Source organism: Litorimonas sp. WD9-15, from assembly GCF_050271975.1.
Taxonomy (GTDB): domain Bacteria; phylum Pseudomonadota; class Alphaproteobacteria; order Caulobacterales; family Maricaulaceae; genus Litorimonas.
In genome coordinates this window covers 228,138-343,480 of record NZ_CP189850.1, presented here as the reverse complement: position 1 = coordinate 343,480, position 115,343 = coordinate 228,138, and the positions used below count along the sequence as shown (strand labels likewise).

The following is a 115,343-nucleotide window of genomic DNA, read 5'->3' as shown; positions in this document are numbered from 1 at the left end:
ACGCAGAGTCATGTCGCAGAAGCCGAAGAACTCTCCGCGCAGATAGACCGGTTTATGTCGGATGATGATGCGTGGTGGGATGATGTTCTGATTGCGGACATGATCGAACTCGCCAAACGCACGGGGAATATTCAACGCAATCCGGTGAAGCTGGACTCGCAGACTTTTACACAAGGCAATTATTTCACCTCGCATTTCGGCGGGGCCTATGTCTTCCGCGATGCGAACACGCCGACGATTATCCTGCGCGAGAAAATCGACGGGATGGACGCGATTGAGATTGAACAGGTTCTGACATTCGAGGACCGCGAAGGCATCGCCAATTGGCTCCGCGATGAAGGGCTGTCGCAACTCATTGTGCAACGCCCCAATCAGGATAGCGCTCTTGTCATTCGGCAAAAGATGGATTTCATCGTTGTGTCTGTTGCTGCCGATCAAGGCCATGATCTCTCCGGCCTCTCGCGCCAGAATATGCGCACGCTGGAACGGCGTTATGCGAACGATTTGCCGGAGGAATTTCTCGGCCTGATGGATGTCTGGCGTTGGGCGTCCATGGGCGGGCGTGTCCCGAAAATTGGCCCGGCCCATCCGTCCTTTTTCTACGCCGTGCGCGGGTCGCAACATAAAGACCGCGACCTCGTGAATATGCTGTTATCCGATCTCTCCCGCCTCGATTTCCGGCAACTCTTCATCATGCACAAACCGCTCTTTTACGAGCGTTACGCGACCTGGCCGGAGGAGAAGAAGGACTTCGTCGTCCGCTTCCTCGAACAGGAATATGCGATGGACAAAGCCGGCGCGCGGGAAGCGCTGTTCGGCGAAGAACCCAGCATGGAGCCGGAGCCTGCAAGTCAACGTGCCGATAAATTAAAAGCCAACCCTTGGGCGGGAATGCGCCCAAATGAGAGTAATCCAAGTATGAACCGTATCGTCGACGGTCAACTTTATGAGGTCGATATTGAGAGCGGACAGAGCGTCAAAGTCGCCAATACCAAACCCTATGTCAGTCCTTGGGGACGCCCGGATAAAAAATATCGTAAAAGGAAGAGGAGATAGATTATGTTTCCATTAATTAGAAATATCGTCATCGTTTTCCTCCTCCTGACGGTCATTTATGCCGTGCTGAGTTTCACCGCGAGTTGGCGGGAGCGGTCGCGTTTGTCTTCCGAATATGAATTGCAATCGGAGTTGAAGAAAACGACTCTGGAGAAGGACGTGTTCATCGCGCAAGGCATGAAACGTTACGGCCGATCCTATAAGCCGAAACTAATACTGGGCGTCTATATCGTGCCGGGCGCGATTATTGGCTTTCTGATTTATCTGGCGCAATATACGTGAGGAGATTGACATGAAATTCCTGAAACACATTCCGGCGCTACTTCTATTTATCGTTGGGGCGGTGCTACTGAATTACTATCTGCCCTCACGCGATGTTGTTCGCATTGTCGGGACAGAGGTGAAGCGGATTGATATTGGCAAAGGTGCCCCGTTCTGGGACCGTGCGGATATCGGTACAAATGACGAAGCGACACGCGATGTGCGTTTCATCAATGCGGAATTCCCGAGCGGAAAGACGAAAGTCTACCGGAATGAGGATACAGGTTGGGGTTTCCCGCCCTATTTCAAATTCGACAGTAGTGACGTCACGGCCAAAGCGCAGGCGCTGTCCAAGCAGGATGAGCAATGGGTCGCCGTTCGACATTACGGGTGGCGGATTCGATTGTTCTCGATCTTTCCGAATGCGACATCTATCAAACGCGTGTCGGGGCCGGATGCGTTTCTCATCCCGTGGTTCAATATCGTCTTTATTGGTCTATTACTGCTCATCTGGTTCCTGCTCTGGCGGAAAATTCGCGCGTGGAAAGCTAAACGCATTGATCCGACACTAGATAAAGTTGGTGATTCCATCAGCGATGCCGCCCGTGAGGTCGGCGAGTCCGTGGGTGAGGGGAGTGAGAAAGCCCGTGGATTTTGGCGAAAACTCTTCGGCTCGCCCAAAACGAAATAGGCTTAGGTGCGGGGGTGACGTTGCGCCCATTTATCCGAAAACCACACACCCGCGACCAGTATGACAATTGAAAGGGCCGCCAGTAGACCGCCCCAGAGCCAGTGCGGTCCGAACAGGATATCGGCGAGCACGCCGGTATCTGATCGGTAAAGCGACCCCGCGACCTCAGCATTGCCCATGAAGAAATAGCCAAATCCCGTCAGCGCATTGAGGCAGAGCGCAATGGCGATAATATGCGCAATATAGAGCACCCATTGGTTTGGTAATTTCCAAGCGATCAGGCCGAGAATAAGCGTCCCGCCGCCCAATGCTGTCCGCGTAAACATATCCGCCGCCCAAATTTGCGAGAGCAGCATCAGGGCTGCCATGACGAAGAGGGCGACGCGATAAAGGTTCAGTGCGCGCGTCAGCACGATCATCAACACGCCGAGCAGACTCGGCCCCAACAATCCCATGAAAATCACCATGGCCCGCTGGAAATCATTTGTGGTGGCCGTCGTTGCAACGCCCGAAAAGTTCGGAAAGACAGTTAGCTTCCGAAATTCGCCACCCGTAATGATCGCACCAAAGCCGTGACCAAACTCATGAATCCAGGTCGAGAGAAACAGGATTGGAATGCGCACCATCGGGAATTGCAGCAGCATATAGACGATGAAACACAGTCCCCAGAATTGCGTCGCGGGAAGGCGTTGCGGTAATTCTTTTATATTACGCGGCGAATGGACTTTATAACTGGACATGAACTCTATTTGGAAGAGCGGACCGTTCGCCGCAAGGCTTGAAAATACTTAACATGTTATGTATCTCTGTTTCATGCTAACCGATGCTCAAATCCAAGAATCCGCCCGTCGTCACCATGCGGCAGAATTGGCGCGCCGCCCTATGCGGGCGTGGTCGCAGGATTATCCTGATATGGACATTACTGACGCCTATGCGGTGCAAAACGCTTGGGTCCAATTAAAACTGGCAGAAGGTCGTCGGGTTATCGGGCGGAAGGTCGGGCTCACGTCCCGCGCCATGCAGGAAGCCATGAAAATCGATGAACCTGATTTCGGGACGCTCTTGGATGATATGCTGTTTGAAAATGGCAGTACGATTTCGGCGGCAGATTTCATTGACCCCCGTATTGAAGTTGAAATTACGTTCGTGCTGAAGAACGCCCTGCAAGGCGAAGGTTTGACGGTCGAACAGGTCCTGGACGCAACAGATTATGTTGTGCCGTCCATGGAATTAATTGCGGCCCGCAGTCACCGCGTTGATCCCGAAACCGGATATACGCGCAAAGTTTATGACACGATTTCGGATAATGCGGCAAATGCGGGCATTATCGTAGGCGACAAAAAATGTGACCCGCGTGAGCTGGACTTACGCTGGACGGGTGCCATTCTCTATCGCAACGGCATTGTTGAAGAGACAGGACTGGGCGCCGGTATTTTGGATCATCCCGCCAAGGGTTTGATCTGGCTCGCGAAGCGGTTTGCGCCGCATGGTATCGCATTGGAACCGGGCCAATATATTATGAGCGGCAGCTTCACCCGCCCCGTCATCGCGCGGCCTAACGATCACTTTCATGCGGATTTCGGACCCATGGGCACCGTTGATGTGAGCTTCTCATGAGCCTCTATCAGGTTCAAAAACTCCTTTATCAATTAAATCGCGATCCGGCGACACAGGCGCGTTTCAAGACGGATGTCGATGGCTTACTGTCTGACTATAAGCTCACCGATGATGAGAAAAACTGGCTCAGGGCAGGTGATGTTGGCGAGCTCTATATCCACGGCGTGAACGGTCAAATCCTGATGCATTATGCCGCCTTTATCGGGCAGGAATGGGATGAGTATATTCAGGCCATGAAAGAAGGTCTCACAAAACACGGCCAAGTCCGCGACGGGATTTACCGCGCTGTGGATGGCGGCGATGGAGGGGCGATTTAATGGCCTTGGTCTTTGCAGGTATTTGTTCTCACGGTCCCGGCATTACGGGACGGGCCGAGCGGGCGGACCCGGCCCTGCGCGATCCGTTCTATGCGGCGCTGGACAGTCTTCGCGCAGATATTGAAGCCTCCGGCGCAGACGCGTTGGTCGTCATCGCGGCGGAACATTTCGCTAATTTTTTCATGGATAATATGCCCGCATTTGCGATGGGTATGGGCGAAGAATATGAAGGCCCGATTGAGGATCCTGACTGGCTGAAAATTCCGCGCACGACTATTCCAGGCGCACCTGACCTATCGCAGCGCATGATCACTGAGATGATGCAGGCGGTTGATCTCACTTATGCGCAGGAATGGAAAATGGATCACGGAATCATGGTGCCGCTTCATTTCCTGACGCCAAAGATGGATCTGCCGATTATTCCCGCCAATATTAATTGCCAGGGTCCACCCCTGACCCCGCTCTCCCGCGCTTATGCCTTTGGCCAAGCCCTGCGGCGGGCTTGCGATGCGGTACCGGAAAAAATCGCCGTGATGGGGACGGGCGGTATCAGCCATTGGCCTGCCACACCCAATAGCGGGAAAATTAATGAGGCGTGGGACCGAGAATTCCTCCGCCGATGGGTAACCAATGATAAAGAGGCTTTGCTGTCCTACACGGATGAGGACACACTGCGGGAAGCCGGGCAGGGCGGGTTCGAAATTCGGACCCTGATTTCAATCGCGGGTCTGTGTGAAGGCGCAACAGGTCATATCCGTTTCGCCGAACCCATTCCGATTTTCTCAACCATGTGTGTCGCTGCAACGATGGATGTGTCTTGATAGACCTTGATTTCACATTTCACAGTGAAATCTGGCTCTGGCAAGCGGAGAAAGGGGCTTGGCATTTCTTGGATGTGCCCGTCGATATTTCAGAGGACATTAAAGCCTTTACCAAACATCTGGCACGTGGTTTTCGATCGGTAAAAGTTGATGTGCAAATTGGTGAGACGCGTTGGAAAACATCTATTTTTCCGTCGAAAGATCGCGGGGGCTATATTCTACCTATTAAAGCGTCCGTCCGGTCCGCCGAAAATATCTCGGTAGGCGATAAGGTCGACGTTTCACTGAACGTCCCGACTTAACGAGCCAGCCTATTCAGCAAGGCATAAAGCTGATCCATATCCTCGGCACCAACATCACTTTCTATGTCGTTATATTCACCTTCACTCTGCGGTGCAATTTTGGCGAATAATGCATGGCCAGATTTTGACAAACGCATTTGTCGGCGGCGATTATCGCCCTCTACGGCAAAACGTTTCACCCAACCCTGCTCTTCCATAGTTTTCAGAATACGTGTGAGGCTCGGCATGAGGAGCAATGTCTTGTCTGCAAGCGCCGTAACTTCCAAACCGTCCTCGCCATGCAGGGCGCGGATGACGCGCCATTGTTGTTCCGTCAGACCATGCTCGCGCAGAATTGGGCGGAAACGGGACATCACCGCTTCACGCGCGCGCAACAGCGCCATGGGGAGGTTTTGTTCAAAGTCGCGCAGGTTAGACTTCCTCATCCCGGACTTCATTGCGCAATGTCCCAATGCCGGGGCAGGTGACTTCAACGACGTCGCCCGGGACCAGATATTTCGGCGGATCAAATCGTGCACCCGCTCCATTGGGTGTGCCGGTCGCAATCACATCACCGGGCTGAAGCCGTGCAAATTTTGAGAGATATTCGATCTGCATTTCAATCGGGAACATCATGTTTGACGTATGATCGTCCTGCCGCATCTCGCCATTCACTTTGGTCTGGATATTTAAATCTGTGAGATCGATTTTATCAGAGAGCGGCACCATCCAAGGTCCTAATGCGCCGGATCGTTCGAAGTTTTTGCCCTGCGTGACATTAAATTTCGCGTGGCGCACCCAATCGCGCAATGTGCCCTCATTCATCAAGGTCAGGCCCGCAATATGGTCCCGCGCATTTTCGCGTTTAATCCGGCGGCCTTCTTTGCCGATAATGACAACAATTTCGCCTTCATAATCGAGTTGGTGGCTTTCCGGCGGACGTTCAATGAACTGACCGTGTCCGACAAAGCTCTCTCGGGAGCGCATAAAGACGGAAGGATTTTTTGGCGGCTCTGACCCATCTTTATATTCCGCGTTCCGGTTTGCGTAATTCACGCCAATGCAGAAATATTTCTGTGCATTATTGATGACGGGTAATAGCTCGACCTCATCCAGCGCATAACGACCTTCGCGTGTCGAAATGTAATTCAGCGCCGCCTCCATTTCACCGCGCGCCAACATTTGCCGCAGGGAAGAAAATTGCGGGAGTAGGACAACGCGGTCTTGCGGTGTTAGGCCCGCTGGACGAGCGCGGCCGTCTTCCAGAATTGTAACGAAACGAGTGTCGGACATTAGGTGGCTCTCCTTGACAGGGCGTCTTTGTCTAAATACTTAACATGTTAAGTAACTGGGTCAACTGTACATGCCGCATATCATTGTCGAACATTCCAAAGGGATTGCGAAATCCCTGTTTATTCAGCGGCTCGTCGGGAATTTACACGATGCCGCCATTGGACTGGACGCCCTACCAACGGGCGGTATCCGGACGCGCGCGCATCAAGTTGTGCGCTACCGTGTCGGTGACGGGGAGAAGGGACGGGAATTTATCTATCTCACAATTCGCCTCGGGCAAGGACGGGATGACGCGACGAAGAAAATGATTGGCGAAACGCTTTTCGCTGTCCTCACCGATTTCACGAAAGACCATATGGAGGGCGGCGGTCTGCTCTCTCTGGGTCTTGAAATTCAGGAGATCAATTCGGATCTGACCTGGAAGAAAAATAATATTCACGCCTTCCTCAAGGGAGAAAAATAAATGCCAACAGAACTCGATAAACGTATTCGCAAGTCCAAGAAATTCCTAAAGCCATTTGCGAAAGCGCCGCTCGGACATTTCATCAAAGGCCGCCGGGTGAAGGGTAACTCAATGACGACCTTCGAAAATATCACGCCGGTTGATAATTCGAAACTTGGCGATATCTGGTCCGGTACGGTCAAAGATATTGATGTTGCAGCGCAAGCTGCGAATGACGCGTTTCTGGCGGGCTGGCGCGATATGCCGGGTGCCGAGCGTCGCGACCTCATGCATGCGATTGCCGACGGCATTGAAGCGCGCGCGGAAGAGATCGCCATCGTCGAGTCCATGGACACGGGACAGCCCATTCGTTTCATGCAAAAAGCCGCCATTCGCGGCGCAGCCAACTTCCGGTTCTTTGGCGATAAGGCCGTCGAAGCAGGCAAGGGATTGAGCTTGCCCGCCGAACATCATCATAATTTCACGACACGTCATCCGCTGGGGGCTGTTGGTGTCATCACGCCTTGGAATACGCCCTTCATGTTGAGCACATGGAAGATTGCACCGGCTCTCGCATCTGGCTGTACGGTCGTGCAAAAGCCCGCAGAATTTTCACCCTATACGGCGATGCTGCTGGCAGAAATTGCTTACGCAGCAGGGCTGCCCAAGGGCGTTTTAAATGTCGTCAACGGCCTCGGTGAGACGGCCGGTAAAGCTTTGACGGAACATCCGCTCATTAAAGCAATCGCTTTTGTTGGCGAGTCCTTCACGGGATCGCTCATTCAGAAACAGGCGGCGCCGACCTTGAAACGTTTGCATCTGGAACTGGGTGGGAAAAACCCCTGCGTCGTCTTTGATGATGCGGATATGGACCGTGCGCTGGACGCGGCGGTCTTTATGCAATTCTCACTGAACGGCGAACGTTGCACCTCCTCGACGCGTTTGCTGGTGCAAGAGACTGTCTATGATGAATTCACCGCAAAAGTCGCAGACCGCGTCGCGAATATCAAAGTTGGTCACCCGCTTGATCCGACCACGGAAATCGGTCCGCTGATCCACCCCACACATTTTGACAAGGTCATGTCCTATTTCGATATCGCGACCGAAGACGGTGCAGAGATTGCAACGGGCGGCGGACGCGAGGGAGATGAGGGTTGCTATGTCAAACCGACATTATTTACGGGTGCTAATAATGACATGCGTATCGCGCGCGAAGAAATTTTCGGTCCCGTTTTAACGGCCATTCCGTTCAAAGACGAGGCCGAAGCGCTCTCTATTGCCAATGATACGGATTACGGATTGACCGCTTATATCTGGACACAGGATTCGGCGAAGGGCATGCGCATGGCACGCGGTGTCGAGGCCGGTATGGTTTGGATTAACTCCGAGAATAACCGTCACTTGCCCGCACCATTCGGCGGTATGAAGGCTTCCGGGATCGGACGTGATGGCGGCGATTGGTCCTTCGACTTTTATATGGAAACAAAAAATACCTGTGTTGCGTATGGTACACATAGCATTCCGCAATTAGGAGTTAAATAAATGGCCATTGCGTCTACAAATCCTGCGACCGGAGAGGTCGTCAAAACCTTTGATGCGCACACAGAAGCTGAAGTCGATCTCGCAATTGCTGCGGCTGTCGTTGCTCATGAAGCCGTGCGTGATTGGGATTTTGATCAGCGCGCGAAACATATGCATAAGCTCGGGGATTTAATTGAGGCAGAGGTCGATTCACTCGCCGAAATTATGACATTGGAAATGGGTAAGACCTTGGCGCAGGCTAAGGGCGAAGTCCTGAAATGTGCGAAATGTTGTCACTTCTACGCGGACCATGCAGCAGAGATGCTAGCAGACGAAATCGTTGAGACCGATGCGGCGAAGTCCTATCGCGCTTATCTCCCCCTGGGTGTCGTGCTGGCCGTCATGCCGTGGAATTACCCGTTATGGCAGGTCATCCGGTTTATTGCGCCTGCGCTCATGGCGGGGAATACAGGCCTGTTGAAACATGCGTCAAATGTTCCGCAATGTGCCTTGGCGTTACAAGACCTTGTCGAACGTGCAGGCTTTCCTGAAGGCAGTTTTTCCGCGCTTCTGATCTCCGGTTCCCGCGTTGAGAAAATCTTGCGGGACGACCGAGTGCGGGCGGCGACATTGACGGGTAGTGAACCTGCGGGTGCGTCTGTTGCTGCGATTTGCGGCGACGAGATTAAACCGACTGTGTTGGAACTGGGCGGGTCCGACGCTTTTATTATTATGCCGAGTGCTGACATAGATGAGGCGGTGAAAGTCGGTGTGAAAGCACGCACGCAGAATAACGGGCAATCCTGTATCGCCGCAAAACGGTTTATCATTCACGCGGATATTTATGACGCGGTGAAGGCCAAATTTGTTGAAGCATTTGAGGCGCTAATTATTGGCGATCCGACCGATGGAGATACTGATATCGGTCCACTGGTCAGTCGTGAGGCCCGCGCCGAACTGGATGAGCAGGTTCAAACCGCACTTTCTGAGGGCGCACTCCGCGTGACGGGATGCGAGACTATGCACGGTGAGGGAGCCTACTATCGTCCTGGTATCATTGAAAACATCGCCAAGGGCACGCAGACATTCTACCAAGAGTTTTTTGGCCCCGTTGCCATGTTCTTCAAGGTCGAGGATCTGGATGCCGCGATTGAACTCGCGAATGACTCGCCTTTTGGACTTGGGTCTTCCATCTGGACTCAGGACAAGGCGGAGCAATCGACAGCCATTAAGCGCCTCGAAGCCGGCGGAACTTTCGTCAATGCGATGACGGCGTCTGACCCGCGCCTGCCCTTTGGCGGGATTAAGCGGTCCGGTTATGGCCGCGAATTATCCTCTGAAGGAATACGCGCGTTCTGTAATGTGAAGACTGTTTATATCGCATAACATTCACTGCAGAGTCCGTCTTGCCAGCAGGGCGGACTCGGAGGATATGAGCGCTATGACCAATATAGAAATCACACCTGTTAGCTATGATCTCTGGCGCACCGATAAAGCCGCATTTGCGAAAGCCTTTGGCGAGAGTTTCGCCGAGACGGGCTTTGCCGTGGTTTCCGATCATACCATTTCGCAGAGCACGATTGACTCAGCAGCCGAGGAAACCAAGGCATTCTTCGCTTTGTCGTCTGAGACAAAACGCAAATATGCGGATGCGGAAGGTGGATTCCAACGTGGCTATTCCCCGGTTGGGAGTGAGAATGCCAAGGGGCGCGAGATTTCAGATTTCAAAGAATTCTGGCATACGGGACGGCGTCTGGATGAGAATTCCCGCTACCGCGCGACAATGAAGGACACGCCCACAGTCGAGGAATTGCCGGAATTCAACCTCGTAACGCGCGACCTCTATGAAGCGCTGGACAGTTTCGGCGCAGATCTGTTGCGGGCCGTGGCGCTTTATCTCAATCTTGATGAGGATTATTTCGACGACAAGGTTGATAACGGGAACTCCATTCTGCGGTTGCTGCATTATCCCGCCCACACAAACCCGCCACCGGAAGGCTCCGTTCGGGCCGCTGCGCATGAGGATATTAACCTGATTACACTCTTGTTGGGTGCGGAAGAGGCCGGGTTGCAGGCCCAACACCGCAATGGTGATTGGCTTGACGTCAATGCGCCGAAAGGTGCTTTGGTCGTCAATGCGGGCGATATGTTACAACGCCTGACGGCGGGAGATATCCCGTCCACGACCCACCGCGTCCTGAACCCGTCCGAAGAGCGGGCGCGTTTCCCGCGTTATTCAACACCATTCTTCCTTCATCCCAACCAAGATTACCTTATCGATCCGCTGCCCGATTGTGTGGCGAAGACGGGGAAGGTCGAAGCGCCGATCACGGCGGGCGATTATTTGAATGAACGTCTGCGCGAGATTGGATTGTTGAAGGACAAGCCATAGGGACCTATGCGACCGCCCATCTGGGGAACGGCAGAAGAAATAAATGGGACTGTCCGCGTGGTGGACTCCGTGATGGAGTACCATGGGGTAGGTCTTTCATCTTTGTTTTACACGAAGGCCAAGCGCAAGAAGTCTGTAAAGTGGTCGGCGATACCGTTACATTTTCCAAATCTCGAAACATATTGATTGTAAGACAATATGTTTCTGCGCTCTCATATTTGGCTCACACCAACTACAAGGCCACGCGGCAGCAGTTTTTGATATGACGGTCCGGCTGGTCACAGTTATCGGGTCTGCTTCGCCTTCCGAAACAAACCGAACAGTGTCGGAGCACTCGCCATAAAAGGTCCGGCACAATCTCTGACCTCCGCCAGAAATGCTCAACCCCACCGTCTTTCAGTACCAGCAAGCGAGGCCTCGCCTGTCCCGTGTCTGAAAGAACGAGTTAAACATATGCGCATTCTTATAAGTGGGGATCATTCTCTTCATAAACGGGGGTTGGCGGTCGTACTCAGCGTCACAAAACCCAAAGTCATCCCGCACGCAGCGAAGTGGAGATGCGGGACCTATCGCCTATAAACCCAAGGTAAGGCTTTGAAAACGTTAGGCCCCGCATCTGCGACCTTCAGGCTTGTGCGGGGTGATATTGGAGAGTGGTTTTGAGAGAGTTAAAAATCGCGAACTGAGGGATACAGTTTATCATAAACGCGGATTGACCCTCATTCACAAAAAAGCCGCCCCAAAAGACGGCTTTTCAAATCAATATTTCGACTCGCTCTATTCAGCCGCTTCCACGGTATCTTCGGATTTACGAGGCGGCGCTTTGCGGCGGCGTTTGGGTTTGTCCTCACGCTCGTCAGACGCTTCAACTTTCTCAGCTTTGACTTTTTTCGGTTTCTTTTCGGTTTTTGGCTTTTTTTCAACTTTCGGTGTATCTGCCTTGGGCGTTACGACTTCCAACTCAGACGGTGTCTCGGCGCTGTCATCAGAACTGTTAGTCTCATCCTGATCACGTCGGTTATTCTGGTTCCGGTTGCTATTGTGACGACGATTATTGTTTCGGTGATTATTCCCGTCCTCATCCTCATTATGGCTCTCACCCCGCGCGGCGCGTTCAGCTTCGGCTTTTTCGCGGGCTTCCTGTTTGGCGGCTTCCTGCGCGTTCATCAGGCGGAGATAATGTTCCGCATGTTGCAGCAGGTTTTCGGCCTTCACGCGATTGCCGCTCATTTTGGCATCGCGGGCGAGCGTTGTGTATTTTTCGTAAATCGTGGAGGCATTGCCCCGCACTTTCACATCCGGGCCCTGACTGTCCATGGACCGGTTGTGGTTGTTATTATTATTGTGGTTCCGGTTCTTATTATTCCGGTTGCGACCGCGTTGACGCTTCATCATCTGTCCTCAAAAGGGGCGACAGGTGAACATATACCCTTTTTATCGCTGTTTTGCGAACGGGCCTTCACTGTGTCGGCTTTTCGTAGTGGACCCGGCGAATATTCGGCAAGTCTTCAAGCTACGATTTCCGCGTAGCAAAGCCTTTCGCAGATGAAAAGACCTTTTTCAGGTTGATTTTCGGGCGCTGATCACGCGGTCATTCCCGCCAAGGTCGCGGTGGACTTGAATGTTAGAAAATTCGGCCGTTCGGACGAGAGTGGAGACGCTTTCGCCCTGATCAAAGCCAATCTCTAGGCCCAGCCAACCCCGGGGTCGCAGATAGGCTGCGGCCTGGGTTAATATAGCGCGGTAATCCCGTAATCCGTCTTCGCCGCCATGTAAGGCGAGGGCCGGGTCGTAATTCGCGACTTCGGGTTCCAGTTGCGTCATCGCTGCGGCGTCGATGTAAGGCGGGTTGGAGACGATAGCGTCGAAAGTTTCGGTTGGGTCGAGCGCGTTCCACCATGCGCCCTGCGCGAAGATTACACGGTCCTGAACATTCAGAGCCTTTGCGTTTTGCCGCGCGATATTCAGCGCGGGCTCCGACAGATCGGTCGCGACTAATGTAGCCTCGGGTAATTCCGCCAAGAGTGTAAGACCGATCGCGCCACTCCCCGTACCGAGGTCAAGCAGGCGGGGGGCGGGTACATGTTTCAACGCCTTGAGTGTTTCGCGGATGAGGGTTTCCGTATCTGCGCGCGGGGACAGGACATCTTTGGAAATCACAAAGCGCCGCCCGTAAAATTCCCGCCAGCCCAGAATATAGTCCACGGGTTCGCCCGCCAAGCGTCGCGCCATACCGTCTTTTATCTTATCAAAAACCTCCGGAGCCAGAAATTCTGTCCCGCGCAGCATCAGTGTCGTGCGGTCCAATCCCGTCGCGTCTAGCACCAACTCTAGCGCGTCCTCTTCCGCAAAGGGCAGTCCGCCTTCTGTAAAAGCCTGCGTTAGAAACCGCTTCGCTGAGCGGGCGTTCAAGCCCGAATAAGGACCGGAGCGCGGACGTTGATCGAGGGGGATGACCATTAGGAGATGGAGGCAATCGCGGATTCAATCAGGGTCAGGTCGCTCTCCCGCGACAGGCTGTGATCCCCGCCTTTGACCAATGTGTAAGTCACGTCTTTCGAGGTCAGCATATCCAACAGCCGTTTGGAATGGGTCCACGGCACAACATTATCGTCATAGCCTTGCAGGATACGGATCGGGCAGGTCAGAGGGATGGGCAGGTCGAGGATTTGGCGGGCGCGACCATCTTCGATCAGGGCTTTGGAATAGGCGTAGGGCTCGTCATATCCCGACGGTTCATAGACGACCCCGTCATTTTCCAGCGCCGCGATCTGCTCTTCCGTCCAGCCCGCGACGGTCAGCTTTTCCGTAAAATCCGGCGCGGGATTGATGAGGACGAGCCCCTGTGTGCGCGGTGTGTTCGCGGTGGCGGCCAGGAGGGCGGCCCAGCCCCCCATAGAGGAGCCGACCAGAATGACGGGACCGTCCGTTAACTGGTCCCGCACATAGGCGATGTCTGACGCCCATCGGGAAATCGTGCCATCTGTGAAGTCTCCTGAACTTTCCCCGTGGCCAAAATAATCGAAACGGATAAAGGTCTGCCCGCGCGCCTCAGCCCAAGCGTGGAGGTGGGTCGCCTTCCCACCCTCCATGTCGGATTTCAGGCCGCCACACCAGATGATTGCGGGGCCTCGGCCAGCGCTCATCTTATAGGCAATTTTTTCTCCATCCGGAGTGTCGAGAAAGTCGGGCATTATCAGATTCGTTCGTCTATGAGTAATTCCATGAATGTGCTTCAAGTCTTACCTGAACTCAATGCCGGAGGTGTCGAAGGCACGACCGTGGAAATGGTCGAGGCCTTGGTCGCCGCAGGACATGGCGCGCATGTGCTCTCCGCCGGAGGACGGATGATCGCGGAGATCGAAGCGCTGGGCGGTGTGCATCATGAGGCGGAGATCGGGTCGAAGAATATCCTGTCCGTGCCCTGGCGCATTGCGGGTGTGCGACGCCTCATCGCGGAGCATAATATCGACATCGTCCATGCCCGCAGCCGCGCGCCCGCCTGGCCCGCCATGCTCGCCGCACGGGCGGAGAAGATACCCTTCGTCACGACCTATCACGGGATTTATAAAGCCAGTGGGCCGCTGAAACGATTTTATAATTCGGTCATGGCGCGGGGGGATCGCGTGATCGCGAATTCCAATTTCACGCGCGATTACCTGATGGCGCAGCACGGCACGGATGCGGCCAAAATCACGGTCATCCCGCGCGGTGTCGATATGGTGCGGTTCAGTGCGACGGCTGTCGATATTATTACTGTTGCCGAATTGCGCGAGAGTTGGGGCGTGAAACCGGGGGAAACCGTCCTCGTCCTGCCGGGGCGTCTGACGCGGTGGAAGGGGCAGGCGGTCGCGATTGAGGCGCTCTCTCATTTGCCGGAAACCTATCGCCTGATTCTTGTGGGGGATGCACAGGGGAGGACGGACTATCTGGCGGAATTGGCGGCACTGGGGAAAAATCTGGGTGTCGGCGAGCGCGTCCACCTCGCGGGGCATTCGACGGAAATCCCGACGGTCCTCGCGGCAGCGGATATCGTCCTCACGCCCTCGACTGAGCCCGAAGCCTTTGGTCGCACGGCAGCGGAAGCGCAGGCGATGAACCGTCCCGTGATCGCGGCGGATCATGGCGGCGCGGTGGAGGTTGTCGTGGAGGGCGTGACTGGGTGGCGTGTGCCGCCCGGCGATTCAAAAGCGCTGGCCGATGCGGTTTTGCGTAGCTCCGATTTGACGGGTGTGAAGACTGCGCGGGAGCGGATTGCAGCGGAATTTTCGAAAACCAGCCTGCAACAGGCGGTTCTGGACGTTTATACGAGTCTTTTGGAACCTTAGGTAAAATCGCGGCTTTCCCTTGTATATGCGCCTTAAAACCGCCATATGCCGAAACTGATTGAAACTACCAGGAGACACCACAATCGCTAGAAGACCCCTCTCGGCCCAACCCGCCAAAAAACCCAAAGGCCCGCGCATCAATCGCGACATTACCGCCGATAATGTCCTGCTCATCCTCGCCGATGGAGAAAAAAGGGGCACTGTCCCCATCGCTGAAGCCCTCGCGGCTGCCCGTGACGCCGGACTCGACCTCGTCGAAGTTGCGCCCGGACAAACGCCCGTTTGCAAAGTCCTCGACTACGGCAAGATGCGCTTTGAAAATCAGAAGAAAAAAGCTGCCAACCGCAAGAACCAGCGGACCCAGGCGCTTAAAGAAATCAAGATGCGTCCGAATATCGATACGCATGATTACGGCGTGAAAACCAAAGCCATGCAGAAATTCTTTGACCGCGGCGACAAGGTGAAAGTCACCGTGCGTTTCCGCGGCCGCGAAATGGCCCATATGGACCGCGGCATGACATTGCTCGCGCGCGTGAAGGAAGACTTTGCCGAGGATTGCAAGGTGGAGTTTGAGCCCAAGACCGAAGGTCGGTTAATGACAATGGTCCTGGCGCCGAAGAATAATTAGACTCGTTCAAAATTTAAAAGAAAAGCCGGGGCGTGAGCTCCGGCTTTTTTTGTTTTCAGCTTTCTTTTTTAGGTCAGGGAGCTGTGGTCGAATCGCAGGTCTGGTTTCCTTCCGTCCATTCTGCGCCCCCGCTCAAGTTACCGTCCTCATCAACTGTAGCAGAAAAAGTCGCACAATATTTTTCAATTGTATCTATGACTGGCGCCTCATTTTCTAGGAGCCCTTTAGCGGCTTCCTCTAAAACCGAAGTGATATCGTCTTTGAATATTCCGAGACCTTTCCTAGCTAATTTGAGAACTTTCTTTCTCGCCCCGTCTCCAACTTCAGCGACACTGATTTTCAAACTTGCAGTTGATAGGTATCCGAGGGGTTCGTCCGAGTAGGGTATAATCGGAAGTGGTTCAAATTTCGACCAAGCCTTATTGCTGTTCGGTTTTTTCATAATCTGCATGATTGGAATTTTTGTATCTTTATAATATACAGGAACTGACCGCGTATTATATTCTCCATTTTCGTTTTTATGTTTTTCATCCTTAGTTCGATGTTCAATTAAATTATAAAATTTGAGTCCATTGGTCCGTATTTCGGTTTCGCCTTCAGGTTTAAAATATTCATCTTTCAGTATAATTGAATTGAAAACATCTCCGGATTTTCCTTCATTTCCACTTCTCCAAACGGCTTTTGTTTCTGCGGAGATAGCTATATTTAATTTATCCGAGTCTTTTGGTACCGCAGGTGAAGCAATATATAGTCTTAACGGTCGTATTCTAATCTGCTGGCCGCCAATGAGCCGCCATTGCGCAATTAAATCAAATTCGAGTTCTCTTTTAGACTCAGCTTTTGAGATTTTAGCGTTTTTGTCTAAAGCATATACGCTTTCAGTGAATCGACTGTAGCGGAAACAATTTGATTCAAGTTTAAAATTACCACTTGCCGCATAAGGTCTTATTGAAACTTTCTGCGAATGAACTGCAGAATATTCAGAAATTTCTTTTTCTAAACCCTTATCTACTTCTTTGACAAACAGACCTATTAATTTTGGCGCTAAGAAAGCCAAGATTGGTGCTACAGAAAAAGATTTAGTCGAGGTATTTATGCCAGGGTCTTGAGGAAAGCAAAGACGTCTTATAGCCTCCGATTGAGCTAACTCTTTAACGCTCAAGACATCTAATTTGATATTCTCTTGAGAATTAGGTTTTGGAAAGTCGATTTCAAACAAATTCTCTTTTTCAAAATATTTGTCGTGCGCCAATAACGACTTCGGCAAGCCTTGATTTAAATATTCTAATTGTTTTTTCTCGCTTATAGGGTTTTCCATGCTTGGAGACATTATCAAAGCAGAAACGCTTTTCTGACTAATAAGTTTTTCGGCCTTTGGTTGATCATATTGTCCCCCCGCATAGGCCGGAGTGCTGAGAACCGCACATAAAACTGTTCCGATTAAAATTGATGTTTTGTTGATTGTCATGATGCACCCTTTTGATTTGCGCTGAGAAGTATTAAATTTTGAATTAATCACCATATTGGGAATTGTAATAAGCTCGGTCGCCTGCGGAGAGGAATGTTGCGTATCCCAGGGCATTTCGTGGTTTGCAGGGGGTTTGAACCCCGCTCTTATAAAGTTTGGGACTATATGTGCGGTAGAGCATGACGGAATCGCGATCTATCTTCTCGCTTTCCAAGGGACCTGACACGACTTCGCCCGCATCCTGCATGGTCTTTAAATAATAATCGGCATCAATATTGAACCGTGATTGATGTCTGGTCCATCCCGTGGACATAAAATACCGCACGAGCCGGTTTGTTTTCATGTCGGACTGGCAATCGGGATGAAAATGCTCATGGGCGAGGCCTAATGCGTGACCAAATTCGTGCAATATCGTCGCCCGCTCGTAACTCTCCAGCCAGCCTTCGGGGCTGTTAATGTAGGATTGAAGAACTGTGTCGAAGCCCTGATAGTTCATTGTTGGCAGATCGGCATCAACACCGTCGGCCAATTTTCCAATAACAGACCAATAGCCGCCATCATATGCATCGGATCGGAAACTAATCCGGATATCTGCCGATTTTGTCTGATCTGTTTTATTCCAACGATTATACCGCCCCGTCCCGTCCTTGAAGGACAGTGAAAGAGAACCGCCATTTTGCGTCCATTGATGGGCCGTTTGTTCAATCAGTTTGTAAATATTCGGGTTTCCGCCTTCAAAGGCAACAGTGACGACGTCGCGGTCCCAGGTGAGTTCCTCGTGACCTATAAAATTCATACCCTGTGCGGCCTTTGGGGACGTCTCAAATGATAGACGTTGTGCCTCTGCCCGGGCTTCCATTTGTGTAAGAATATGCGTGGGTATGCGGTCAAAAGAAGAATCGAAATTATCGATCTCCGCGTCATTTACATCAATCGCATCACAGCCGGATAGGGTTAGCAGGGCAATCAGGCCTGTCAGTGTTTTTTGAAATTTGATCATGATATCTGCGACATGCCCCCTCATTGAAGGCCTGTCTCAAGATAAGATGACCCTTATAAGCGGTATATGGCTGATATGCTCTTACAGTCTGTAACGCAGGTCACATTTACAAAACCATTTGATACTGCACGTTAGAGAATAAAATCTGATGCATCCACATCTGCGACATCCGTTGTCAGAAGAAGAATCTCATCGCCATTTCCGAGATCAATCAGAACGTGGTTGCCGGCTTTTCGAATGTTGCCCTCAATATCTGCGAATTCATTGAAGCCGAAATCCGTGAGATCAATCCTGTCATTCCCCGCTTTGTCGAAATCAATAATGCGGTCTCTGCCTGTTCCGACTTCAAAGACAAATGTATCATTTCCGCCATTTCCGCGAAGTCTGTCATTTCCTGCACCGCCATTAATGATATCAGCACCGCTGGCACCACGAATGTCGTCCAGCCCGCCATTTCCGTTTAGAATATCCGTACCCGGACCGCCGTAAATGAGATCATCTCCCGCGCCGCCACTGATGGTATCATTCCCAAATCCGCCTGAGATGACGTCATTCCCTATGCCGCCCATGATGACATCATTGCCCTCCAGACCAATCAGGCGATCATGTCCGGATCCGCCTTCAAGAATATCATTCCCAATGCCGCCGGTAAGTTTATCCCTGCCGTCTAGCCCGATAATATGACTGCCATCCGTGCTGGCCGTGACAACATCATTGCCATCTGTGGCTTGGAAAATTTCTATATTTTCGAAACTTGCGGTTCCGGCAAATTTGCCTGCTGCATCGAAAACTGTGGCTGTTCCGGCCTCAAGATCCGCTCTTAGGCGGCCTATGCCGGCATCTGCGATCAGTGTGTCCTGTCCCGTTCCGCCGTCGATCGTGACGGTTCCGGTGCCAAAGCTAATCGCGTCATCTCCGGTGCCGCCATATAATGCGTCATTGCCCGAACCCCCGATGATCGTATCATCGCCGCGTCCGCCATAAAGTGTATTGGAGCCGCTGGTGCCCGTTAGAATGTCATTCCCGTCTCCGGCGTAAATATTTTCAATATCTGCGAGTGTAATGGTAATGCCGTCAATCGTTCCCGTTCCGGCTTGAAGGTTGACTGTACTATCTGAGGAGACCGCAGCCGCATTAATCCAGTCCGTTCCGCCATTTGAGTCCAGAAAAGCGACGGCATGTCCGGCGAGGCCGGCATAATCGGAAAATTCATTTGTAAATAAATATGTATCATCCGTGGACAAGGTGCTGCCCGATGTGCGGAGATGGGCTTCGGTGACGGTCAAAGTGTCTCCGCCAGCAGAGTCGATAATCGTCAACTCCCAGTCGCCTGCACTGGTTTCGCCCATGAAAGCGGTTGTCCCAAAGCGCCAAGTTCCATCGAAATCGCCACTATCGCCCGTGCCAGAAATTAATTGTACGCGCGTGCCTCCCGGCGAGGTCAGGAAGATTTCGACATCTGCGAGATAGGTCGTCGAGAAGGTCAGTTCCAAAGAGACGTGTTCGACCAAAATATCATCACTTTCGCTGATAATAAAATCGACACCGTCAACATCACCATCCGTAATGATCGTTGTTGTATCGAAATCATCTTCAAATGTGCTGACCTGATTGGCGCTTGTCGATTGGGCCTGCCAGCTCTCGGCCAAGCGCACCGCCGCCGTCGCATCGACAGCCCCGTAACCATAATCATTGGAGAAGTGCTGACCGCCGCCATTCCAATTCCCGGCAGCATTCCAAAACCAAGTTGATCCGTCCGTCTGCGTGGCCTGTTCAAACCCGCCATTGCTAGCACTGCCAGTATTGGCGGCAGCACCAATATCCGATCCGACATGGACGGCGCTGGCAGCGAGGATTTTCTGAACATCGCGCCAGCCCAGGTCAGGATTGGCTTCCAGCATCAGGGCGACAACGCCCGCGATTTGGGGCGCAGCCGCAGAGGTGCCACTAAAACCGCTCGTGTAATCCGTGGAAGAATAACCGTCAGTACCCGTACGATCCGTTGTGAAAATTGTTCCAAAATTGGAGAGATTATCGGCAAATGCCGAGATGAGAACATTGGCGCCGGGCGTGGAATAATCCGTGACCCAGCCATCCAATCGAAGGGCGGCAACGCTGATGGAGAATTCCGTACTGTCAAACCGTTCCGCCGTCCCTTCCTCACGGGCAGTGCTTCCCTTACCGCCCCTACTATTGCCGCTGGATTTCACATAGATCGTGCCCAAACCGTCACGGCCTTGGGCGGAAATTGTTTCTAATGCGGCAATTCCGTCATCCAGTGATGTGAAGTTTAGAAATACATTACTGCTATAGCCTGCGCTGACACTAATGATTTCACTACCCGACCCATTCCCGTTCGTATTTCCGATTCCATCACCGAGACCGGCGGCATCCAAGATTTGATCGGCAGAATTCGCGGCCCCGATACCGAAACCTTGATACCCGACAAGCGTGGAATTAAACGCAATGCCAACCCCGCCTTCGCCATTATCCGCGGCCGCGCCGACAATGCCTATGACGGCCGTACCGTGATTATTGCCGCCAGTCGCAATCGGGTCGAAGTCGTTATTGGTATAGTCGTAGTCAATGTCTGACAAATAATTCGGTGCAAGGTCGGCGTGAACATAATCAAAGCCGTTATCGAATATATTGATCTGCACACCTGCGCCGGAATAGTCGTCCCAGGCCAGCTCGACATTGATATCAAGTTGCCCGGCAGTCCCATTGATAAGATTCAGCTGTGAATTAAATTGAGGATCGCTGGGGACGTATTCCGCTGCCACAAATGCGGCCTCCGGATCAAGGTTTTGAATTTTATTCAGCCACGGCATATTGGCGCTGTCATTTCCGAAAGCGCCTCTTTCAAATCCGTTGAAAATTGAACTTGCGAAGCTGTTCACGGGGTAAATTATGGCTGCAGGCGTGGCCGTGAAACTCTCACGAAAATCCGTCATGTCGAACGTGGATTGTGGGATCAAATCTGAATCCAAAATATCGAATAGAGAATATTCGAAAAAACTATCTGTTAGTTTTCGCATAATCCTGCCCCTTTATGCCCGCATATCTCTGGGCTGATGTTCTCTATCTCGCTTGTTTCCAAGTTTTCTCAGCCTGTCCAGCCCTAAATACGGTGATGCTGGTCCAGTGAAGGACTTCGCCCTGATCACAATGGCTGGGTAAGGGTGTCTCATTTTGACGACGTTCAATTTGAACGCGGTCTCCCGCAATCAAACCCTCCGGCACATTTTCCAATATATAGAGCGTATTGTTTTCTCCGCGCAGAGCCTGACACAAAACGCCTTCGTCTGTGAGCGTACCGCGTATGATCTCGCTTGAAGGGGAGACAATATCCGGTTTTTGAACATTGGCGGAGTCTGGACGAGGGTCAGATGTTAACTCTTGGGTGCAGCCTGCGATGAGAAGACACACGAAAATGATATATAGGAATTTCATAAAATGTCCCTCAGTCAGGCGGTCCGTCAAAGATTGAGCGCCATAAACCGACTCTCCATCGGATTGTCGTAATATTTCTCAATATCTCGAAAGCCAAGCTTTTCATAAATCGAATTGGCGTGGGTGAGGCCGTGATCCGTATCGAGATAGATTTTTTTGTAGCCCATCTCCGTCGCAGTTTTAATCGCAGTCTTGCAGAGTTTGAGGCCCAAATGGTGCCCGCGACCGTCGGGTCGACAATAGAGTCTTTTTAATTCGCAAATTTCATCTTTAAACGGTTTTACGCCGCAAGCCGCCATGGGCGCGCCGTTTAGTTTTGCGAGGAAGAGCGCGTCATAGGTTTGCGGGAAATCTGCAAATTCTTTATCCGTGCCCTGAAAGGCAAGCGTTTGCCCGAGATAATCTTCAACAAACCTAAGGTATTCTGTGAAAATCTCACGGACTGCGGCAATGTCATCTACCGTGTCGACACGTTTAATCTCCAGTCGCGTCATGCGCTAAACGCCTGTGGCGACTTCCAATCTTTGGATGAGCTCATCTGTGACAGCGCCCGTTTCAGGCAGCCCATTGACCTTTTCAAATTCGCGAATGGCGGATTTCGTTTTTGGGCCTGCTGCCCCGTCCGCGCCGCCAATATCAAAACCCAAATCAGTGAGAAGCGTCTGCGCCGTTTTTATACGCTGAATACGGGCTGCGCGCGCCGGGTTCGGGGTTTTTGCGGTTTGTGTCGCCCAAGGCACATCCCGGAATAATCCGTTGGCGGCTTCGTCGACGGGTTTCGGGGTGAAACGCGCGGCATCAGCTTCAATCTTTTTGCGGGTGGCCTCATCCAGTTTCGGACCGATTGCGGCGACACGTCCGGGCGCGCCCTGATCTCCCTGACGGGCGGCGATATTATACCAGAAATAAGCAACGGAAAGATCTTCCGAGACGCCCTGTCCACCTTCGCGCAGGAAACCGACATTAAATTGACTGTCTACAACGCCCCGTTCAGCCGCTTTTCTGAACCAGTCCAAGGCGGCCGCCGGATCACGGGTCAAATCTCCCTGACCATAGAAATAATAATTACCAAGATCGTGCATAGCGATCCGGTTGCCGCCTATGGCCGCGCGTTCAACAAGCTCCCGCGCGGTAACGTCGTCCTGCGCCACGCCAGTGCCGGATTCGTAAAGCTTTGCGAGGCGGTATTGTGCCGCCGGTTGATTGCGGTTGGCAGATAGCCGGATGAGGCGGGCGGCCTCTTCCGGGTCTCCCGCTTGTAACTTATTCAACCCCATCTGAAATTGTGCAATGGGGTTGCCAGCTTTGACAGCAGCGTCCAGCGTGGTTTGACCTTCGTTAGAGATTGTCGGCACTGTCGTTTCCGCGTAATTGCCGAGCGGGGGCGTTGACTCAATGGGCTGATCCGCGACGTTTGCGAAACTTTCTTCCCCAGCGGTCGGGGCCAACAGAATTTCGTCTGTAGCAAAACCGGACTCCGTCGCAATATTAGCATTTGGTACGGTATTCAGGTCTGCACGCTGATCCGGAATGGGATCGCCGCCAAGAATAGATCTTGCTGCAATCACGCCGATAACGGCCACACCTGCGACAAGGGCACCGAGGCGGAGGTTTCGACCGGAGACGGGAAGCTTACCCAGCGAGGGGAGGGACGGCTTACGCGAAGTCTCTCCACCGACGCGTTCGGCCCGCATCTCATCAGCATAGGCCGGATTGTCATAGGCCATGACCGGTTCCGGTGCACGTGTTGGCGCATTTATTGGGGCCAACGCATTCATCATAGGTGGCGGCGTTGGGGCATTATATCCCCCTGCGCTCGCCATGGGGGGAAGCTGCGGCGGCATTTGCGGCGCGGGCGGCAGGCCCGACACTTCAAAATTACCTATCTGGGTTGGCGATGCCGGTGGTGGCATGAGGTCAGGGTTTTGCGGCGCAACAAAAGCTTGCGGGTCGAACTCCACCGGAACGTGACTCTCGCGTTTACTCGGCGCGGCCTTTTCCTCGGACGGATAGGTCGTCGCGTAGGGATTATCGTCGCGCAAGGTCGGCAGGCTGGCCGAGCGTTGCGGTGCCGCCATAGCCTGCGCCGGTGGTTGCGCCATTGGGACGACATTGCTCTCCACCTCACGACCCGATTGCACAGCGGCAAGGCGGGCATGCAGGCGGGAGATTTCTTCCTGCAACTGACCGAGTGTCTCGCTCATATAATCAATGCGCGGGTCATCGTTATTTGCGGCTGTGGGATAGGGTTGAGCTTGTGGGGTAGGGGACCATTCGGCGGCAATTGTTTCCAGCGCCTCCAACCGTGTCGCGACATCGGTTTGCGTGGAGTTGAACTCGGCCTGTGTTTCCTGTGCGAGGTCCGCGAGACGCTCTGCTGTTTCTGCGTCCGACTTGTGCGCGCGCTCATCCAGGACCGCGGCAAATTCCGCGACCTTGTCGCCAATCCGGTTCAGGGCCTCCGCTGTGTCGTCCTCAACGCGGTCAATGCGTTTGCCGATCAGGCTTTCCGTTTTGGCGAGTTTCTCCGTGATCTCGGCCATGCTCGTCTGTCGGGCTTTCGTCTCGTTGGACAGGCGGGCATCCACTGCGACGGCCATATCGGCAATGTGACGGTTGAGTTTCGCAATCGCATCCCTCTGCTCGCTTTCATGGGCATCCAGTCGGGCATTCGCGGTCATCAGTGCCTCATTCAGGGCGTAGACGCCCGCGCCGGATTGCGTGACCTGTGCGAGATCATTGCGGATATCCGACCGGACGGCATCGGTGGTGGCCGCGAAGTCAGATTTCAGTTTCTTCTCCAACGTATTCAACCCACGGGTCAACGCGGCTTTCTGGACGGGAGATGTCTTACCTGCGGAGGAGGCGAGGTTTGTGACGACCTCTTGGAGATCCTTAAAGGCTTTCTGATGGGCCGTATTTGTGCGTTTCAGGCGGGATTCAAGCGTTTTTAGCTCCGCGGCCAATCCGGCAACAGTTGGGCGTTTGACGGGTTTTTTGGCCCGTTTTGTCGTTGATTTGGCGGTCTGGCTCGACATAAGTCGCGTTTCCCCTGCAAGGACGCACGAATCGCAGGCGCAATTCGGACGCAGTTCAATGCCATAAAACGCTGAGCATGGTTAATGTCGCGTTAAGCCGTTAACCTTTTCCGCAGTCCGGTGCGGTGAGCCGTCGCAGCTTTTTACGTTGACGTTAACGTCAACGTTAGCTATCTAGTCGGAATGACAACACAAGCCGTACATAAATGGGGGATCCGCGACTTCGCTGACATGTTTGATGTCACGCCGCGGACAATCCGTTTTTATGAAGATAAAGGCCTGCTTGAACCTGCACGGGAGGGCGGCGTCCGCGTCTTTACGCCTCGTGACCGTGCCAAGTTTGAAAAAATCATGCGCGGAAAGCGCCTCGGCTTTTCCCTAGACGATATCCGCAGCGTTCTCGACGTGACAGACGGTCTGATTACAGACCGTGCAGAACTTTTACGACGAAAAGCCAATTTTGAACATGTTGTTGCGGGATTGGCCAAGCGTCGGCAGGATCTGCGGATTCTCTCGCAAGATATGGATGAAGTCATCTCCATCGCCAATGACTACCTGTCCCAAACGGATGATGGCGATGTTGATGTTAAAGAGCTCGCCGCGCGGTATCAGGCGGCGTTTGATGAGACCATGACCGCTAACCCTATCGATTACATGTCCGGTATTCCGGATGAACAAGTTTCAAATTAATTAGACGACCCACTACGGAGACCCTCCATGCCAAGCTATAAAGCCCCCGTTCGCGATATGCAGTTTCTGCTTCATGAAGTCCTCGGTTTCGAAGACCTGACCAAATATGACGCCTTCAGCGAAGTCGATGCCGACCTCGCCGATGCGGTCCTGGAGCAAGCCTCCAAATTCGCCGAAGAAGTCCTGACGCCACTCAACGTTGTGGGTGATCATGAGGGCTGTACGCGTCATGCGGATGGCTCGGTCACAACGCCGACGGGCTTCAAAGACGCCTATAAGCAAATGACAGAAAATGGCTGGACATCCCTCTCCATGGATCCGGAATATGGCGGGCAGGGCATGCCCGGCATGTTGCAGATCGCAGCCAGTGAGATGTGGACCTCCTCCAACATGGCATTCGCCATGTATCCCGGCCTGACGGGCGGTGCGATCAAAGCCATTCAAGTCGGCGGCACGCCGGAGCAGAAGCAAACTTACCTGCCAAAGATGATGTCCGGCGAATGGACCGGCACCATGAATCTGACCGAGCCGCATTGTGGTACGGATTTGGGAATGCTGAAAACCAAAGCCGTTCCAAATGGCGACGGCACTTACAAAATTTCCGGCCAGAAGATTTTCATCTCCGCCGGTGAACATGATATGGCGGACAATATCGTCCATCTCGTCCTCGCACGGATCGAAGGTGCGCCAGCCGGAACGAAGGGTATCTCCCTCTTCATTGTGCCGAAATTCAAACTCGACGAAAATGGAAATCCGGGCGAGCGTAATCCCGTCTCCTGTGGCTCCATTGAAGAAAAGATGGGCATTCACGGCAACTCGACCTGCGTCATGAACTATGACGAAGCCGAAGGCTATCTCATCGGAGATGAAAACAAAGGCCTGCGCGTTATGTTCGTCATGATGAACGAAGCCCGGATCGGCGTCGGCCTCCAGGGTCTCGGCCAATCCGAAGTCGCCTATCAGAACGCCGCGATTTATGCCAAAGACCGTATTCAAGGCCGCGCCCTGACGGGTCCGCAAAATGCGGATAAGCAAGCTGATCCGATCATCGTCCATCCCGATGTGCGCCGTATGTTGATGGAAACAAAAGCCTTCAATGAGGCGGGCCGTGCGCTCCTTTATTGGGCGTCCAAACATGAAGATATGGAAAAGCATTCCGGTGATGAAAAGCTCGCGGAAAAATGTGATGATTATCTCGGTCTTCTGACACCCGTCGTCAAAGGTTACCTGACCGATATGTCCATGAAGACGACGATTGATTGCCAGCAAATTTTTGGCGGTCACGGATTCGTTGAGGAATGGGGCATGAGTCAGTTCGTTCGCGATAACCGTATTGCGCTCATTTATGAAGGTGCGAACGGTATTCAGGCGCTCGACCTCGTCGGCCGGAAACTCGCCCGTAATGGCGGACGTGCGCTGATGACACTCAATCAGGAAATCGCGGCTTTCCTCGCGGAAAATAAAGACAATGAGAGCATCAGTGAATTTATGGACGGCCTCGGCGGTGCGCAGAAGAAGCTGACCGAAGCGACCATGTGGTTGATGCAAAACGGCATGTCCGACCCGAACAATGCGGGTGCAGGCTCTGTCGATTACATGCACATGCTCGGCCTCGCGACCCTCGCCTATATGTGGGCGAAAATGGCGGTCGTGGCACAGGCGAAAATTGATGAAGGCAGCAATGATCAGTTCTACCCGAACAAGATCATCACAGGTCGCTATTTCATGCTCCGTATGTTGCCGATGCTGGATAGCCATCTGGCAAAAATCAAGACGGGCGCGGAGCCTGTCATGGCGCTGGAAGCGGCTGCTTTTTAATTGCGACTGGCGTTAGTAATGACTGGGTCAGTCCTGCTTTTGGGCTGCTCCACTGTTAACCTAGTTGGCAACAAAGAGTCGGCTTGTTTGATCACTTATGAAGAGATGATAGCGGCTAAGTCGCAACTAGGAAAACAAGAAGTAGAACTCACTTTGGCTGGGAACACTTTTTCAATATACGCAGGATTTATTCAGGGGTTTAATGGAGATTTTGCATATGATTATACCGTTGAATATGAACCTGCTTGCAAGATCGATGATGAACTTACGAAGAAATATCAAGTTACTGACATTTCAGTAATTACTTTTGTTTGGTCGTCTTGGAAGAACGAGCATGTTGATGTTTATCCAAATAAATCTTTACCACCTGATGGGTATTTCAATCCACCAATCGAATACTTAATCCAGAAATAAAAATAAACTCACGGGAGAGACAACATGGCTAAAGCCGCAATCGATTTTAAAAATCCGGACTGGTATGATGAAGAAGATATCAACATCTTCCGCGAGGCCGTTCACGGGTTCTATGCACGTGAAATGGCGCCGCATTCGGAGGAATTCCGCAAGAACAAAAAAGTTGACCGCAAATATTGGAATATGGCGGGCGAGATGGGCTTGCTGAATTGCGCCATTCCCGAAGAATATGGCGGAGGTGGCGGCGACTACCGTCACGAGATGATTATCCAGGAAGAGTTGATCAAAGCCAATGTCGATGGGTTCGGCCTGTCGCTTCATAACGCGATTGTCGCGCCCTATATCCTGCATTACGGCACGGAAGAGCAGAAGCAAAAATGGCTTCCGAAAATGGCCACAGGCGAGCTCGTCGGTGCGATTGCCATGAGCGAGCCGGGCACAGGATCTGACCTCCAGAACGTCAAAACCAATGCCAAGAAAGATGGCAATGGCTGGGTCATTAATGGCTCCAAAACATTCATCACCAATGGCGGTACGGCGAACCTGATCGTTATCGTGGCCGATACGGGCGGTGAGGGAAAACACTCCAAATCGCTTTTCGTTGTTGAAACAGATGATCTCGAAGGTTTCCGTCGCGGACGTATTCTCGACAAGGTCGGGATGGACGCGCAGGACACGGCCGAACTATTCTTTGACGATATGAAAGTTCCGGCTGACGCCTTGCTCGGCACGGATACGGGGCAGGGCTTTATTCAATTGATGAAGGAACTGCCGCAGGAACGTTTGAACATTGCTGTTCAAGGCGTCGCACAAATGGAAGCTGCGCTGGCCGATACGATTGCTTACGTCAAAGACCGTAAGGCTTTCGGACAGCCGATTTTAAATTTCCAGAACACGCAATTTGAACTTGCCGAGTGCAAGACCATTGTCACAATCGCCAAGACGTTCGTCTATGATTGCGCAGAGAAACATCTACGCGGCGAATTGGATACGGTCACGGCGTCCATGGCGAAATATTGGGTCACGGATAAGGAATGCGAAGTCATTGACCGCTGTTTGCAACTCCATGGCGGGTACGGCTTTATGAACGAATACCGTATTGGCCGCATGTATCGCGACAGCCGTGTCCAGCGGATTTATGGTGGCACGAACGAGATCATGAAACTGGTCATCGCGCGTTCGCTCTAACTAATTTTCTATTGGATGACTGAGGCCTCTGCCGGATCGGCAGGGGCCTTTTTTGAATCCGCCACAACCGCCGTTGTCGCCTGTCCCAGCACATTTACCCCGCTGCGCATCATGTCCGGCAGGCGGTCCACACCGAGCAGAAGAGCCAAGCCCGCAACAGGCACGCCGATCGCGTCAAGGGCTGGTGCCATCGTAATCACGCCGGAGGACGGGACGGGCGCAACGGTGAGGCTGACGAGCAATGTCGCAAATAATACTGCGACCGCCGCGCCCAATCCAATCGGCACACCGTAAAGATGGGCGAGAAAGATAATCGCAGCCCCTTGGAACAACGCACTGCCCGGGCGGTAGAGCGACGCGCCAACGGGGACCAGCAACTCCGCCGTCACTTTTGACACACCCCAATTCCGCGTGGTTTCTTCCAATGTCACGGGGATGGCCGTCGCCGTACTTGTCGTGGAGATAGCTATCCCAATTGCGCCGCCGAGCCCGCGCAGAGAGGCGAATGCGGGACGTTTGAAAAACATAAGTGTTGGCAAATAAATCACCGCGACGAAAATAATCAGCCCGACTCCGACGGCTAGAATGAAGACGCCGAGGCTCTGCACCAAGCCCCAGCCCATCGCCGCCGTCGCGGGCGCAATTAATCCAAAGACGCCAATGGGTGCCAACCACAAAATCCACCAAACAAGTTTTATCAGCGCCGCCCCGATATCTTCCGCCGCCTGCACCATGCGTTCACGCCGATTTGTATCCAATGTTGCAACAGCCGTTGCCAATAATGCCGCGAATACGACCAGCGGTAATATCCGTCCTGCGCTTGCTGCCGCAAAAACATTTGATGGTATGAGTTGTGTGAAAAATGCGGAGAGAGACTGCAGGGCGGGGACAGTTACCGCATCAGAAGCTGGGAGATCGACCTCCGGCACAAAGCGCAGGCTCAACGCACTGACGCCCATCCCAATCGCAACGGCGGGGACGAGTGTCGCGACCATATAGGCACCTGCTGTCCCGCCTAATTTTCCCAAGGCGCGCAAATCCCCCATCCGCGCAACACTGGCGAAAATAATGCTGACGACAAGCGGGATAACCACCATTTTGATCGCATTGACGAACAGCGTCCCGAAAGGCGCGGACGCATTTGCAATCCCGAGGAGGGCTGCATTATTCGTCGCAGTCGCCGCCAGTCCCACAATCAGGCCGAGGACCAATCCCAAGGCGATTAATTTATTCAACATAGCTTGTTCCAACTCACGGATTTGGGGTGTCTTTGCACAGTTTTCCCGCAACGAAAACAGTTCCTGCTGCCCCGACAATCCTCTAAGGTGGATGCAAACAAGGTTACAAAAATAATTGTCGCCTGGAGTATTTGCCTCAATCAATGCTTTGACGGAACATAAACGAGAATTTTCATTATGAAGCTTATTCATGCATCATCAGTCATTCTTCTTGTGGCAGTTATTTCGGCGTGCAACCCGTCCGAAAGAGATGGTCTCTCAAAAGTTACAATTGACGAAACACCGATGGATCAGTCAGGTTCATATACACTGGGCGGGGATTGTAATGCGCTCGTAGGCACGCTCACGATTAGCGACACGTCCATTCGTTTGACTGAAACCGTATGTGACATTTCAGATCTAGATGCTGTCAATTCTTCCGTCGTGAAATACAGGCTGTCGAATTGTAAGGCGGAAGGTGCTGCCGAAGCGGATCGAACAGTTACGGTTTCAGAGGTTGAGGACGGAATGATCGAAATGACCGGTTGGAATGCTCAACGCTTTATGTTCCTGACCTGCAATTGATTGAACTCGATTTTAAATGATTTATCCACCGCCACACTATTCCGATGATGATTCGACCTACACAAACCGGATCATCGATACTTATGGATTTCCGCTCCTGACCTCGTCCAATGTGGACGGTCCGCTGGCAACCCATCTGCCTATGGTGCGGGAGGGGGAGTATCTTTACGGACATCTCGCAGCGAGTAACCCGATGTGCGAATTCCTCGGTACGAGCATGATCTTTCTCGCGGCATTTCACGGCCCGCATGATTACATTTCGGCCTCGCTCTATGATAAACCCGAGGCTTCCGTTCCGACATGGGATTACACCGCAGTTCACGTGCATGGCACGACGCAACTCCTGACGGCGGAACAGAGTGTCGAACGCATGGCAGAGTTGACGGAAAAATATGAGCCTGAGGATAAATGGGCAATGGAGGATGCGGCCGCTTACGCTGGACGCCTTTTCCCGCATATCCTCTATTTCGAAATGCGTATGGACAGGGTGCGCGGTATCCGTAAGTTGAGCCAAAATAAAAATGCCGCCACGCAGGCCCGCATCATTGCGGATCTGCGCGCCAAGGGAAATGACGACCTCGCCGACGAGATCGACCGAATTAGAAAGACATAACATGGAAAAAGTAACTTACACGATGAATGACGGCGTGGCCGTGATCGCACTGGATGACGGTAAAGCCAATGCTCTCGGTAGCCAGATGTGGGCAGAGTTGAACGGCGCTTTGGACAGTGCCGAAAAAGACGATGCGATTGTGATCATCACGGGTCGGGACGGCATGATGTCCGGCGGGTTTGACCTGAAAGAAATGGGTGACGGTCCGCAGGACGCGTTGGAACTGACCTCAAAAGGGTCTAAATTCGCGCGCCGGATCATGTCTCATCCACGTCCGGTTATTATGGCAGCCCCCGGCCACACGATCGCTATGGGTGCGTTCCTCGCACTGGCCTGCGATTATTCCATGATCAAAGCGGGTAGCTATAAAGTCGGCTTGAACGAGACCCTCATCGGCATGACCATGCATAATTTCGGGATTGAAATGGGTCGCTATCATCTGCCGAAACAATACTTCAATCGCTGCGTTATTAACGGCGAAATCTTTGATCCTAAAGGCGCAATGCATGCCGGTTTCTTTGACCGCGTCGTCCCCGAAGAACAATGGCCCATGGCCATCCCCATGGCGGGCCAAATGTTTGGCCAATTAAACGCGAAAGCCTTCCGCGAAACAAAACTGCGCAGCCGGAAAGCAATCTTCGCAATTCTCGACCAAGCCATTGAGGATGATCTCGACCCGGCCAAGGTGCATGCGCTTTAGTTTATTGTGTTTTGGGCGGGCTTTGATTTATAGGGCCGCCCATGGACCAAAATAAAATGAAAGCTATTTCAAAGCACCTTTCTTACATTCTCAGACATAAACCTGACGCCATAGGCCTGACGCTCGATCCGCAAGGCTGGGCCGATATAGATGAGCTAATATCCAAGTCTCCCAAAAGACTGACCCGTGACTTAATTTCCGAAATCGTTGAAAATAACGATAAACAACGGTTCATTATTTCCGAAGAGTGCTCCCGCATCCGCGCCAATCAAGGCCATTCGATTTCAATCGATTTGGGTCTGAAACCCACAGCGCCACCTGATATCTTATATCATGGAACAGCTACGCGTTTTCTTGATGCGATTTTGGAACAAGGCCTCAAGAAAATGAACCGTCAGCATGTTCATCTCTCCGCCGATTTGGAAACTGCGACCAAAGTCGGAACCCGGCATGGCAAGGTCGTCATCCTATTCGTTGATACAAGGGCAATGGTACGTGAGGGTCATGACTTTTATATTTCTAACAATGGTGTCTGGCTGACGAATCACGTCCCGCCGCAATATTTATCTCAATCAGAACACTAGAGTGCGCTGCGTTCATATTAGGGATGTAGGCACATCAATGATCCCACCTTGTTCCACGACTGGCAAAGGGTATAGCAGTACATAGCATGAGCATGCACGTCTCCATTCCTCGCAATAAGAAAGGCCGCGACTTCATCGTGGGCGATGTTCATGGCCATTTTGAATTGCTCTTGGCGGAGATGAAACGTGCCGGATTTAATGACACACAGGATCGCTTGTTTTCCGTCGGGGATATTATTGATCGTGGGCCGGACAGCCTGTCCTGTCTGGGTCTGCTCGACGCACCCTGGTTCCATATGGTGCGCGGCAATCACGAGCAGATGATGGTTGATGCGCTGCTCGGCAAACGTTGGCCAAGCTGGCGGCGCAATTACGGGCGCTGGACGCAAGGCATGGCTAAGTCTGACTTAAAGACCTGGGCGAAACGACTGGCTGAGACGCCGATTACGATGACAATCAATCAGGGTGAGTTCAAAGTCGGCCTTTGCCATGCCGAACCGGATGGTCGGAATTGGAAAGAAATGCGGGATAATCCGGGTAGCGCAGAACCGATGATGTGGGGGCGGCGTGTTCTCCATCGGAGCAAAGTTAAACCCGTCAAAGGAGTCGATATAACCATTCACGGCCACACCCCGTTGAAAAAGCCAAAATGGGTTGGCAATCGGTATTTCATGGACACGGGGGCAGGGCAGGGCGGTCCGCTGACCCTGCGCAAGATCAGCGATATTTATGCCGAATATCGCGACTTCAAAGCGCTCAACGCGGTATTCTCAAAATGATGACACGAAAGCAATATGATCTGCGGGACGGGCAACTCTCGGTCCTCCATTTCGGCGATATGTCGAAACCGTTGGAACTGGTCTTCCTCCACGCGAACGGATTTAATGCGCAGAGCTATCGTCGGATATTGTCGGAGCTAGATGTTCACGCCGTTGCTTTTGATATGCGCGGTCACGGGCAAAGTCGGGATATGCCGCAGAATTTGCGGATGAAAAACTGGCATGTTTTCCGGGATGATTGTGTTGAATTTTTTGATCACTATGCGGGCGATATGACGGACGGCCTTATCACGCTGGCGGGGCATAGTTTTGGGGCCGTGTCGGGTATTCTGGCAGCGCCGCACCTAAAAGGCCGGCTGGCGGGCTATGTCGGGTTTGATCCTGTCTCTGTACCGTTGATGTTCCGCCTGACCTCGGCCCTGCCGGGTGGGCGGGCCTATATGAAGCGACGCGTGCCAATTGCGCGGAATGCGGGACGGCGAAAATCCGTCTTTGATAATCCAGAATCTGCCTTTGAACGCTATCAGGGGCGGGGCGCGTTTCGAGGTGCCCCAGACGAAGTCTTAAAAGATTATATTGCGGGCGGGCTGATCGAGCGTGCAGACGGACACTGGGAACTCGCCTGTCGCCCGGACTGGGAGCAGACGATTTTTGTCGCGCAGTGGCACAATCTGTTTAAGGCCGCGCGGAGCCTGCCGAAAAATTCGAAAATTATCTATGCGGGTGGGCGACCTCCCGTGTCGACGAAAGGTACACGGGCAGCGGTGCAGACCGCGCAGCCGGAGGGGGAGGTGGTTTTTCATGCGACGCTGGGGCATCTCTTTCCGTTGCAAGACCCGGACATGGCTACGCGAATTTTGCTCGAAAACCTTGGGCGCAAATAAATGTCATACCCTCGCGAAGGTATGACATCATATTAAATTAAGCCATCAACCCCTTCACCATCCCACGTTCCAACATCGCCAAGTCTTCATCCGTCGCCTTCATTAACTTTCGTGCGGTGAGGTCAAATTTACACCCGCTCGCTTGCATGGACACCCAACTCTCGCCTGTCACGGGGTCGAGGATATTATGCACGAACTCGCGTGTATATGCATTCGCATTGACCAAAGCCGGTGCATAGACATAGGCATGGCCGCGCGCGGGGTAGCGGTGCATGACCGCCCGCATTTCTAGGAGCGCCGCACTCTTCCCGCCCGCGTGATAGTCGGGATCTTCAAATTCCGGCCAACCCTCTTTGAACCATGCAATTGTGCTCGTTGTTCGCCCAAAAAGTGATCCCATCGTCACACGCTCCGTGACGTCCAATTCGGATTTGCCGAAAACACCCGCGCCGATAATACTGACACCCGCTTTTTCCAAATCAGTCACAGACGGGCCAATATGCACATGGGCGGCGTCAACATTGCGGGCTTTGGCGGGCGCGGGGAGGTCTGCCGTGAACTGTTTCGCCGCGTCTCTCACGCGTTTTGGCCAAGGGAAAATCCGGTCATCGGGCAGATAGATATGCTCGACCGTTTCCACCATTGTCGCGGCAATCTTCCCGTCCCGATGGGTCATAACGTGGCAGAGTTTCGCCGTGGCGTCGCCCAATTCGAGGAGGGCGCTGTCAATCCGCAGCGGCGTCCCCGGTCTCGCTTCGCCCTGATATTTGACGTGAAAATCCCGCACACGAACGGAACTGACCGTGCCGTGGTGATAGGCGGTCATCAGGCCCAGGCGGATAATCAGACTCTTGCGCGCTTCGTCCACCTTATGAACATAATGGCGCATATTCATATGCCCCAACTCGTCACATTCCCAAGCCGAGCATTCCCCCGCCCAGGTGAGCGTGAAGTCTTTTAGAAAGTCAGGGCGCATTTAGGCCGCGCAAGCCGCGCATGTGCCGTAATGTTCCACGACGGAGCGGTGGATTGCAAAGCCGTCCGGGCGGCAATCGCCGTGATCATGGGCATGGCGTTCTTCGACACCGGAACAGTTTTCGCAGATGAAGAACTCGGCCAAATGATGGTGATCATGACCATGGTCGCCGTCATGGGTATGTGTGTGAGAATGGTCGCAGGCGATAAAGGCGTTTAACGCTTCGACGCGGTGTATCAAACCATGACGCGATAGAAATTCGAGTGCGCGGTAGACGGTCGGGGGTTTCGGACTGCCGACATCCGGCTTCAACCGGTCCAACAAATCGTAAGCTTTAATGGCTTTCCCGTCCTCAATAATCAGCTCCAGAACATGGGCGCGCAGGGGCGTAAACCGTTCGCCCGCGCCCTCAACAATCGCTCTCGCCCGGTTAACCCGCTCTTCTGTATTCATGTCGCTCATAGGGTTCATATAGAGCATGTCGCGCGGAACTGCCAGCGTCTAAGCGGGTGACCGTATTCGGCGGTTGAAGGCGACGACCAGACCCGCTAAAGGGCCGCCTAGTTTTAAAGACCATGCCCGTAAGACAGGGCCCAAATGGGGAATTCAAATGGCCAATGAAGACAATGCAGTAAAAGTCAGTGGGAACGTGATGTTCTATGAGAACCCCGTACCTTTGACGAAAGACAATCACGCGAAACATGGCGTCACACAGGTTGACAAGCCTTTCGAATTTATGGCGACGCAGCATTTTCTGCCGCTGACCGCGCCGGAATTCGGTTCCGCTTCGACATCCGTGCCGATCATCTTTGCCGGTGAAGAGCGCTCACCGCTCGCCGTTATGGGTATCCGGTCCGGCGAGAACCTCTTTGTCAAAGACGGTAATTTCGAGCAGGATTTCTACATGCCGGCTTTCGCCCGTCGTTATCCTTTCGTCCTTGCGGGCGACAATCAGAATGACCGTTTTGTTGTCTGTGTTGACGAAAAAGCGACTTGCGTGACGGATAAAAATCCACAACAGAAATTTTTTGACGGGGATGACACATCACAGTTCACAAAAGAAGCATTCCAGTTCCTGCAGAATTTCGAACGCGATCGTCAGGCGACGGCTAAAATGGTCGAAGCCTTTAAAGAGCTGGACCTGTTCGAGCCCAAGGAAATGAACTTCCAGGGTCAAAATGCCGATGGCTCACCGGCCGAACGCCAGAAGATTGCGGATTATTTCGCCGTGTCTGAGGAAAAGCTGAAAGCGCTTCCCGATGCAAAGCTCGCAGAGTTCTCCAAGAACGGCTATCTCGCCGTCGCTTATTCGCACCTTATCTCGCTCAATAACTGGCAGCGTCTGGTCAATATGACTCTGCGCCGCGCACAGGCTGAGCAAGCCTCTGCATAGGTTGCACCGCGACGATTGAAGATTAAGCCCGGCACGTAAAACGTGTCGGGTTTTTTTATGTCTGAAATTTGCGCGTGGTCCTGTTTCCGTGCAGAAGACGGGTAAACAGAAATCGGTACCCCGTTATGAAATTCTCACGTCGCACGCTTCTTCAAACCTCGACCGCTGCCATGGGGACGGCGCTCATCACGGGAGGGTGCGGTGATAAAACCATTCCGAAAATCACGACCGCCGGAGCGGATACGTCCGCGCAGGCCGCTTTGGACGCGGCAAAGGATCTGATGCTAACGGCTTATCCCGAAACGGCCTCCAGCCTCGGAATTGATACAGGCAATTATGCGGCGCTGGCATCAAAACTCGAAGACCGCTCTGCCGCAGGGCAGGCGGCGATTGCGAAAGATGTGCGGACTGTCGCAAAGACATTGGCTGCAATTGATGTGACAGAATTGTCGCCGGATCTGGGTCTGGATGTCGAGGTCGTGTCTTCCGTGTATGACCGCTGCGTTGAAGGGTTCGATTTTCCCTATGGCGACATGGCGCTGTTGAACTATAATTGGTCCTATCGGAACAGCCCCTATGCCGTCGCGCAAAATACGGGCGCTTTTGTCGAAATTCCCAGCTTCCTCGACAGTTCCCACGCGATTAAATCAACGGGTGATGCGGAAAACTATCTTGCACGGATGAGCGCCTATGCCGGACAGTTGGACGGGGAGACCGAACGTGTCAGAAGCGACGGAGATCGCGGGATGATCCTGCCGGATTTCCTGCTTGCTAAATCTGTGGCGCAATTAAAAGGGGCGCGGGAGCGTGACCCCGGGACTTGGGGCCTCGTCAAATCCGTCGCGACGCGCGGCGCGGACTATGGTGACTTCGAAGCCGAGGCCACACGGATCGCCCGCGAAGAGGTCGGCCCTGCGATTGACCGCCAAGTCGCCGCGTTGGAAGCGCTCGCGCCCAAAGCTAATTCCAATGCAGGCGTGCTGACTCGTCCGGACGGCGAAGCCTATTATGATTGGACCCTGCGCGTCAGTACGACGACGAATATGAGTGCGGACGAAGTTCACCAGATGGGTCTCGATGAATTGGCCAGTCTGCAGGCGCGGATGGAGCCCATTCTGCAATCGGTTGGATATACGCAAGGGACGGTCGGCGAACGGATGAGCGCATTGGGTGAAGATAAACGCTATCATTTCAAACCCGGCGACCCCGGTCGTGCGGAAATTATGACTTTCATTGAAGACACGGTCGCAGATATTCGCGGACGTATGCCACAGGCGTTTGAGACGCTCGTCCCCGGCTTCCTGGAGGTCACGCGCATTGACCCGGAAGTCGAAGCCGGCGCACCGGGCGCCTATGGCGGTGCAGGGTCCATTGACGGGACGAAGCCGGGGCATTTCTGGATTAATCTACGCTCGACCGACCTTCATAATAAATTCAATCTCGCCGACCTGACCTATCACGAAGCCATTCCGGGCCATGTCTGGCAGGGTGAATATGCGTTCAAACAATCGCTGATCCGGTCCATGTTGGCGTTCAATGCCTACTCAGAAGGTTGGGCGCTTTACGCGCAGCAGATTGCGGATGAGTTGGGTGTTTATGACGAATTTCCCGTCGGTCGTCTCGGCTACTTACAATCATTGGCCTTCCGCGCTTGTCGCCTCGTAGTCGATACAGGGCTTCACGCAAAGGGTTGGACGCGCGAGGAAGCCAATCAATGGTTCGTCACGAATAACGGCTCTAACCCCGAAGAAGTGCGCGGCGAAATCGACCGCTATTGCGCGTGGCCGGGACAGGCGCTGGGCTACAAGGTCGGTCATTCCGCGATCAATCGCCTGCGGGATAAGGCGAAGGCGGAACTGGGTGCAAAATACGACTTCCGACGCTTCAATGACGCGGTCGTGCTCGGCGGCGCTGTGCCGATGACCGTGCTGGGTCGCGTGATCGACAGTTACATCGCGCGGGAGAAGGCCGCCTATTAGGCGGCCTTTATTGAGTTAAAACGCTTTCTGCCACCCGGCGGTGAAGACGCTATCCGTCTCCAATTGCGGACCGTTGAGATCGCGGTGGAGCGGCAGTCCGAACTCGAGCGCGAAGCGGTGGCCGCTCAACGCGCCGGATTGGACGGCGAAATTCATACCCGCCAATGCCCAGATCTCATCACCACCCGCATTATCCGGATCTGCGGTTTGCACGGGGGCGACGATGGCGGGATCTATCCCTCTCATCCGGCCCTGTGTCGTGGCTTTCAGGCGGCCTGAAAATGACACCCAATATGCGGGTTCATAGGACAGCCAAGCCGTGCCTTCCGCACGATTGCCAAAGCGGTAGCCTTCATTATTTTTGCCGAGCGGAATACGGGCGGAGGCCTGTGCTCCCCATCCGATTTTGCCCGCCTTGTCGAACCACGTCACACCGGGTTTGAAATCGATCGTGCCCGTGCCGAGCTGCATCGGATAGGGCAGACGCGGAGACGGCGTGTCGCCCATCGGAGTCAGGATTTCATCCGTCTGTTCATTTGATCCGGTTGGAAGCGTGAGCAGGAGATTGGCATTGATCTGCCGCCCACGTTTCATCCCGTCATCCAGACCGATGATCGCTCCGACCGTACTGTCGCCAAAGCCGTCAACTTTAGTGGTGAACTCGCCCCGTACAGTCTCGCCTATGCCGCCCATAAAAGTGATGTGGTCCATCTCTTTCGTGAGATAACTCCCCATAGCCATCAGGGTGACGCGGTCCGACAGACCATACATCCCGCCAACCATATACATGTCCATTGGCATGTTGGTCGGGACCACGCGCAGGGTCGGGGGTTGCATCGGTGTGCCGAAGAAACGATTCGGAACGGTCGTCGCGATCTCGGTCGGGGATAGGCTGTCTGTGCCGTCGCGATTGCCTTCCATATCCATATGCATATAGCGGTAGGACAGCATCCATTCGCCTTTTTTATGACGATGATCGGCCATGACGCCGATGGGCGCGTGTTCGCTGGCATGGGGTCCGTCGCTGCCATCTTCATGGGCCTGCGCGGAAAAAGGACTGAGCGCAGCCAAAGCCGCCCCAGTCAGGAGGAATAAGTGTTTCATAATGTGAAAATCTTTCAAATAGATCGTTTGCGCTCGATCGAACGCGGAGAGTGTGTCGGGATCTAGGTGAAAGTCGGGGGTGCGCGTCCGCCCAGTGGCGGGCCTTGCGCGTCGTAAAACAAAGCGGTGGGGCAGGGTGAATTCGGGTTTTCCGCGTCAGCCCAAGTCAGATTTTGCGGCGCGACTGGCGCAGGCAAAGTCGCAAGGCCCGGCATAACACAATCCGCGCAATGCTCCGTCGCGTCCACATCCTCCGGCAGAGTTTTCCCCGCCGCCGCGAAGAGATCGCGGATTTGCGCGATGGTTTCCGCGCTTGGCGGTTGTCCGCCGGGGTTGCAGATATATTCGCCCGCCGCGTTTGTCCGCATTTGACCGGACCAGCCAAACTGCACCGCGATGATAACGGCCAGGCAGAGGCGAAGGATATGTGAGCTCGGTTTCACGCGGGCGCTTTAATCCCGTTGCTGGTCTTTGCCAAGGCAGGACTAATGACTTGCGGGACTTTAGCGCACGAATTCGTGCATCGCTTTGTTAAACCTCTGGCATTAGAAGGCGCGCATGTTTCGGTTCCTACTGATAGTTCTTTTCCTTTGGTCCTGCGCGATGTCTGTTTTCGCGCGGGAAACGCTGCCGCTGGATACGGGGCGGACGGAAATTTCGCTTATCTCAGATTATGATACGGTGGCCCCGGGGCAGGACTTTACGGTTGTCCTGCGTATGCGGTTTGACCCCGACTGGTACACTTATTGGCGTAACCCCGGGGATAGCGGTGAACCCGTGATGATCCGCTGGGACCTGCCCGAAGGGTTCACAGCAGGCGATATCCAATGGCCCGTCCCGCACATCAAATGGACGGGGCCGATTGCATCCTATGCATTGGATGAAGAAGTTCTGCTGCCCGTCACAATCTCGATCGCTGATACTGTCGATCCGAGCGTTCCCGTCACATTGGACGCTCATGCGCTCTTCCTCGTTTGTGCGGATGTCTGCGTGCCGGAAGACGGAAAACTGTCACTCGTCATGGGGCTGGGCGAGGCGGAGATTGACCCGGAAGGGTCGGACATCATTCAGGTTGCTCAAGCTGCCATCCCTAAGATTGTGTCCGCTAAAGGCGGCGTCGTCAGCCAAGGCGAAGCGCTTACATTTGACCTGATTGAATTGCCGGCCGGTTTTGAACCCCTCGAGATTTACCCCAATGTCAGACCCGTTCTCGCCCATAGCGAACCTGTGACCCGCACCCTCGGCGAGGACGGCTTCCGCTTTTCCGGCACGTCCGGATATGGCTGGGAAGACGTTGCACCGGAGAGTTTCGCCGCCACATTGGTCGATGCAGACGGCGAGGGCGTTGTCGTCAATTTCGCGGTGGGTGAGAGCTTCAATATCGGGCCCGTCACGCAGCCTTCCGCGCAAGCCTCAATCGGATTTTTCGCGGCGGTCATTGGCGCTTTTATTGGCGGACTAATCCTCAATCTCATGCCTTGTGTTTTCCCGATTATCTCGCTGAAAGCCCTCTCTCTTGCGAAGACAGCTCACGGAGAACGGTCTGCGACGCGTCGTGCAGGATGGGCTTACACAACAGGTGTCTTGGTCAGTTTGGCGGTCTTCGCCTTGGTCTTGATTGGGCTGAAGGCTGCGGGGACTTCCGTGGGATGGGGCTTCCAATTGCAATCCCCATGGCTCGTTGGGTTGCTGGCGCTGCTCCTTTTTGCGATCGGCCTGAACCTACTCGGCGTCTATGAAATTGGCGGACGTTTGCAAAATATCGGCAATGATACGGTGTCCAAGTCCGGACCGTTCAGTTCTTTCCTCACGGGTGTCCTTGCGGTCATCGTCGCGACGCCTTGTACCGCGCCGTTCATGGCAGGCGCAGTGGGATATGCGCTCGCGAGTTCAGCCTTTATTACGCTCGCCGTCTTCCTCGCATTGGGTCTGGGCTTTGCGCTGCCCTTCCTTCTCGTCGCCTATATGCCGGGCTTGCTCGCGCGTCTGCCAAAGCCGGGCACGTGGATGGACACATTCAAACAATTCCTCGCCTTTCCAATGTTCGCCGCCGCTATCTGGCTCGTCTGGGTTCTGAGCCTGCAAGCGGGCGCGGGGGGCGTGTTAAAATTACTATTGGGCGGCTTGGCGCTGACTTTCGGAATCTGGTTGCTGCGTCGCAAGGGCAATGTCGCAAAATTAATTGGCATTCTGGCCTTGGGGCTATCTATCTATCTACCAGTCTCCGTTCGGGCCGTAGACGGCGAAGCCGTGTTAAGCTCTCAGGCTTGGTCGGCTGATCGCGTCGCGAACCTGCAAGCAGAAGGCCGCCCCGTCTTTGTCGATTTCACCGCCGCCTGGTGCGTGACTTGTAAGGTGAATGAAGGGCTCGTTCTGAATACTCGCAAGACGAAAGCGCTGTTAGAGCGCACGGACACGGCTTTCCTCGTCGCGGATTGGACGAATAAGGATGATGTGATTGCGGCGGAGTTGAAACGGTTCGGACGGGCGGGCGTGCCGCTCTATCTGGTCTACACGCCGGACAGTGCGGATCCCGAAATCCTACCGCAAATTCTCACCTATGATATCCTCAAAGAGGCGCTGGAGTAATTATTCTGCGGCGAGTTTGACGTCCTCATCCGGCTCATAGACCAGAATATCCGCGGGCTGGCAGTCCAGTTCCCGACAGAGGGCATCGAGCGTCGAAAAACGAACAGCTCGCGCCTTCCCCGTTTTAAGAATGGACAAGTTCGCCAACGTTATCCCGACCTGTTCGGCCAGTTGCGTCAGCGACATTTTCCGGTCCAACAGGACGCGGTCGAGATTGACCTTGATCGCCATCAGATCGTCAATTCCTGTTCAGCCCGCAGCGCCGCCCCGTGACGGAAAGCCTCGGAAATGGCTGCGATGATAAAGATGAAGAACCAGGTCCCGACGCGGATATCAAGGCGCGAGCCGTCCATCTCTCCGTTGGAACCGATGATGTAATATGCAAACATTCGGAAGACTTCCGTCGCCGCGATGACGACCCATATATTGCGCAGACGCGCCACATTTTCCGGCAGGAACGGGTCGCCATGGATCACGGCTTTGACAACTTTGCGTAAGAGTTTGAGCACAAAAAACCAACCTGCGGCGAGGACAGCCCCCGCCAGACAACGGCCCAATAGAATGGAAGGTTCCGGCGCGGTTTTGGCCTCTGCCAGAAGACTATCGCGAAACTCGCTCGGCACCGCCATGATGAGTGCCATGAGGAGCATCAGGACAAATCCGACAGCCATAACAATCTGGCCGACAATCAGCAGGATGGACAGCGCCCGCGTCATGGGGGCGCTGCCTGCGGAACCGTCCATTGAGGTGGCTTGGTCTAAATCATCAATGATCATTTTCATATTGATAAACAATAATGGCCGACTTGCAAGCCTTGCGTCGCAGTGTCCATCGCCCCGACTGCCCCTTGTCCATGCCCGTCACGGCGTCTAAGTCGCGCCCATGTCAGATCAAAAACTCCAATCCGGTCAGAAAATTGTCGTGGCCTCTCATAATGAAGGCAAGGTCCGCGAAATCCGGGACCTGCTGCGGCCGTTCGGTCTGGAAACCGTCAGCGCGACGGAATTGAACCTGCCCGAGCCGGAGGAGACTGAAACCACATTTTCGGGCAATGCGCGGTTGAAAGCGGTAGCGGCTGCGATGGCCTCCGGCCTGCCCGCTCTGTCTGATGATAGCGGTTTGGCGGTTGAGGCGTTGAATGGCGACCCCGGTATATACGCCGCGCGATGGGCGGAACTGCCGCGAATCGAGAAAGAGACTTACGGAAGTCGTCGCGATTTCGATATGGCGATGTGGCATGTGAATGACCGCTTACAGGGGCAGGATAATCGTCGGGCGCATTTCATCTGTGCGCTTTGTCTGGCGTGGCCGGGTGGCGAAACATCGGTCTATGAAGGCGTGGTCGCGGGCGACATGATCTGGCCGCCGCGGGGGGATAAAGGCTTCGGCTATGACCCGATGTTCCAGATGGTTGGCGACAGTCTGACCTTTGCAGAGATTGATCCGGCGGAGAAACACGCCAAGAGCCACCGCGCCGATGCCTTTGCGAAATTCCTGAAAGACCAGTTCCCCGATGGCTGATCCACAGCCTTTGGCCGTCTATATTCATTGGCCCTATTGCGCGCGTATCTGCCCCTATTGCGATTTTAATGTCTATAAACGGCGAGAGGATACGACGCTCCTCCCTGCCATTTTGAAGGACTTGGTACATTGGCGGAGCCTCTCCGGAGAGCGGGACATAACGTCCATTCACTTTGGCGGCGGTACACCATCCCTGATGACCCCCGCACAAGTCGGGGCCATGATTGAGCAGGTGGATGCGCTCTGGGGGCTGGGCGATGTTGAGATTGCACTGGAAGCCAATCCTCACGAAGCTGATGCGGAAAGCTGGCAAGGGTACCGCGCGGCGGGTCTGACGCGGATGTCTTTGGGGGTGCAGACGTTCAATAATGCGGCGCTGAAATTCTTGGGCCGGGACCATAACGGGGCGCAAGCGCGGGAAGCGCTCGATCTGGGAATGTCCATATTTCCGTCGGTGTCCGCAGATTTGATTTTCGGGTGGGCCGGACAGACGTCAGAAATGTTGGCGGACGATCTCGAGAAATTGCTTCAGGCTGGATCACAACATATCTCCACCTACCAACTTACCATTGAAGACGGCACGGCCTTCGCCAAAGCCGAGGGGCGGGGGCAGGACAGGGCGGTGGATGCTGACCTCTCTGCCGACTTTTATGATTTGGTGCGCGACAAATTAATTACCGCCGGTTTCAATCACTACGAAGTTTCGAATTTCGCCAAACCCCGTCATCAGTCACAGCATAATCTCGCCTATTGGCGGGGCTTGGACTATGCGGGGGTTGGCCCAGGTGCGCATGGGCGCATGACGATTGACGGCGTGAAACATGCGAGCGTCGCGCAGATGCGCCCTGCTGCCTATGTAAAATCCGTTGGTGAAACAGGATCCGGAATTGAATCGAATGAGATTCTATCCGGCAAAGCACGGGCAGAGGAATATATCCTCATGGGCCTGCGCATTGATGAGGGCATTTCGCTTCGAAAATATAAGAAATTATCTCAGGGTAATTTAAATGAGGTCGTCATAAGAGATTTTGTAACTGACGGTCTTTTGAAGTTCGAAGGTGACCGTCTAAAGGCCACATTTGCCGGACGGTTGGTTTTAAATGCAATAATAGAGAGAATTTTATTGGGTTAGTTTCGCTGTTCCCGTGCTTGACCCGGGAACACGTCACTTAACCTTCGTCTTCATCTCCGGCGCTTTGCGCCTGAATATAATTCTGGATGCCGACGAGACGGATTTGATCCTGTTGCGTTTCCAGATAATCCAGATGTTCTTCTTCACTAGTCAATATTTTCGCAAGCAGATCACGTGAGACATAGTCGCGGACTTCTTCACAATGCGTGATGCCTTCGCGCAACAGAGGTATCGCAATATGCTCAAGTTTGAGATCACATTCGATGATTTCTTCAACGGTCTCACCAATCATGATTTTCCCGAGATCCTGTAGATTGGGCAATCCGTTCAAGAAGAGGATACGCTCAATCAGCCAATCCGCATGATGCATCTCATCAATGGACTCTTCATATTCTTTGGCCGCCAGTTTCAGAACACCCCAATCCTTGAGGATACGGGAATGTAGGAAATATTGGTTGATGGCGGTCAGCTCGTTCTTGAGCGCTTCATTCAAAATTTCTATCGTTTTCGGGTTTCCACGCATTTTAAGCTCCAATGAATTGGCCTATTCCGCAGCGAGAAGTTTGTCCTCACCCAGTGTTGGAATCACGGCCTGCAATCTGTCGTCTATAGAAGTCCGGCATTGTCCGCAATTAAAACGGGTGCCGCAGAACTTCATCACGCAATTGGCGGTCTTTGCGCCGCAAGAGGCGGCTTGGTCGACCTTGGCCGTGTTGATCTGTCTACATACGCAATGGATCATCCCATTCATATGTTGCACATGCGAATGATTGTCAATAACGACTGTGTATAAAAATGAGAACTATTTGCAACTAGCTCCCACCAAGCACATTTCTTGGCGCGGGGTCCAAAACGATGAAACGGCCATTGCGGATTTGGTAAACGGCCAGACCGCGTTCAGGTCGACCATCAGAATCAAAGCTGACGAGGCCGTCCACACCGTAAAAGCCTTCCGGGTTTTCCGCACGGTCATAGCGTCGCTTCGGGTCACCATCGGCGACATAGGCGCCCATCATGACGGCATCATAGGCGAGGCTGGCGAGACCCGTGGCTGTTTCGCCATATGTCCGGTCATAGGTGTCGAGGAAGAGCTGCTGCGCGTCCTTATCCGGTCCGGCGAAGATACCGCGGCTCAGGGCGGGTTCGCGGACTGTGTCAGGGTCGGCCCAGCGGGACGTCCCCATAAATTGCACATCGGCCGGATCGACCTCGTAATAGGGTAAGAGCGGCGCGAGGGAGCGGAGCGCGGTTCCGCCTTCGGGAAGAAGGATCGCTTCAAAACTCATCGGCGTGGTCCCGCCACTGCGTTCGGCAAGCTCTTCGCCTTCTGCATGAAACGCCGCCAGTTTCTGCGCGGGTGTCTGCATGACGGAGATATCGTTACCCGTGTAGGATTCAGCTGCCGTGATCTCGCCGCCAATCTCCCTGACGCGATTATTATAGGCGTTGCGCACGCGGTCCCCATAGGCTCCATTTGGTCCTAAATAGGCAAAGCGTGTCGTGCCTGTACTGGCGACATAATCGACGATACGTTCAACCTCGGCTTCGGGCGGGAAGGACATTAGATAGGTACCGTTACCCGCCACACGTTGGTCGTTCGAGAATGCAATGACGGGAATATTCGCCCGCCGGGCTTCGCGGGACGCCGCATCTACATTGGCCGCAATGATCGGGCCAAGAATGACATCCGCCCCAGCCGTAATCGCAGCCCGTGTGGCAGAGCGTGCGCCGTCTTCCGTGCCTTTGGTGTCCAATGCGATCAGAAGCACATCCGGTGAAGAACGCGAGAAAACGGCCAGTTCCGCCGCGCGGTACATGGATTGCGCTTCCTGCGCGAGACGGGAGGAGCTGGTCGAAAACGGCAGAAGCACGGCGAGGCGTTTCGTGTCACGTCCTTCCATGTGCGGCGGTGTCAGACCTTCGCGATTGTTGAAATAGGGGCCTGCATCGGCGACGTCCGGCTCTTTTTCCACTTCCTTAGGTTCGTCACGATCTTTGACGACCTCATCCGGCGTTTCGGTGTCCGTCGGCGTCGGGATAGCGGGCTGCGACGGATAGTCGACAACCGGACCGCCGCCCTGATTGGTCGGCGCGGGCGGCTGCGTTGTCGTGCAGGCCGAGACCGCGATCACGCAAACGCTCATCAGCGCGAGTTTCAAGCTATAGCCAAACGGTTTTAGGTCGGGCATGTTTGCTCCAGTTTTCAATGCGCCGCAGCGCGAAAGGTTCACTCGTGTCTAAGCCGCCCGTCCGGTCCCCGCAACACCCGATAGGGGAAACGCAGACCTCACTTGCACCTGCACTCTATGTTGTCGCGACGCCCATCGGGAACCTGCGCGACATCACCTTGCGGGCGCTGGACGTGCTCTCGACTGCGGATCGCATCCTCGCCGAGGACACACGCCAGACCGGAAAGCTGCTGGACGCCTATGACATTTCGGCCAGATTGACAGCCTATCATGACCACAATGCGGCGGCCCGTATTCCGCAGGTCCTCGGCTGGCTGACAGAGGGCCAGTCCGTGGCATTAGTCTCGGACGCAGGAACGCCGCTCGTGTCTGATCCCGGTTTCAAGCTCGTCCGCGCAGCTGTCGCTGCAGGGATTGACGTCATCCCGCTGCCCGGCGCCTCCGCGCCGCTGGCCGCCTTAGTCAAATCCGGCCTCCCCTCGGGCCGCTTTCTCTTTGCGGGTTTCCTCCCGCCCAAACCCGCCGCGCGGACCAAGGCCCTGCGAGAGCTAGCCGATATCCGCGCCACGCTCATCCTGTTCGAGACGGGCCCGCGCATCAAAGCCTGCCTCACCGACATCGCCGCCACGCTCGGCGAGCGCGATCTCGTCCTGACGCGCGAGTTGACCAAGCGCTATGAGGAAGCTCGCCACGGCACGGCGTCCGAGCTTCTCCAATCCGTCACCGACGACCCGCCGCGCGGCGAGATCGTCCTGCTTATCGGGCCACCCGATGGTAACGCGGAATGGGACGAGGCCCGTGTCACCACCGCCCTGCGTGGCGCCATTCCCGAACACGGCGTCAAACGCGCGAGTGCCGCGATCGCCGAGCAATCCGGCTGGGCGAAGCGCGATGTTTATGCGCTGGCCCTCACACTCAAATGACGACCCGCACGCGACAGGAACGAGAAGCCGAAGGCCGCAAGGCCGAGGACCATGTCGCCCGCTACCTCCGCCTCCGCGGCTGGAAACTCCTCGACCAGCGGTTCAAAACGTCGGAGGGGGAGGTCGACCTCATCGCGATCAAGGGCAAAATCATCGCCTTTGTCGAAGTCAAACAGCGCGAAAAACTCCCCACCCGCGACGATCTCGTCACCGCCAGTAATGAACGCCGTCTCATGGCCGCCGCCGAAATCTGGGTGAACCGCAACTTCACCGACCTGCCACCGGATTTCGAAATCCGTTTCGACCTCGCCGTAATCGAAGGGCGCGTGCGGCCCCTGTCCAAGGTTTCATATTCTGCACACGCTTTTCGCGGGGATTGGTAACCCCTCGTTCACCATGTTTGGCTAAGTCTTGCGCATGACCAAGTTCCTAAAACTCACGACCACGCTCCTTCTCGCGACGACACTGACCGGATGTGCTGTCGCCACGGCAGGTTTCAAGAAAGGCGACGAACGCAGTTTCGCCGGCTCCCTGCGCGATGTGAACGCAGGCCGCGTGATCGAAGCGCGCATGAACCGGGCCCATGATTTCAAACTTTCCGGCGTCGATGTGGAAGTGGCTGAGCGCGTCGTCCTCCTCTCCGGCAATGTCCCGACGCAGCAGGACAAGATCGAGGCCACGCGCATTGCCTGGTCCGCCCCGGGTGTGGAGCAGGTTGGCAATGAAATCCTGATCAAGGGCAAGCAATCCTTCATTCGCAATACGAAGGACGGCGTGTTGGAGAAATCCGTCCGTACCCGCCTGACCGTCGATAAATATGTCAAAGCCCGCAATTTCAACGTCGAGACCCATGACGGGATCGTCTACCTGATGGGCGTCGCGCGGACTGAAGCCGAGCTGAAACGCGCGGCGGAAATCGCGGCGACGACACGCGGCACACGGCAAGTGATCTCCTATGCCCGCATCGCCGATATGCCCCAAACGACAGAGCAGTTGGCCTCTGCCCCGCCGCAACGCCAGCTCCCCGATTTCCTGACCCGCGCGCCGCAGGCCGATGACCAGATCGGCGCGCCGATCCAAAACGCCCCGCTCTCGCAACCCATCCCGTTCGAACTCCCGTCTGAGACTATCGTCGCCGCGCCCAGCCAGCTCGACATGGGGGACCGCCTCGGGAAAGAGCTGCCCACGGATGAAGAACTCGGTGCCTACCGCACGGGCCAAGCGGGTGACGCGATTTCGATTATCGAGAGCGAACCCTATTACGTGCATCCCGATACGGGGGAAGAGATTCCGATCCGGTATGATTCAGACGGTAATTTGATTCCGCGCGTTATTCGTTAGATTAAGCGCTACCCACAAATTGTCATCCGACACCAGTGGATGCGGGACCTAACGTCTACGCTCTCAAACTCGCGTTCTGAAAACGATAGGCCCCGCATCTCCACTGCGTTGCGTGCGGGGTGACACTGAGAAATATTTCGCGGGAACACAAAGGCGCCACCCTCCCAATCGACCCACCGACCCGCCTTGCAGACGCTATGCGACCCACGCCCCGCTCGCATAGCGCTCCAACAGAACTTCCAAATCCGCCACCCAATCGGGCACATCTTTCCGATGTCTGTAACCCTCGACAATCCGGCGCGTGGCCCAGCCGGGCACGTGGATTTTGAACTTCTCTTGCAGCAGGTACTGCCCGCATTCATTCAAATCCGCCTCGCAGCCAATCGCGTCCCACATCTCCGGTCCGGCTTTCATGACTTTCTGAATAATTTTGAGACCGCCCTCCATGAACCAAATCCCGACATGATTGTCATAGGGCTCATAGCCCTCGACATAGGTTTTGACGAATTCCCGGCGGACAAAACCCTTGTCCATATATTCACACATTTTCAGCTCATCCAGCGGCGAGAGCGGTTTCAGATCCCGTTCCAGATTGAAAAATTCTTCGTCCTCCGCTTCGGGACGTTCCGCCTCCAAACGAAGCGCTTCCCGCTCGGCCAGCGCGGCCTCGCGTTTGAGTTTCTCGCGGGCGAATTGAAGGCGAATTTGTTCGAGGGTGGAGGGTGTATTGCGGGGCATGGTGGGTCTTTCGATTAAGTGTAATATGAGATTAGCTTTCGATGTCATCCCGCACGCAGGCAAAGCCGGAGATGCGGGACCTATCGTGTATGTGACGCAACCGGCGTCGTGTAGACGTCAGGTCCCGCATCAGCGCCCTGACGGGCTTGTGCGGGATGACAGTGTTGATTGAACAAGCGTCATCGCTCACAGCCGATCCAGCGACTGCCAAAGATTACGTTTGTCCGGTAAAAGGCAGGACGTCCGCAGGGTCGGTCTCCGCGATGGAAACCAAATAAATAAGTGTTTTACGCAAAGATCGAAGCGGATTGAGCCATAAGCTCATTTCACTCCTCGTGTAATTGTTGAAAACAAATACACAAAGCCCTGCGGCAGTGCGTGACGGATAACGGCCTTACTGGACTGCCACCGTTTCAGGTGGTCAGGCGCTCGAAATCCGGCCCCCGGACCCGGAGACTAACCCGAACCCATAGGCACACCGTCCCCCGGTATCAGAGAAGAGGTCGACTCTCTCCTGTCCCATATCCGAAGGAACGAGTTTGAATATAAGGGGGTTGGGATAAGTGGGGATTATGTTTTTTATAAATGCGGGGTTAAGATTTATTGTCTGACAATGACTTCAAACTTTTCGCTAGCTCACCATTTTGAACAGCCTCATTAGTTATATATCCAATATTAAGTATTGAGACTTTTGGATGTGCATTTTGTTTGTTCCAACGAAGCACATTTCCTGCAGCATCTTTCATTTTATTTCTTTTAAATATTCTCGAATATATATTGGGGCCAATGCCTGTGTGTGACTCAAATATCACCTTGTCGTTGGGCTTGTGTTTCGGATCAATTGCGATGCTATCAGGATACAATCTATCAGTTCTGCTTTTTGGGTAGGGTTGAATATAGACGACACGATGAATCCCAGAAGCAACGATATGTTTCGCGCAGTTGTGGCAAGGAAATGTCGTGCAGTACAAAGTAGCAAATTTTGTCGCCTTTCCTAATCGTGCAGCATCAGTAAGAGCATTCATTTCAGCGTGCACAGCTCTGCCGAACTCAGTTATATCCATGAGTAATAGCTCTCTTAAATCTCCAGCTTTATTCTCAACATGCTTTTTAATTAATTCATCAACAAATTCGTCATTCAACATTTTGTCTAAGTTGATTTTATTATTTTCGTCCTTTAATTCCAGTTCGTTACCTACTATTTTGCTGATCTGTTTGACAGCATCTCTGGCAATATGCATTTTTATTTGAGCATTTGCATCATACCCAACAGCTGAGTCTCTTCCATCTTCTCCAGATGCATCGGTATCGTCTTGTAGATAGGTGCCTCCGGAAAATTTTGGGACTTCGTTACATCCAAGGGAAATGATCTCAAGCTTATCAGAAAATATAGCTGCTCCAACTTGCCTTGAGAGGTCCGTGGAGCGAAGCGCAGCAGAGAAAGCCATGTAAATACCGTATTCATCATTTGATGGAGATACTTCTGGGTTTCCAAAAAATACTTCTAAGAAATGCTTTACGGTTTTCTCTGCTGACTGCTTAGTGGTTGAGTTTACAATTACATCTCCTTCTGGAAAAGCTTCGCGAACTCTTTGTCCAAATTTATTTCCATCTTCATTTTCATCAATAATAATTAACTCAGAGGCTTTCGACGTATATGCATTTTGATTAATATCGTGATGACTTTCCGCTATCTTCTTAGATAAAAATTCCCGTCTTAATGAGGTGGGAGAGTAGCATGACAAGAGTACAAACTTGTCGTCATACGTGCTTCGTAAAATATCTATTTCTTCAGTTCGTTTGATTTGCCGGATTATATATGCAGTTGGCTTTTCTTTTAAGTTTTTTGATCTCACTGTAATAATTTGATTAATGGCCAGCTTTGCCATTACATCGTTACCTAATTTCGATCTAAGTTCGTTACATGCTTCGATTGATGTATTGTAACGCGTTTCTAATGATTGTTTATCAATCGGTTTAGTTATGAATTTTCGAACATTTGACTGAGAAAGGGCTTCGGTAACTTTTACAACCACTGGATTGTATCCGTAGTCTTCAAGTTCATCCTGCAGTACCTGTATAGCTGATTCGATATCAGTACCTATTTTGGCAACAATACCGAAGAAAAGTTCTGACTTGATTTGTGACTTTATCATAACAAACAGTATTCATATAGTTTTATAGTCGTGACTAGTGATTTCTTAATATGTATGTTGGAACTTAACAGTAGTGGAGGGACTAGATTGTTATGATTAATGAATTTGAGTTCGAAGGTGAGTGGCTATCAGAAGCTATTGAGACTTCAGAAAGACTTTTAGAAAGCCTACCAGACGAAGTGAAAAGACTTCTGCCAAGTAGTTAACCTATTGTAATAAAACAAAAAAATGCAGGCTTCGTGCCTGCTTTTTTATACCCCCAAACACCATCGCACGATCGCCTTCTGCGCGTGCAAGCGATTCTCCGCTTCATCCCAAACCACACTCTGCTCACCCTCCAACACCTCTGCCGTCATTTCCTGTCCGCGATAGGCGGGGAGGCAGTGTAGAAATGCGGCACCTTGTTTGGCTTTTCCGAGGATTGACGCGTCGATTTGGTAGGGGGTGAGGGCTTTGAGGCGCTCTGCTTTATCCGTATCGCCCATCGAGACCCAGCAATCCGTGATCAGGGCGTCTGCGCCGCTGGCGGCGTCCTGCGGGGAGAGGTCGGTGACGATCTTGCCTTGGCGGTCTTGTGCGGCTTGAATAATCGCGGGGTCGAGGCTGTAGCTGTCGGGGGAGCTGATCCGCAGCTCATAGCCAAAGGCGGGGGCGGCATTGACGAAACTGGCCAGCACATTATTCCCGTCGCCGATCCAGCTCAGCACCGCGCCGTTCAGTTTCGTGCCGCGTTCCTCAATCGTCATGAGGTCCGCCAGTATCTGGCAGGGGTGATTGAAATCCGACAACCCGTTAATGACGGGCACATCGGAATTTTCCGCGAAATCGGTGATCGTGCGATGCGCGTTAGAGCGGATCATGACCGCATCGACAAAGCGGGACAGCACGCGCGCCGTATCCGCCACGCTCTCCCCGCGGCCCAGCTGCATATCATTGGACGTCGCGGTAATGGACGTCCCGCCCAGCTGCCGCATGCCCATATCAAAGGAGAACCGCGTCCGGGTCGAGGATTTCTCGAAGATCATCGCGAGCGTGTGGCCGTTGAGCGACGGCCCCTCTCCATTAAGACCAGGGTCCGTTGCGCCTTTGGGTAGACCCGTGCGCGCGGCCTTCATCGCATGGGCTTGGTCCAGAATGCTTCTGAGGTCCGCGGCGGAAATATCGGCGAGCGAGAGAAAATGCGGCATGGTGTGAGGAGTCCCTAAAAAGACGAATTAGCCTATAGGCACGGTTTTGCCAAGTGGCGTCTAGCGCCGCTCCACCCGCATCAACATCGGCTTTTCGGGACGGGTTGTGATGCGCATGACGGGCCACGGCTCGGGCTGGCCGGGGGTCCAATTCAGGCGCAATTTGCGGAAGATCACGGCGATCATCACCGCCGCTTCCTGCATCGCGAAACGTTGCCCGATACAAACGCGGTGGCCGAGGCCGAAGGGGAGATAGGCGAAACGGTCAATGCTCGCGCGGGCCTCGGGCAGGAACCGCGTCGGCACGAACGCGTCCGGCTGCTCCCAATGCGCGCGGTGGCGGTGAAGCGACCAGAGATTGACGAGGATGCCCGCGCCTTTCGCAATCACTTTGCCCGCGACGGCATCGGCCTCCACCGCTTGGCGAGAGATCAACGGTGCGGGCGGGTAGAGGCGCATGGACTCCTCAAAACACGCCACGGCGAAGGGAATGTGTTTGATCCAATCCTCGGGCGGCAGGGACATGTCGAGCGTGTCCAGTTCCGCCTCCATCCGTGTGCGGGCCTCTGTGTCCTGGCTCAGGAGATAGGTCATCCAAGTCAGGGCGCGGGAGGTCGTCTCGTGCCCCGCCGCGATAAAAGTGACGAGCTGATCCTCGATCTGGTCATTGGAGAGCGGCTCCCCGTCCTCCGTTTCCGTCCGCAGCAGCAGGGTCAGGAAATCATCCGGCACATCTGCGCCCGCCTCTATCCGCGCCCGCCTGTCCTGCGCCAGCGCGAAGACCTGTCGGCGCAGACCTTTCACCGCGCCGCGCCCGCCCAGTTTTGTCAGGCGGGGCAACCATTTCGGGGCCATCAGAATATCCAGCGGGTCCGCTTTGCCCAGCGCCTCCATAAAGTCTGAGATATTGCGCAGGGCGGCATCGGATTGTCCGTCAATCTCGCCGGAAAATAATGTCTCAGACAGGACGCCATAGGCGAGTTTCAAGAAGCTCTCGCCGATATCGACCGTCTTATTTGCGGGGAAAACGTCGTCCAGCATGCGGTCTGTCACGCGCGCCATGGACGCTGCAAAATTCTTGGTATTGCGGGGCACAAAAACCGGGGCGAGGGCGCGGCGGGCGGATTTCCATTCGGGGCCTTCCGCCGACACCAAGCCGTCTTTCAAGACAGGTTTGAGGATCGTCTGCCGGATGGGATGCATTCGGTAATTCGCCGCATTGTCGATAAACATGTGCCGCAGTGCTTCGGCGGAGGTCACGACCATGATCTCTTGGCCCAAGCCGAAAGCTTGAACATCCTCCAATGTCATGGACACTTCCGTCGACGCCGTGACAGGGTTGCGGCTCATGGCGAAGAGCGAGTCCAAATTTTCCAGCAGACTCCAATCCTTCGGATGTCGCGGGGCCGGGATGGGGGCGGGCGGAACAAACGCCCCGTCTTCCCATTTCGCCGCGGGACGGAACTTGTAATCATGACGCGCCATAAGGCCTCCAATCGCAGAGACTTTGAGTGTGTGAAGCGCGACGGTCAATTCCGCAAATTCGCATAACGGGCTTGCGGGTGGAGACTAATGCGTATCTGTCAGGGGCATTTCAGTCGGCAGAAGATTAGCGCGTTCTGCTCGCTGGCCTTTCTTGCGAAAACGGCTCTGATATTCACGTCTTTGCTTCGTAACCTCGTATAAGACGATGCCTGAACTCGTTCCGAGGTTCAGGCTTTCAATCATACCAAACATTGGCACGGCGACGCACATTTCACAACGCTCAACGGCTTCTTCGCTAATACCCGACCCTTCACTGCCAAACCAAACGGCAAGTTTAGGATATTGTGTAAAGTCGCCTTCGTGAAGGTAAAGGCTCTCTTTGCCTTTCCGATGAGGTGACGTGACAATTGAGGTAAAGCCGTTTTTCTCCAAGTGATCCAAACAATCCGTTGTGCTGTCGAAACGTTTGACAAAGGTCCATTTGACAGCGGACACCGATGTAGACGCTAATTTCCTACGATCCCGCATGTCTTGCCAATCGTCTGGAAGCTTATGCGTTGGGTCTACAATATAGACTTTCTCAACGCCCATTGCATTCACGTTGCGAATAACTGTTCCAATGTTGAGAATATCCCTCGGACACTCCAGCACGGCAATCAAATGTTTGCACAAATAGGGCTTGATGGCGTCGGCACGCTTCCTAACACCGGGTTTTGACTTTTTTGTTTCTTCCTGATCCATACAGGCAACATAAAGCCGAGGCGCAAAGGTGCAAGCCGGGTTGAGCCGCCTTATCTGTGGACCGTCCCGCGCCCGCGCTTTCCATCTTCGCTCGCGCGGCCTATATCCCTCCCATGAGCGACGCCCCTTCTATGTTTGGTGACCAGGAATCTTATCAGGTTCTGGCGCGGAAATACCGGCCTTCCACCTTTGAGGATATGATCGGGCAGGACGCGATGGTCACGACGCTGAAAAATGCGTTCGAGGCGAACCGCGTGGCCCATGCCTTCATGCTGACGGGCGTGCGCGGCATCGGTAAGACGACGACGGCGCGACTTCTCGCGCGGGCACTCAATTATGAGACGAAAGACGTCAAAGGCCCGAGTGTCGATCTGTCCACGCGGGGTCAGCATTGCGAGCTTATCATGGCCAGCTCTCACATGGATGTGCTGGAAATGGATGCCGCGTCGCGAACGGGTGTCGAGAATATGCGTGAGCTGCTGGATGGTGTGCGCTACGCGCCTGCCACGGCGCGTTATAAAGTCTATATCATTGATGAGGTGCACATGCTCTCGGCGGGTGCGTTTAACGCGCTGTTGAAGACACTGGAAGAGCCGCCCGACCACGCGAAATTCATCTTTGCGACGACGGAAATTCGCAAAGTGCCGATTACGGTCCTGTCCCGGTGTCAGCGGTTTGATCTGCGCCGGGTCGAGGCTTCCGTCCTCTCGGATCACTTGCGCGGAATTTCCGACAAGGAAGACGTGAAAATCTCCGATGAAGGTCTCGCCATGATCGCCCGCGCGGCGGAAGGCTCTGTGCGGGACGGCTTGTCCTTGCTCGACCAAGCGATTGTGCAGGCGGGCTTGTCCGGCGATGAAGTCACGGGTGAACAAGTCCGCACGATGTTAGGTCTCGCCGACCGCGTCCGCATTCTCGACCTCTTTGCGATGGCCGCATCTGGTGACACAAAAGGTGCATTGCTGGAAATGCGCGCGCAATATGATGACGGCGCGGATCCGGCGGTCGTGATGCGCGACCTGCTGGATGTCTGTCACGAGGTCAGCCGCGCCAAGACGTTGGGCGACTTGGCTGAATTTGATATGGCGCCGGATCAGGCGACGCGGATGCGCGATCTATCTGCGACGCAATCCATCGGACAATTAACGCGCCTCTGGCAGGTCCTCAGTGCGGCCTATAATGATGTGCGCCAAGCGCCCGCACCCCTCGCCGCGGCGGAAATGGCGCTGTTGAAATTATCGCTGGCCGGGCAAATGCCGCCACCGGAACTCGCGGCTGCGATTATTGAACAGGCGCAGAAGATACAGGCCGATGGCGGGCCGGGCCTTCCGATTATGTCGCCCGTGGTTGGCGGCGGAACCGCGTCCACTTCCGTCTCTGGCTCCGGCGTGTCAACACAGGCTGTGGGATCAAGTGATGGCTCCGGCACGGTCGCGGCATTGGAAGCGCCCAAACCCGTCACGCCGCCTAAGCCCGCGTTGGAGCTTGGCAGCTTCGCAGAATTTGTCGACGCGTTACCCGCGACGAAAATCAAACTGAAATATGATCTGGAGCGCTATATCCGCCTCGTCAGTTTCAAACGCGGCGCGATAAAAATCAATATCACTGACCCGCGTCAGAACAGCTTGATCGGGAAAATCGTAGCAGAGCTGCAGGAGATGACGGGTGATCTCTGGATTGTCTCGCCTTCTGATGACGCGGGCGAACCGCCTCTGGCTGAGCAACGCAAAGCGAGCGTCGCCGCACAGAAGGAGAAGGATTTCTCCCATCCCGCCTTCCAACATCCAATGCTGAAAAATGCGAAACTTCTCGGGATTAAAGATCGTCCCACAAACGTCATCCACTCTGATTTCGACAAGGATAATTAGACATGAAAGACCTGATGGGCCTGATGAAACAGGCCAAAGATATGCAGAAAAATATGCAACTCGCGCAGGAACAGGTTGCGGATCTGACCGCGATTGGTCGTTCGGGCGGCGGCCTCGTGACTGTCACGCTGGCGGGTGGCGGCAATATGAAAGCGCTGGAAATAGACCCATCCCTGATGACGAGTGAAGATAAAGAAGTTGTCGAAGACCTCATCGTGGCGGCGTTCCAAGACGCCAAAGTCAAACTCGATCAGGCGCAGGCGGAAACGATGAAAGCCGCGATGGGGGATATCCAATTGCCGCCCGGCATGAAGATGCCGTTTTAATATGAACAGACGCGGCGCAATGGGGTTGGGAATAGCTGCGGGGCTTATTGCTTGCGTGCCAAAAACACCAAGAGGAGACAGCGTCATGACGGAAGACAGTCGCCGCGATCTCCTTTCCGGCTTCGCGCTAAATGTGGAAAGTTGGTATGCTGACCTGCCCTTCGAGGCGCGGTTTGATAAGGCGGCCGCAGACGGTTTTTCTCACGTCGAATTTTGGTTCATTGACAGTTGGGACCGTGACGCGGCGGAACTTGCCGGGCTCGCGAATGATGCGGGCGTGAAGGTTGCGCAGATTGTCGGTGATGCCCCCGAACTCGCACGGCCCAATGTCCAGGACAAATTTTTGGAAAATTGCAAACGCGCGGTCGAGAATGCGCGCATTCTCAATACAGATATTGTGACAGTTACAGGTCATCAGGATGTCGAGGGCATTTCAAAATCTGATAGCCTGAGCGCCTATCAGGACCATATGGCCGCCGCCGCGCCAATTTTCGAAGACGCCGAAGTCTTTGCCGCGATTGAGCCGTTTAACCCTTATGACCATCCTGGACATTTTATCTATGGCAGCGCCGAAGCGGTCGACATTGTCCGCGCCGTCAACTCGCCCTTCGTGAAATTGAATTGGGATCTGTTCCATATGCAACGGCATGAGGGCGAATTAATTGGCAATCTCAAACGGCACGCCGACACGATCTGTTATGTCCAACTTGCCGATACACCGGACCGGGGACAGCCCGGAACAGGTGATGTCAACTACGCCAATGTCATCCGGCAGGTCCGTTCGGGCGGTTATGACAAGCCGATCGGGCTGGAGTTCTGGGCGCAGGACGGCGATTACGCGCAGGCGATCACAGATATTCTGGCATTGGCGACAGAGTTAGACTGAAAATTTTGCTCCAGATATAGCTTTAATCCGGCGGCGATAATCTGCCTGACCAACCCAGCGCGTCTAAAAAACCCGCCTCATCTTTGGGGGAGATGAGGACCATTTTATTTGCGCCATATTTAATTTCTAATCTATCCAATGAAAAGGCGGGGCTGGACAGGGGGTTTCGACTTTTCCTGATGGATATAATCGAGTTTCGAGACATCTCGATTTTGAAAAGTCCGCCATGAATGATCAGGTCTGTTTCACGGATTTCATACCGGGTCGCCAGATAGAGCCAGATGATAAACCCCGCCATCGGCGCGAGGATCACGATGATAAGCCATAACGGCCCGCCCAGAAATATAAACAGAATGAGAGGGAGGAGGATCGAACCGCCCAGAACCGCGATCAGCCAGAGGTCGATTTTTGATCTATAGATATTCACGCGACTCTTCCTAACTTATCTTATATTTAGCTTATGGCGGGCGGCAGGGTGAAACTAGAGATATCTTGCTTTGTGCCGTCTTTCCGGGGCTTGCCTCTTCGTCAAAACATCGCAATGGTTACGGCATGATTATACGAAGCCTTATATCCTGTCTCGCGATATCTTTATTGACGCTACCCGCTCACGCCGCTGAGTCCAATGTCGGGGCGAACGCCGTTTTCGATTACGGGACGATCCACCATCCTGTCCTGTCCAAAGGCGGTATGGTCAGCACGCAGGAAGCGGTCGCGGCGCAGGTTGGGGCAGATATTCTCGGACGCGGCGGTAATGCCGTAGATGCGGCGGTGGCGACGGGCTTTGCGCTGGCCGTGACCCATCCGCAGGCGGGTAACCTCGGTGGTGGCGGGTTTATGCTCGTCCATATGGGGGAGACCGACGTGACCATTGCGATAGATTTCCGCGAAATGGCACCCTCCCGTGCCAGCCGCGATATGTATCTGAACCGCACGGGCGAGGTGGATAATGAGTTGGCGCAATTCAGCCGCGCCTCGGCCGGCGTCCCCGGAACCGTCATGGGTTTGCTGGACGCGTTAGAATCTTACGGCACGATGAGCCGTCGTCAGGTTATGGGTCCGGCCATACGGCTCGCCGCGGACGGGATAGAGGTCACACCTGCATTGGCGCAAAGCCTCGCCTCTGCACGGGAACAGTTCGAACTGGACGAAAGCTCCGTAGACTATTTTCTGGGTCATCAGGCGGGGGATATCTGGAAACAGCCGGACCTCGCCAGGACCCTCCGCCGGATTTTGCGTCAAGGGGCGGACGGATTTTATGCCGGTCCGACAGCGGAATTAATTGTAGCCGAAATGGCGCAGGGGCAGGGACGGGCTATGGGTCTGATTTCAGCAGATGACCTCGCCAATTACGAGACCGTCACGCGAGACCCCGTGCGCGGAACCTATCGCGGTTACGAGATTGCAGCCATGTCTCCGCCGTCCTCGGGCGGGGTGCATATTGTCCAGATGCTGAACATTCTGGAGGGTTATGACCTGCAGGCGGATGGCCATAATTCCGCTGCCTATTTGCATAAATTAATTGAATCGATGCGGCGGGCCTATGCGGACCGCTCCAAATATCTGGGTGATCCGGATTTCGTTGAAGTACCCGTCGCGGAACTGACCGATAAGGCTTATGCGGACCGATTGCGGGACACGATTGATTTGACGAAAGCCTCTCTCTCCTCGGATATTTTACCGGGGTCAGAGCTGATGCCCGAACCTGTCAACACCACCCATTATTCCGTCATGGATGCGGAGGGGAACGCGGTGTCTGTGACCTATACGCTCAACTTTTCCTATGGCTCCGGTTACTCCGTCGACGGGGCGGGGTTCCTGCTCAATAATGAAATGGATGATTTTTCGGCCAAGCCCGGCGCGCCCAATGGCTATGGATTAATTGGCGGGGAAGCCAATAAGATCGAACCGCGCAAGCGACCGCTTTCCTCCATGACACCGATGATGGTGATGAAAGACGGCGACGTCGTTCTGGCCACGGGCTCGCCCGGCGGGTCGACCATTATCACCTCGGTCCTGCAAGTCGCGCTGAATGTGATGGAGTGGGAGATGAACCTCGCGGAAGCCACACATCGCGGGCGCATCCATCATCAATGGCTGCCGGATATGGTCGCCACGGAACCGACGATTAATATCGACACGCTTCGCTTGCTGGAAGCGATGGGGCATAACCTGCCAAAGGACGAGACGGGCGGATTTGCGCAGACAGTTCTGGGGCGTGTGAACTCGGTGGGCATGGCGGGGGACGGTTATATCGCAGGCGCAGCCGACCCGCGCGGGCCGAAATCCGACGCGATTGGGAATTAACTACCTAGACGGGGCGTTTTTGAGAGCCTTCTGAACCGCATAGTAAAGCGGTTTGGGCTGATATTTGTCATCATATAATCCGGGACGTTTAATCACGCCGTCCTCGCGCGGCCACCATGTTCGCAGCCAACTATGATGATCCGCCATCCCCCAAGCGAGAATTTCGCTGACCTCTTTATAATCCAGCATCATGTCCAGAAAGGCGCCGCCATAATCAGCCATCATTTGATCGCGTGTTGCGATGTCTGCCGGAATGCGCGTGTCGTTCACGTCAAATTCGGATAAAATAAGGTCATACCCCATGCCGACAATCTCATCGACAAAATTCCGCCATTCACGGCGTTGCGGGTCCGGGTACGTATTTCGAACCGATCCATCCCCCGTACCGAGATGGGATTGAATCCCGAAGGCATCAATCGGCACATCGCGGCTGCGAAACCCTTCCAGCAATTTTAATATGCCCGTCCGGTGTTTCTCATTCCCCGGCTCCCAGATCATATAATCATTATAGACGAGTTGCGTGTCCGGCGCGACGGCGCGGGCTTTGCGGAACGCCCAGTCGACGACATCCGGTCCGAAAGTCTGTGTGAAGAGCGTTTCGCGCGGCAGGCCTGTTGCTGGATCAATGGTTTCATTCACGACATCCCAACTCTTAATTGTGCCCTGATAATGAGTCAGCATTGCGGTGAGATAGTCGTCGAGATAAGCCTCCATCGCTGCGCGGGGATTGTCTCCAAAATCCTTGTCTTTCATCCAGCCGGGCAGGAACTCATCGCGATTCCAGAGCAGGACATGACCACGCATCGCCATGTCATTGGCCTGTGCAAAATCGACAATCGCGTCACCGCGGTCAAATTGATACAGTCCTTCCTGTCCTTGGACGACATAAATCTTATGCTCATTCTCTGCGACAAGACTGCCGCAATCATGACGGATAATGTCGAGATAGCGCGGGTCTTTGAGGGCCCCGCTGCTGATGGCTGTCCCAAAACGTAGGCCTTTGGTTTTCGCAATCGCGTTCAGTCCTGGACCGGACAGAGTCGGGGCCTCTGATGTAACGGTTCCGCAGGCGGAGAGCAGCGCGGCACTTCCCCCTAAAGCAAGAGATCCAGCGAGAACTTGGCGACGGGTTGTGGACATGGGGCGCTCCAAAATATGAAAATCTAGGTCGACATAGGCAAAAAAGACAACGTTGTCATTATAGAAATTCTTCGGTGTATCAGAATACTGGAAAACCGTCCCGACAGACTCTATAGCCGACCTATGTCGAAATATTCCGTCAGCCCTGAAATCGACCGCTTGATCGGATTATTGGCGAAACTGCCGGGGTTGGGTCCGCGTTCCGCACGACGCGCCGCTCTGGCTCTGCTCAAGAAACCGGACGCGTTGATGAAACCGCTCTCTCTCGCGCTCGGGGAGGCGGCGGAGCGGATTACGGAATGCGGGACTTGTGGGAATGTCAACTCTGCAAACCCTTGCCATATCTGTGCTGCGCCGAACAGGGACAAGACGACGATCTGCGTTGTGCAGGATGTATCGGACCTCTGGGCGATGGAGCGCGCGGGCGCGTTTCGCGGGCAATATCATGTACTGGGTGGGACACTCTCTGCGCTGGACGGTGTCCGACCTGAGGACTTGAATATAGCCTCGCTCATCCGTCGTGCCGGAGGCGAGCAGGGCGATGTTGCGGAAGTCATTCTCGCCATGAATGCGACTGTGGACGGTCAAACGACGGCGCATTACATCACCGATCATCTGGAACGCACGGGCGTCACGATTTCCCGTCTCGCGCATGGTGTTCCTGTAGGAGGAGAATTGGATTATCTGGATGACGGCACGATAACAGCGGCCATGAAGAGCCGACGGCCCTTTTAACGGAGTGCGGGGCGCATGTTAAAACTCATTAAAAATTTCCAATACACACCGGCCAGTCTGGCTCTCATCGCGATGAATCTAATCCCGCTAATCGGGGTTTTCTTTTTCGGCTGGGATGCGGGAACAATTATCTTCCTCTATTGGCTGGAGAATGTGGTGATTGGTGTCTTGAACATTCCGAAGCTTCTGTCCTGCCGTGGGGTAACACCGCGTCCGGGCGAAGAGACAAAAGCTATGAGAGACAGGTCTCAATCCCGGGGTAATTATGAGGGCCATGTTAATGCCGGAAAACCCGCGCCATTGGCCGGCCTTATCTTTCTCGCCGTCTTCTTCTCCGTCCATTACGGCATTTTCTGCTACGGCCATTACATGTTCATCCAGAGCTCGTTTAAAGCTATGCCGAAATTTTCAGATCTCCCCACGGCCTTGGCGGGTGGGTTATTGCTCTGGTCGTTATTGGGTCTCGCTCTGAGTCATTTCATTTCCATGCTCGTGAATTTTTACGGGAAGAAAGAATATCAAACACGGTCCGCCAATGTGCAGATGTTCATGCCCTATACGCGGATTGTCGTGCTGCATGTCGTCATTATTTTTGGCGGATTTTTATCGCTCATCTTTAATGAAGGTCTCGGCACGCTTATCATGCTCGTCCTAATAAAAACCGTCGTGGACCTGTTCGCGCATCAAGTGGAACATTCCGATATTAAGAGCCTGATAAATCCGGGCGTGACGGATAAAGGTTAAATCTCTTCGAGAACAGACTGACCCTTGGAATGGCTGCCACAGGTCCATTGCCAATCCTCATGTAAGCGTAACCGTCCGCTGTCCAAGACTTCCGGCGTGGTCAGGCAAACCCCTGTGCGGAGTTGCCCCATCCGGTCCATATGGTGGTAGCGCATATCAAGCTTTCCGTCTGGTCGAACCTGTCCAATCAGATGGCCATACCTGACCTGTCCACCCGAATAAGTTGCCGTGACCATATCCCCGACCTGTTCATATTTGAAAATTGTATCTGTTGTCGTCTCAGATGATTTAGAAGATTTGATCGGTCTGAATAAGCGTCCACCATACCACATCAGTTCTCTCCATCCGAGACGAGCTTAAGTTGCGGGAGCTCTTCTTCAATTGAGTCGAATTCCACATTGCCAATCTTTGAGGCGCGAGACGTGATTTTCCGCGTGGAAATCCGAATATCGCCAATGTCCTGTTCGGCCTGCCCGAAATGTTTTTGCAGTTTCGCGACCCGTTCATCCAACCGTGCGACGTCCTCTGCCATTGTCGCGACTTCGCGTTTGATCAGTGCGGCATTTTTCTGAATATCCGCATCATTCATCACAGCCTGCATTGTGTGCAGCGTCGCCATGAAGGTCGTGGGCGAAACGATGACCACGCGCTGCGAAAACCCCTTATCAACCACGGTATCAAAGCGGGAATGAAGTTCCGCAAAAATCGCATCAGACGGGAGGAAGAGCAGCGCTAGTTCATAAGTCTCATCTTGAATTAAATATTTTCGCGAAATGTCCTTTATATGTTTCAACATATCATTGCGAAATGTGCGGTCGGCACTCTCCGCCTCAAAAGTATTTTCCGCCTCTACCAATTGCCGCCAGCTTTCCATCGGGAATTTACTGTCCACGGCGACGTCGCCATGTCCGTCCGGCATATGGATGAGGGCGTCGACGCGCGTATTATTTGACAGCGTATGTTGGAATGAGAACGCGCGCGCGGGCAGGAAAGCGCTGATCAGGTCCTGCATTTGCTTCTCGCCAAAGGCTCCCCGTGCCTGTTTATTGGACAGGACGGATTGTAGGCCGGAGACTTCGCCCGCCAGCGTCTTGATATTATTTTGCGCCGCATCGATCAGGCCGAGCCGCTCATTCAGCTTGGACAGGCTTTCGTGATTGCGGGTCTGAACCTGCGCCAGCGATTGCCCGACGCGGTCCGTTACATTGGCGAGACGTGTATCGAGGACCTCGGCAAAGTTCGCATCGCGCCGCTCGCTATCCTCGGCAAATTGCGCGAGGCGGCCTTGAAGGCGCGATTGCTCGCCGCGCATCTCGGCCAGATGTTTTTGCAATTCCCGCGCTTCAGAGGTCTGCCCGCGACGCATCACGGCCCATGTCAGGATGATCGCCACCAGCACCAATATCGCGGCCAGCAAAATTTCTGTCACGGTGATCGACGCACCGGAAAAGCGAAACACGGGTTCCATCTTTGTTCTCCCTTACGGCAGGGATGTGGCACGTTTTTTCGGTGTTGGGAAGGTGGGTCGTAGCTCTGCCCTGTGAGGAATGTCTTCGGGCCGCACAAGATTGCGAACAAGACCAACTTTCTCCAACGCTTTCAACACCCACCAGCCGGGATCGACTTGCCCGCGCATAAGGCCGAGTTTCGCACTTTCGGGGAAGGCGTGGTGATTATTGTGCCAGCACTCACCAAAGCTGATAAAGCCAAAGAGGGCGAGTGGGCCAGGCACATTATAGCCTTGGGTGGCATGTCCGTGGATATGCCAATCGCGCGGTCCGTGATTATGCGCGAACCAGCCGATCAGCCAATGGCCGGTAATGGAAATGATAATCCGCCCGCTCACGCCCCAAGCGACAAAACCCCATCCGCCGAGATAATAAAGCGCCAGTGCAATCGGGAGCTGCTGCAGCCAGACTGTCCGTTGCAACCAGATCATAACGGGGTCGCGCGTGAGCTTTTCCGGATAGACCATCTTGGGTCCATCCCGAAGACTCAGGGTCATATGCATTTGCCACAGCCAATCCCGTGCAATCGAGCTGTGTTGGGAAAAGAAGGGATGGCAATCGCTCTGACGCTGCGCCCAGTCGCGCATATCATGGGCGCGCATCATCGTGAAAGGCCCGCCTAATCCGACCAGCGTGCCGAGATAGACGCCAAACCGTTCCAGCCAGAGCGGGCAGTCAAAACTGTCATGGATGAGTTTGCGGTGCATACCCAGGCTATGTCCGCCGCAGAGAATGATGATGGAGAGCAGGAGAAAGGCGGCGACTGCACCCCAGCTGAAATAAAAACTGCCAAGAGTCAGCCAGATGAGGGTGTGAAAACAATACCACAACGATTTGGCCGGTGCCCACACCATGCGCCCCGTCAGGGCGTCATTCCCTCTTGCGAGGTCAATCCTGTCCGTAATATCACGCATCGTCGGCACCTTTTCCGATAACATGGGTCAGCAGATAATCCGCACTTTCGCGTATCGCCTTGCGCTGCATCGGGCCGAAATACCAGGCTGGGTCCAACTCGCGACGGTAGCGGATGGTCAGACTGACTTCCGTTGTGCCGTCAGTCTGTGGGACCATGTCGATCTGCGTGCCGTGCACGGTGAGGTAATGTGAGAAATAGCTCGTATCTTTCGTGACTTCCGTTTCGATTTTCAGCGGCTTGACGGTCTTCATACGCACCCAGGTTTCGCCCTTATGGACATTGGTGAAACCCCAACGCCGATAGGTGAAAAAGGCTTTATGGACCTCGCCTTGGGCAAAGCCGTTCGCTTCCACTTTTTCTGGCAGGGGGAAGAGGGAGAGAAACTTGCTGCGCTCACCCTCCATGTGAACGGGCTTGGCGAGATTGGCGTGTATCTGTTCCGACGTCAGGTTGAGGACCTGAGTTCGCGTGATGACTTCTTCGCGCGGGAAGCTGGTCTTATCCGTCATGCCTTCAATGGAAATAATCGCAATAATGACGGGTACGACGGAAACGCGAAACACGTCGCTGACGCGTTTCTCATCATAATTCGGATGAGACTGACCAAAGGCAAAGGTCAGACTCGCAAAGAAGAGATAGATCGGCGCGGCCATTAAGACGCAGAGAAATCCCTCAAACAGGATAGCCGAGCTCGCCAGCATGACGATAAGCGCCGCCAGCATATGCCGCGCAAACCGCTTGGGCTTGGACCACCCTTGCGGCTGCGGGATAAAAATATAGAGCACGACCCCGATGAGGTAGGGGATGAGGCAATAGAAGAGCGAGGTCTGCGCAAAGCGGGAATCGAGCCCCAGTCGCGTGAGCAGGGTAGCGGCCCCGATGATGAGGAGAAAACGAATCCAGACGGGTTTTGGTCCGCCGACTAATAGGTCTTTGAAAGTCATCTTTTCGCTCCCACATCATCCTGAAACCAAACGCGCTGATCCAACATTTTGCCGAACCATTTATGTTCCAGCCGGAGAGTGAAGACGAAGCAATCGTTTCCGACTTCTTCATGTCCGGCGCGGAGGACGGTTGGGCCCAGCCAGCGGGGGAGTTTCAGTCTGAGTTTTCCGATGTCCCAGAAAATATCTTCCGCGCGGAAGACAAGCTCGCGGTCCTCGACACAAGCGCGAAGGCTCATGCCGATGCCTTTGCCGATATGCTCTTCAATGCCCGTCGCGCCGGTAAAACGTTTCGCACTTTGGATGATTTGCGGAAAAGGTTTCCGGCTATCGCCCCGCGCATATTGGCGCATCCAGATTTGGCCACCATCTGGGGCCTCTGTCACAGTTACGATGGCGGCGGCCCCCGCGTTTTGTGTGTCCAGCGGCAGCGGCGCGCCGATGAAACGCAGCGCTTTGTTTAAAATCCGGCCCCAACGATTAACGTGATTATATTTGACGTGACCGCGATAGATGAGGGCTTCGCCAATCGCGACGCGGCGTCCAAATCGTTCCCGCACGGCGGGCGGCAGGGCTTTCCAGTCCGCATCGCTAAAGAGTTGCCGAAACCGGAGATCCCCGATGGGGGCTGGCGGTCGGGGCGGTTCCCAGTTTTCATTTTCAAATTTAAACGCGACCATTTTGCCGCTCCTCTATGTTCTCTATTTTCGTCCCAAGTTCAAAACCTTCACCACCGTGTCGCCCATGGCGACAAGGCGGGAGAGGGTCGTGGAGGGAAGTGAGGACATCTTCACGTACCAACGGTCCATCGTGGCCGTGAATTCTTGCATTTCGCGCAAGCGTTTGATCTGCTCATCCGTCACGCGCACGTCGCCCGCCGCGGCAGCGAGGCAGTCATTCAGGGTGTCCAAAGCGGGGTCGATTTCGCGCGCCTTGCGAACGGCGGCAATATGTTTCGCGACCTGCCAGACATCGGTCTCCGCGATGAAGTGATCTCGGCGGTCACCCGGAATGGGGTGTTTGCGAATGACCTTATAGGTCAGAAGCTCTTTCAAGCTGTTGCTGACATTGCTCCGCGCCACGCCGAGTTGGGTTTGGATGTCCTCGGCATTGAGCGGTGCTTCACTGAGGTAAAGCAACGCGTGAATTTGAGCGACGGTGCGGTTCACGCCCCACGTTCCGCCCATATCCCCCCAATGAAGGACGAAACGCTCGACGGCGGCAGGTAGTGCTTTATTATCAGTAATTTCTGTCATGACAGAAATATAAGTAGCGGGAGGTGTTTTGTAAAGGGCCGGAGAGATTATTTCGAGAGACGGCTTCGCGCTGACTCTCCTTGAAACGCTCATACCCGTCTTTGCGACACTTGCAGCTTTCAGATTTTAAGGCGTTGTTAACCGAAGCTCTTAGGTGAAGGTTCAATCAATTCTCTTATGGGCTCTTCATGGGTTGGGAATACCACATGAGACGTAAGGCGCTTGGTGCCGTTGCGGCACTCGGACTGAGTGCGGCTGTCGGTACAGTTGCGTCTGCTTCTGTCCTTGATAAACCGTTCTTCCGTGCCCATGCCGTTGTCATCGTCTTTGGCGCATCGGATTTTTCAGAAAATGGCGGTGTCGCGCCGGTGGTCTATGATTTCCATCTCTTGGATGACGCGACATCCGGAGAAGCCGCGCCGGATATCATTGGCGTGAACGGACGCACGATTAACTACAATTCCGGGCGCTATAACCCGATTTCCAGCGGCGAGGGGTCCGGCTGGGAATTGCAGGTCAATGGCGCGACTTTTGGCGGACAATTCACATCCGCAGGGCCGCATCAAACACTGGATGCCAATGACAGCTATAACGCGTTCGGGTTGGATGACGGCACGGATATCGACCTTTTGGGTGGCGGCGCGCGGGCATCACGGTTTTATGTCACATCCAACGTTGCGTTCGATATTTTCGGTGAAGCGTCAGCCTTGCAAGCCACCGGGGATTTTAGCGCCTTAGATTATTCGAATATCCGATATAGATTCCAATATGACGTCACGGGCGGTGGCGGTGCGAACCGATGGGGTCGAAATGCACAAGATCCCGGGGTTGGCGGCGACGGCGTCACATTTGGGGCGGGTCCGGGATTGCAAACGCTGGCTGGCTTGACCGGCGGCCCTGTCAAAGTATTTGATGGCGGACGTCGGACGGCCCGTAATAACGGCTCGATCATGACGCAAGCCGTCGGGTTCAGGTCGCGTTACAACCTGCGAGGTGCGGGCATTAATGGGAATAATTATGATTTTTCCCAAGGTGTCGGGACCTTGGCCGCCGATGTGACCTATACAATCTACACGCCTTAGCGTCCTAAACCTTACATTTTGTCCAGCCTAGGTTTCAAGCAACCCAAGCCCCAGTCTTAACCGTAATCAAAAAATACTTGATATATCATTCTTTTTTGAAAATGACTGGTTTTGGAACATGACACTCGCTTTTGCAGAGACTATAGATTTTGGAATGCCTCACCAGACACAGGAGAGTGCGATGACGACTGAACAGAGTCAGACTAAACGCCCATTAGGGTTTACCCCGTCCAAGAAATCTCTTAGTGCGGCAAAGCGAGATGCTCTATGGCTGGCTGCAATTGCAGAAAAGCAGGATGCCAAGGCTCTATCAGACCTCTTCGAAATCTATGGTCCCAAGCTGAAAGGCTGGCTGATGGCCCGCGGTGTTGGAAATGGCACGGCTGAAGATATTGTCCAGGACGTGATGATCAAAGTTTGGACAAAGGCGGAAATGTTCGATCCTGCCAAAGCCAGTTTTGCGACCTGGGTCTACCGGATGACCCGCAATAAATGGATAGATCATAAGCGTAAGCACGGTCGCATGGATGTGCGCGATCCGGAATTGATGAAGGTCATCGCGGATGACGAAGTTCCGTCGGCCGAAGCAAATTTCATGAGCCAAGAGAGCACGGATATTCTTCGCGCCCAGATCGCGCTCCTGACCGAAGCCCAGCAAATGGCCATCCGTATGGCTTTTATCGAATTTAAAACCCACAAGCAGATAAGCGCCGAAACCGGCCTGCCGCTTGGCACTGTCAAAACCCGCATACGATCCGCGATACAGGCCCTCAAGGTCAACATGGCGCGTCAGCGGGAGAAAGTGTTGTGAGCGCGCCGATCCGGATTTCCCAAGACCTCCTGTTTCGGACAATAAATGATCGCGATGACGCGATCACGGATTATGCCGCCGGAAACCTCTCGCCTGCTCGTTACGCGTTGATGTCCTGCGCCGTAGAGCTCAATCCTGATTTAGCAGAGTCTGCGATGTTTCAAACGGAATTAGCGGCCTGTCTCATCAATGAGATACGTCCTGTTCCGCTATCTCCACTTCTGATTGGCGAAACGCTTGCAAAGCTTTCATATCGGGAGGCGGATGAGGTGCAAAACGTGGCTGCGAATGATCATGTTTCGCGCCAAACACGCGTGGCGCCCAGACCCCTTCGTGACTTGATGGGGGGAACCGGGCTGCGAGATATTCAGTGGAAATCCCTCATTCCCGGCATGGCCATTCATGACGTACTCGGGAATCGCCGTACTGAAGAAGGTGACCGCCTTTACCTGCTAAAAGCCAAAGGCGGCATGCGCATGCCGGAACATTCGCATAATGGTGAAGAATGGACGCTTATTCTCAACGGGGCCTACACGGTCGAAGGCCGCACGTTCAGACGTGGTGATCTTCATATTGAAGACGAGACCAAAACACATTCCCCGACCATTGAGGAAGGCGAAGATTGTATCTGTCTCGTGATGACAGAGGGCCCGTTAGTGATGAAAAGCTGGCTGCCTAAACTAATACAGAAGGTTGTCGGAATTTAAAATGCGGCGCGTTAATCGCGTCGTTTTGGAAATGACCTAGACAAAGCTCTGTTTTACCGCTTAAGTTGTATCTATAGCTTAGGAAATCTAAGCTAAATTGGTAAGCACGGGGCGCGTGTAACATGACACTTATATATAAAGAGGACCTCCCGCAGGTTATACTTGCAGGACTAGGTCCATTAATCCTCATGGCGGCTGCGATATTGGAGCAGTTTAGTTCCCTGAATTCATTTTTAATATGGGGGGCGTCTGGATTCTTATTTGTCGAAATAACTATGTTCTGCATAATCACGTGCATCATCCGATGTTTGTGAAAAGAAGCTGGAATAGGGTCTTCAATATTATATTCGGCCTGAGCGCCGGTATGCCGGCGGGAAATTGGAAGATCATGCATGTGCACGGTCACCATGTTGAACATAAGAAACAGGCCCTAAAGGGTAGGCCTTATATTGAGAGATTTATTATACCGATAATACGCAGGACGATTTATGGGCTTTTATTAAATACGCGATACGTAACACTATTCCCCAAATGACGATTCCAATCTGTGAATTAATCAGAATGAGTTTTGGTTCGGGACCGCGGCGGCAATATGGACGATACTATCTTTTGGATTATTTCGTCATTTTGATGTTCTTGACGGGGATCGCGATTCTCTCTCTTAAGAGCGCCATTATTATCCTGTCACTCTACGTCATCATTACCTTCTTTTCCCTGCGAACCGATTACTCCACCCATATTGGCGAGAAATCCAATGGTGACATAGCTTTTGCCAATAATTGTCGGGATAAAGTTTTCAACCGGTTTTTCTGGAATTTTGGCTACCATGTCGGGCATCATATAAAGCCGTCCACGCATTGGACAGAACTGCCCGCCTATGAAGCGTCTTTGGGTGTGACTTTGCAAGACGATAATATCCAGACGAATAGTTTCAACTTCTTCGGTCTCTTGATGCCGCCATTTCTGAACTGGAGTTCGGCCAAGTTCGCTAAATGCCCCTGAGAGGATCAGCCAAACGCATCATAATGATGCGTAATGGCGATCGTGATTTGACGCACGAGATCCTTGGCACGGTCGAGCGGTTTGATGACTTCATCCGCGATATGTTCGAACCCACCGCCCGAGACGGGCTCGCCGGTTTTCTCCGAAAGGGCCATTGTCCATTCCAGCGGCGCGGTCTTGGCGGGATAGCGTTCGCGCAGATCCTCAATAATCTCATTAATCTGGAACGTCTGCATCCGCTGCAGCGCGGAGAGACGGGATGTGGCTTCATCAGAAACAACCGGCAGTTCCGTCATGAGGATCATCATCTTCATAATGACGGCCAAGCGCAGCGCATGGAGAATCATAAGGGAGTCGTCAGGTGTAAAGTCTGCCTCCGGGTCACATTGTTTCAGGAAGCGCAGACTGTCATACATGTCCAACCGCAGACGGTTGGACAGGTCCACAATTTGCGACCGCCATGTCGAGCTCTCCAACGTTTCCGCCACGACCAGTGATTTATGCGCAAGCATTGGCTCCGCACCGGATAGGGCGCGGGAAATCCAGAACCCTGGATCGAAGAGGCGACCATAGCCCGTTAGAACGGACAGGTTCGTCCGACCCATTGTCGTCATAACAAGGCCGAAAATAGATTTTGCCCGCGCAGACTCTTTATAAAGCGCTTCAAACTTTTCGGGATCAATCCCGGCGGCTCGACCCACGCCGTAGAAGATATTCGCGGGCGTGCCAAATTGCTGCAGGATCGCATTATGCGGAATGGCCCGCAGGAGGCGCGGGTTGAACATATCCGCCCCCGATCCCGGCTTGGCGCGTTTCGCGGCGCGACTGCCCGTCGGGATGAGCATATTTTGCCCCAACCCGCCCAAAAGTCCGACATAATTCGGATCGGAATAGAGGGCGTCCTGCTCTGACCCAATCGTGCGGTAGACGTCCCACGAGAAATCTTTTTCCGTATAGAACGGGTCATTCGCGACATCTGACCTGTCTGCATAGCGTCCGCCAATGAGGGAGAAAACGGTCGCATTCGCGAGAGCTTCCGTCTGGAACCAAAGATAACCATCCCCGCCCTGAAAACTCGTCTCATGGCAGAGGTGCAGGTCACGCTTTTCAAATTGCGCAATGGCCCAGGGGCTCATCGCGTAGTCGAGGCGTTGTTCAATCGTGCCGGGATGACCGCCGCGCCCCAAACCTTCGCCATGGGTGTTAAAGACGAGTGCTGTCACATCATCCATCTCGTAACGCGCCATCTCGCGGGCAAAATGGGATTGCAGCCGCTCAATCGCGAGGGTCGCTGGAATCTGTCCCATGAACCGACCCGCATCGGAAAAGCCTGTTTGTATAGCGAAGACACCGCGCGCGCGGATGTAATCGCGATAGACATCATTTTCGAGCATCTTCCCGATAATCCGGCCACCATTATTCAACGCGTCTGCTGTTTCAAAGAGCGGCGATATATCCAACTTATCCGCAACCCCGTAACGGCGTGCGAGATAGAGCACGGAGAGCGGGACGAGCGCGTCTTCGGTTTCCGCAATCAAGAGGCGGATGGGGGCGGCCCCATCAATATATTTCTGCATCTGCGCGATGAGGATCATCTTCTCATGCGCGGTGGAGCTTTCGAGGGCGAGGGAGGCAAAGTTAACGGTTTGCGGTTTGACATTTTGCGTCATCTCCGTCGCGCGTTTCAAAACTGTGCGCGTGTCAGAGGAGCTTTCCGTCAGGCCGAATATCCCCTTGACGCCGGACATGACGTGACGGGCATTGAGGCGGAAATGGATGCGCGCCGTGCCGAGGCCGAAGGCTTCCATAGACGCGCGGAGGCAGAGCAGGTCGCGACGAACAGAATCATCTGGTGCGCCCTTGATGACGGTTTCCAACAGCGGTTGGAGGGTGGAGAGATCGGTGAAGCGACGCGGGGATTGACGCGTCAGATTATTCGCGGCCGCGACGAGATTATCGGGATTATCTAGGTCTTTCTCAAACAGTTTCAAATCACGTTCGGCAGAAGCCAAACCGTCCTTGATCCGGTCAACCATCTTGTCCAGTGCGGACTCAGACTCTGATTTGAAATTCCCACCAGAGGCAATATTCGCCGCCAGCTCAGCGTAACGCGCAAGTTGGTCGCGTTTCTCGGACAGGCGTAAACGCAGCGCGTCACCCCAAGAAATATCGGTCCGTCCGTCAATATCATACCCGACCCAGCTATAAGCATCGACGAGATGTGGTGTCAGAGTCGTCCAGTGTTTCGGAAAATGTTTCGCGGCCACGTCCAGAACGGTCGCGTTCAGCGCATCCATTGCGGATTGAATGCGGGTCAGGGTTGCTTGCGTGTCCTCATGCTCCTCGATCAGGGTCGGCGCGCGTTTTGGCAGGTAAGGATGCGTTTTGAGCGTATCTTCCGCCGTGCTAAAATCTCTGTCAGCCGACGCGATTTCACCGAGCGTATTCCGGATATCACGGGACAGGGAGAAGGTCGGATGCGCCGTCAGCACAATGCCCTGACCGGGCGTTTCCGCCCATGTCTTGAAGGCTTCGAACCCTTTCGCGGCCTGAGCTTCCGCAATCTCTGTAATACGAGACTTCAGCGCGTCAAACCGGTCCGCGCCCGCCCGTTGGCGCAGTCGCCGGATGCGAGAAATCGCGCCTCGATCAGACGCGGTTTTGACGAGCATGGTGATATCACCAAAGGAAATACTGCGCTCTTCCACAGCCTTTGAAATATCATAGGCGAGAAGTTTGACGGGATTGGCCTGCGGGTCGGAAGCGACCGCCTGCTTATGCCCGTCTAACAATGTTTCGAGTTTGCTTTGCAGCTCTTCTGTGCTCATCCGTTTGATGTGACTATCTCCTTAGAGGAATTTCGCCATGACCGCCGCCGTGTCCAGCATCCGGTTGGAGAAACCCCATTCATTGTCATACCAGCTCAACACGCGGACCATCTTCTCGCCCATGACAACGGTCTCGCCCAAAACAAGGGACGAGGAGTGCGGGTCATGGTTGAAATCGATTGAGACGGTTTTGTCGTGAACGACCTGCAGCACGCCCTTCAGAGGACCGTCAGCGGCCTTTTGGAAAGCGGCGTTGATGGCTTCGACAGATGCGGTTTTTTCCGAATTGATAACGAGATCAACGACGGACACATTCGGCGTCGGGACGCGAATAGCCTTGCCGTCCAGCTTCCCTTTGAGCTCCGGCAGGACGAGGCCAATGGCTTTCGCTGCACCGGTCGAGGTCGGGATCATGGAGAGCGCAGCCGCGCGACCCCGGTTGAAATCTTTGCGGTGGACGCCGTCCAAAGTTGGCTGATCGCCCGTATAGGCGTGAACTGTCGTCATGAAACCCGTCTCGATCCCGAGGAGATCGTTTAGGACTTTCGCGACGGGGGCGAGGGCATTGGTTGTGCAGGATCCGTTGGAGACGACAATATCGTCTTTCGTCAACTCGTCATGGTTCACACCGTAAACGATTGTCTTATCCGCATTTGCGCCGGGCGCGGAAATTAAGACGCGTTTCGCGCCCGCTGCCAGATGTTTCGCCGCCGCCTCGCGCGCTGTGAAAATACCCGTACATTCCAGCACGATATCGACGTTATTGTCGGCCCAGTTCTGGTCTTCCAGATTGCGAATGGCAGTGACTTCGATATCGTTCCCGCCGAGATTGAGGCTGGTCTCCGTGAAGCTGATCTTTCCGGGAAAGCGCCCATGAACGGAATCATATTTTAAAAGGTGGGCGAGGTTCTCTGTGGAGGACAGGTCATTGATCGCCACAACTTCCATGTCGTCTCGGCCCTGCTCAATCAGCGCACGTAATACATTGCGGCCAATGCGCCCAAATCCATTGATGGCTAGTCTCGTGGTCATCGTTTCACTTCCTTGAAATGCTGCTATTTTATGACAGCGCTGTCAGTTCGCTTGCACTTAGCAGTCGTTCAGCATTAGATAAAGACAGGAGTTCATTATGGCTAGGTCTATTGTTTCGAGAACTCCAAATTTGAGACTGCAAAAGAAATTGTTCCTCTAAAAGCCGCGAATTTGTGCACTTTGCCTTGTTTCGTGCGTAGCTATGATATGCGTGACGCAACCCAACAGATACCGACCGATAGAGCTTCCCTCATTGCGGAGGTCAGGCAGCTTTCCCCGAATCTGTCCGCGGACGACACGACAGTCTCCTCCATTAGGGGCGGACGGGCGGCGGCGAAGGCTCGATTGAAGACATTGGACCCCGCGGAATATGGAAAGACCCGCAATCATCTGGACGGGGCGGTGACGCAGCTCTCCCCCTATATCCGTCACGGCGTGATGGGCGCGGATGAAGTCCGCGATCAAGCGCTGGAACTGGCCTCCTGCAAGACGGCGGAAAAATTTATCCAGCAATTGACATGGCGGGATTATTGGCAACGCCTTTACCGCGAACATCCGGATCATATCTGGAATGATGTCGAGGATTATAAGACAGGGTTCGGGCCGGAGGATTATGCCGATGACTTGCCCGAGGATATAGCAGCGGGCGAAACGGGCGTTGCCTGTATCGACCAATTTATCGATCAGCTCCTCACGACGGGCTATCTGCACAACCATGCGCGGCTCTATCTGGCAGGATATATCTGTCACTGGCGACGCGTGAAGTGGCAGGCAGGCGCGGCGTGGTTCCTCTCGCACCTACTTGACGGAGACCCCGCCTCGAATAATCTGTCATGGCAATGGGTCGCCAGCACATTCTCGCACAAGCCTTATTACTATAATCTCGACAATGTCGAAAAATTCAGCGGTCCGGATATTGATACGGCCTTCAAGCGCAATAAACCGTTGGCCGGCACATATGAAGATTTGCGCAAGCGGCTTTTCCCGAATGGAGATTTCCAATGAGCGTCATTTGGATACATGAGGACGCGATAACGCTGGACCATCCGGCTGTGACGATGGCGGGCGAGGGAGCGGAGATCATATTCATCTGGGATACGGAAAGACATGATGAAAAAGCCTATTCTCTGAAGCGGCGCGTCTTTATTTATGAATGCGCATTGGACCTCGGCGTGAAAATCATGGCGGGTCATCCTTATAATGTCTTGCGCGAATTGGTTGGCGAACAGACTATTTATACCGCGTGGTCACCTGACCCTGATTACCGCGAGATTATTGCCGATCTCCGCGATACGCATGAGGTCAAGGTCATCGAAGCCCCAGGCCTCGTGAGTGTACCGGATGATGTCGATACAAAACGGTTCTTCCGCTTCTGGAACCGCGCCAAGAAATCCGCCATGACGCCGTCCCATCAGGTTCTGGAGTCGGAAACAGCATGACAATTGCGATTATCGGCGCTGGCGTGGCGGGACTCTCGGCGGCACGTGAACTCCGCGCGAACGGTATTGATGTCCGCCTCTTCGATAAATCACGCGGGGTCAGCGGGCGCATGTCCACGCGCTATGCTGGCGCGTGGGAGTTTGATCACGGCGCGCAATATTTAACCGTGCAGGACGAAGATTTCCGCGCCGAAATTGACCGCACGATAGAGGCGGGATCATGCGCCCCTTGGGCTGCCCGTGCGCTCTATCTGAAAACGGGAGAATTAAGTTCTGACACGGGTCGCGACCGCTATGTCGGAACACCGCGCATGAACAGCCTGCCGAAATTCTGGGCAGAGGGTCTCAATATAGAGCTCAGCCGTCGCGTTAGTAAAGTCACACGGGGTGAAACTTGGACATTAGAATTTGAAGACGGGTCGGTCGAAACGGGTTTTGATGGCGTTATCTCGACATTGCCGCCTGCGCAGGCTCAACTGGTTTTACCTGATGACTTCAAACAAATGGAGACCGTGAAATCCGCAGAGATGAATGTCTGTTTCACCCTGATGATCGGGTTAAATGCGCCCGTTGATCCGGGTTGGGACACACTTCGCGTGAAAGACCTGCCGATTGACTGGATTAGTATGAACCATGCCAAGCCCGGACGATCACAGGATGTCGGCACAGTTGTTGTGACGAGCGAGCCGGACTGGTCCAACACGCATCAGGATGCGGACCGCGAATGGGTGCAGGACGTGATGTTGAAATCCGCGTCGGCCCTGATCGGGATGCCGTTACAGGACTCGCCTCATCTCGCGCTCCATCGCTGGCTCTATGCCTCGAATAAAACCTCACCCGACGTGGACTGTCTCATCGGGGACGGGATTGTGGCTTGCGGCGATTGGTGCCTTGGCGGTCGCGTGCAGGGTGCATGGTTATCAGGTCGGGCGGCTGCGCGCGTTTTTGTGTAATGCTGGCGGTGGACGATGGGTCTGACCTGCCCTATATCGCCGCCATGACTAAGACCGAAATATATGCCCAAACTGCCCGCGAGATTGAGGCGGTATTAGAGGGTGAAACGAATGTCGTCGCGCGTATGGCGACCGTCTCCTGTCTCCTCCATCAGGCTTTTGATGATTATTTCTGGACGGGATTTTATGTCGTTGATCCGGAAAAATCCGAAGAACTCGTAGTCGGTCCCTATCAGGGCACGCTAGGCTGTCTGCGCATTCCCTTCAGCCGCGGAGTCTGCGGTGCGGCGGCGCGGACGGGCGAGGTCCAGATTGTCCAAGACGTCCACGCCTTCCCCGGTCATATCGCCTGTGACGCCCGCAGCCAGAGCGAGATCGTCGTGCCGGTCTACGCGCCGGACGGAAAGCTCTTCGCCGTTTTTGACGTGGACTCGACGGAGGTCGGCAGCTTTGACGCGGCGGACGCGGAAGGTTTGAAGACGATTTTAGATAAGGTGATTATTTAATATCTCTCTTCAAAGAGGGGAAACTCTCAGACCAAATCCGCGATCTTATCCAGTTTCCCGCCGAGGGGCTGGGACTTGCGGCCTTCTTTCAGGCGGCGCGAAATCGTCTCAAATACTGCGTCGATACTGGAGTCGGACTCAATATCATCATGCAGTGTTTCCGGTGCGAATCCGGCCTTGATCATGTCGTCCAAAACCTCGACCAGTTTGTCCCAGAACCCTGTATCACTCAGGAAAACAATGGGTTTGTCGTGTAGGTTCAGCCGTTGCCAACTCATGACCTCAATGACTTCTTCCAATGTGCCGACGCCACCCGGCAGGACGACAAACGCATCGGCCAGATCAAACATACGGATTTTACGCGCATGCATATCATCGACAAATTCATGCTCAATATCCGGAATCGTCCGCTCAATCGCATTGAGAAAATGCGGGATGACGCCAATGACGTTCGCGCCACCATCCCGCGCTGCGCGGGCCGTCGCCCCCATCAGGCCCAGTCCGCCGCCGCCATAAACGAGCTTGTGCCCGCGTGCGGCTATGGCTGTGCCCAGCTCAGTCGCGAGCGCCAAATGCGCGGGATCTTCGCCCGGTGAGGAGCCACAAAAAACACAAATCGTCAGGGAAGCTGTTTCAGTCATGAGCGGGATTTCATTTGAAGAGAAGATATCTGGTGTTACACCCTGTCCTTAGGAGAGATTTCACGTCGTGCAAATACCCGCAAAAGAAAGATTAAAACGTCGTCAGCGTAAACGGCTGATTTGGATCGCGATTGCGGGGATTGCGCTGGCGGCTATTCTCCTCCTCGCTATACAGATTAGCGGGGCGCTGGGCCCAGATTCTGGTGAAATCGTGGATAATCCTGTGACGTCGCAGACTGAACGCATTGGCGTCCGCCCCGCCAGTTTTCGCCAGATCAGTGAGTTCCGTGAAAATGGTGTCGCGCGACTGCGCGTCGCCGGTGAAGCGGAACCCGGTTCAGTCGTTGTCATAACAAATAGAGGCGAACGCCTACGGCAGGTCCGCACGAATGAACTGGGCCAGTGGGGTCTAACCGTGAATGTCGGGGCCGAGCCCGTTGTCTTGGAAGCTCAACTTTATACAACAGAAGACGCCCCCGGTATCCGGTCAGAGGAAGCCGTATTCCGTCTGCCCGTCCCGACCGGCGATGATGTGGCAACTGCGAATTTTATCACACCCGCCCTCATCATGGTAACGGCCCCCGGCAGTCCGACACGGATTATTCAATCCCCTTTTGGCGGCGCGCCGACCTCCGGCCCGCTCTCGCTTTCTGTGATTGATTATGATGATGCGGGCGGCGTTATTATTACGGGGACGAGTTCTGTGCCGGGACGTGTCCGGTTTTACGCGCAAAATAATGTGATTGGGGAAACGGGCATCGGTGTGGGCGGCCGTTGGAATTATATTGCCGGACGGATGCTGCCGCGCGGACAATGGGAAATCCGGGCCGAGCTCATCCCCGCGGTCGGAGCTCCGGATGCACCTTTGGAAACCGCGAGTGTGTCCGTGCCCTTCGCGCTGTTGCCACCTCTGCGTAATGCGGATGATGAGAGCGGAGCGCTGTCTGTAAATTTTCAGCCGCTTTACTGGCAGGTCCGCCGGACACTGATTGGCGGCGGCGGGCAATCCACTGTCGTCTTTTCGCCGGACGCGACGGAGTAGATTTTTATTCTGCAGGGTCGGGAATGCGGTTCGTTTTTCTCGAAGCGAATTTGCGTTTTATCCAGGCCCATAAGCGCGTCGCTTGATCTTTAATAACAGTCGGCATGGCCAACATGACGGGTGTCACGACCAGTGTCAGGATCGTCGCAAAACCCAGACCGCTGGCGACAACAAATGAAATCGGCGCCCAGATCTCTGACGTGCTGGAACCCTTGGTCGAAAACTCGCCCGTGAAAATATTGGCCTGCCAGCCGAGGATGAGCGGCATCAGACCCACAACTGTTGTCAGCGTCGTCAGGAAGACGGGCCGCAATCGCTGCGCGGCTGTCCGAACGGCGGCATCCACGGCATCAAAACCATGTTCACGCAGCCGCTGATAGGCGTCGATCAGGACGATATTATTATTCACAACAATCCCCGCCAGCGCGATGACCCCCGTCAGGGACAGGATCAGCGAGACATAGGGATAGAAGGCAAGGCCCAACAGGACGCCAAACACACTCATGATGACCGCCAAGAGGGTCAGGAAGACGTGATAAAAGCTATTAAATTGCAAGAGCAGGATAACACTCATCATGAAGAGAATGGCCAGGCCTGCGCCTTGGAAAAAAATGAGCGCATCCGCGTTCTCTTCCTGTTGGCCCAGAAATTTCGTCTGGACACCGGGCGGGAAATTGGCCTCTTCGGCTTTCCAACGCACGAGCTCTTCAACCTGAATCTGCGTCGCATAATCCTTGGCCGTATTCGCCTGCACGATGTAATAGGGCAGGAGGTCTTTGCGCTCAATCTTGTCTTGGCGGGGGCGCGCAATACGGGTTGTCACAGCTGAGAGCGGTAGTGCACCCTGTGGCGTTTGAATGCGCAAGCGGTCAAGCTCTGCCAGTGTCCGTGCTTCAGACGGATAGCGGATGCGGATATCGACTTCCTCATCAGCATCCAGCGGACGGTAGCGTCCGACCAATGCGCCTTCGGTTGCGAATTGCAGAGCCGAACCGATGCGTCCGACATTCAGGCCGAGCCGTCCGGCCTCTGACCGGTCAACGACGAATTCCCATTCAATCCCGGGGAGGGGAGTCGAGTCTTCAATATCAATGATCCCTTCCATAGAGGCCAGTTTCGCGCGCACGGCGGCTGTGGCAGCACGAAGGTCTTCCGGATTTTCACTGCTGATTTGCAGGCCGATATCTTTCCCAATAGGCGGTCCTTGGTCGACAGCGGTGACTTCCGTGATGACGCCCGGAATACCCGCAACAGCGGTTTCCAGATCGTTGAGAATGGCTTGCGTTCCGCGGCGTTCTGCGAAGGGCAGCAATTCTGTATAGATTTTGACAACCGTATCCGAGGGCACATTGGCCGGACCGCTTAACTGTCCACCGCCCGCGGCCCCGTCGCCTGTGACCGTGTAGACCGATTCAATGCCGTTAATATCGGCGATCCGGTTCTCCAGATCAGTCGCAATGCGGAGATATTGTTCCGGCGTCGTGTTTCCGCGTGATCGCGCGAGGACATAGAGCTGTTCACTGGGTGATTGGGTAAAGAACTCGACGGGTTTGGGCGGTGGCCCCGCCATTTGAGCGCCGAATATTTTTACAATTGCAAAGGCCAAGATGACCATGCCAATCATTACGAGGATCGGGAATTTCACTAAAACCTGAATCATGCGGACATAGACGCCAATGAACCCCGTAACTTGTGAGGGATCACCGTCTCCGGCGGAGAGCTTGGCGATATTATCGCTGGTCACTTTCTTAGGTCGGAACCCGATTTTTGCACCGAGCGTGGGAAGAAAGATCAGCGCCATGAGGGTCGAGGCCGAGAGCACATAGATCATGGTGCGCGGGAAATAGCTCATGAATTTCCCCGTCGTGGATTCCCAAAACAGCAGCGGCAAGAAGGCGGCCAAGGTCGTCGCGGTCGAGCTCATGATCGGCCAAAACATCCGTTCACCGGCCTGTTTAAAGGCTTCCAGACGGGGTTTGCCTTCTTCCATTTTGCGGTCGGCAAATTCGACAATCACAATGGCACTGTCGACTAAGACCCCCACAGAGAGGATGAGGCCGAACAGGATCATCATATTGATCGTCTCGCCCGCAATCAGAAAGCCGAAAAAGGCGATGAGGAAACTGGCGGGAATGGCCCACCCGACAAAGATAGCGGAGCGCCACCCCAGCGCGGCAATACAGACGATAAAGACGAGGACGACCGCATTAATGATGGAGGCCGACAATTCCGACATCATATCGCGAATATAAACAGATCGGGACTGGCTATAGGTGACATTAATCGTGGCGGGCCATTCGGGTTTGGCGATTTCGGCATCGACCAAATCTTCGACCATCTGGCTGGCCTCCAGAATATTGACGCCTTGTCTCTTGCTGATTTCCAGACTGACACTATTGCGTCCGTTAAACCGCGCCAGCGTCGTCGCGTCCTTATAACCGCGCCGAACATCCGCAATATCACCGAGCTTGAGAATAGACCCGTCCGCCCCGCGCCGCACGACGAGCTCGCTCATATCTTCCGGATTCTCGATCAGACCGGGAAGTTTGATATTAAATCGTCCGCTGCCCGTTTCCAACGCCCCCGCCGGAACGAGTGCATTATTTTGAGAGACGGCGGCGGCAATTTCATCAAATGTTACGCCAAGACTTTCCGTGCGGGCGGGATCTATAATTGCTTCCAGAACATCCGTCCGTTCACCACTAATATTGGCTTCTAGGATGAGGGGAATGGCTTCCACTTTGCGCTGCAATTCCTTGGCGCGCCGTTGTAATTCCCGTTCCGGCGCATCGCCCCATAGGTTGACTGTCAGGATGGGCAGCGCGGAGAAGCTGACCTCCTCGATGATCGGTTGTCTTGCGTCTTCCGGAAATTCGGCGCGGGCGCGGTCAACTTTTTCCAAAACGTCCGCCATGGCGACGTCTTTATCAACGCTGAGTTCAAATTCGAGTGTGACGATCGCCACATTATTGGCCGCAACGCCGCTGATTTCTTTCAGGCCCTCTATCGCTTTTAATTCAGTTTCCAGGGGCCGGACGAGCAGCCGTTCCGCATCTTCGGGCGACACACCGGGCAGCAGGACTTGAATATTGATAAAGGGCACGGGCACATCCGGTTCGGCGTCCATTGGCAGGCGGCTCATCGCGGCGAGGCCGCCTAACACGCAAAACAGCATTATGCCGATTGTCATCCGCCAATTGCGGACCGCAAAGCCGACAATCCCGGGCAGGCCGGGGGCGCTCTCTATATCAGATCGCTTGGCCGTTAAATCATCCGCGTCAATTGGAGTTGCGGACATATTGCTGTCAGAGTCCGGCACGGATTAATTCCCTGCTGATTGAGAAGACGGATTTCCGCCGGACCGCGCAACATTTTGTGTGCGACCATCATCATAGGTCTCGTCGGCGATGACCTGCTGACCCACGGCGACGAAATCCTGTCCCGTCGTAATCAGGCGTGCGCCGTCCGGAAGGCCCGTGACCCAAGCGCCATCTGCCTCTTCATCAATTGTGCGCGTTGGCGTGAACCGGACAATATCTGCCGCATCCACATAACGCAGACCAACATTCCCCGCATCATCCAGCGAGAGCACATTGGTCGGAACTTTCGATGCCAGTGTCAGACCTGATGTCAGGCGCACCGTCGCGGTGACACCTGCGCGTAATTCATAATCCGCATTTGGCACGTGCAATTCGGCGCGGAAGGTCCGCGTGGATGGATCGGCTTTGGCTTCGATAAAGGCGACTTCCCCCGTCACGGTTTCCCCCGTGGCGAGCGCGATTTCTGCGGATGTCCCGCGTTCCACGAGACCCAACTGGCCTTCCGTCAGTTCCACATCCACTTCCAGCGGGGAGAGATCGACGAGCAAGCCGCAGGACATCCCGGGCGAGAGATAATCTCCGACTTCCGCATCCTGCTGTTCCCAGACACCGTTAAAGGGCGCACGGATATTCACATTATCGGCTTCGATTTCGGCCTGTTTCAGCGCTGCTCTCGCGCCGTCCAATTGCGCTTCAAATGCGGTGACACGGGTTTGCGATTGATAGCCCTTATCCGCCAGCACGCGGGCGGCGTTCAGGTCGGTTTCCACAGAGCGCAGATTGGCCTTGGCCTGATCGACAAGGGCTTGCCGGGCATTCATGTCCTGACGGCAGAGGGTTTGCCCCTTTTTAACACGCGCGCCTTCAACAGCTCCAATCGCGGCGACGAGGCCGGGCGTTTCCGCCTTGACGGAAACTTCGCGGGCGGCGCGGGTCTGACCGTAAAGTTCCAGCACATTGGGATGTTCCTGCGCGGCGATCCGGCGGACCTGTACGGTCGGAATGGATTTCCGGGCTTCGACCTTGACCGTTGCAGGTGTGGAGACGGTCAGCGGAGTTTCCTCGCCAAGATTATTGACGAAAAACCAGACGGCGCCGAGGACGAGTAAACTGCCGGCGATAATATAGGACGTGTTGAATTTCATGGTCTATCTACGGTTTAGGAGGCGAAAGTGACTGCATGGCACCCGTTCACATCCGCACATGCGCTTTTGGGCGGGTCTTGCGCAACTTATAATGCCGCAAGGCTGCCCGTCATGAATGTATGTGCTCGAAAAATGAACCATATTCACCCCGGATTAGGCCGAAATCAGGCTTGAACTGCCCCGCCCCGTCAGTAGGGTGCAACGTTTAATATCGAGCTAAAACGGGGGTTTACCTTGAGCGATATTCTAGACCAGTTACAGGCCCGTCGTGATGAAGCGCGGATGGGCGGCGGACAACGCCGCATTGATGCGCAGCATGCCAAGGGCAAGCTGACCGCGCGGGAGCGCTTGGAACTCCTGCTCGACCCCGGTTCCTTCGAAGAATTCGACATGTTCGTCACCCATCGGTCCACCGATTTCGGGATGGAGAAGAACAAGATGGCGGGCGACGGCGTCGTCACGGGCTGGGGCACGATTAATGGCCGAAAGACTTTCGTCTTTGCGCAAGATTTCACTGTCTTTGGCGGGTCGCTGTCCGAGACCCACGCCAAGAAAATCAACAAGGTGCAGGAAATGGCCATGCGCCACGGTGCGCCGATTATTGGCTTGCAGGATTCCGGCGGGGCCCGCATTCAGGAAGGCGTCTCGGCGCTCGCGGGTTATTCCTCGGTCTTCCAAAATAATATTCTGGCCAGTGGGGTCGTGCCGCAGATTTCCGTGATTATGGGGCCGAGCGCGGGCGGGGCCGTCTATTCCCCCGCACTGACCGATTTTATCTTCATGGTCCGCGACAGTTCTTTCATGTTCCTGACGGGACCGGATGTCCTCAAGACCGTCACGAATGAAATTGTCACCTCCGAGGAATTGGGCGGGGCGAAAACCCATACGACGAAATCCTCGGTTGCCGACGGCGCATACGATAATGATATGCAGGCGCTGTCGGAAATTCGTCGCCTGTTCGATTTCCTGCCGCTGAATAATCGCAGCGGCGTGCCCGTGCGGACATTTTACGACAGCCATGACCGCGAAGATAAATCGCTGGATACGCTCGTGCCCGATAATCCGAACCTGCCCTATGATATGAAGGAACTGGTCGAGAAGCTCGCGGATGAAGGTGACTTTTTCGAAATTCAGGAAGACTTCGCCAAGAACATCCTGTGCGGCTTCATCCGCCTCGAAGGCCAAACCGTCGGCGTCGTCGCGAACCAGCCCATGGTGCTGGCCGGCTGTCTCGACAGTGATGCCTCGCGCAAGGCCGCGCGCTTTATCCGTTTCTGCGATTGTTTCGAAATCCCGATCCTCTCCCTCGTCGACGTTCCCGGCTTCCTGCCCGGGACAGACCAGGAATATGGCGGCGTCATCAAACACGGTGCGAAACTGCTCTATGCTTACGGCGAAGCGACAGTCCCGAAAGTCACCGTCATCACGCGCAAAGCCTATGGCGGCGCCTATTGCGTGATGAGCCCGAAACACTTGCGCAATGACATCAACTATGCCTGGCCCACCGCGCAAATCGCCGTGATGGGCGCAAAGGGCGCGGTGGAAATTCTACACCGGAAAGATTTGGACGATGCCGAAAAAACGGCGGAACATGTCGCGGATTATGAGGAGAAGTTTTTATCTCCGTTCAGGGCCGCAGAGCGCGGCTATATTGACGAGGTGATACAGCCGCGATCGACCCGCAAACGGATTTGTCGCGCGCTGGCGCTGGCGAAGGATAAAAAGCTAGAGAACCCTTGGAAGAAACATGGGAACTTGCCGCTTTAGCTATGACCAATAATGCTACCGAAATATCGATTGGAAAAGAGGGTTTTAGCTTCAAAACTGATAGTGAAGCAGGTGCAAGGCTGGCAAATGCTGCATTAGATTTTTTGAGCCCAATTACGGAGGGTGCAGGGTTCTTAGGAACAAAACTACGTGGCTTCAGAATGGAAGCTGCGTTGAATGCTCTGCTTAAAGCGAAAAAAATCTGTGACGAAAATAGCCTTTCAATAAACCCTATTCCTCCTAAATTTTTGTTACAGTGGGTAGAAGGGGCATCCCTAGAAGCAGATATAGAAGACAACCTATCAGAGTTATGGGCAAAATTATTGGTAGATGCTTCACAAAATAACCCTTCTCAAAATCTAATATTTATAGATATTTTGAAAAAACTATCTCGTTCTCACGTGGAGTATTTGCAATATTTATCTGGTAGCGGAGTCTACGATGACGCACCTTTTATCTTTCGCCCGTATGATGTTTCTAGAGCAATTAATGATGGTCGAGTTATACAGAATGCTATGGGTTCCATTCCTAGGGAGGAATGGGGTAAATATATTATCAGTGACAAGGATTTTTTGTCCTCTGCGCTCGAAGCTATTAAAGACTTTTTTGCAGAAGATGGCGTTGAATTTAGAGGCTTGCTTTCTAAGCAGTTGAAAACTCGCATAACTGATCCTGATTATTTTGATACAAAAATATATTCTATCGAGAAAGAAAAGTTTTTTTCAGATGAAGTTTTGGAAGGGCTAGAAGCTCTCGGCTTGATTAAGTTTATGGAAATTAATGAGCTTAGAGTTCACGATAGGCATAGCTTTTTTGTTGAGTATGTCCTTCTAACAAATTTCGGTGTTACCTTTATAAAGAGCTGTATGGCTGAGATTGAAAATGACCAATAAAATCAAAAAAATCCTAATCGCCAATCGTGGTGAAATTGCTTGTCGCGTTATTAAGACCGCGCGGCGCATGGGCATCTCCACCGTCGCGGTTTATTCCGATGCCGACAAAAACGCGCTCCATGTCGAGATGGCGGATGAGGCGGTTCATCTTGGGCCGCCGGCTGTCAATCAATCCTATCTCGTCATGGATAAAATCCTTGCCGCGATTGAGGCGACGGGCGCGGATGCTGTGCATCCCGGCTATGGGTTCCTGTCGGAAAATCCTGAATTTGCGAAATTGCTCAAGAAAAAGGGCGTCAGTTTTATCGGCCCGAACCCGCATGCGATTGTGTCCATGGGCGATAAGATTACGTCCAAAAAACTCGCCCAAGACGCGGGCGTGTCCTGCGTGCCGGGCCATATGGGATTGATTGAGGACGCCGAAGAAGCGGTCAAAATTTCAACCCAAATCGGCTATCCCGTCATGATCAAAGCGTCTGCCGGCGGCGGCGGCAAGGGCATGCGGATTGCGTGGAATGACGAGGAAGCCCGCGAGGGATTCCAGTCCTCCAAGAATGAAGCCAAAACCAGTTTCGGCGATGACCGTATCTTTATCGAAAAATTCGTCACCCAACCGCGCCATATCGAAATCCAAGTCCTCGGCGATAAACACGGCAACTGCATCTATCTCGGCGAGCGCGAATGTTCCATCCAGCGCCGCAACCAGAAAGTCATTGAGGAGGCGCCGTCGCCTTTCCTCGACGAAGCCACCCGCAAAGCCATGGGCGACGAAGCCGTCGCCCTCGCGAAAGCCGTGGATTACGACTCGGCGGGCACGGTCGAGTTCATCGTGGACGGGGACAAGAATTTCTACTTCCTCGAGATGAATACCCGCCTGCAGGTCGAACATCCCGTCACGGAATTAATTACGGGCGTCGATTTGGTCGAACAGATGATCCGCTCCGCACAGGGTGAAAAGCTCTCCATGACGCAGGACGATGTCGTGTTGAACGGCTGGGCGATTGAGAGCCGCATTTATGCCGAAGACCCCTACCGCAATTTCCTGCCTTCCATCGGTCGTCTGAAACGCTACCGCCCGCCCGCGGAACGGGTGACGGAGACGGGCGCGATCATTCGCAATGATACGGGCGTCTATGAGGGCGGCGAGATTTCCATGTTCTACGATCCGATGATCGCCAAGCTCTGCACCTGGGGCGAAGATCGCGGTGTCGCGCTGACTGCCATGAAAGAGGCGCTGGATAATTTCGAGTTGGACGGGATCGGGCATAATATTCCCTTCCTGCAGGCGGTCTATGACCATGACCGGTTCGAACGCGGCGATATCACGACGGCCTTTATCGCCGAGGAATATCCGGACGGCTTTATCGGCGCGCCGGAAAATTCCGGCCATACGCGAAAAATCGCGGCCATCTGTGCGCTGCTGCACGACATCCGCCAACACCGCGCGGCGCAGATTTCCGGCAGCCTGCCCAATCATGCGCGTCACATTCCAGATGAATGGTCCGTGGCTGTCAAATCCCCCACGGGAGAGGACCGTATCTATACCGCTGATATTAACGGCGAAACGGGCCTGCGTACGATTGTCATGAATGATGATAGCGACAAGGCCGCGCTGGAACTGGAAGTCGGGCTGAACTGGCGTCCGGGTGAGGAAACGGTCAAGGCCTTTGTCGACAGCAAGCCTTTTGTCATGAAGGCGCGGAAAATTCCCTGCGGCTTCCGCGTCTGGCATCGCGGCGTAACATTTGATGTACAGGTCCGAAACCCCCGCGCGGCGGAACTCGCGGTTCATATGCCGATCAAGGTCGCGGCGGACACATCTAACCTCCTGCTCTGTCCTATGCCGGGCGTCGTGGTGAGCATCCTCGTGGAAGAGGGGCAGGAAGTGCAGGACGGGCAGGCTCTGGCCGTTGTCGAAGCCATGAAGATGGAAAACACCCTCCGCGCCGAGAGTAAATGTGTTGTCTCGAAAATCAACGCAGCGGCGGGAGACAACCTTGCCGTGGATGAAGTGATTATGGAATTCTCGAAGGACGCGTAACGTCAATCCCACAGAATGCGGATGTGTATCCGCGTTTAAGTCAGTCTCACTCTGGACGTGAATTTTTTCCGATCCCTCACCTCTATTCCCGTTCACCCCAGCGAAAGCTGGGGTCCAGAGCTGAGTTCGTTTTCAGTGCGTAACGGGACGGAGGGCTCATTGACGCTCTGGACCCCAAATCAAGTTTGGGGTGGACGGAATATGGGGAGAGGTTGCGTACCCAATCCCCGTTTAAGAACAATCGTATCCCCGCTTTTGCGCCCCGCGCTATGTTTCATCTGTTCCGATGAGATGGACAGACAATCGATCGTGGTTTGTTGCTCATGGGACGGCGGGACTGAGCAATTGACTATCGAGCCCAATCTGTGCCGGGTCTTTCATGGCGAGCGTTGACCGCCGGGCCTCGAACGAAAGTTCCTCTCACGGGAGGACTAGGCGGAGGCGCGACTGCGGGACCCGGTGCATTTCGCGAACGCGAATTGCACGGACCGTTATGTCTACAACCGTCGCCGCGTGGCCTAGCCTCTGCAAAATAAAATAAAACTCTCGGTACTCCGGCAGGGGTGCCGGCCACGCGGGCGGTCCATCCTCCCCAAACTGAACACTCCGGCAGACCCCGCGACGGGCTGCGAGCGCTTCAGCTTGCCTGACTGTCAGACATGCCCCCGAAAGATAATCCCCACAAAAAGCTGAATCATTTCAGGCGGAACGGTTGACTTGTCCTTCATTACGATTGCGCAAAAATCTTGACAGATTTGTTAAGGTTTGATAAAGATTTTTTTATGCCAATAAAACGGACATGCCTAAAACCGCCTGATCCCAAGAGTTTAGATTCATAATTTTTACCATGTCTGTCCGTTCGCTTTGCGCGTCCCGGACATTTTCGGCTAACCCACGCAGACAGAACCTATAAAGGACGCCATGCTTTACCTTGATAATCGCCCCCTTAATCCCACCCGCCGCGCCGCTGCCAATGGTCCCGACAGGTTTTTTCAATGGCGCGGCTTTTTTGACGACACCTCTGACCTCGATGATATTGTGCAAGTCGTGGAGAAGGAATTCGAGACACAGGGTGAGTCCGACCATATTGACCGCTATTTCCTGCTGCCGGGTCGCTCTAACACCATCACAACGCTCTGCGATAATGAAACATTGGAAGTCCACACCATGGTGTCGACAGACGGTCCGATTGAAAAGTGGGAACGCTCGGTCAAAACGACCTTTCCAATGAAGCGGACCACGGCGTCCATCATCGGCACCTATGTTCCGAAATTCCGCGGATCCTGCTCCTCAGTTGCCAGTGCGGAGACACTGACAGACGCGCTGTCCAAGAAGTCCCGCTATTACGAGGCAAAAGTTGCCCGTCGCCACTTTGAACGTAACGGTGTCACGGCGGAAGTCGAAACTGTTGACGTTGCGGGTAAGTCCAAAATTTCCATCGTCCTGCGCGGCGATTGCCCGAATAAGGTCAAGAGCGAAGTCGACTCCCTCGGGCTTCAAGCGGGAGAGAACACGCATTTCGGGGCCTATCTGAACGATCTTTAGGTCAACCGGCTTAAATCTAACCACGATTACATTTAAAACGCGGCCTGCATCTTGCACGGTCGCGTTTTATGTTTTTGAATACAAAATCAATGACGGTTCCCGCCCCACAACTTCAAGATAAGACCGAGACAGGCTTGCCGCCTCTGCCGGCCGATGTCGCGCCGTTTATCCCGCCGTGGTGGATGCGCCATCATATGGTGCAGACCATTCTCGCCAGTCTGAAATTCCGCAAACGCGGACCAAACCCGATGGTGGACGCGGCTGAAGACCGGATCCTCACTTGCGAAGATGGCGTCCGGTTAAAGGGCAGCTATTCCCGTCATCCGGATAATAAAGCGCTCGTGATTTTCCTTCATGGCTGGGAAGGGTCGCAGGACAGCGTCTATGTCATGAGTGGCGGAAAACGCGTCTTTGAACGCGGGGCGTCCGTATTTCGTCTGAATTATCGCGACCACGGCGAAAGCCATCATTTGAATGAAGGCCTATTCTACTCAACACTGTTTAATGAGGTTTTCTATGCCGTGAAACAGGCGGCGAAACTGGCCGACGGTGCGCCTGTCTATATCGTGGGCTTTTCACTCGGCGGGAATTTTGCGCTCCGCATTGCGCGGTCCCTACGTGATCTGTCTATCAGTAATTTGAAGCATATCTTCGCGATCAGTCCCGTCGTGGACCCATGGGGGGCTGCGCCACTGGTGGATAAAAACCGTCTCTTCCAACGCTATTTCATGAAGAAATGGACGCGGTCCATGCGGCTCAAGCAAAAGCATTTCCCGCATCTCTATGACTTCTCGGATGTCCTTAAAGAGCGCTCTGTCCTCGGCATGACGCAGAAATTACTGCCCGCCTATTCCGAATATCAAACCATGGAAGCCTATTTTAATGCCTATCGCGTTGACCCGCATGATCTCGCCTATTGTCCCGTGCCGGTTTCTCTCATCACGGCGGCAGATGACGGGATGATTCCGGTCAGTGACGTGATGAGCCTGACGCTCAATGATAATGCCAAACGCATCGTCCATGCGCATGGCGGCCATAATGGATTCTTCCAATCACTATTCGGGCCGACATGGTATGATGATTATATTCAACAGGTTATGGAGCAAACCGCATGACAACTTTTTTACTGATCATTGGAGGGCTTATTGTGGTTTTCATTGGACTCGGCCTGTTGAGCCAAAAGGGCGAAGCCCCCGGGTTGATTGAGGGAAAGCTGAAGGAGCCCGGCAGCAAGCCGAACGTCGTTTGCTCAGAGGCGGGTGTCCAACCGGAACGTTTTGTTGACCCGTTGAATGCCGCCTTAAATGACGTCGCGGACGTGATTGAACAAATCGGTGGAACAATAACCTCACGCTCAGAAACCTATCTCTCCGCCACATTCATGAGCCGGATATTTAAATATGTCGATGATGTCGAAATACGGCAGGACGGAGATATCTGCCATATTCGCTCGGGCAGTCGTGTCGGGCATTCCGATATGGGGGCAAATAAAAAACGCGTGGAACAGATCCGCCGCATACTGCAATCGGAAGGTGTTGCGAACACGTAAGAAGAAGACCAGCGCGTAAAGTTATGACACTTTCAGAAAGGCCACCATGCCCGAACAACATTTAAAACCCAAAAAAGTTGACCATGCGCGGATGAAAGAACTCGTCCGTGAAATGCTCATTGCTCTGGGCGAAAACCCTGACCGTGAGGGTTTGCTGGAAACACCTCGCCGGATTGCAAATTTCTGGCGAGATTTTATCGAATATGATGCCGGTAAATTAGACACAACTTTCGCGTCTGTTCGTCATAACCAAATGGTGGCCGTGACGGGCATGCGCGTTTGGTCCATGTGCGAACATCATATGTTACCGTTCTGGTGTGATGTCTCGGTTGCCTATATCGCCGAAGATAAAGTTCTCGGCCTCTCCAAATTCGCGCGTATCGCGCATAAGAACGCCCATGCCTTGTCTTTACAGGAAAAACTCGTCGCCGATATCTCTGATGATTTGAAAAATTATCTGGAAACAGAAAATATCGCGGTCATGGCAAAGGGCGAACATCTTTGTATGACGATGCGCGGTATTCGGACGCCCCACCGCATGATTTCCTCCGCCCTCAATGGTCAGTTCCTGCAGCCGGAGACGCGTGCAGAATTCATGCAACTCGTCAATGCGAGCGATTCTGTCTCCCGCTAGCGCAAACTCATGTAAAAAATTACACTGCTGAAAATTGCAGCTAAACCGTATTGAATCTTGACGTTTAAAGCGTTTGGGTCCCAATGTGATGCATGGTTTTGCAAAGATTTTACATAGCTTTCTTCGCTCTGAGTCTGACGGCTTGCGGTGGGGGTGGCGGTTCATCAACACCCACAATAGCTGTTGCAGGCCCTGCGCCGACACCACCTCCCGCTGCGACGCAACCCACGCTTTCGTTTAAGGATACGACGCCGACGGGACTGGGTTTTGGAATCGTTTTTCCGTCCGATTACACAGAAATGCCCTCACAATTCGCAGGCGGCGCGGCGACCGGCGATATTGACGGCGATGGTGATCTGGACCTGATTATTCCGCGCGGTCCGGGCAATGGCGGCGTCGGTGTTTTCTGGAATAATAGCGGTAATTTTCCGGACGTTACCGGTACGGCAAACATCCGCGTCAATACGATGGTGTCCGGCCCGACCTTGGCAGATATGGACGAGGATGGGGATTTGGATATCTTCCTCGGGGGGCTAAATGATGAGCCGTCTTTTCTCTTTGAAAATGATGGATCGGGTGTGTTCACAGATGTCACCGCCACATCGGGCTTTGCTGATATGACGTCAAAAAATACGATTTCCGCCGCCTTTGGTGACATTGATGGCGACGGGGACTTGGATATGGCGATGGCGCATTGGGGCACCACGCGTCTGGCGACGGATCCAGGAGAGACGGAAACACTCTGGCGGAATGAGAGCGGTTCGAGCGGTATTCGCTTTGTACCGATTGGCGAAAGCTCAGGCATTTCGGCAGCCTTGAATGTGAGTTCGGCTTCAGGTGTTCTCGGTCCCGATCATGATTACGGCTTTGCACCGAATTTCTCTGATTTCGACAATGATGGAGATTTAGACCTGCTCTATGTCTCTGATTTTCTAACAACCCAAGTCTTTCGGAATGACGGCAATAATCAATTCACGGACATAACCGACACGTCCCAGATCACGGATCGGAACGGGATGGGGGCCAGTGTTGGGGATGTTGACAATGACGGTGATCTGGATTGGTTCGTCACTTCAATTGACGGCAACCGCCTCTATCTCTCTGACCGCGGGGCGTTCGTGAATGACAGCGCCGCCGCAGGTATAGAACAGGGCGGTTGGGGCTGGGGCGCTTGTCTCGCCGATTTTGACGCGGATGGTTGGCTCGATATTTATCATACGAATGGCTGGATCAATAATGCGGGCGGTAACCCGCAATTACCTTATACCGAGGACCGGTCCCGTTTTTTTCGAAATAATCAGGATGGGACGTTTGGAGAAATGTCCGAGGAAGTTGGCTTGGACGATGCCGATCAGGGACGCGGTGTTATCTGCGCAGATTTTGACGGCGATCAGGATATCGATATTCTGCAATCCCTGTCAGATGAAACACGTGGCGTGCGGCTTTGGGTGAACGAGACGGAAGGGCTGAACGCGCTCACAGTAGATGTCGCCACAGTCGGGGCGCGGGTTTCTGTCACGGCGGCGGGCCAAACGCAGATGCGCGAGGTCCGGATTGGCAGTAACTTTACCGCACATGACCCCTTGCGCCAGACCTTTGGCCTGGGCGATGTGACAACCGGCGATGTAACTGTCACGTTTCCGGATGGCCGCATTGAAACCCGCAACGGCGTCGCTGCGGGTCAAATAATCACGATCAATTAATTATCGGCTATAGAGACGATATTCCCACGGTCCAAGAGTCATACGAGTGTATGTTGCAATCTCGACAAAGCGCTCATTGGGAAATTGTGTGTAACGTCCTTGGGGTAATTCATCTGTGAAACTGACAGATTGTTCAGCGTCCGATAGATTGAAAATACCCAAGACAGTATTGTCCCCAGTCTCGCGGATGAAGCTAAAGACCGCTTGCGAATTGTCATTTCTAATTTCGGTCATAGGCGTTCCCCAAGACCCGTTCCAGAGCACAGGGTTATCCGTTTTGAACTGCGCAAAGTCTTTGAAGAGTTGATTGAGGGGGCTGTTCAAATTCCAATTAATTTCGTCCTTTTCGAAAAACTTCAGCCGTTTATCATTCGCACCCTCTTGTCCGTTATAAATCAGCGGAAGACCTTGGCCGGTAAAAGAGAGGGCTATGGCGGCTTCATAGGCATCGCCATAAATCTCGAAAGGTGTGCCGTCCCATGTGTTCTGGTCATGGTTGGAGGTGTAAGTCATGCGCATAGCCTCTACGGGCCAATCGCTTTGATAGGTCTTATAGTAAGCCGCAATATCCGTCGCGTCCGCTTTATCATTGACGAGATCCTGAAAGGCTTCCTTCCATTTCCAGGCATAGGTGGCATCGAAAGCCTGCTCATGCAGTTCCGGCTCTTCCCATTCGGCCAACATGAATACGGGTTTGATTGCATCCAGTTTCGGTCGCACCGCATTCCAGAAATCGGTCGGCACCATGCCCGCCACATCGCAGCGATAGCCATCAATGCCGACATCCCGCACCCAATAGAGCAGGGACTCCGTCATGTAGTCTCGCAAACCCGCTTTCGAATAATCCAGATCGGCCACATCCAGCCAGTCCGTATCGGGCGGGTGTTGCATCTCTCCAGCGTCGTTGCGCGTGTACCAATCTGGATGTTCCGTGATGAGATGATTATCCCACGCCGTATGATTGGCGACCCAGTCGATGATGACTTTCATCCCCATGTCTTGCGCGGTTTGGACAAGGGTTTTGAAATCTTCCAACGTGCCGAGTTCGGGATTGACGGCCTGAAAATCTTTCACCGCATAGGGGCTGCCCATGGGACCCTTTCGCTTGGCTTCCCCGATCGGATGGATGGGCATGAGCCAGAGAATGTCGACGCCGAGCTCTTTGATGCGGGGCAGGTCCTTGCGCACCGCGTCAAATGTTCCGGCTTCGGAATATTGACGCGTATTGATCTGATAAATCACCGCATCTTTTGACCAGTCGGGATTTTGAACTTGGACGGCCGGTTTGGGTGCTGGCGTTTTGGATTCAGACGGTGCTTCTGCGCAGGCTGAAAGAACAAGTGCGGTGCCCGCTAACAAACTTATGAATTTCATCTCTGCTCTCCACCTTCAACATTTTCACCCGCCAAAAGAAACATGAGCGGGACATGGACGCGGTTGCGCCATGCGCGTTCCGAATGGTCATGGCCTTCGAATTTCCGCGTCGTCCAATTATCGCCGCGCGCATATCCGGCGGCTTCAACAGCGATGTCCATCTTGTCCTGATAGGGTTCATAATTGTGGTCGAGCGTTTTTGTGCCGAAATCGAAATAGAGGCGATGCGTTTTTGGATCAGGCAGATTATCGGCAAAGTAATTGACGAGAACACCGTCGCCCGGTGGGAAATGCGTGGACACCATCGCGGCGCCGCCGAAGACATCCGGATACTCACTGATCGCATAAAGCGAGATCAGGCCACCCATGGAGGAACCCATGATAAAGGTCGTGTCGCGCTCTGGTAAAGTTCGAAAAGTGCTGTCTATCTCGGTTTTAACCTCCTCAATTAGAAACGAAAGATAATTATCCGCATTCAGTTCATCCGGATCGAAGAGGCCGAAATCCTGACGAAAGGCTTCGGCATAGTCCAGCCCTGCGCCTTGCGGGAAATAGTCGATGTTTCTCGTACTCTCATCGCTGTGAACACCGACGACTATGACGTCTAATTCCAATGCTGTCATAGCTTCATCAATGCCCCAATCCCAACCTGCATATTTCGACTGTTCAGGGTCGAATAGGTTCTGCCCGTCATGCATATAGAGAACGGGATAATGCTTGTCCGGCGCGCTCTCATAAGAAGGCGGTAGCCAGATTTCGACCTCTCGGTCCGTTACGAGATCGGACGAAAAACTCAGCCGCCTGACCTCGCCCGTGATGCCGCGATAATCTCCCGCGACAGAATCAGCATCGACTTCAGTTCTATAGGACCAATCGATTTCTGCGTCTTGCGCCTGTGGCGCACAGCTTGTTCCTAGAAATGCGATTGAGAGGACAAGAGCCCTATTCATTGTCTAGTTTTAGGAATCGAATGGCTGCACCGCCTGAACGGCCCAAAGACAATTCCATCTTATCCGCGGATGACACCGTTCGATTTTCAATCACGATATCATATGGGTCAGATTCGTAATCTGCCTCCGCACCATCGCGGTAGATTTGCGCTTCATAGTCGCCGTCACCGAGGAAGCTGAGGTCAATCGAGACATCCCGTGCAGTAGCATCGGTCAGTGCCGCAAGATACCAGTCCTCGCTATTCCGGTCCCTGCGCGCAATCACGGCAAAATCTCCGACCTCACCATCCAGCGCAAGAGACTCTTCCCAATCCGTTGGCACATCCAGAATGAATTGAAAGGCGTCAGGCCGGGCTTCATAATTCCGTTCCAAATCCATCACCATCTGGATCGGGGAATAAAGCGCGACATAGAGGGAGAGCTCCTTGGCCAGTGTATGCTCAATGCGGGATGCGGGACTGTTGCGGAGAAGGTCTTCCCCGACGGGTTCCATCTCGTTCGGGCGGAGGTTGAACGCGCCTGCCGTGTAATCCATCGGTCCCGAGAGCATACGCGTATAGATCAGGTCAAGCGCATGGTCCGGCCCGTTGGGCGGCACACCCCAGGCGTTGAATTCCTGCCCCCGCGCGCCCTCACGGCTGACCCAATTGGGATAGGTCCGGCGCAGGCCGGTATCTTTGACGGGCTCATGCGCATTAATCGCGATCTGTCGCTTGGCGGCTTCTTTGACGACTTTTAAATGGTGATCGACCAGCGCTTGACTGTCGTGATATTCGTAATGGGCGACGCCGTTTTCATCGACGCGTTTGATGTTGCCTGCATCGGCGACATAGCCGGTCTTGATCGCGCGGACGCCGGAGGATTCCATCAGGTCGAGCGCATCCGCCAATTGATTTTCATAATTTGTGATATTGCCGGATGTTTCGTGATGACCAATCAGACGTGTGCCCTTGTCCCGCGCATATTGGGCGAGGGCAGGCATGTCGTAATCGTCATAGGTTTCGGTGAAGGAAAACACGTCGCCATTATTAAACCAGTCGCCGTCCCAGCCCGTATTCCAACCCTCGACCAAGACGCCGTTAAAGCCGTATTTCGCGGCAAAATCGATCTTGGCTTTCGTCGCTTCCGTTGTGGCCGCATGGCGGTTCGGGGCGGGGGTGTTGCCCCATGTGCCTTCGCGAATGTGCTGTTCCCACCAAATACCCGCATATTTTCCGGGTTCGACCCAACTGACATCGCCGAGTTTATTTGGCTCATTCAGGTTCAGGATAAGATCGGAATTGACCAGACCCGCCGCATCATCTGAAATTTGAATGGTCCGCCACGGCGTGAGGATATCGCCGTCCAGCCGGACCTTCACGCCGTCACTGCGTGGCGAGAGATCGGCCTCCAAAACACCTTCGCGGTTTTGTTCCAGGCTCATGGCTGAGTAATTGACGAGGGCGGCCTCATGAATCGAGAGATGGACACTGCTCTCCTTCTCGAACGTCGCAGGCGTATGGACGAGCTGCAACTGCCCGACGGGCTTTTCCGCATAGAGATATTCATAGCGGTTATACATGCGGGCCGGGATGGTCCAGCTATTGGTCTCGGGCCCGATATTGAATTCGGTCAATTCGTCAATGACGGCGACATCGCCGGAATTTGGAACACGGTAACGAAAGCCGAGACCGTCATCGAACATCTTGATGTCGATAAATCCGCGACGACCCGTATCAATCCGTTCCACCTCAACCGTCAGGGCTTTGTGCGTATCCCGAACGACACGGCGTTCACCCCAAGGCTGCTCCCATGTGCTGTCAGTCTCAGAGCGGGACTCGCCCACAATTTTCAGATTCGCGTCCAGCGAATGTTCGCCGAGAAAGCGCAGACCGAGGCGAGAGGAACCGACAATCTCTTCGCCATTGCGCGACACCGTATAACGCAATTGCCCGCCTTCATCGCTCAGGCTGAAACTGTCCCGGCCATCAGGGGAGGCGACGTCGAGCGTTGTTGCCATGTCCGGCGCGAGGACATCTGCCGTGCCGGAACTGGATGCCGTTTGAGCGGTGGATTGCGCGGTGCAGGCGGATAGGACCAGCATGGACGCGGTGGCAAGAGCGACGTGAAAGCGCATGGCGGAATTCCCCTTTGTTCTTTGTTTGCCGTGAGGTTATGCTAAGACGCATTGTAAAAAAATGAAAAAATATACAAATATTTACAATATTCGCACGAATACCAATGCAAATTTATGAAAGTCTGCTGTTGAAGATGAATAAGCGCCTAGAACATATCGCGATTATTGGCGGCGGCTCCGCCGGTTGGATGAGCGCCGCTGCGCTCGCGAATGCGGTGGGGTCCGGGTGCAAAATTACATTGGTGGAGTCGGAATCAATTGCGCCTGTCGGGGTGGGTGAAGCCACGATTCCGCCTATTCGCCATTTCAATGCGCGGCTCGGAATAGATGAAGCGACTTTTATCCGCGAGACCAAGGGCAGTTTCAAACTCGGGATTGAATTCGCAGATTGGCGTGTGAAGGGCGAAAGCTATTTCCATCCTTTCGGAAATTACGGCGCAGAATTTGATAGCGTGCCTTTCTATCAATATTGGATTCGCGAGCATTTGGCGGGTAATGTGAAGTCACTGGATGAGTTTACATTGGCTTGGATCGCCGCTCGTGAGGGCCGTTATGAGCCGCCAATGCGGGACCCGCGTAATATCCGGTCGCGGCATGATTACGCCTATCACTTTGACGCCGGACTCTATGCGCAATTCCTGCGGCGCTATTCCGAAGCGCGTGGTGTGACACGGATTGAAGGGAGAGTTTCCGGCGCCAATCTTCGTCCGACTGATGGTCATATCGAAAGCGTCAAGCTGGATGATGGGCAGGAGATTTCTGCTGATCTCTTTATCGACTGCACGGGGTTTTATGGATTGCTGACCGAAAAATATCTGGAAACAGGATATGAGGCTTGGTCGCATTGGTTGCCCTGCAACCGCGCGGTCGCCGCGCCCTGCCATCGGGATGAAACCCCGATCAAGCCTTATACAATTTCAACGTCGAAGACGGCGGGTTGGCAATGGCGTATCCCGCTGCAACACCGGATTGGCAATGGTTATGTTTATTGCGATCAGTTCCTTTCGCCGGAAGACGCGGAAGCGGAATTGATTGAGAGTTTGGAAGCGGAGCCTGCCGCACCGCCGAAACACCTGAAATTCACCACGGGTATGCGGAAGAAATTCTGGCATAAAAACTGCGTCGCGATTGGGCTCTCTGCGGGGTTCATGGAACCACTGGAATCGACCTCACTCCACCTTATCCAATATGCCGTCATGCGCCTCGTCGCGATGTTGCCGGATCGGGATATGTCGCCACTCCTGGCGGAGGAATATAATAAACTCACCCGCGCGGAATATGAGCGTATTCGAGATTTCCTCGTCCTGCATTATCACGCGACAGAACGCGACGACACGCCGTTCTGGCGGCACTGTCAGCAGATCGAAATTCCGGACAGTCTGGCTTACAAAATCGCGCAGTTCCGGGAGAACGGCATGATCGTTTCCGATGAACGGGAGTTGTTTCACAATCCAAGCTGGATCGCCGTTTATATCGGGCAGGGCATTATTCCGAAACGTGCGCCGACGGGCTCAACATTACGCGATGATGTACCCGTGGCGCAGCGTCTGGATCAGATTCATGCGGCGATACGAGAAGGTGCAGCCGCCATGCCGGAACATGAGGCTTATATCCGGCAATTAATTAACTAGGCCGCACCGCCGCCGCGACATAATCCTGATGCGCGGGCAGGGGTGTCACACTCTTCTCGATGAGTGTTTTCACGCTGCCGAGAAAGTCCGAAAGCTGCTTCTCATCCAAGCGGTCCGCCATGGGATGATAGCCTGATGGCATCAGGTTTTGCCCGACCATAACCTGTACCCAACTGCTCTCGCGGAACAGGTCTTCGGGATCGTGATAAATTGTGCCGTTCTGCGCAAAGAGGTCCATCTTCGCCGTGAGGCTGTCCGGTACCTCCATATTGCGGCAGTAACGCCAGAACTCTGTATCATCCCGCTGGGTCAGCTTGTAATGCAGGATCAAGAAGTCCCGCACCGTGTCATATTCTTTCCCAATGAGGCGGTTATATTCATCAATCTGAGCCTGTGCGAAATCACGGTTCGGGAAGAGTTGGATGAGACGCGAGACATTGGATTGAATCAGGTGAATCGAGGTGGATTCGAGGGGTTCCAGGAATCCGCTGGCGAGCCCTAGAGACACACAATTCTTATGCCAAAATTCTTTCCGCCGTCCGGTGGTGAATCGCAGATGTTTCGGGTCGGCCGTTGGCGCACCGTCCAGATTATCCAATAAGGTTTGTGTGGCGCTCTCCTGATCAGTGAATCCGTCGCAATAGACGTGCCCATTGCCGGTGCGGTGTTGCAACGGAATTCGCCATTGCCATCCAGCCTCATGCGCCGTGGCTTTTGTATAGGGCAGCAATGGGGTCGTGCTTTCGCAGGGAATGGCGACGGCGCGGTTGCAGGGCAGATAGTGCGACCAATCCTCATATTGGACCTTTAAGGCATCCCCAATCAGAAGCCCGCGAAATCCGGAACAGTCAATAAAAAGGTCGCCCTTAACGATCTTTCCACTCTCCAGTGTAACGGATTGAATATATCCGTTTTCTGGATTGAGCTGCACGGTTTCGACTTTACCTTCCGTCCGGGTGACGCCGGCTTTCTCGGCATAGCGGCGCAGGAAAAGCGCATATTCGCCCGCATCAAAATGATAGGCATAGGCCAGGCCTGTCATGGACGTCTTTCCGACGCGTTCCAGGTGCGCGAATTTATGGGCATAGGCGGCACGGTGATGAAGCGAGTGATCCCAGAGCGAACTCTCCGTGCCGGACAGAACACTGCGCAGCCAGTAATGGTGGAAGTGCAGATTGGTTAAATTGATCCCGGCATCGCCAAATGTGTGCAGATAGCTATCACCCTTCCGACCCCAATTATTGAACTCGATCCCGAGTTTAAACGTCGCCTTTGTGGCGCGCAGAAATTCCCGCTCGTCAATGCCAAGTACACCATTTAAACGGCGGATTTGTGGAATCGTCGCCTCGCCAACGCCGACCGTGCCAATCGCATCGGATTCAATTAGTTCTATATCGACCACGGCACCGAGTAGTTTGGACAACGACGCCGCCGCAATCCAACCCGCGGTCCCGCCGCCGACAATGATAACTTTTTTGATAGGCGCGTGGTCAATCATAAAGGCTTTCTAATTAATTATTCCGCTCATGTCCCGTGACAATCGGACACAAAAAAGCCCGCCGGACCAAAAGGTCGGCGGGCAAGGTGTCGATCGGGATCGTGATCGAATTCTTTAGAACTTCTTGGCAACCGTGAAGTTGAATGTCCGGCCATAAGTTTCGTAGCGGGAGACGAAAGTCTCGCCGGGGAAATCAACGAGGTCGTTCTCTGTCCGGAAAGGCTCATCTGTCAGGTTATAGCCTTCGATATTGACCGAGAACCCTTCCAAAGCGCCGCTCTGGAATTCATATCCAATTTGCGCATCGACAAGTGTCTCGGATAGCGCTTCCGCGCCGTTCAAAGATCCGTCAAATTCTTGGACTTCCGAAAGGAAACCGTCGCGGTAACGCACATTGACACGGGCTTGCAGACCGTTGGCTTCGTAATAGACGCCGCCGGATGCGACATTTTCAGAATAGCCCGGAATACGAATACTGCGACCGTTCTCATCTTCAATTTCACTCTTCGTGTAAGAGTAATTGGCGTTGATACCAAAGCCTTCCAAGCTATCGACGAGAGCTTCTAATGGGAAGCGTAGATTGCCTTCAAAACCTGTCACGTCGCCGCTTTGGAAGTTGCCTGGTGCACCGACCGTTGTCACAGCCGATGTCGGGTTTGCATTCACAAACGCCTGACCGAGGATGTTCACCGCTTGCTCTTCAGATGTCACGACAGTCGAGCCACCAATGACATAATCCGATAAGTCTTTGTGGAAGACGGCAAGAGAAAGCTCGCCCGTATCACTAAAGAAATGCTGTACGGCGAAATCATAGCTTTCCGCTTGATAAGGCCGCAGGAAGGGGTTGCCGCCACCAAAGCCGAGGCAAACCTGACCTGCGCCGGGATTGAAGGCTTCCGCGTTATATTCACGAACGCCGTCACCGTCTTCATCCGGACAAACAGTATTGTTGAAACCAAATCCTTGGTTGGCTGCCAACTGATCCAAACGCGGGCGCGAAATTGTTTCAGCCGCCGCAAATCGAACATATGTATTATCGACGACTTCGACAGAGAGGTTCAGGCTTGGCAGAACTTCTGTGTAAGTCTCCGTGACCGTCTGCTCTTGGGAAGGCGCGCCTTCTGGGAAAGCGAGCGTACCTGTGGATTCTTGCTCAACATCCTGAACTTGGACGCCAATATTACCTGTGACGGGCATATCACCGATATTGAAACCGACATTTGCCATCGCGAAATATTTCACAATATCTTCTTCGACGGTCCAGGCAGTGGAATTGGCCGGATCCACAATATAGGTTCCGTTATCAATCAAGCTGGCGGGATCGTAAGCCAGAATATCAAGACCGATTGAACCTGAATCTGTCGCGCCCTCAATCGAATCCGCAGGAATTGGAGCTTCACGGTCCTCGTTAAACCCTGTGCCCGCACGCAAGAAAGCCTCATTCGAATTAAAGGACTTTTCGCGGTTCGTGATGATGGCACCAGCTCTAATGGACTCAACCCAATCCAGCTCGATATCATATTCAGCTTCGAGGCGGATGGCTGTCAGTTCATCCCCAATCTCAGGCTCTTTAATAAAGCCGACTTGGCCCCAGCCGCCCGGATCGGCGAGTAGGACTGTGTTTGGATCTGTGTAATCACGGCCCGCATTGATGGTGTAATCACCTTCTTCAGGGAAGGTGAAGGTTAGCGTATCCAAGACATCCGCATTGCCGGATCCGATAATGCCTGTGCCCGTACCGGCATAGGATTCATAATCAATATCGTTACGATCCAATTCGGAATAGGACAGATCACCCATGACGCGGAAACGATCTGAAACGTCATAAGTTGTGTTCAGGCCAATCGCGAAGATTTCCGCCGTATTACCTTCTGTATCCGTTCTCAGGATTGGGCCGACATTATTATAAGTCGCGGATGTTGCGAAAGGACCGGAGCCATTGACTTGACCGACTTCCGCACCCGACCAAGAGGCGAGGGGTGTTTCAACACCGCGGAAAATACCCGTATCCTCATAGTCTGAATAATAGGCATCAAGTGTGGCCGCAAAACGATCTGTCGGTTCAAACTGCAAGGCACCCGCAATAGATGTGCGTTCGAAATCACGTGAGACAACACCGGAACGCGGGTTATCCGTTGGGAAAACCACACCGTCTTCAGTTGCGCCAACCTGAAATTGGTTTGTCTTCAATTCACGGGAGAAAAACTGCGTTGGATTGGACTGATGTGTTACACCGACGGACCAACCAATTGTGCCATCCGCATTTTGGTCAATATAAGATCCGAAGAGGCGATATCCGTCAGCGCCGAAATCCGGGTTCAAGTCGCCATTATCATTGATGACATATTTGCCTGAAACGTTGAACTGGCGATCAGAGTAATCCAGCGGCTTCACCGTTTGAAGATCAACAGCACCCGCAATACCGATGGCGGCCAGCGCTGCATCAGGCGTTTTATAAACGAGACCCTTGGCAATCAGCTCTGACGGAAACTGATCAAATTCGATACCCCGGTTATTACCGGCGGAAACCTGTTCGCGACCGTTTAGAAGTGCGACCGAGAAATCCGGACCGAAACCGCGAATGGAGATGGCTTGCGCCCGGCCCCGGACACGTTGTGCCGTGACGCCCGGCAAACGGGCCAATGTGTCGGCGATGGAAATATCAGGCAATTTACCAATGTCTTCGGCTGTAACGGCTTCGATGATGGAAGAGCTGTCTTTTTTCAAAGCCAGGCTATCTTTAATGGACTGGCGAATACCTGTTGAGACGACGATATCTTCGTCTTCTAAGTCCGCATCCTGCGCGAGGGCAGCTTGGCTGAGTGAAAGTATGAGAGCGGCTGCGGCTGATCCTGCAAGCAGATTCCGTTTGGCGGATGACTTAAATGACATGGGTTCCCTTCCCGAATGGGGTTTGCGTTTTATCGCGTTTTTGTTTTCAGCCCTTCAATCACAGACGGAATTGGGGCCATTGATGTGTTTATAAAACTTTTTGTAATGTTTTTGCAAATAAATTTAAAAATTATACAGAGAATTGCACTGATATGTTGCAAGAATGTCACGCGACATATTATAAGTAACTGAAAAATATATATATTATACTTTTTTACATTCAATTTCACATAAAATTCTATGCAAAAATTAATGCAAAAGTTTACATTAGGCTTTCCATCTGTGATTTTTGGTCTTAGGGAAATAGGATAATAAGGGAGACACGCCTGATATGCGCCATAATAAAAATCGTATCCGTCAATCATTATCTGGCAGTGCCGTAGCTCTGACCCTCTTTCTGGCAGGATGCTCCGCGCAAACAGCGCAGACTGAAGGCGGGCCGAATGCGATGGAAGCGGCACTAAACCCGATTGCGGCGCTGGACGCCAAGATCAATCCTGATTTTGTCGCGCCGGATGTCACCGTCTCCGCTGCGAGCAAACCTGACTTTGGCGATTACCTTACGCGTCCGCCAGAAGATGATGTTGTCTATTTCATGTTGCCGGACCGTTTTGAAAATGGCGACCCGTCCAATGATACGGGCGGCTTTGGCGGCGATTATTTGCAGCATGGGTTCAAGCCCGATCATAAAGGTTTCTACCATGGAGGGGACCTTGTCGGGCTGACCTCGCGTCTGGATTATATTAAAGACCTCGGCGCGAGCGCCATCTGGCTCGGACCGATCTACAAGAATAAACCCGTCCAAGGCGAAGGTGAGGGCGCAAGCTCTGGCTATCACGGTTATTGGATTACTGATTTCACGTCCGTGGACCCGCATCTAGGCACGAATGCGGAGCTCAAAACCTTTGTTGATGAAGCCCATGCGCGCGGGATGAAAGTCTATCTCGATATCATCACGAACCACACGGCGGACGTCATTAATTTCCGCGAATGTCATGATCCTGACTATGACGGCGCGGACAAGCAGACGGACGGATGTCCCTATCGCTCCGTCGCGGATTATCCTTACACAACACGTGGCGGTATAGACGGCGAGACAATTAATGCAGGATTTCTCGGCGATGCACCGGTACACCAAACGGCTGAGAATTTTGCAAAGCTGACGCGGCAGGATTACGCCTACACGCCCTTCATTCCGGCGGGCGAGGAAGATGTGAAGACTCCGGCCTGGCTCAATGATCCGCGCTTTTACCACAATCGCGGCAATACGACATTTGCGGGCGAGAATTCGCTCTATGGTGATTTTGTCGGGTTGGATGATCTCTTCACCGAACATCCCGAAGTCGTGGATGGCATGATCGATATTTTCAAAGGCTGGATTACGGATTACCGCATGGACGGTTTCCGCATTGATACGACACGGCATGTGAATCCGGGATTTTGGCAGCAATTCTTGCCGGCGATGAAAGAGCATGCGGCGGCGGAAGGGATTCCGAATTTCTATATGTTCGGTGAAGTCTATGATCCTGACCCGGGTGCATTGGCCCGTTTCACGCGGGTCGATGGATTTGACCAAGTTCTCGATTTCGGGATGCAATCCGCCGTGTTTGAAACTGTCTCGGGCAAACAACCCGCCGTGCGCTTGGATACCTTCATACGCGCCGACGATCTCTACGGCGATGCGACGAAAAAAGGCCGGACGCAGCCGACCTTTGTCGGAAATCACGATATGGGTCGTTTCTCCGGCCTGCTTAAAAATGCGATGCCCGGTATCTCGCAGGATGAGCTCTTTGCCCGCACGCGGTTGGGGCATGAGCTTCTTCTGACATTACGCGGTGTGCCCGTGATCTATTCGGGTTCGGAACAGGGTTTTGTCTCTGATGCGAATGACCAACTCGCGCGGGAGAATATGTTTCCGTCAAAAGTTGCGGCCTATAATGACAATGACCTTATCGGCACGGATGCGACGACGGCAGAGTCAAATTTCGATATGGACCATCCGCTCTATCGGACGATCTCCGCACTCTCCGCCGTGCGACGTGAGCTACCTGCGCTCTCACGCGGTGAGACGGTAGTACGTTTGGCCGAGATTGATGGTGGGCTCTTCGCCTTTTCCCGCTTTGATCCCGACACAAACCGCGAAGTTCTAATCGTTGCGAACATGGACAGTGTCGCGCGCGACGCGAATATCCGGATTGATGCGGCGACCACGGTATTGAACCTCGCCTATGGTCCCGATGTCGGCGCAAAAGTGCCGGCTGTGGCCACGGCCTCCGTTTCTATGCCGGCTCTGTCCCTTGTTGTGCTAACGGGTGACAAACCCGCCCTGCGCCCTGCCGGAGAATAGCGTTTCGATGACTGATACAGGGATGACATCAACCGTCGTTGAAGCAGAAACTGTCTCGCAGGACAGTCCTGAAACGGTGTGGTGGAAGGGCGCGGTTATCTATCAAATTTACCCGCGCAGTTTTCAGGACAGCAATGGAGACGGTGTCGGCGATTTGGCGGGCATTATTGACCGCCTGGACCATGTAGCCTCCCTCGGCGTGGACGGTGTCTGGCTCTCGCCCTTCTTCACCTCACCCATGGCGGATTTCGGCTATGACATTGCGGATTTCACGGATGTGGATCCAATCTTTGGCACGCTCGCTGATTTTGACAGGCTGATCGCGAAAGCCCATGGACTGGGTCTGAAAGTCATCATTGATCAGATTTATTCTCACAGCTCGGACCAACATAAATGGTTCGAAGAATCACGTCAGTCCCGCGACAATCCCAAAGCGGATTGGTACGTCTGGGCAGATGCGAACCCTGACGGCACGCCGCCCAATAATTGGCAATCCGTTTTCGGCATGGGCGCGTGGCAATGGGATGCGCGGCGCGCACAATATTATCTCCATAACTTCCTCGTTGAACAGCCGGATCTGAATCTACATCATCCGGACGTTCAAAATGCGATATTGGATGTCACGCGGTTTTGGTTGGATCGGGGCGTTGACGGGTTCCGATTAGACGCCCTGAACTTTGGTATGCACGACACCGAATTGCGCGATAATCCGGTCGAGACGGTCTTTAAACGTCCCCCGACCCGTCCCTTTGATTTCCAACGTCATACCCGGTCTATGAGCCATCCTGACATTGTCGGCTTTATCGAACGCGTTGCCGCCGTCATCAATGAACGGGACGGATGTTTCACCGTCGCGGAAGTGGGCGGACCGTTCCCGTTGGAGGAGATGAAAGCCTTCACCCAAGGCGATGAGCGGTTGAACTCCGCCTATAATTTCGATTTCCTCTATCTCGAAAATCTCACGGCCGAGAATATCCGGTCCACACAGGCCGACTGGCCGAATGAAACGGCGGGCGAAGGCTGGCCGAGCTGGGCCTTTTCCAATCATGATGCGCCGCGCGCGATTTCGCGCTGGGCGGGGGATTGCGATCTCGACCATTATGCGAAACTCATTGCGCTCTTGCTGATGTCCTTGCGCGGAAATGTTTTTGTCTATCAGGGTGAAGAGCTGGGCCTGCCACAAGCCGATGTCCCCTATGACCGTCTCGTTGATCCGGAAGCGATTGTGAACTGGCCGGAAACGCTGGGCCGTGACGGCGCACGCACACCGATGCCGTGGCGCAATGACGGGAATGATCTGGCAGGCTTCTCCACAGTCGAGCCGTGGTTGCCGATGACGGAACCCCATGTCGATCTGGCCGTGAGTGCGCAGGAAGAGAACCCGAATTCGGTGCTGAATTTCTACCGCGAGGCGATTGCTCTGCGTCGTCAATGCCGCGCCCTTCGCGAAGGCCGCATTGATATATTGAAGACGTCAAAGGACCTATTGGCATTTACCCGCCGCGAGGGCGCGGAAGCCAAAATATGTATCTTCAATCTGACGGATAAGTCCTTGGAATTAAATATTCCATTTGGCGAGATTTTCATTCAAGTCGGAGAACACTCCAAAGACGGACAATTACCGGCCTATAGCGGTTTCATCGCCGCGCTCTAAGCACCGCAGCTTTCTCGCACAATGACATCGGTCGGTAATCGTTCAGATGTCATCTCGCCGCCGCCCGCGGAATTAATTAGCTTGCTGACCATTAACCGTCCGGCACGACTCAAATCCTGACGAATAGTCGTCAGGCCCGGACGGGAATAGCGCGCGAGCTGGATATCATCATAACCAATGACCGCCACGTCATCAGGTACGCTCATCCCGCGATTCATCAGCCCGCGTATCGCGCCCAGCGCAATCGTATCGGAACTACCAAAGATCGCGTCGAATTTCACGCCTTGGGACAGCAACGCGTCGACAGCCGTTTCCGCGCTCTCAATTTCAAAATGCGCGGCGGAGACGAGGTCAGGGTCAAATTCCAAACCCGCTTGCTCCAAGGCCTGTTTATAGCCGTCAAACCGTTGCCCGATTTCCGGTGCGTCCGTGTCGCCGAAAAACGCAATCCGTTTGCGCCCCAATCGCGCGAGATGGGCCGTCGCCCGCCGACCGCCACGAATATTGTCCGTGCCCACAGACGGGTATCTCTGCCCCGGCAATTGTCCGCCCCAGACGATGAAACGGTTTTCGTGCTCGGCCAGTCTGTTCAGACGATCATGGAGGAAACTCTGGCCCAGAAAAATGACGCCATCACTTCGGTTCGTTGCAATTAATTTTGAGAGGTCATCATAGCTCTGCGGTATGGCGTGACTGACGAGGAAGTCACATTTAATCTCCCGCGCGGCTTCGCCAATCCCGCCAAGAAGCTCAAGAAAAAACGGGTCCTGCAACCATCCCTCCCGCCCCTGTGGTCGTGGTATGACGATAGAAATCGTCGCCACCGCGCGGTCCAGCGCGGAGGGCATGTTTGGGCGAAAGCCGTACCCCTGCTCCCGCGCGAGTTTCCAGATGCGCCGCTTGGTCTGTTCATTGACGGCGGGGCTGTCATTTAAAGCCCGCGAGACGGTCGCGATGGACACGCCCGCACTCGTCGCAAGATCTTCAAGGCGGACGGATTTAACCATTAGGCTTTGATATCCTTATAAGGCACAAACATGAGCAGGATCGCTCCCAGTGCCATGACGACACCGCCGAGGATGAGCGCGTTTGCAACCTCTCCTCCCAGTAACGCTTTGACCACAAGCGCCATGACCGTGGCAACAATGATTTGCGGCAGGACGATAAAGAAGTTGAATATGCCCATATAAATGCCCATTTTTTCAGCAGGCAGCGCTTCGGCGAGAATGGAATAGGGGAGGACGAGAACCGAGGTCCAGGCAATGCCGATCAGGATAGCACTGATCGTGAATTTCGTCCCAAATATAGCGAATGGCGCGAAACCAATTTCACCGAAACTGATCTCAGCCAATCCATCGCCCATAAATTGCCCAATCGGCAGGAGCGCCATGAGCGCTAGTCCCAAGCCACCACATAATAGGCCGAATCCATATGTCGGCTTTAATCCAAATATACGCCCCATCAATGGAAGCATTACAGCATATCCAATCGGGATGAGGTTATAGACCCCGAACATGCCGTAAACGGAATTTGCGGCGGCGTCATAGGCGGCAGAGCCCGCATCTTCCGTCCCGAATTTCGACGCGGCAATGGCGGGCACAGTGTATATCCACATGATGAAAAAGGCGAACCACGACGTGAATTGGACCGCCGCCAAGCGCTTCATGACGGTCGGCATGGCGACAAGATCGGCCAAGACATCGCCAATCATATGTCCGCGTCTCGCGCCCATCAGGGCATTGAGGCCGAAGAGGACCGTTGCGACGGCCATCAAGCCGATGAAAATCGAAAAGGACCGTTTGGCATTTAAATAGTCGGCTTCCGCCAAAGTGCTGGATGTCACCATGAAGATCAGAGAGCCGAGCGTCGCAAGGCCAAAAACAATCGCCAGTTTCCAGAAGGTGGACGGCGCAGCATCCGGCTTTTCCAATTCTGCGCGACGGGCTGCTGCGAGGTTCGTGTCCTCATTCTCCTCAAAAGAAGCTAATTCTTCCGAACTATATTCTTTCGAGAAAAACACTGTGATGAGAACCGAGAGCAGCAAGAGGCCCGCCCCAATAAAAAAGGCGAGTTTCACATGTTCCGGAATGCCTTCGCTCGTCGCAACGGCTTCGCCGGGGGAGAGCCAGGCGGGCAGGTTTGAGCCAACAAATCCACCAATGCCGATCATCACACCTTGCGCGGCGTAACCCACAGTCTTTTGTTCGGAATTGAGGTTGTCGCCGACAAAGGCCCGAAACGGCTCCATCGAAATATTGAGCGCCGCATCCAATATCCACAGCGATCCTACCGCCAGCCAGAGGACGGGAGAGGTCGGCATGAAAATGAGCGCTAGCGTCGCAAGAACTGCACCCGCCAGAAAGTAAGGTCTACGCCGGCCGAAACGCCCCCATGTCCGGTCCGAAAAATACCCGACAATCGGTTGAATGACGAGGCCCGTCAGAGGAGCCGCCAGCCACAGTACGGGAAGATTATCGACATCAGCACCAAGCGATTGAAAAATTCGCGACGCATTCCCGTTCTGCAACGCAAATCCGATCTGTAATCCAAAAAACCCAACCGCCATAGTGATGATGGACAACAGGCTCATCATCGGCTTTTGTAATTTTTCGCGCGCGCCTATTGCGCCTGTCTGTGCCGTCACGTCCATGATAATCCCCTTTTGCAAATTTCTGCAATTTTTTCATTTTATTACATGGGGGGTGTGCGATTGTCGAGGGAAACTATCCCCAATGTGTTTCGCGGTAATTCATCAAATCGGGGCCTTGCAACTCACGGGTTTGGTTGCCCATGCGAACATAAAAACAGGTTGGATTTCCACCCGATTTAGGCTTGCAGAAAATGGGTGCAGGTGAAGGTCTGACTGTAATGCGGCAGAGGTCTTTCCCTTCTATTTTTTCATAGTTGATGTGTATAAATCCAGCGGAGGTCTGCGAGAGGTGATTTTCAAATAATTGTCGCAGAAATAATTCATGCCCGTCCTGGTCTTGTTTTTTCGAGAGCGTTGCATAGTCATTTTCAAGGCCTAAAACCTCACCATCGTCATCAACACCTATGACGAGAATGCCACCCTCAGCATTTGCAAATCCTGTAACCGTCTTAATAATGGCGTATTCAATATAGGCCTCTTGTTTTTTGGAACGATAACAAAATCTGGCACTGGATTTAAACTCTATACGGTTATTCTCACCGCGCTTGATGTAATCGCGTAAGGACAAGGTCTCGTTTTTCTGAGTTTCATCAATGGCGATTTTATCAAACGCAATTTGAACAACCGAGGCGATGAGCTTTCGTCGTTTGGATTTGAACAATCCGTAATCCATAGTCTCCCAACCGAGGGGCAGGGCATGATATCCCATATGGCGGGTCAGTTCGGCTTCGGAAAACCCATCCAGCATTTTGGGCCAATAGTCTTCCGGGGCATGCGCGCCGGCCTTCATGTTTTCTGGCCAATCGACATAGGCCATATTGGCAATCGCATTCCGTTCTGATCTATCGCTGACGCCCTGTGACTTTAGAAAAGCGACTGGGAAAAGGTGATGACGCTCGACAGATCGCACCGTCTGCGTACCGGGGTCTAGTAAGTCCCGCATCCGAATATTTGAGAGCAGGGCTGGCGCGTCTTCCACAACTAGTGCGGCGGCATAGGCCGACATGGCCGGAGATTTGCCGGACGAGGAATCGAGGAGGTTGGGAAATGAAATGGACCAGAAATCCTGTGTGAAACTATCTTCTATGATAGACTCCAAGAGCTTTTCAAACGCTTCAGCCGATGTCCCCTCACTGGCAAATGCCCGCAGGTCAGCATCTAATGTGGACTCTGTGCTGGATGTATAGCGACTCGTTGTGCTGACCATGAAAAACCAGCGCGCAATTATTTTTCGAAGTTTGGAATAATCCAAGCCATGTTTAAGCTTTCCAATGAGCCAAGCGACATAGGTCAACATCACGGTGTTCCCGGATGAGATCATGGACGCATTTCGAAAACCTGCGAGGTTTAGGCATTTTAAAAATTCATGCCAATGGGTTAGATTCAAGACATGATCTAAAGTTGTTTCCAATTTTTCAAACTGTACTTGCCTGTCATGACTATCTGTTTCCAGATCTCCAACTGTTTTACCCAGTAAAAGACGATAGACGGCGGACATTCGTCCCAGATTAAATGCCAGCGCGACCGCCACTCGAAGTAACTGTTCAGGTTTGGGATCTATGAGTGCATTTGCCGGGCTGGGTTTTCCGGAAGTCGGCTTGACAGCCGACTTGCAAAAAGCCTCAAGTTTTACACGCGACTCTTCCGCATTGACAGACATGAGTGTCATAACAAAGTCAGATTGCTTAAGCGGCGTTCCTTTTGAATTGATACGGACAAAAATATTCGCAACTTCTTCGTCTTTCGCATGCGACATGAGTTCTACGACTTGGAACTCGAAATTTCTTAAATTGCGCACGCGTTCTATCGCACGTTCAATATTCCCGCGTGCATTGCCGAGATCTCCGCCTCTAGCTATTTTTAGTCTTTTAAAGAACGAGTCGCGATATTCATAATATTCTTCTGTCCAGAGTTCCGTGACATTTGGTATCCATTCCGCGCTACGCTGATTGGCGGCGTTAGAGACTTCAAATTCTTCACGGGCGGGATTGAACGCAATTTTAATGGGCCGCGATTTAAACTGCTTATCTAAAACGTTCTCCCCTGTCAGGATTGCATAGAGTGAGGTAAGACGCTGTTGTCCATCTACAATCAAATATTTTGTTGTGCGTTTACCTGTTCCGTCCCCGATTTTTTTGGCGCGTTCCGTTTGATCTGTTTCCCAGAACATCAGCGTGCCAATCGGATATCCGCGATACATTGAGTCCAGCAGGTCGCGTGATTTATATCCCGGCCAAACAAAAGGCCGTTGAATTTCCGGCAGGGCAATCACACCGCTTTTAATATCTGACACGATATTAGATAATTCGATGCGGACATCTTTATAGAGTGAAGCCATATATATTTTCCCCAAATTTAGTGGATGACCTCTGGTCGCATATTTGTTTAAAGCAATTTTCTATTGCGTAAATAAGAACCTCTAGATTTAAGCGCCTTGGCTCAACCGCATATTCACAACATCGAGAACTTCCAGAACAGCTTCGGGAATATTTGTCCCTGGCGGGAAGACGGCTTTTGCACCCATCTCTTTTAAGGTCTCGACATCTTCGGGCGGGATGACGCCGCCGACGATGATCAGGATGTCTTCGCGACCGCTGGCTTTTAGAGCATCCCGCAAGGACGGGACGAGGGAGAGGTGGCCCGCAGCCAGGGAGCTGGCCGCGATGACATCGACATCGGACGTGATGCCCAGTTCTGCTGCTTCTTCCGGTGTCTGGAACAGAGGCCCGATCACGACGTCAAACCCGATATCGGAAAAGGCCGTCGCAACGACTTTCTGGCCGCGATCATGGCCGTCCTGTCCCATTTTCGCGATCAGGATTTTGGGCTTGCGGCCTTCCAGTTCCGTGAAGGCGTCGATGCGGGATTTGGCGGTTTTAAAGGCCGGATTATTTTCATCAAAGGCACCGGAATAGACGCCGCGCACGCCGGCGGGTTTGGCCGTGAAACGGCCATAGACTTTCTCCAGCGCATCTGAAATCTCGCCAACCGTCGCTTTTTTCCGCGCCGCATCCACCGCGAGTTCGAGGAGGTTGCCTTGGCCTGTATCCGCGGATTTCGTGAGCGCGTCCAGCGCCTCCATCGTCGCCTGCGTATCGCGGTCAGCGCGGAGTTGGTTGAGCCGCGCGATCTGTCCCTGCCGCACTGTGTCATTATCGACCTTCAGGATTGGAATGTCGTCAGTCTCGTCTGAGAGATATTTGTTCACGCCTACCACCGTCTGCGCGCCGCTATCGATCCGGGCCTGAATCCGGGCGGCGGATTCTTCAATGCGAAGTTTCGGAATACCCGCTTCAATCGCGGCGGCCATCCCGCCCAGCGCTTCGACTTCGCGAATATGGCCAAGCGCTTTCGCGGCAAGATCATGGGTCAATTTTTCGACGTAATAGCTGCCTGCCCAGGGGTCGATCTGCTTCGTGTGACCGCCT

Annotated in this window: 107 protein-coding genes (2 of these 107 cut by a window edge); 58 read left to right on the top strand and 49 right to left on the bottom strand. The window is 53.7% G+C overall.

Annotated features, from left to right (window positions below):
- The 3 genes in view from ACP9M6_RS01670 to ACP9M6_RS01660 are tightly spaced (at most 10 nt apart) and all read left to right on the top strand, a layout consistent with a single transcriptional unit that may run on beyond the window.
- Positions 1-1,056, top strand: the 3' portion of a protein-coding gene (locus ACP9M6_RS01670) for a DUF6638 family protein (protein WP_427452880.1). Its footprint begins 438 nt before the window's first position; 1,056 of the gene's 1,494 nt are visible here — the last part of the coding sequence; its start codon lies beyond the left edge, outside the window; the stop codon is at positions 1,054-1,056.
- Between the two features lie 3 nt (positions 1,057-1,059).
- Entirely contained in the window at positions 1,060-1,338 is a 279-nt protein-coding gene (locus ACP9M6_RS01665; RefSeq protein ID WP_427452878.1) for a hypothetical protein, read from the top strand.
- A gap of 10 nt (positions 1,339-1,348) precedes the next feature.
- A complete protein-coding gene (locus ACP9M6_RS01660) occupies positions 1,349-2,008 on the top strand; it encodes a DUF1523 family protein (protein ID WP_427452876.1) in 660 nt (219 codons plus the stop codon).
- A 2-nt stretch (positions 2,009-2,010) separates the two neighbouring features.
- Here ACP9M6_RS01660 and ACP9M6_RS01655 read toward each other — a convergent pair whose 3' ends face one another.
- Positions 2,011-2,748, bottom strand: coding sequence for a M50 family metallopeptidase (locus tag ACP9M6_RS01655; protein WP_427452875.1), 738 nt, complete (start codon positions 2,746-2,748; stop codon positions 2,011-2,013).
- Between the two features lie 73 nt (positions 2,749-2,821).
- Between ACP9M6_RS01655 and hpaH the strand changes: the two genes are divergently transcribed.
- Genes hpaH through ACP9M6_RS01635 form a run of 4 tightly spaced genes read left to right on the top strand, consistent with a single transcriptional unit; the run spans position 2,822 to position 5,065 of the window.
- Positions 2,822-3,625 (top strand): 2-oxo-hept-4-ene-1,7-dioate hydratase, encoded by an 804-nt coding sequence (gene hpaH / locus ACP9M6_RS01650; RefSeq protein WP_427452873.1) that lies wholly within the window; start codon positions 2,822-2,824, stop codon positions 3,623-3,625.
- Positions 3,622-3,942 carry an aromatic ring-opening dioxygenase subunit LigA gene (locus ACP9M6_RS01645; RefSeq protein WP_427452871.1) on the top strand — a complete coding sequence of 107 codons (321 nt, stop codon included), beginning with the start codon at positions 3,622-3,624 and terminating at the stop codon, positions 3,940-3,942. Before hpaH ends, ACP9M6_RS01645 begins: the two co-directional genes overlap by 4 nt.
- Entirely contained in the window at positions 3,942-4,763 is an 822-nt protein-coding gene (locus tag ACP9M6_RS01640) for an extradiol ring-cleavage dioxygenase (protein WP_427452869.1), read from the top strand. The genes ACP9M6_RS01645 and ACP9M6_RS01640 overlap by 1 nt, the downstream gene beginning before the upstream one ends.
- On the top strand, positions 4,760-5,065 hold the full coding sequence (locus ACP9M6_RS01635) for a DUF1905 domain-containing protein (RefSeq protein ID WP_427452868.1): 306 nt from the start codon (positions 4,760-4,762) through the stop codon (positions 5,063-5,065). The genes ACP9M6_RS01640 and ACP9M6_RS01635 overlap by 4 nt, the downstream gene beginning before the upstream one ends.
- Here ACP9M6_RS01635 and hpaR read toward each other — a convergent pair.
- Both hpaR and ACP9M6_RS01625 read right to left on the bottom strand, forming a co-directional pair.
- On the bottom strand, positions 5,062-5,490 hold the full coding sequence (hpaR, locus tag ACP9M6_RS01630; RefSeq protein ID WP_427452866.1) for a homoprotocatechuate degradation operon regulator HpaR: 429 nt from the start codon (positions 5,488-5,490) through the stop codon (positions 5,062-5,064). The two genes, ACP9M6_RS01635 and hpaR, sit on opposite strands and share 4 nt — an antisense overlap.
- Positions 5,477-6,337, bottom strand: a complete 861-nt coding sequence (locus ACP9M6_RS01625; protein WP_427452864.1) for a fumarylacetoacetate hydrolase family protein — start codon at positions 6,335-6,337, stop codon at positions 5,477-5,479. Before ACP9M6_RS01625 ends, hpaR begins: the two co-directional genes overlap by 14 nt.
- A 70-nt stretch (positions 6,338-6,407) precedes the next feature.
- On the opposite strand from ACP9M6_RS01625, the gene ACP9M6_RS01620 reads away from it, so the two are divergent.
- Genes ACP9M6_RS01620 through ACP9M6_RS01605 form a run of 4 tightly spaced genes read left to right on the top strand, consistent with a single transcriptional unit; the run spans position 6,408 to position 10,692 of the window.
- On the top strand, positions 6,408-6,800 hold the full coding sequence (locus ACP9M6_RS01620) for a hypothetical protein (RefSeq protein ID WP_427452863.1): 393 nt from the start codon (positions 6,408-6,410) through the stop codon (positions 6,798-6,800).
- The gene (gene hpaE, locus ACP9M6_RS01615) at positions 6,801-8,321 is read left to right on the top strand and encodes a 5-carboxymethyl-2-hydroxymuconate semialdehyde dehydrogenase (protein ID WP_427452861.1); all 1,521 of its coding nucleotides are present in this window, start codon (positions 6,801-6,803) and stop codon (positions 8,319-8,321) included.
- Positions 8,322-9,686, top strand: coding sequence for an NAD-dependent succinate-semialdehyde dehydrogenase (locus ACP9M6_RS01610; protein ID WP_427452860.1), 1,365 nt, complete (start codon positions 8,322-8,324; stop codon positions 9,684-9,686).
- A 55-nt stretch (positions 9,687-9,741) separates the two neighbouring features.
- Positions 9,742-10,692, top strand: coding sequence for an isopenicillin N synthase family dioxygenase (locus tag ACP9M6_RS01605; protein WP_427452858.1), 951 nt, complete (start codon positions 9,742-9,744; stop codon positions 10,690-10,692).
- A 777-nt stretch (positions 10,693-11,469) separates the two neighbouring features.
- Here the strand turns inward: ACP9M6_RS01605 and ACP9M6_RS01600 are convergent.
- From ACP9M6_RS01600 to ACP9M6_RS01590, 3 genes are all read right to left on the bottom strand, one after another.
- Positions 11,470-12,087 carry a DUF4167 domain-containing protein gene (locus tag ACP9M6_RS01600; RefSeq protein ID WP_427452856.1) on the bottom strand — a complete coding sequence of 206 codons (618 nt, stop codon included), beginning with the start codon at positions 12,085-12,087 and terminating at the stop codon, positions 11,470-11,472.
- Positions 12,088-12,252: 165 nt separating this feature from the next.
- Complete coding sequence (gene prmC / locus ACP9M6_RS01595) at positions 12,253-13,152, bottom strand: peptide chain release factor N(5)-glutamine methyltransferase (RefSeq protein ID WP_427452854.1); 900 nt, start codon at positions 13,150-13,152, stop codon at positions 12,253-12,255.
- Positions 13,152-13,886, bottom strand: coding sequence for an alpha/beta hydrolase (locus ACP9M6_RS01590; RefSeq protein WP_427452852.1), 735 nt, complete (start codon positions 13,884-13,886; stop codon positions 13,152-13,154). Before ACP9M6_RS01590 ends, prmC begins: the two co-directional genes overlap by 1 nt.
- 18 nt (positions 13,887-13,904) lie before the next feature.
- Here ACP9M6_RS01590 and ACP9M6_RS01585 point away from each other — a divergent pair, with 18 nt between their 5' ends.
- Together ACP9M6_RS01585 and infC are read left to right on the top strand one after the other, a co-directional pair.
- Positions 13,905-15,020, top strand: coding sequence for a glycosyltransferase family 4 protein (locus ACP9M6_RS01585; RefSeq protein WP_427452850.1), 1,116 nt, complete (start codon positions 13,905-13,907; stop codon positions 15,018-15,020).
- A gap of 58 nt (positions 15,021-15,078) precedes the next feature.
- On the top strand, positions 15,079-15,648 hold the full coding sequence (gene infC, locus ACP9M6_RS01580; protein WP_427452848.1) for a translation initiation factor IF-3: 570 nt from the start codon (positions 15,079-15,081) through the stop codon (positions 15,646-15,648).
- A 73-nt stretch (positions 15,649-15,721) separates the two neighbouring features.
- Here the strand turns inward: infC and ACP9M6_RS01575 are convergent, their stop codons facing one another.
- The 6 genes from ACP9M6_RS01575 to ACP9M6_RS01550 all read right to left on the bottom strand — a co-directional run bounded on the left by ACP9M6_RS01575 (position 15,722) and on the right by ACP9M6_RS01550 (position 24,607).
- The gene (locus ACP9M6_RS01575; protein ID WP_427452846.1) at positions 15,722-17,116 is read right to left on the bottom strand and encodes a hypothetical protein; all 1,395 of its coding nucleotides are present in this window, start codon (positions 17,114-17,116) and stop codon (positions 15,722-15,724) included.
- A gap of 43 nt (positions 17,117-17,159) precedes the next feature.
- A complete protein-coding gene (locus tag ACP9M6_RS01570; protein ID WP_427452844.1) occupies positions 17,160-18,116 on the bottom strand; it encodes a hypothetical protein in 957 nt (318 codons plus the stop codon).
- 131 nt (positions 18,117-18,247) lie between these two features.
- Positions 18,248-21,154 (bottom strand): S8 family serine peptidase, encoded by a 2,907-nt coding sequence (locus ACP9M6_RS01565; protein ID WP_427452842.1) that lies wholly within the window; start codon positions 21,152-21,154, stop codon positions 18,248-18,250.
- 43 nt (positions 21,155-21,197) lie between these two features.
- Positions 21,198-21,569, bottom strand: coding sequence for a hypothetical protein (locus ACP9M6_RS01560; protein ID WP_427452841.1), 372 nt, complete (start codon positions 21,567-21,569; stop codon positions 21,198-21,200).
- Between the two features lie 26 nt (positions 21,570-21,595).
- Positions 21,596-22,063 carry a GNAT family N-acetyltransferase gene (locus tag ACP9M6_RS01555; RefSeq protein ID WP_427452839.1) on the bottom strand — a complete coding sequence of 156 codons (468 nt, stop codon included), beginning with the start codon at positions 22,061-22,063 and terminating at the stop codon, positions 21,596-21,598.
- 3 nt (positions 22,064-22,066) lie between these two features.
- Entirely contained in the window at positions 22,067-24,607 is a 2,541-nt protein-coding gene (locus tag ACP9M6_RS01550; protein WP_427452837.1) for a peptidoglycan-binding protein, read from the bottom strand.
- A 183-nt stretch (positions 24,608-24,790) separates the two neighbouring features.
- Between ACP9M6_RS01550 and ACP9M6_RS01545 the strand changes: the two genes are divergently transcribed.
- From ACP9M6_RS01545 to ACP9M6_RS01530, 4 genes are read left to right on the top strand one after another with little or no spacing between them, the layout of a single operon-like run.
- Positions 24,791-25,297 carry a MerR family transcriptional regulator gene (locus tag ACP9M6_RS01545; RefSeq protein WP_427452836.1) on the top strand — a complete coding sequence of 169 codons (507 nt, stop codon included), beginning with the start codon at positions 24,791-24,793 and terminating at the stop codon, positions 25,295-25,297.
- Positions 25,298-25,324: 27 nt separating this feature from the next.
- Positions 25,325-27,115 carry an acyl-CoA dehydrogenase C-terminal domain-containing protein gene (locus ACP9M6_RS01540; RefSeq protein ID WP_427452833.1) on the top strand — a complete coding sequence of 597 codons (1,791 nt, stop codon included), beginning with the start codon at positions 25,325-25,327 and terminating at the stop codon, positions 27,113-27,115.
- Positions 27,116-27,133: 18 nt separating this feature from the next.
- Positions 27,134-27,529 (top strand): hypothetical protein, encoded by a 396-nt coding sequence (locus ACP9M6_RS01535; protein WP_427452830.1) that lies wholly within the window; start codon positions 27,134-27,136, stop codon positions 27,527-27,529.
- 24 nt (positions 27,530-27,553) lie between these two features.
- Positions 27,554-28,717 carry an acyl-CoA dehydrogenase family protein gene (locus tag ACP9M6_RS01530; RefSeq protein WP_427452828.1) on the top strand — a complete coding sequence of 388 codons (1,164 nt, stop codon included), beginning with the start codon at positions 27,554-27,556 and terminating at the stop codon, positions 28,715-28,717.
- A gap of 8 nt (positions 28,718-28,725) precedes the next feature.
- Here ACP9M6_RS01530 and ACP9M6_RS01525 read toward each other — a convergent pair whose 3' ends face one another.
- Positions 28,726-29,955, bottom strand: coding sequence for a dicarboxylate/amino acid:cation symporter (locus tag ACP9M6_RS01525; protein WP_427452827.1), 1,230 nt, complete (start codon positions 29,953-29,955; stop codon positions 28,726-28,728).
- Between the two features lie 177 nt (positions 29,956-30,132).
- Between ACP9M6_RS01525 and ACP9M6_RS01520 the strand changes: the two genes are divergently transcribed.
- The 6 genes from ACP9M6_RS01520 to ACP9M6_RS01495 all read left to right on the top strand — a co-directional run bounded on the left by ACP9M6_RS01520 (position 30,133) and on the right by ACP9M6_RS01495 (position 34,079).
- Positions 30,133-30,519 (top strand): hypothetical protein, encoded by a 387-nt coding sequence (locus tag ACP9M6_RS01520; RefSeq protein ID WP_427452825.1) that lies wholly within the window; start codon positions 30,133-30,135, stop codon positions 30,517-30,519.
- 16 nt (positions 30,520-30,535) lie between these two features.
- Positions 30,536-31,132: an FMN-binding negative transcriptional regulator gene (locus ACP9M6_RS01515; protein ID WP_427452823.1), complete on the top strand. Its 597-nt coding sequence runs from the start codon at positions 30,536-30,538 to the stop codon at positions 31,130-31,132.
- A 1-nt stretch (position 31,133) separates the two neighbouring features.
- On the top strand, positions 31,134-31,832 hold the full coding sequence (locus tag ACP9M6_RS01510; RefSeq protein ID WP_427452821.1) for a crotonase/enoyl-CoA hydratase family protein: 699 nt from the start codon (positions 31,134-31,136) through the stop codon (positions 31,830-31,832).
- A 41-nt stretch (positions 31,833-31,873) separates the two neighbouring features.
- A complete protein-coding gene (locus ACP9M6_RS01505; protein WP_427452819.1) occupies positions 31,874-32,416 on the top strand; it encodes an RNA 2'-phosphotransferase in 543 nt (180 codons plus the stop codon).
- A gap of 86 nt (positions 32,417-32,502) precedes the next feature.
- Complete coding sequence (locus ACP9M6_RS01500) at positions 32,503-33,195, top strand: metallophosphoesterase (RefSeq protein ID WP_427452817.1); 693 nt, start codon at positions 32,503-32,505, stop codon at positions 33,193-33,195.
- Entirely contained in the window at positions 33,192-34,079 is an 888-nt protein-coding gene (locus tag ACP9M6_RS01495; protein WP_427452815.1) for an alpha/beta hydrolase, read from the top strand. Before ACP9M6_RS01500 ends, ACP9M6_RS01495 begins: the two co-directional genes overlap by 4 nt.
- Positions 34,080-34,116: 37 nt before the next feature.
- On the opposite strand, the gene ACP9M6_RS01490 is transcribed toward ACP9M6_RS01495, so the two are convergent.
- Both ACP9M6_RS01490 and ACP9M6_RS01485 read right to left on the bottom strand, forming a co-directional pair.
- Positions 34,117-35,055, bottom strand: a complete 939-nt coding sequence (locus tag ACP9M6_RS01490; RefSeq protein WP_427452813.1) for a thioesterase family protein — start codon at positions 35,053-35,055, stop codon at positions 34,117-34,119.
- The gene (locus ACP9M6_RS01485; protein WP_427452812.1) at positions 35,056-35,517 is read right to left on the bottom strand and encodes a transcriptional repressor; all 462 of its coding nucleotides are present in this window, start codon (positions 35,515-35,517) and stop codon (positions 35,056-35,058) included.
- 148 nt (positions 35,518-35,665) lie between these two features.
- Here ACP9M6_RS01485 and ACP9M6_RS01480 point away from each other — a divergent pair, with 148 nt between their 5' ends.
- Positions 35,666-36,448: a SapC family protein gene (locus ACP9M6_RS01480; protein ID WP_427452810.1), complete on the top strand. Its 783-nt coding sequence runs from the start codon at positions 35,666-35,668 to the stop codon at positions 36,446-36,448.
- A 125-nt stretch (positions 36,449-36,573) separates the two neighbouring features.
- Positions 36,574-38,427 (top strand): DUF885 domain-containing protein, encoded by a 1,854-nt coding sequence (locus tag ACP9M6_RS01475; protein WP_427452808.1) that lies wholly within the window; start codon positions 36,574-36,576, stop codon positions 38,425-38,427.
- Between the two features lie 15 nt (positions 38,428-38,442).
- Here the strand turns inward: ACP9M6_RS01475 and ACP9M6_RS01470 are convergent, their stop codons facing one another.
- Positions 38,443-39,531 carry a transporter gene (locus tag ACP9M6_RS01470; RefSeq protein ID WP_427452807.1) on the bottom strand — a complete coding sequence of 363 codons (1,089 nt, stop codon included), beginning with the start codon at positions 39,529-39,531 and terminating at the stop codon, positions 38,443-38,445.
- A gap of 62 nt (positions 39,532-39,593) precedes the next feature.
- A complete protein-coding gene (locus ACP9M6_RS01465) occupies positions 39,594-39,974 on the bottom strand; it encodes a hypothetical protein (protein WP_427452805.1) in 381 nt (126 codons plus the stop codon).
- A 160-nt stretch (positions 39,975-40,134) separates the two neighbouring features.
- On the opposite strand from ACP9M6_RS01465, the gene ACP9M6_RS01460 reads away from it, so the two are divergent.
- Positions 40,135-42,120: a protein-disulfide reductase DsbD family protein gene (locus ACP9M6_RS01460; protein ID WP_427452803.1), complete on the top strand. Its 1,986-nt coding sequence runs from the start codon at positions 40,135-40,137 to the stop codon at positions 42,118-42,120.
- Here ACP9M6_RS01460 and ACP9M6_RS01455 read toward each other — a convergent pair whose 3' ends face one another.
- A complete protein-coding gene (locus tag ACP9M6_RS01455) occupies positions 42,121-42,351 on the bottom strand; it encodes a helix-turn-helix domain-containing protein (RefSeq protein ID WP_427452801.1) in 231 nt (76 codons plus the stop codon). It lies immediately after the preceding gene.
- Positions 42,351-42,902 carry a DUF2975 domain-containing protein gene (locus ACP9M6_RS01450; protein ID WP_427452800.1) on the bottom strand — a complete coding sequence of 184 codons (552 nt, stop codon included), beginning with the start codon at positions 42,900-42,902 and terminating at the stop codon, positions 42,351-42,353. The genes ACP9M6_RS01455 and ACP9M6_RS01450 overlap by 1 nt, the downstream gene beginning before the upstream one ends.
- Before the next feature lie 100 nt (positions 42,903-43,002).
- Between ACP9M6_RS01450 and rdgB the strand changes: the two genes are divergently transcribed.
- Positions 43,003-43,641 carry an RdgB/HAM1 family non-canonical purine NTP pyrophosphatase gene (gene rdgB / locus ACP9M6_RS01445; RefSeq protein ID WP_427452798.1) on the top strand — a complete coding sequence of 213 codons (639 nt, stop codon included), beginning with the start codon at positions 43,003-43,005 and terminating at the stop codon, positions 43,639-43,641.
- Positions 43,634-44,773, top strand: coding sequence for a radical SAM family heme chaperone HemW (gene hemW / locus ACP9M6_RS01440; RefSeq protein ID WP_427452796.1), 1,140 nt, complete (start codon positions 43,634-43,636; stop codon positions 44,771-44,773). Before rdgB ends, hemW begins: the two co-directional genes overlap by 8 nt.
- Before the next feature lie 37 nt (positions 44,774-44,810).
- Here hemW and bfr read toward each other — a convergent pair whose 3' ends face one another.
- From bfr to ACP9M6_RS01425, 3 genes are all read right to left on the bottom strand, one after another.
- Entirely contained in the window at positions 44,811-45,296 is a 486-nt protein-coding gene (bfr, locus tag ACP9M6_RS01435; protein WP_427452794.1) for a bacterioferritin, read from the bottom strand.
- A gap of 21 nt (positions 45,297-45,317) precedes the next feature.
- The gene (locus tag ACP9M6_RS01430) at positions 45,318-45,515 is read right to left on the bottom strand and encodes a (2Fe-2S)-binding protein (RefSeq protein ID WP_427452792.1); all 198 of its coding nucleotides are present in this window, start codon (positions 45,513-45,515) and stop codon (positions 45,318-45,320) included.
- A 70-nt stretch (positions 45,516-45,585) separates the two neighbouring features.
- On the bottom strand, positions 45,586-46,962 hold the full coding sequence (locus tag ACP9M6_RS01425; protein WP_427452790.1) for a penicillin-binding protein activator: 1,377 nt from the start codon (positions 46,960-46,962) through the stop codon (positions 45,586-45,588).
- A gap of 44 nt (positions 46,963-47,006) precedes the next feature.
- Between ACP9M6_RS01425 and rsmI the strand changes: the two genes are divergently transcribed.
- From rsmI to ACP9M6_RS01410, 3 genes are read left to right on the top strand one after another with little or no spacing between them, the layout of a single operon-like run.
- Positions 47,007-47,885, top strand: coding sequence for a 16S rRNA (cytidine(1402)-2'-O)-methyltransferase (gene rsmI, locus ACP9M6_RS01420; RefSeq protein ID WP_427452788.1), 879 nt, complete (start codon positions 47,007-47,009; stop codon positions 47,883-47,885).
- Positions 47,882-48,268, top strand: a complete 387-nt coding sequence (locus ACP9M6_RS01415) for a YraN family protein (protein ID WP_427452786.1) — start codon at positions 47,882-47,884, stop codon at positions 48,266-48,268. The genes rsmI and ACP9M6_RS01415 overlap by 4 nt, the downstream gene beginning before the upstream one ends.
- Positions 48,269-48,302: 34 nt before the next feature.
- A complete protein-coding gene (locus tag ACP9M6_RS01410; RefSeq protein ID WP_427452785.1) occupies positions 48,303-49,226 on the top strand; it encodes a BON domain-containing protein in 924 nt (307 codons plus the stop codon).
- Positions 49,227-49,421: 195 nt separating this feature from the next.
- Here ACP9M6_RS01410 and ACP9M6_RS01405 read toward each other — a convergent pair whose 3' ends face one another.
- From ACP9M6_RS01405 to ACP9M6_RS01385, 5 genes are all read right to left on the bottom strand, one after another.
- Positions 49,422-49,964: a hypothetical protein gene (locus tag ACP9M6_RS01405; RefSeq protein WP_427452783.1), complete on the bottom strand. Its 543-nt coding sequence runs from the start codon at positions 49,962-49,964 to the stop codon at positions 49,422-49,424.
- Between the two features lie 593 nt (positions 49,965-50,557).
- The gene (locus ACP9M6_RS01400; protein WP_427452782.1) at positions 50,558-52,120 is read right to left on the bottom strand and encodes an anti-phage dCTP deaminase; all 1,563 of its coding nucleotides are present in this window, start codon (positions 52,118-52,120) and stop codon (positions 50,558-50,560) included.
- A gap of 251 nt (positions 52,121-52,371) precedes the next feature.
- On the bottom strand, positions 52,372-53,307 hold the full coding sequence (argF, locus tag ACP9M6_RS01395; protein WP_427452780.1) for an ornithine carbamoyltransferase: 936 nt from the start codon (positions 53,305-53,307) through the stop codon (positions 52,372-52,374).
- A gap of 60 nt (positions 53,308-53,367) precedes the next feature.
- A complete protein-coding gene (locus ACP9M6_RS01390) occupies positions 53,368-54,840 on the bottom strand; it encodes a cytochrome P450 (RefSeq protein WP_427452778.1) in 1,473 nt (490 codons plus the stop codon).
- A 36-nt stretch (positions 54,841-54,876) separates the two neighbouring features.
- Positions 54,877-55,533 (bottom strand): TrmH family RNA methyltransferase, encoded by a 657-nt coding sequence (locus ACP9M6_RS01385; RefSeq protein ID WP_427452777.1) that lies wholly within the window; start codon positions 55,531-55,533, stop codon positions 54,877-54,879.
- A 113-nt stretch (positions 55,534-55,646) separates the two neighbouring features.
- Here ACP9M6_RS01385 and ACP9M6_RS01380 point away from each other — a divergent pair, with 113 nt between their 5' ends.
- The 3 genes from ACP9M6_RS01380 to ACP9M6_RS01370 all read left to right on the top strand — a co-directional run bounded on the left by ACP9M6_RS01380 (position 55,647) and on the right by ACP9M6_RS01370 (position 58,613).
- Positions 55,647-57,401, top strand: coding sequence for a DNA polymerase III subunit gamma/tau (locus ACP9M6_RS01380; RefSeq protein ID WP_427452775.1), 1,755 nt, complete (start codon positions 55,647-55,649; stop codon positions 57,399-57,401).
- 2 nt (positions 57,402-57,403) lie between these two features.
- Positions 57,404-57,727, top strand: a complete 324-nt coding sequence (locus ACP9M6_RS01375) for a YbaB/EbfC family nucleoid-associated protein (protein ID WP_427452774.1) — start codon at positions 57,404-57,406, stop codon at positions 57,725-57,727.
- An 85-nt stretch (positions 57,728-57,812) separates the two neighbouring features.
- A complete protein-coding gene (locus ACP9M6_RS01370) occupies positions 57,813-58,613 on the top strand; it encodes a TIM barrel protein (RefSeq protein ID WP_427452772.1) in 801 nt (266 codons plus the stop codon).
- 22 nt (positions 58,614-58,635) lie between these two features.
- Here ACP9M6_RS01370 and ACP9M6_RS01365 read toward each other — a convergent pair whose 3' ends face one another.
- Positions 58,636-59,040, bottom strand: a complete 405-nt coding sequence (locus ACP9M6_RS01365) for a PH domain-containing protein (RefSeq protein WP_427452771.1) — start codon at positions 59,038-59,040, stop codon at positions 58,636-58,638.
- A gap of 167 nt (positions 59,041-59,207) precedes the next feature.
- Between ACP9M6_RS01365 and ggt the strand changes: the two genes are divergently transcribed.
- Complete coding sequence (gene ggt / locus ACP9M6_RS01360) at positions 59,208-60,920, top strand: gamma-glutamyltransferase (protein ID WP_427452769.1); 1,713 nt, start codon at positions 59,208-59,210, stop codon at positions 60,918-60,920.
- On the opposite strand, the gene ACP9M6_RS01355 is transcribed toward ggt, so the two are convergent.
- Positions 60,921-62,060 carry an endo-1,4-beta-xylanase gene (locus tag ACP9M6_RS01355; protein ID WP_427452767.1) on the bottom strand — a complete coding sequence of 380 codons (1,140 nt, stop codon included), beginning with the start codon at positions 62,058-62,060 and terminating at the stop codon, positions 60,921-60,923.
- Positions 62,061-62,183: 123 nt separating this feature from the next.
- On the opposite strand from ACP9M6_RS01355, the gene recR reads away from it, so the two are divergent.
- Both recR and ACP9M6_RS01345 read left to right on the top strand, forming a co-directional pair.
- Complete coding sequence (recR, locus tag ACP9M6_RS01350) at positions 62,184-62,795, top strand: recombination mediator RecR (RefSeq protein WP_427452765.1); 612 nt, start codon at positions 62,184-62,186, stop codon at positions 62,793-62,795.
- Between the two features lie 15 nt (positions 62,796-62,810).
- Positions 62,811-63,539, top strand: coding sequence for a DUF6498-containing protein (locus ACP9M6_RS01345; protein WP_427452764.1), 729 nt, complete (start codon positions 62,811-62,813; stop codon positions 63,537-63,539).
- Here ACP9M6_RS01345 and ACP9M6_RS01340 read toward each other — a convergent pair.
- From ACP9M6_RS01340 to ACP9M6_RS01315, 6 genes are read right to left on the bottom strand one after another with little or no spacing between them, the layout of a single operon-like run.
- Positions 63,536-63,871: a n-acetylglutamate synthase gene (locus ACP9M6_RS01340; protein ID WP_427452763.1), complete on the bottom strand. Its 336-nt coding sequence runs from the start codon at positions 63,869-63,871 to the stop codon at positions 63,536-63,538. The genes ACP9M6_RS01345 and ACP9M6_RS01340 overlap by 4 nt on opposite strands.
- Entirely contained in the window at positions 63,871-65,007 is a 1,137-nt protein-coding gene (locus tag ACP9M6_RS01335) for a DNA recombination protein RmuC (RefSeq protein ID WP_427452761.1), read from the bottom strand. Before ACP9M6_RS01335 ends, ACP9M6_RS01340 begins: the two co-directional genes overlap by 1 nt.
- A gap of 12 nt (positions 65,008-65,019) precedes the next feature.
- Entirely contained in the window at positions 65,020-65,961 is a 942-nt protein-coding gene (locus ACP9M6_RS01330) for a fatty acid desaturase (protein WP_427452760.1), read from the bottom strand.
- A complete protein-coding gene (locus tag ACP9M6_RS01325; protein WP_427452758.1) occupies positions 65,954-66,907 on the bottom strand; it encodes a hypothetical protein in 954 nt (317 codons plus the stop codon). Before ACP9M6_RS01325 ends, ACP9M6_RS01330 begins: the two co-directional genes overlap by 8 nt.
- Complete coding sequence (locus ACP9M6_RS01320; protein WP_427452757.1) at positions 66,904-67,587, bottom strand: DUF4166 domain-containing protein; 684 nt, start codon at positions 67,585-67,587, stop codon at positions 66,904-66,906. Before ACP9M6_RS01320 ends, ACP9M6_RS01325 begins: the two co-directional genes overlap by 4 nt.
- A 21-nt stretch (positions 67,588-67,608) precedes the next feature.
- Entirely contained in the window at positions 67,609-68,163 is a 555-nt protein-coding gene (locus ACP9M6_RS01315) for a GbsR/MarR family transcriptional regulator (RefSeq protein ID WP_427452755.1), read from the bottom strand.
- A gap of 206 nt (positions 68,164-68,369) precedes the next feature.
- Here ACP9M6_RS01315 and ACP9M6_RS01310 point away from each other — a divergent pair, with 206 nt between their 5' ends.
- The 5 genes from ACP9M6_RS01310 (at position 68,370) to ACP9M6_RS01290 (ending at position 71,765) form a co-directional block, all read left to right on the top strand.
- Entirely contained in the window at positions 68,370-69,245 is an 876-nt protein-coding gene (locus tag ACP9M6_RS01310) for a hypothetical protein (RefSeq protein WP_427452753.1), read from the top strand.
- A 181-nt stretch (positions 69,246-69,426) separates the two neighbouring features.
- Positions 69,427-70,056 (top strand): sigma-70 family RNA polymerase sigma factor, encoded by a 630-nt coding sequence (locus tag ACP9M6_RS01305; protein WP_427452751.1) that lies wholly within the window; start codon positions 69,427-69,429, stop codon positions 70,054-70,056.
- Entirely contained in the window at positions 70,053-70,763 is a 711-nt protein-coding gene (locus tag ACP9M6_RS01300; protein ID WP_427452749.1) for a ChrR family anti-sigma-E factor, read from the top strand. The genes ACP9M6_RS01305 and ACP9M6_RS01300 overlap by 4 nt, the downstream gene beginning before the upstream one ends.
- A gap of 238 nt (positions 70,764-71,001) precedes the next feature.
- On the top strand, positions 71,002-71,298 hold the full coding sequence (locus ACP9M6_RS01295) for a fatty acid desaturase (protein ID WP_427452747.1): 297 nt from the start codon (positions 71,002-71,004) through the stop codon (positions 71,296-71,298).
- Positions 71,299-71,324: 26 nt separating this feature from the next.
- Positions 71,325-71,765 carry a fatty acid desaturase gene (locus ACP9M6_RS01290; protein WP_427452746.1) on the top strand — a complete coding sequence of 147 codons (441 nt, stop codon included), beginning with the start codon at positions 71,325-71,327 and terminating at the stop codon, positions 71,763-71,765.
- Positions 71,766-71,770: 5 nt separating this feature from the next.
- Here ACP9M6_RS01290 and ACP9M6_RS01285 read toward each other — a convergent pair whose 3' ends face one another.
- The gene (locus ACP9M6_RS01285) at positions 71,771-74,593 is read right to left on the bottom strand and encodes a phosphoenolpyruvate carboxylase (protein WP_427452744.1); all 2,823 of its coding nucleotides are present in this window, start codon (positions 74,591-74,593) and stop codon (positions 71,771-71,773) included.
- Between the two features lie 21 nt (positions 74,594-74,614).
- A complete protein-coding gene (gap, locus tag ACP9M6_RS01280) occupies positions 74,615-75,625 on the bottom strand; it encodes a type I glyceraldehyde-3-phosphate dehydrogenase (RefSeq protein WP_427452742.1) in 1,011 nt (336 codons plus the stop codon).
- 207 nt (positions 75,626-75,832) lie between these two features.
- On the opposite strand from gap, the gene ACP9M6_RS01275 reads away from it, so the two are divergent.
- The 4 genes from ACP9M6_RS01275 to ACP9M6_RS01260 are packed head-to-tail and all read left to right on the top strand — an operon-like array spanning position 75,833 to position 78,523.
- Entirely contained in the window at positions 75,833-76,630 is a 798-nt protein-coding gene (locus tag ACP9M6_RS01275; RefSeq protein WP_427452740.1) for an FAD-binding domain-containing protein, read from the top strand.
- Positions 76,627-77,064: a hypothetical protein gene (locus tag ACP9M6_RS01270; RefSeq protein WP_427452738.1), complete on the top strand. Its 438-nt coding sequence runs from the start codon at positions 76,627-76,629 to the stop codon at positions 77,062-77,064. Before ACP9M6_RS01275 ends, ACP9M6_RS01270 begins: the two co-directional genes overlap by 4 nt.
- Entirely contained in the window at positions 77,061-78,017 is a 957-nt protein-coding gene (locus ACP9M6_RS01265; RefSeq protein WP_427452737.1) for an NAD(P)/FAD-dependent oxidoreductase, read from the top strand. The genes ACP9M6_RS01270 and ACP9M6_RS01265 overlap by 4 nt, the downstream gene beginning before the upstream one ends.
- Positions 78,018-78,061: 44 nt before the next feature.
- Positions 78,062-78,523, top strand: a complete 462-nt coding sequence (locus ACP9M6_RS01260) for a GAF domain-containing protein (RefSeq protein ID WP_427452735.1) — start codon at positions 78,062-78,064, stop codon at positions 78,521-78,523.
- Between the two features lie 26 nt (positions 78,524-78,549).
- Here the strand turns inward: ACP9M6_RS01260 and ACP9M6_RS01255 are convergent, their stop codons facing one another.
- A complete protein-coding gene (locus ACP9M6_RS01255; protein ID WP_427452733.1) occupies positions 78,550-79,164 on the bottom strand; it encodes a TIGR00730 family Rossman fold protein in 615 nt (204 codons plus the stop codon).
- 67 nt (positions 79,165-79,231) lie between these two features.
- Here ACP9M6_RS01255 and ACP9M6_RS01250 point away from each other — a divergent pair, with 67 nt between their 5' ends.
- Positions 79,232-80,206, top strand: coding sequence for a hypothetical protein (locus tag ACP9M6_RS01250; RefSeq protein WP_427452731.1), 975 nt, complete (start codon positions 79,232-79,234; stop codon positions 80,204-80,206).
- Between the two features lie 4 nt (positions 80,207-80,210).
- Here ACP9M6_RS01250 and ACP9M6_RS01245 read toward each other — a convergent pair whose 3' ends face one another.
- Positions 80,211-83,525 (bottom strand): efflux RND transporter permease subunit, encoded by a 3,315-nt coding sequence (locus ACP9M6_RS01245; protein ID WP_427452729.1) that lies wholly within the window; start codon positions 83,523-83,525, stop codon positions 80,211-80,213.
- Positions 83,526-83,528: 3 nt separating this feature from the next.
- Positions 83,529-84,671, bottom strand: coding sequence for an efflux RND transporter periplasmic adaptor subunit (locus ACP9M6_RS01240; protein WP_427452727.1), 1,143 nt, complete (start codon positions 84,669-84,671; stop codon positions 83,529-83,531).
- Between the two features lie 234 nt (positions 84,672-84,905).
- On the opposite strand from ACP9M6_RS01240, the gene ACP9M6_RS01235 reads away from it, so the two are divergent.
- The 8 genes from ACP9M6_RS01235 (at position 84,906) to ACP9M6_RS01200 (ending at position 94,803) form a co-directional block, all read left to right on the top strand.
- Positions 84,906-86,438 (top strand): acyl-CoA carboxylase subunit beta, encoded by a 1,533-nt coding sequence (locus ACP9M6_RS01235; RefSeq protein ID WP_427452725.1) that lies wholly within the window; start codon positions 84,906-84,908, stop codon positions 86,436-86,438.
- Positions 86,408-87,331: an Abi-alpha family protein gene (locus ACP9M6_RS01230; RefSeq protein WP_427452723.1), complete on the top strand. Its 924-nt coding sequence runs from the start codon at positions 86,408-86,410 to the stop codon at positions 87,329-87,331. The genes ACP9M6_RS01235 and ACP9M6_RS01230 overlap by 31 nt, the downstream gene beginning before the upstream one ends.
- The gene (locus ACP9M6_RS01225) at positions 87,321-89,372 is read left to right on the top strand and encodes an acetyl-CoA carboxylase biotin carboxylase subunit (protein ID WP_427452721.1); all 2,052 of its coding nucleotides are present in this window, start codon (positions 87,321-87,323) and stop codon (positions 89,370-89,372) included. Before ACP9M6_RS01230 ends, ACP9M6_RS01225 begins: the two co-directional genes overlap by 11 nt.
- A gap of 921 nt (positions 89,373-90,293) precedes the next feature.
- Complete coding sequence (locus ACP9M6_RS01220) at positions 90,294-90,917, top strand: hypothetical protein (protein ID WP_427452720.1); 624 nt, start codon at positions 90,294-90,296, stop codon at positions 90,915-90,917.
- Between the two features lie 89 nt (positions 90,918-91,006).
- Positions 91,007-92,032: a YheT family hydrolase gene (locus ACP9M6_RS01215; protein ID WP_427452718.1), complete on the top strand. Its 1,026-nt coding sequence runs from the start codon at positions 91,007-91,009 to the stop codon at positions 92,030-92,032.
- Positions 92,029-92,466 carry a DUF1499 domain-containing protein gene (locus ACP9M6_RS01210; RefSeq protein ID WP_427452717.1) on the top strand — a complete coding sequence of 146 codons (438 nt, stop codon included), beginning with the start codon at positions 92,029-92,031 and terminating at the stop codon, positions 92,464-92,466. Before ACP9M6_RS01215 ends, ACP9M6_RS01210 begins: the two co-directional genes overlap by 4 nt.
- Before the next feature lie 46 nt (positions 92,467-92,512).
- Positions 92,513-93,100, top strand: a complete 588-nt coding sequence (gene folE, locus ACP9M6_RS01205) for a GTP cyclohydrolase I (protein WP_427452715.1) — start codon at positions 92,513-92,515, stop codon at positions 93,098-93,100.
- Positions 93,101-93,192: 92 nt separating this feature from the next.
- Entirely contained in the window at positions 93,193-94,803 is a 1,611-nt protein-coding gene (locus ACP9M6_RS01200; RefSeq protein WP_427452713.1) for a CRTAC1 family protein, read from the top strand.
- On the opposite strand, the gene ACP9M6_RS01195 is transcribed toward ACP9M6_RS01200, so the two are convergent.
- The 3 genes from ACP9M6_RS01195 to ACP9M6_RS01185 are packed head-to-tail and all read right to left on the bottom strand — an operon-like array spanning position 94,804 to position 99,243.
- Positions 94,804-96,177, bottom strand: a complete 1,374-nt coding sequence (locus ACP9M6_RS01195; protein WP_427452711.1) for an alpha-amylase family glycosyl hydrolase — start codon at positions 96,175-96,177, stop codon at positions 94,804-94,806.
- Positions 96,174-97,127, bottom strand: coding sequence for an alpha/beta hydrolase (locus tag ACP9M6_RS01190; RefSeq protein ID WP_427452710.1), 954 nt, complete (start codon positions 97,125-97,127; stop codon positions 96,174-96,176). The genes ACP9M6_RS01195 and ACP9M6_RS01190 overlap by 4 nt, the downstream gene beginning before the upstream one ends.
- Complete coding sequence (locus tag ACP9M6_RS01185) at positions 97,120-99,243, bottom strand: glycoside hydrolase family 97 protein (protein ID WP_427452708.1); 2,124 nt, start codon at positions 99,241-99,243, stop codon at positions 97,120-97,122. Before ACP9M6_RS01185 ends, ACP9M6_RS01190 begins: the two co-directional genes overlap by 8 nt.
- A 134-nt stretch (positions 99,244-99,377) precedes the next feature.
- On the opposite strand from ACP9M6_RS01185, the gene ACP9M6_RS01180 reads away from it, so the two are divergent.
- The gene (locus ACP9M6_RS01180) at positions 99,378-100,874 is read left to right on the top strand and encodes a tryptophan halogenase family protein (RefSeq protein ID WP_427452707.1); all 1,497 of its coding nucleotides are present in this window, start codon (positions 99,378-99,380) and stop codon (positions 100,872-100,874) included.
- On the opposite strand, the gene ACP9M6_RS01175 is transcribed toward ACP9M6_RS01180, so the two are convergent.
- On the bottom strand, positions 100,867-102,372 hold the full coding sequence (locus ACP9M6_RS01175; protein WP_427452705.1) for a tryptophan halogenase family protein: 1,506 nt from the start codon (positions 102,370-102,372) through the stop codon (positions 100,867-100,869). The genes ACP9M6_RS01180 and ACP9M6_RS01175 overlap by 8 nt on opposite strands.
- Positions 102,373-102,486: 114 nt before the next feature.
- Complete coding sequence (locus ACP9M6_RS01170) at positions 102,487-105,264, bottom strand: TonB-dependent receptor (RefSeq protein WP_427452703.1); 2,778 nt, start codon at positions 105,262-105,264, stop codon at positions 102,487-102,489.
- 331 nt (positions 105,265-105,595) lie between these two features.
- Here ACP9M6_RS01170 and ACP9M6_RS01165 point away from each other — a divergent pair, with 331 nt between their 5' ends.
- Positions 105,596-107,611 carry an alpha-amylase family glycosyl hydrolase gene (locus ACP9M6_RS01165; RefSeq protein WP_427452701.1) on the top strand — a complete coding sequence of 672 codons (2,016 nt, stop codon included), beginning with the start codon at positions 105,596-105,598 and terminating at the stop codon, positions 107,609-107,611.
- Between the two features lie 22 nt (positions 107,612-107,633).
- Entirely contained in the window at positions 107,634-109,265 is a 1,632-nt protein-coding gene (locus ACP9M6_RS01160; RefSeq protein ID WP_427454735.1) for an alpha-amylase family glycosyl hydrolase, read from the top strand.
- On the opposite strand, the gene ACP9M6_RS01155 is transcribed toward ACP9M6_RS01160, so the two are convergent.
- From ACP9M6_RS01155 to scpA, 4 genes are all read right to left on the bottom strand, one after another.
- Positions 109,262-110,272 carry a LacI family DNA-binding transcriptional regulator gene (locus ACP9M6_RS01155; protein ID WP_427452699.1) on the bottom strand — a complete coding sequence of 337 codons (1,011 nt, stop codon included), beginning with the start codon at positions 110,270-110,272 and terminating at the stop codon, positions 109,262-109,264. The genes ACP9M6_RS01160 and ACP9M6_RS01155 overlap by 4 nt on opposite strands.
- On the bottom strand, positions 110,272-111,915 hold the full coding sequence (locus ACP9M6_RS01150; RefSeq protein ID WP_427452697.1) for an MFS transporter: 1,644 nt from the start codon (positions 111,913-111,915) through the stop codon (positions 110,272-110,274). Before ACP9M6_RS01150 ends, ACP9M6_RS01155 begins: the two co-directional genes overlap by 1 nt.
- Before the next feature lie 73 nt (positions 111,916-111,988).
- A complete protein-coding gene (locus ACP9M6_RS01145; RefSeq protein ID WP_427452695.1) occupies positions 111,989-114,253 on the bottom strand; it encodes a GmrSD restriction endonuclease domain-containing protein in 2,265 nt (754 codons plus the stop codon).
- An 87-nt stretch (positions 114,254-114,340) separates the two neighbouring features.
- On the bottom strand, positions 114,341-115,343 hold the 3' end of the coding sequence (gene scpA / locus ACP9M6_RS01140; protein WP_427452693.1) for a methylmalonyl-CoA mutase. It continues 1,136 nt past the right edge of the window; only the last 1,003 of its 2,139 coding nucleotides appear in the window; its start codon lies beyond the right edge, outside the window; its stop codon occupies positions 114,341-114,343.

Excerpts from the sequence above, each read along its gene's own strand:
- ACP9M6_RS01665 (WP_427452878.1), top strand. The coding sequence starts at position 1,060 with ATGTTTCCATTAATTAGAAATATCGTCATCGTTTTCCTCCTCCTGACG.
- ACP9M6_RS01660 (WP_427452876.1), top strand. The coding sequence starts at position 1,349 with ATGAAATTCCTGAAACACATTCCGGCGCTACTTCTATTTATCGTTGGG.
- ACP9M6_RS01655 (WP_427452875.1), bottom strand. The coding sequence starts at position 2,748 with ATGTCCAGTTATAAAGTCCATTCGCCGCGTAATATAAAAGAATTACCG.
- hpaH (WP_427452873.1), top strand. The coding sequence starts at position 2,822 with ATGCTAACCGATGCTCAAATCCAAGAATCCGCCCGTCGTCACCATGCG.
- ACP9M6_RS01645 (WP_427452871.1), top strand. The coding sequence starts at position 3,622 with ATGAGCCTCTATCAGGTTCAAAAACTCCTTTATCAATTAAATCGCGAT.
- ACP9M6_RS01640 (WP_427452869.1), top strand. The coding sequence starts at position 3,942 with ATGGCCTTGGTCTTTGCAGGTATTTGTTCTCACGGTCCCGGCATTACG.
- hpaR (WP_427452866.1), bottom strand. The coding sequence starts at position 5,490 with ATGAGGAAGTCTAACCTGCGCGACTTTGAACAAAACCTCCCCATGGCG.
- ACP9M6_RS01625 (WP_427452864.1), bottom strand. The coding sequence starts at position 6,337 with ATGTCCGACACTCGTTTCGTTACAATTCTGGAAGACGGCCGCGCTCGT.
- ACP9M6_RS01620 (WP_427452863.1), top strand. The coding sequence starts at position 6,408 with ATGCCGCATATCATTGTCGAACATTCCAAAGGGATTGCGAAATCCCTG.
- hpaE (WP_427452861.1), top strand. The coding sequence starts at position 6,801 with ATGCCAACAGAACTCGATAAACGTATTCGCAAGTCCAAGAAATTCCTA.
- ACP9M6_RS01610 (WP_427452860.1), top strand. The coding sequence starts at position 8,322 with ATGGCCATTGCGTCTACAAATCCTGCGACCGGAGAGGTCGTCAAAACC.
- ACP9M6_RS01605 (WP_427452858.1), top strand. The coding sequence starts at position 9,742 with ATGACCAATATAGAAATCACACCTGTTAGCTATGATCTCTGGCGCACC.
- ACP9M6_RS01600 (WP_427452856.1), bottom strand. The coding sequence starts at position 12,087 with ATGATGAAGCGTCAACGCGGTCGCAACCGGAATAATAAGAACCGGAAC.
- prmC (WP_427452854.1), bottom strand. The coding sequence starts at position 13,152 with ATGGTCATCCCCCTCGATCAACGTCCGCGCTCCGGTCCTTATTCGGGC.
- ACP9M6_RS01590 (WP_427452852.1), bottom strand. The coding sequence starts at position 13,886 with ATGCCCGACTTTCTCGACACTCCGGATGGAGAAAAAATTGCCTATAAG.
- ACP9M6_RS01585 (WP_427452850.1), top strand. The coding sequence starts at position 13,905 with ATGAGTAATTCCATGAATGTGCTTCAAGTCTTACCTGAACTCAATGCC.
- ACP9M6_RS01575 (WP_427452846.1), bottom strand. The coding sequence starts at position 17,116 with ATGACAATCAACAAAACATCAATTTTAATCGGAACAGTTTTATGTGCG.
- ACP9M6_RS01570 (WP_427452844.1), bottom strand. The coding sequence starts at position 18,116 with ATGATCAAATTTCAAAAAACACTGACAGGCCTGATTGCCCTGCTAACC.
- ACP9M6_RS01565 (WP_427452842.1), bottom strand. The coding sequence starts at position 21,154 with ATGCGAAAACTAACAGATAGTTTTTTCGAATATTCTCTATTCGATATT.
- ACP9M6_RS01560 (WP_427452841.1), bottom strand. The coding sequence starts at position 21,569 with ATGAAATTCCTATATATCATTTTCGTGTGTCTTCTCATCGCAGGCTGC.
- ACP9M6_RS01555 (WP_427452839.1), bottom strand. The coding sequence starts at position 22,063 with ATGACGCGACTGGAGATTAAACGTGTCGACACGGTAGATGACATTGCC.
- ACP9M6_RS01550 (WP_427452837.1), bottom strand. The coding sequence starts at position 24,607 with ATGTCGAGCCAGACCGCCAAATCAACGACAAAACGGGCCAAAAAACCC.
- ACP9M6_RS01545 (WP_427452836.1), top strand. The coding sequence starts at position 24,791 with ATGACAACACAAGCCGTACATAAATGGGGGATCCGCGACTTCGCTGAC.
- ACP9M6_RS01540 (WP_427452833.1), top strand. The coding sequence starts at position 25,325 with ATGCCAAGCTATAAAGCCCCCGTTCGCGATATGCAGTTTCTGCTTCAT.
- ACP9M6_RS01535 (WP_427452830.1), top strand. The coding sequence starts at position 27,134 with ATGACTGGGTCAGTCCTGCTTTTGGGCTGCTCCACTGTTAACCTAGTT.
- ACP9M6_RS01530 (WP_427452828.1), top strand. The coding sequence starts at position 27,554 with ATGGCTAAAGCCGCAATCGATTTTAAAAATCCGGACTGGTATGATGAA.
- ACP9M6_RS01525 (WP_427452827.1), bottom strand. The coding sequence starts at position 29,955 with ATGTTGAATAAATTAATCGCCTTGGGATTGGTCCTCGGCCTGATTGTG.
- ACP9M6_RS01520 (WP_427452825.1), top strand. The coding sequence starts at position 30,133 with ATGAAGCTTATTCATGCATCATCAGTCATTCTTCTTGTGGCAGTTATT.
- ACP9M6_RS01515 (WP_427452823.1), top strand. The coding sequence starts at position 30,536 with ATGATTTATCCACCGCCACACTATTCCGATGATGATTCGACCTACACA.
- ACP9M6_RS01510 (WP_427452821.1), top strand. The coding sequence starts at position 31,134 with ATGGAAAAAGTAACTTACACGATGAATGACGGCGTGGCCGTGATCGCA.
- ACP9M6_RS01505 (WP_427452819.1), top strand. The coding sequence starts at position 31,874 with ATGGACCAAAATAAAATGAAAGCTATTTCAAAGCACCTTTCTTACATT.
- ACP9M6_RS01500 (WP_427452817.1), top strand. The coding sequence starts at position 32,503 with ATGAGCATGCACGTCTCCATTCCTCGCAATAAGAAAGGCCGCGACTTC.
- ACP9M6_RS01495 (WP_427452815.1), top strand. The coding sequence starts at position 33,192 with ATGATGACACGAAAGCAATATGATCTGCGGGACGGGCAACTCTCGGTC.
- ACP9M6_RS01490 (WP_427452813.1), bottom strand. The coding sequence starts at position 35,055 with ATGCGCCCTGACTTTCTAAAAGACTTCACGCTCACCTGGGCGGGGGAA.
- ACP9M6_RS01485 (WP_427452812.1), bottom strand. The coding sequence starts at position 35,517 with ATGAGCGACATGAATACAGAAGAGCGGGTTAACCGGGCGAGAGCGATT.
- ACP9M6_RS01480 (WP_427452810.1), top strand. The coding sequence starts at position 35,666 with ATGGCCAATGAAGACAATGCAGTAAAAGTCAGTGGGAACGTGATGTTC.
- ACP9M6_RS01475 (WP_427452808.1), top strand. The coding sequence starts at position 36,574 with ATGAAATTCTCACGTCGCACGCTTCTTCAAACCTCGACCGCTGCCATG.
- ACP9M6_RS01470 (WP_427452807.1), bottom strand. The coding sequence starts at position 39,531 with ATGAAACACTTATTCCTCCTGACTGGGGCGGCTTTGGCTGCGCTCAGT.
- ACP9M6_RS01460 (WP_427452803.1), top strand. The coding sequence starts at position 40,135 with ATGTCTGTTTTCGCGCGGGAAACGCTGCCGCTGGATACGGGGCGGACG.
- ACP9M6_RS01455 (WP_427452801.1), bottom strand. The coding sequence starts at position 42,351 with ATGGCGATCAAGGTCAATCTCGACCGCGTCCTGTTGGACCGGAAAATG.
- ACP9M6_RS01450 (WP_427452800.1), bottom strand. The coding sequence starts at position 42,902 with ATGAAAATGATCATTGATGATTTAGACCAAGCCACCTCAATGGACGGT.
- rdgB (WP_427452798.1), top strand. The coding sequence starts at position 43,003 with ATGTCAGATCAAAAACTCCAATCCGGTCAGAAAATTGTCGTGGCCTCT.
- hemW (WP_427452796.1), top strand. The coding sequence starts at position 43,634 with ATGGCTGATCCACAGCCTTTGGCCGTCTATATTCATTGGCCCTATTGC.
- bfr (WP_427452794.1), bottom strand. The coding sequence starts at position 45,296 with ATGCGTGGAAACCCGAAAACGATAGAAATTTTGAATGAAGCGCTCAAG.
- ACP9M6_RS01430 (WP_427452792.1), bottom strand. The coding sequence starts at position 45,515 with ATGATCCATTGCGTATGTAGACAGATCAACACGGCCAAGGTCGACCAA.
- ACP9M6_RS01425 (WP_427452790.1), bottom strand. The coding sequence starts at position 46,962 with ATGCCCGACCTAAAACCGTTTGGCTATAGCTTGAAACTCGCGCTGATG.
- ACP9M6_RS01415 (WP_427452786.1), top strand. The coding sequence starts at position 47,882 with ATGACGACCCGCACGCGACAGGAACGAGAAGCCGAAGGCCGCAAGGCC.
- ACP9M6_RS01410 (WP_427452785.1), top strand. The coding sequence starts at position 48,303 with ATGACCAAGTTCCTAAAACTCACGACCACGCTCCTTCTCGCGACGACA.
- ACP9M6_RS01405 (WP_427452783.1), bottom strand. The coding sequence starts at position 49,964 with ATGCCCCGCAATACACCCTCCACCCTCGAACAAATTCGCCTTCAATTC.
- ACP9M6_RS01400 (WP_427452782.1), bottom strand. The coding sequence starts at position 52,120 with ATGATAAAGTCACAAATCAAGTCAGAACTTTTCTTCGGTATTGTTGCC.
- argF (WP_427452780.1), bottom strand. The coding sequence starts at position 53,307 with ATGCCGCATTTTCTCTCGCTCGCCGATATTTCCGCCGCGGACCTCAGA.
- ACP9M6_RS01385 (WP_427452777.1), bottom strand. The coding sequence starts at position 55,533 with ATGGATCAGGAAGAAACAAAAAAGTCAAAACCCGGTGTTAGGAAGCGT.
- ACP9M6_RS01380 (WP_427452775.1), top strand. The coding sequence starts at position 55,647 with ATGAGCGACGCCCCTTCTATGTTTGGTGACCAGGAATCTTATCAGGTT.
- ACP9M6_RS01375 (WP_427452774.1), top strand. The coding sequence starts at position 57,404 with ATGAAAGACCTGATGGGCCTGATGAAACAGGCCAAAGATATGCAGAAA.
- ACP9M6_RS01370 (WP_427452772.1), top strand. The coding sequence starts at position 57,813 with ATGACGGAAGACAGTCGCCGCGATCTCCTTTCCGGCTTCGCGCTAAAT.
- ACP9M6_RS01355 (WP_427452767.1), bottom strand. The coding sequence starts at position 62,060 with ATGTCCACAACCCGTCGCCAAGTTCTCGCTGGATCTCTTGCTTTAGGG.
- recR (WP_427452765.1), top strand. The coding sequence starts at position 62,184 with ATGTCGAAATATTCCGTCAGCCCTGAAATCGACCGCTTGATCGGATTA.
- ACP9M6_RS01345 (WP_427452764.1), top strand. The coding sequence starts at position 62,811 with ATGTTAAAACTCATTAAAAATTTCCAATACACACCGGCCAGTCTGGCT.
- ACP9M6_RS01340 (WP_427452763.1), bottom strand. The coding sequence starts at position 63,871 with ATGTGGTATGGTGGACGCTTATTCAGACCGATCAAATCTTCTAAATCA.
- ACP9M6_RS01335 (WP_427452761.1), bottom strand. The coding sequence starts at position 65,007 with ATGGAACCCGTGTTTCGCTTTTCCGGTGCGTCGATCACCGTGACAGAA.
- ACP9M6_RS01330 (WP_427452760.1), bottom strand. The coding sequence starts at position 65,961 with ATGCGTGATATTACGGACAGGATTGACCTCGCAAGAGGGAATGACGCC.
- ACP9M6_RS01325 (WP_427452758.1), bottom strand. The coding sequence starts at position 66,907 with ATGACTTTCAAAGACCTATTAGTCGGCGGACCAAAACCCGTCTGGATT.
- ACP9M6_RS01320 (WP_427452757.1), bottom strand. The coding sequence starts at position 67,587 with ATGGTCGCGTTTAAATTTGAAAATGAAAACTGGGAACCGCCCCGACCG.
- ACP9M6_RS01315 (WP_427452755.1), bottom strand. The coding sequence starts at position 68,163 with ATGACAGAAATTACTGATAATAAAGCACTACCTGCCGCCGTCGAGCGT.
- ACP9M6_RS01310 (WP_427452753.1), top strand. The coding sequence starts at position 68,370 with ATGAGACGTAAGGCGCTTGGTGCCGTTGCGGCACTCGGACTGAGTGCG.
- ACP9M6_RS01305 (WP_427452751.1), top strand. The coding sequence starts at position 69,427 with ATGACGACTGAACAGAGTCAGACTAAACGCCCATTAGGGTTTACCCCG.
- ACP9M6_RS01295 (WP_427452747.1), top strand. The coding sequence starts at position 71,002 with ATGGGGGGCGTCTGGATTCTTATTTGTCGAAATAACTATGTTCTGCAT.
- ACP9M6_RS01290 (WP_427452746.1), top strand. The coding sequence starts at position 71,325 with ATGAGTTTTGGTTCGGGACCGCGGCGGCAATATGGACGATACTATCTT.
- ACP9M6_RS01285 (WP_427452744.1), bottom strand. The coding sequence starts at position 74,593 with ATGAGCACAGAAGAGCTGCAAAGCAAACTCGAAACATTGTTAGACGGG.
- gap (WP_427452742.1), bottom strand. The coding sequence starts at position 75,625 with ATGACCACGAGACTAGCCATCAATGGATTTGGGCGCATTGGCCGCAAT.
- ACP9M6_RS01275 (WP_427452740.1), top strand. The coding sequence starts at position 75,833 with ATGCGTGACGCAACCCAACAGATACCGACCGATAGAGCTTCCCTCATT.
- ACP9M6_RS01270 (WP_427452738.1), top strand. The coding sequence starts at position 76,627 with ATGAGCGTCATTTGGATACATGAGGACGCGATAACGCTGGACCATCCG.
- ACP9M6_RS01265 (WP_427452737.1), top strand. The coding sequence starts at position 77,061 with ATGACAATTGCGATTATCGGCGCTGGCGTGGCGGGACTCTCGGCGGCA.
- ACP9M6_RS01260 (WP_427452735.1), top strand. The coding sequence starts at position 78,062 with ATGACTAAGACCGAAATATATGCCCAAACTGCCCGCGAGATTGAGGCG.
- ACP9M6_RS01255 (WP_427452733.1), bottom strand. The coding sequence starts at position 79,164 with ATGACTGAAACAGCTTCCCTGACGATTTGTGTTTTTTGTGGCTCCTCA.
- ACP9M6_RS01240 (WP_427452727.1), bottom strand. The coding sequence starts at position 84,671 with ATGAAATTCAACACGTCCTATATTATCGCCGGCAGTTTACTCGTCCTC.
- ACP9M6_RS01225 (WP_427452721.1), top strand. The coding sequence starts at position 87,321 with ATGACCAATAAAATCAAAAAAATCCTAATCGCCAATCGTGGTGAAATT.
- ACP9M6_RS01220 (WP_427452720.1), top strand. The coding sequence starts at position 90,294 with ATGCTTTACCTTGATAATCGCCCCCTTAATCCCACCCGCCGCGCCGCT.
- ACP9M6_RS01215 (WP_427452718.1), top strand. The coding sequence starts at position 91,007 with ATGACGGTTCCCGCCCCACAACTTCAAGATAAGACCGAGACAGGCTTG.
- ACP9M6_RS01210 (WP_427452717.1), top strand. The coding sequence starts at position 92,029 with ATGACAACTTTTTTACTGATCATTGGAGGGCTTATTGTGGTTTTCATT.
- folE (WP_427452715.1), top strand. The coding sequence starts at position 92,513 with ATGCCCGAACAACATTTAAAACCCAAAAAAGTTGACCATGCGCGGATG.
- ACP9M6_RS01200 (WP_427452713.1), top strand. The coding sequence starts at position 93,193 with ATGGTTTTGCAAAGATTTTACATAGCTTTCTTCGCTCTGAGTCTGACG.
- ACP9M6_RS01195 (WP_427452711.1), bottom strand. The coding sequence starts at position 96,177 with ATGAAATTCATAAGTTTGTTAGCGGGCACCGCACTTGTTCTTTCAGCC.
- ACP9M6_RS01190 (WP_427452710.1), bottom strand. The coding sequence starts at position 97,127 with ATGAATAGGGCTCTTGTCCTCTCAATCGCATTTCTAGGAACAAGCTGT.
- ACP9M6_RS01185 (WP_427452708.1), bottom strand. The coding sequence starts at position 99,243 with ATGCGCTTTCACGTCGCTCTTGCCACCGCGTCCATGCTGGTCCTATCC.
- ACP9M6_RS01180 (WP_427452707.1), top strand. The coding sequence starts at position 99,378 with ATGAATAAGCGCCTAGAACATATCGCGATTATTGGCGGCGGCTCCGCC.
- ACP9M6_RS01175 (WP_427452705.1), bottom strand. The coding sequence starts at position 102,372 with ATGATTGACCACGCGCCTATCAAAAAAGTTATCATTGTCGGCGGCGGG.
- ACP9M6_RS01170 (WP_427452703.1), bottom strand. The coding sequence starts at position 105,264 with ATGTCATTTAAGTCATCCGCCAAACGGAATCTGCTTGCAGGATCAGCC.
- ACP9M6_RS01165 (WP_427452701.1), top strand. The coding sequence starts at position 105,596 with ATGCGCCATAATAAAAATCGTATCCGTCAATCATTATCTGGCAGTGCC.
- ACP9M6_RS01160 (WP_427454735.1), top strand. The coding sequence starts at position 107,634 with ATGACATCAACCGTCGTTGAAGCAGAAACTGTCTCGCAGGACAGTCCT.
- ACP9M6_RS01155 (WP_427452699.1), bottom strand. The coding sequence starts at position 110,272 with ATGGTTAAATCCGTCCGCCTTGAAGATCTTGCGACGAGTGCGGGCGTG.
- ACP9M6_RS01150 (WP_427452697.1), bottom strand. The coding sequence starts at position 111,915 with ATGGACGTGACGGCACAGACAGGCGCAATAGGCGCGCGCGAAAAATTA.
- ACP9M6_RS01145 (WP_427452695.1), bottom strand. The coding sequence starts at position 114,253 with ATGGCTTCACTCTATAAAGATGTCCGCATCGAATTATCTAATATCGTG.